We start from the raw sequence: 115,343 nt of genomic DNA on the forward strand, positions 1-115,343 counted from the left end.
CAGAATTACGTACACCCTCATGAAAACACCAAAAAATATTTATACCCGTCATACTTCACGTTGCAGGTGCGTTGACTTTATTACTCGGCCCATCCCTGAGCCTCGCCCTAAAGGGCCAACGCGTTGCGTTGTTCAACACGCGAGCGTGTTGTCCTGCAACTCGAATTATTTTGGGTATAAGTAATAGTCATGCTGGATTTTTGATTATTATTTTTTGAAGCGTGCTTGCCTGTTATTGCATATTCTCAGGCAAGTACGCAGAACGTTATTCTCAAAGAAAAAGCGCGTTATGCTGGCCGCTGACGGCATCAGCGATAGCGTGAGTCAATTGCGCTAATGCCGGTGGCTCAATAATAAAAGGTGGCATGAGATAGATAAGCTTGCCGAATGGCCGGATCCACACGCCCCGTTCGACAAAGAACCGTTGCAGACGCGCCATATTGACCGGCTGGCGCGTCTCCACCACTCCAATGGCACCCAACACCCGCACGTCGGCAACGATCGGTGCCTCCCTGAGCGGCAGCAACGCCTGACGCAACTGCGCCTCAATGGCGGCGACCTGCGTCTGCCAGTGATTTTCCGCCAGCAGTGTCAGGCTGGCATGGGCCACGGCGCACGCCAGTGGGTTGCCCATAAACGTCGGGCCGTGCATGAAACACCCGGCTTCACCATTGCTGATGGTTTCCGCCACCGCGCGGGTGGTCAGCGTGGCGGAAAGTGTCATATAACCACCGGTCAGCGCTTTGCCAAGACACAGAATATCCGGCGTCACCTCGGCGTGCTCACAGGCGAACAGGCGTCCGGTGCGGCCAAACCCGGTGGCGATTTCGTCGGCAATCAGCAAGATGCCGTGCTGATCGCATAACTGGCGGACCTGCCGCAGGTACTCCGGATGATAAAAGCGCATACCGCCCGCGCCCTGCACGATCGGCTCCAGGATCACGGCCGCGATGTCACGCTGATGCTGTTGCAGCAATGCGCTGAAGGTGGTGATGTCTTGCGGCTGCCAGCGCTGGTCAAAACCGACGCGCGGCGCGTCGGCAAACAGATGCGGCGGCAAATATCCCTGATAAAGGCTGTGCATCGAATTATCTGGATCGCACACCGACATGGCACCAAAGGTGTCGCCATGATAACCGTGACGTAGCGTCAGGAAACGTTGCCGACGTTCCCCACGCGCTTGCCAGTATTGCAGCGCCATCTTCATCGCCACTTCCACCGCCACCGAGCCGGAATCTGCCAGAAACACGCACTCCAGCGCGTCCGGAGTCATCGCCACCAGTTGGCGGCACAACGCCACCGCCGCCGGATGGGTAATACCGCCGAACATCACGTGTGACATCTGCGTCAGTTGGTCTGTCAGCGCCTGGTTCAGCCGCGGATGATTGTAACCGTGAATGGCCGCCCACCATGAAGACATACCGTCCACCAGTTGGCGGCCGTCAGCCAGTTGCAACTGATAACCGCTGGCGGCGATCACCGGGTAGCAAGGCAGGGGAGCGGTCATGGACGTATAGGGGTGCCAGATATGGCGCTGGTCGAAGTTCAGGTCATCCTGATGCATACTGATGTAAACCAATCGGATCTCAATTTGGTTGACAGTATACCCACATAAATTACACTGGCGAGACTTTTTTACCCGGAGCAATGATGATGACCGAACGCGTAAACTGGACATTGGAACAGGCGCAGGCCCTGTTCGATAAGCCGTTTCTGGAACTGATGTTTGAAGCGCAACAGGTGCACCGCCAGCACTTTGATCCCCGTCAGGTGCAGGTCAGTACGCTGTTATCCATCAAAACCGGTGCCTGCCCGGAAGACTGTAAATATTGCCCGCAAAGCGCCCGCTACCGTACCGGCATTGAAACCGAACGGCTGATGCAGGTTGAGCAGGTGCTGGATTCTGCCCGGCAGGCCAAAGCCGCCGGATCTACCCGTTTCTGTATGGGGGCGGCGTGGAAAAACCCTCACGAGCGTGACATGCCGTACCTGGAGTCGATGGTGCGCGGCGTAAAAGAGATGGGCATGGAAACCTGCATGACGTTGGGCACGCTGCATGGCGATCAGGCTGAACGGCTGGCGGCGGCTGGGCTTGATTTCTACAACCACAACCTGGATACGTCACCGGAGTTTTACGGCAACATCATCACCACCCGTACTTATCAGGAACGGCTGGATACGCTGGATAAAGTGCGTGGTGCGGGCATCAAGGTCTGCTCCGGCGGCATTGTCGGCCTGGGGGAAACGGTGCGCGACCGCGCCGGATTGCTGGTGCAACTGGCGAATCTGCCGACGCCACCGGAAAGCGTACCGATCAACATGCTGGTGAAGGTGAAGGGGACGCCGCTGGCGGAAACCGAGGATGTGGATCCGTTCGATTTTATCCGCACCATCGCGGTGGCGCGTATCATGATGCCGACGTCCTACGTGCGTTTGTCAGCCGGACGCGAGCAAATGAGCGAACAGACGCAGGCGATGTGTTTCATGGCCGGTGCCAATTCGATTTTTTACGGCTGCAAACTGCTGACCACGCCCAACCCGAAAGAAGACAAGGATCTGCTGCTGTTTGGCAAACTGGGGCTTAACCCGCAGCAAACCCAAACCGAATACGGCGACAACCAGCAACAGCAGCATCTGACCGAGCAATTGCTGCATACCGATACTGAGCAATACTACAACGCGGCGGTGTGAATGAGCTGGCAGCAACGGATCGATCAGGCGCTGGCGCAACGAAAGGCGGAGGATGCCTACCGGGTTCGCCAGCCCAATGACGGCGGCAGCGGTCGCTGGCTGGTGCGTGAGCAACGGCGTTATCTCAATTTCTCCTGTAACGACTATCTGGGGCTGAGTCAGCACCCGGCGATTGTGCGCGCCTGGCAGCAGGGCGCAGACCGTTACGGCGTGGGCAGCGGTGGCTCCGGCCATGTGACCGGGTATACCAATGCGCATGAGCAACTGGAACAGCAACTGGCGGACTGGCTGGGGTACGACCGGGCGCTGTTGATGATTTCCGGGTTTGCCGCCAATCAGGCGGTGGTGACGGCGCTGCTGACGGAGGGGGACCGTATTCTGGCGGATCGCCTCAGTCATGCCTCATTACTGGAAGCGGCCAGCTTGTCGCCCGCGACGTTACGCCGTTTTCACCATAATCAGCCGGATTCGTTGCAGCAGTTGCTGGAAAAACCGGTCAGCGGCCAGACACTGGTGGTCACCGAAGGGGTGTTCAGCATGGATGGCGATACCGCACCGCTGGCGGCGTTGCATACACGCTGTCGCGAGCAGGGTGCCTGGCTGATGGTGGATGACGCCCACGGCATCGGCACTGTCGGGGAACAGGGGCGCGGTTGTAGCTGGCAGCAAGGGGTAAAACCCGAATTGCTGATTGTGACGTTTGGCAAAGCATTTGGCGTCAGCGGGGCGGCGGTGTTGTGTAGCCAGCCGGTGGCAGAATACCTGTTGCAGTTCGCCCGTCACCTGATTTACAGCACCGCTATGCCACCAGCGCAGGCGTGCGCGATGGACGCGGCGCTGGCGGTCGTTCGCAGTGCGGACGGCGACGAACGACGTACCGCGCTGGTGCAGACCGTTCGCCGTTTCCGCGACGGTGCGGCCGGGCTGCCGTTCCGTCTGCTGGCGTCAGAGAGCGCTATCCAGCCGCTGATCATCGGCGATAACGCCTGGGCGCTGGCATTGGCGCAGCAACTGCGTACCCAAGGGCTGTGGGTGAACGCGATACGGCCACCTACTGTGCCGCCGGGCACCGCACGCCTGCGTATTACATTAACTGCCAGTCATCAGCCAGAGGACATCGACCGGCTGCTGGAGGTGCTGTATGACGCCGGGTAACGCTTTCTCGATGTTACATCCGCCTCATAAACAGGAAATTGCCCGTGCTTTCGGTCGGGCGGCGAGCTATTACGACCGCTTTGCCGCCCTGCAACGTGAAAGTGGGGAACAGCTGATGGCGTTGATCGGCGACCATGCTGGTTGCGAAGTACTGGATGCCGGGTGCGGCACCGGTTATTTCAGTGCCCGCTGGCAGGCGAACGGAAAACAGGTGACGGCGCTGGATTTATCGACAGAGATGCTGGCGATAGCGCGGCAGCGACAGGTGGCGACGCACTACCTACAAGGTGATATCGAACATCTGCCGTTAGCGGATGGCAGCGTGGATATCAGCTTTAGCAACATGGCGATGCAGTGGTGCGACGATTTTGATGCCGGGCTGGCTGAATTGTACCGGGTCACCCGACCGGGTGGGACGATTGCCGTCTGTACCCTGGCGGAAGGCACGCTGGCTGAGCTGGATACGGCCTGGCAGCAACTGGACGGTTCGCGGCGCATTAACCGTTTTATGTCGCTGGAGGCGCTCGTCTCCTCCTTCCGTCGCTACCATGCCGATGTCTCGCTGGCACCGGTAACCAGTTACTTCCCTGATGTGCTGAGCCTGATGCGCTCGGTCAAAGGGGTCGGGGCGACCTGGCTGCGTGACGGCCGTGAACACGGCGGCCTGAGCCGTCGACAATTGACCGAACTGACCACGCACTACAGTCATCATCCGCAGGGTTATCCCCTGACGTATCAACGTGTATTTGGAGTGATTTATCGTGACTGAACGCTGGTTCGTTACCGGAACCGACACTGAAGTCGGCAAAACTGTCGCCAGTGTGGCGCTGTTACAGGCCGCTCGCCGCGCCGGATACCGTACCGCCGGGTATAAGCCGGTGGCTTCCGGTTGTGACGTGACGCCGGATGGCATTCGTAACAGCGACGCACTGCTGTTACAAGCCAACAGTAGCGTGGCGCTGCCCTATGAAACGGTCAATCCGCTGGCGTTTCTGGAACCGACGTCGCCTCACATCGTCAGCGCTGCCGAGCAGCGGCCGATTACGTTTTCCACCCTTAGCGGCGGTTTGCGTGAACTGGAGCGTCAGGCGGACTGGGTGCTGGTCGAAGGGGCAGGCGGCTGGTTTACGCCACTGTCCACGCAGCAGACCTTCGCCGATTGGGTACAACAAGAAGCGCTGCCGGTGATTCTGGTGGTCGGGGTGAAGCTGGGGTGTATCAACCATGCGATGTTGACGGCGCAGGCGGTGCAGCAAGCCGGTTTGCGGCTGGCAGGCTGGGTCGCCAACGTTGTGCAGCCGCCTGGTCGTCACCATCACGCCTATCTGCAAACGTTGCAGGCACGACTTCCGGCCCCCCTGCTAGGGGAGATCCCTTACTTATCCGAACCAATTCAGCAGGATATCGGTGATTACTTAAACATCACTTTACTGAGAGGTTAACGATTCTGAGCGAATGTTGCATGAATCGTGGCTTTTCCCCGTCTTCTGGTTGAAATTGATAGAGAAAACCATCTTGAAAACCACTGCTGAATCCACTGGGTCAGCAGTTTTTCTTCTTGCTAAGTCGGTGTCATTTAGCACTTTTTTTTATAATGATCGCCGGGTCAAACACGGAAATCTTGTTTAAAAGCGTCTGGCGCTTGCGTGACGGGAAAAGGCTGCAAAACACGCCAATACAGGAGGCACGGGCGCTTGTGGGAGTTATCCACTATTTCTGTGGATAACTGTGTGTATTAGGGTTAGAAAAAACGCGCTAGCCAAGAGCTGGCGCGGGTTGCGCCTGGTTTGATGCTAATCTCCGCTTTTTTATAAAACGATTTAAAATCAAATGATTAATTAAAAGCAAGTCACTTTTGTTGCAGCGCGATGTGTTTGAATAAATCCCCGGCACTGGTCGTAGCAGATAATTTGAGAAATAGTTTTTCTGGGGATAAATACGTCATTTTTTTCTGGATTCGCGGTATCACTCTGTGCTAGCCAATCAGACCACCTGGGGGGGCTGTCAATGGTTAAGAATCGCTTGATGCTGTTTTTATATCCAGTAATATGTGGCTGGTAAATCTGACCGGGGATTTTCATACTAGATTGTGTCTCTCCCTGTCGGCGACATCGGTCTAACCTGTTGATGTCCGTTGCGTGATTCCACCGTTTTTTATCCGGGTATCGTATCCATGAGTAAAGCGTTCAAACTGCATTCTGATTTTAAACCTGCTGGCGACCAGCCCGAGGCGATACGCCGCCTGGAAGAAGGGCTGGAAGACGGGCTGGCGCACCAGACGCTGCTGGGGGTAACGGGGTCCGGTAAAACCTTCACCATCGCCAACGTGATCGCCGACCTCAACCGGCCGACCATGCTGCTGGCCCCCAACAAGACGTTGGCGGCGCAGTTATATGGCGAGATGAAAGCGTTTTTTCCGGATAATGCGGTGGAATATTTCGTCTCTTACTACGACTACTACCAGCCCGAAGCCTATGTGCCGAGTTCGGACACCTTCATCGAGAAGGATGCCTCGGTCAACGAACACATCGAACAAATGCGGCTGTCCGCCACCAAAGCATTGCTGGAGCGGCGTGACGTGGTGGTGGTGGCATCAGTGTCCGCCATTTACGGCTTGGGCGACCCAGACTTGTATTTAAAGATGATGCTGCACCTGACGCAGGGAATGCTGATCGACCAGCGTGCCATCCTGCGGCGGCTGGCGGAATTGCAGTACACCCGCAACGATCAGGCGTTTTCTCGCGGCAACTTTCGCGTGCGCGGCGAGATCATCGATATTTTCCCGGCGGAGTCTGAAGATATCGCCCTGCGGGTGGAACTGTTCGACGAAGAAGTGGAGCGGTTATCGCTGTTCGACCCACTCACCGGACAGATTGTGCAGACGGTGCCGCGTTACACCATCTACCCCAAAACTCACTACGTCACGCCGCGCGAACGCATCCTACAAGCGATGGAAGAGATCAAGGTTGAACTGGCGGAGCGACGTCAGGTGCTGCTTGCTGGCAACAAGTTACTGGAAGAGCAGCGTCTGGCGCAGCGCACCACCTTCGATCTGGAGATGATGAATGAGCTGGGCTATTGCTCCGGCATTGAAAACTACTCCCGCTTTCTGTCTGGCCGCGGGCCGGGCGAACCGCCGCCGACGTTGTTCGATTATCTGCCAGCCGATGGCCTGCTGGTGATCGACGAATCCCACGTCACCATTCCGCAGTTAGGCGGGATGTACCGCGGTGACCGGGCGCGCAAGGAAACGCTGGTGGAGTATGGCTTTCGCCTGCCGTCAGCGCTGGACAATCGGCCGATGAAGTTCGAGGAGTTCGAAGCGCTGGCACCGCAGACCATCTATGTGTCGGCGACGCCGGGTAATTACGAGCTGGAAAAATCCGGCGGCGAGGTGATCGACCAGGTAGTGCGGCCGACCGGCCTGCTGGACCCGGAACTGGAGGTCCGCCCTGTGACGACTCAGGTGGATGATTTGCTGTCGGAAATTCGCAAACGCGCTGTTATCAATGAGCGCGTGCTGGTCACGACCCTGACCAAGCGAATGGCGGAAGACCTGACCGAATATCTGGAAGAGCACGGCGAGCGGGTGCGCTATCTGCACTCTGATATTGATACCGTCGAGCGGGTGGAGATTATCCGCGATTTGCGTCTGGGCGAGTTCGACGTGCTGGTGGGCATCAACCTGCTGCGTGAAGGTCTGGACATGCCAGAGGTATCGCTGGTGGCGATTCTGGATGCCGATAAAGAAGGGTTCCTGCGTTCGGAACGATCGCTGATTCAGACCATCGGCCGGGCGGCGCGTAACCTCAACGGTAAGGCGATTTTGTATGCCGACAAGATTACGCCGTCGATGGAACGCGCCATGAATGAGACGCAGCGCCGTCGCGAGAAACAGCAGGCATACAACGAGCAACACGGCATTGTGCCGCAGGGCCTTAACAAGAAGATTGGTGACATCCTGCAAATTGGTCAACCGACTAACGGCCGGGGCAAAGGGCGCGGCAAAAAAGCGGCCGAACCGGCGGCGCATTACCAACAGCTGTCACCCAAAGCGCTGGATCAAAAAATCCGCGAGCTGGAAAGTCAGATGCTGGCCCATGCGCAGAATCTGGAATTCGAGGAAGCCGCCCGCCTGCGCGACGAGATCCACGCGCTGCGCGAACAGTTTATCGCCGCGTCATGATGATACTGGCGTGAGAGTCGAGTGCTGCTGGGGCATGGCGCATACGCCGTAGCTCAGAGAGTGAATCTCAGACCGGGCACAGCCCCAGAGACTGCACTGCCTGCTCCAGAGCGGCGCGCAACAGTGCGCGGTCATGGTGGTGCGGCACGTCCTGCGCTGCCAGCGGTTGCTGGATAATCAGACGGTCAGCCACCTCGCCGGTGTCTGTTTGGGGAGCGACCACCACGGCGTCAATAATGCGCCGGTCAATTTTACTTTCGATAAGCTGTAGTTTTTGCGCCAGTGTCAGACGGGTAGCGATTTGACTCTGTTCGACCCCCAGATTACCGATGTACACCACCGGAGCACGGGCGTCATGCAGCGATTGCGCCAGATCGGTGAGCAGTAACGGTGGCATCAGGCTGGTGAGAAAGCTGCCAGGACCGATCAGGATCAAGTCCGCCTCGGCAATGGCCGCCAGCGCCTCCTGTGTGGCGGGAGCGGCCGGGTAAAGCATCAAATCCTGCGGTAGGGTGGCGAGCTGGTCTACCGCCACTTCGCCATACACCGGATTGCCCTGGGTATCAATCGCCATCAGGTCTACCGGTTGTTCTGACATTGGAATCAGCCGAGCGTCCACCTTGAGCAGATTGCGGATCAGATTGATGGCTTCCAATGGGCGCACACTGAGGTGATCCATCGCTTTGAGCATCAGATTACCAAGATTGTGGCCGGACAGTTCGCCGTTACCGCTGAAGCGGTACTCAAACATCGCTGACGCTACGCTAGGAGAGGTGATCAACTGATTCAGGCAGTTACGGGTGTCGCCCCAGGCAATACCGCCCTCTGAACGGCGAATTCGCCCGGTGGAGCCGCCATTATCGGTGGTGGTGACGATACCGGTCAGTCGTGATCCGAGAAAGGAGAGCGACGACATAACGCGCCCCAGTCCGTGACCACCGCCCAGCGCCACAACACGATCCAGCTCCGCCAATGTGCGATTCCCCATAATTACCCTTATCTTCCGGCTGCCTACCCTAAAAAAGTAGCGGATATATATCACATCTTGGCCTGAAGCAGCATCAGCGCCGCTAGAAATTTTACGGCATGGTGACCGGCTGTTCATTCTGTCGTAAAAAAGCGGTATGTGGCAGTGTAGAAAACATCCGGTGATTCATCAGAAAGCAGTCCGACGAGGGATAATTTTTTCAGCGGATATCCGCGATTAGCCGATTATTATTAATGAGTTATGGACGGATTTTTGAGTATTGTTATTTGATGGTGGATATGATTTATTTTGCTGTTATATTTCTCATTTTTTATTTTATTTATTTGTTTTTAAATGACTTTAATTTATTCATTTTCTATTTTTTTTATCGATTAATAAAAATTACTCACAGTATTATTATGCTGTTATAACACTAACTGTTATGGCGTAAATAATACAGACTGTTTATATCCATTTATTCCTGCCCATTTTAAGATCCCTGCCGGTGGCATTACGCCACCCGTGAGTACGGCTGGCGCTCTGTCGTTTGGTTCGCATCGTGATAGCTCCCATTCCGGCCCGCGCCCAGTCGACGAGTAAATCGATAGCAGGGCTGCTTGCAGTCCAGAGGTAAGACATGTTCGGACTCGATGCATTTCATCTGGCAAGGATCCAGTTTGCGTTTACGGTATCCTTCCATATCATTTTTCCCGCCATCACTATCGGGCTGGCCAGTTTTCTGGCGGTGCTGGAAGGGTTATGGCTGAAAACCCATAACCGCGACTACCGCGATCTCTACCATTTCTGGTCGAAAATCTTTGCCGTCAATTTTGGCATGGGCGTGGTGTCTGGCCTGGTGATGGCTTATCAGTTTGGCACCAACTGGAGCGGATTCTCCCAGTTTGCTGGCAGTATCACCGGCCCGTTGCTGACCTACGAGGTGCTGACCGCCTTTTTTCTGGAAGCCGGTTTCCTTGGCGTCATGCTGTTTGGCTGGCAGCGGGTAGGGCCGGGGTTGCACTTCTTCGCCACCTGCATGGTGGCGCTTGGCACCATCATTTCCACGTTCTGGATCCTTGCGTCCAACAGCTGGATGCAGACCCCGCAGGGCCACGAAATCCATAACGGCGTGGTGGTGCCGGTGGACTGGCTGGCGGTGATCTTCAACCCGTCATTTCCGTACCGGCTGATGCACATGGCGACGGCGGCGTTTCTTGCCAGCGCCTTCTTTGTCGGCGCGTCTGCCGCCTGGCATTTGCTACGGCGCAACGATACGGCGGCGATTCGTAAAATGTTGTCGATGGCGCTCTGGATGGCGCTGATTGTCGCCCCCTTTCAGGCGCTGCTGGGGGATATGCATGGCCTGAATACGCTGAAATACCAGCCAGCCAAAATTGCCGCGATAGAAGGCCACTGGGATAACCCACCTGGTGAACCGACGCCGTTGATCCTGGTGGGCTGGCCGGATATGGCACGTGAAACCACCCGTTACGCACTGGAAATTCCTTATCTGGGCAGCCTTATCCTGACTCACAGCCTGGATAAGCAGGTGCCCGCATTGAAAAGTTTCCCAAAAGACGAACGCCCCAATTCGACGGTGGTGTTCTGGTCGTTTCGCATCATGGTGGGGCTGGGAATGCTGATGATTCTGTTGGGCGCTATCGGTTTGTGGCTGCGTTGGCGTCGCCGGTTGTATCAGTCACGGCCGTTTTTGTGGTTCACCTTGCTGATGGGGCCATCAGGGTTGATCGCCATTCTGGCAGGGTGGTTTACCACCGAAGTGGGTCGCCAGCCGTGGGTGGTTTACGGTTTGCAGCGTACCCGTGACGCGGTATCCGCACACGGTGACCTGCACATGAGCATCAGTTTGTTGCTGTTTATCGTGGTGTATCTGTCGGTGTTTGGTGTCGGGTATGTCTATCTGGTGCGGCTGATCAAGAAGGGACCGCAAGCAGGAGAAAACGATGACACACCGGTTGGTGGGCCGGGACAGTCGTCTACGCCTGCGCGCCCGTTGTCCGCCGTCTCGGAAATGCTGGAAGAGGGGAAATAACGTGGGTATCGAACTTTCTGTCATCTGGTTCGCCATCATCATCTTCGCCACGCTGATGTACATCGTGATGGACGGTTTTGATCTGGGCATTGGCATCTTGTTTCCCTTTCATCGCCATGCCGCCGATCGGGACCTGATGGTCAACACCGTTGCACCGGTATGGGATGGCAATGAAACCTGGCTGGTGCTGGGTGGTGCCGGGTTGTTTGGTGCGTTCCCGCTGGCTTATGCCGTGATTGTGGATGCGCTGACTATTCCGCTGACATTGATGCTGGTCGGGTTGATCTTCCGTGGGGTCGCTTTTGAGTTTCGCTTTAAGGCGACGCCGTCGCACCGCCCGTTCTGGGATCGTGCTTTTATGTGGGGCTCGCTGGTCGCCACCTTCTTTCAGGGGGTGACCGTCGGTGCGGTGCTTAACGGCTTTGAGGTGACCGATCGCCATTTTTCCGGCCCGGTATTCGGCTGGTTGACGCCGTTTTCACTGTTTTGTGGTGTCGGACTGGTGGTGGCGTATGCGCTGCTGGGGTGCACCTGGTTGATTATGAAAACTGGACAGGGGTTGCATCGCCATATGTCCGCGCTGGCACCGTCGCTGGTGGTGGCGTTACTGGTGGTGATCGTGGTGATTAGTCTGTGGACGCCGCTGGCGCATCCGGCGGTCAAACAGCGCTGGTTTTCGCTGCCGAATCTATTTTATTTTCTGCCGGTTCCATTATTGGTGGTGGCCTGTGCGGCGGGGATCGTACACGGTGTGCGCCGCCATGCGCATTACTCTCCGTTTTTGCTGACGCTGGCGTTGATTTTTCTCGGTTTCACCGGGCTTGGCATCAGCTTGTGGCCGATGATCATTCCACCGTCGCTGACGCTATGGGACGCGGCCGCACCGCCGCAGAGTCAAGGGTTCATGCTGGTGGGAGCGCTGCTGATAATCCCAGTGATCCTGGGGTACACCTTCTGGAGTTACTACGTCTTCCGGGGGAAAATTCGACCGGATGAGGGCTACCACTGATGAAACGGTTTCTCATAAAACCCGTTGGCAGGGAAAGGGCCCTGAACCAGGCGATATCGTCAGTGCCGGTACGGCCGTTGTGGCGGCGGTTACTGTGGATGGTGATGTTATGGAGCGCCAGTGTGTTGGCGCTTGGTGTGGTCGCGACGCTGTTTCGCTTGCTGATGACCGCCGCAGGGTTGAAAACGCACTGATTTATTTGCCGTAGTATCTGCCGTATTTTTTATCCGCACCCTATGCCTGCCGGTTGTCCGGTGGGCATGTTCCGTTAACCGGGAAAACCGGTTTATGTCGTGTGTTTTACCCCCAGAGAGGTAAAGGATAAACGTCATCCTATGACTCAGGTCAGGAAAGCGGCGTAGATTTCCGCTATGCTTAGCGCGAAAATAGTGAATAAAATCCGCTATATACAGGTTTATATACCGCATTTTCAGTGACGGATAACCTGATTTGGCGATAGACTTCATGAAGCAATCACGGTTGTTCGGCGTCGGTGAAGCGACGCCGGAAAATCAAACTCCTAGCCCCGGAGCCTAAGTTCGCGCGCAAGCGAGAATACGGTTCCCTGGCCGTGGCCGATGGCCACCAGGGTGCAGGGTAGAAATGCCCGCATCTCCCGTATTTGGAAAGGTGTTTATGGTGAGTCAACTGACCGATGCGTTTGCGCGCAAGTTTTACTATTTGCGCCTGTCGATAACGGACGTCTGTAATTTCCGCTGTACCTATTGTCTGCCGGACGGCTACCAGCCGAACGGTGCGACGCCCCATCGTTTTCTGTCGCTGGATGAAATCCGCCGCGTCGGCCGCGCGTTTGCCTCGCTGGGCACCGAAAAAGTGCGCCTGACCGGTGGCGAGCCGTCGCTGCGCCGGGATTTTGTCGACATCATTGCCGCTATCCGCGAAAACCCGGCGATCCGCACGCTGGCGGTCACCACCAACGGTTACCGGCTGGCGCGGGATGTGGCGAGCTGGCGCGAGGCCGGGCTGACGGCGCTTAACGTCAGCGTCGACAGCCTGGATGCCCGACAGTTTCACGCCATTACCGGGCAGGACAAATTTCGTCAGGTGATGGACGGCATCGATGCCGCCTTCGCCAACGGATTTCGCCGGGTGAAAGTCAATACCGTGCTGATGCGTGATGTCAACGACAGTAGCCTGCACACCTTTCTCGACTGGATCCGCACCCGGCCGATCCAACTGCGTTTTATTGAACTGATGGAAACCGGCGAAGGGCGGGCGATGTTCCGCCGTCACCATGTGTCCGGTCAGGTGATCCGCGAACGGTTGTTGCAACAAGGTTGGCAACAGCAGGTGCGGGCGCGCAGCGACGGCCCGGCGCAGGTGTTCTCGCACCCGGATTATCAGGGTGAGGTGGGGTTGATCATGCCGTATGAAAAAGACTTTTGTCAGAACTGCAATCGGCTACGGGTGTCGGCCATCGGCAATTTGCACCTGTGCCTGTTCGGCGAGCAGGGCATTCCGTTGCGCGATTTGCTGACGGATGACGACCAGCAGGAGGCGCTAAAACTGCGTATTTCCGGTGGTCTGAGCAGCAAGCGGCAGTCGCATTTCCTGCACGACGGCAACAGCGGCATTACCCCGAATCTGTCCTTTATCGGCGGCTGAACAGGCCGCGCAATACGGTATGAAGCAATACCGGTAAGGAGTAGTTATGAGCAAGGTCAGCAGCGAATTTGTTCCTTTGCGTGTGGCGGTGATGACGGTGTCGTCGCGCCGTACCGCCGCCGACGATACGTCCGGCGATTATCTGCGTGAAGCGTTGCAGCATGACGGGCATCAACTGGCAGGCAGCGCGATTGTCAGCGAAAACCTGTACCAGATCCGCGCGCAGGTTTCTGCCTGGATAGCCAGCGACGATGTACAGGTTATCCTGATCAACGGCGGCACCGGTTTTACGCCAGGCGACCTGGTGCCAGAGGCTGTCCGGGTGCTGTTCGACCGGGAAATCGACGGATTTGGCGAACTGTTCCGCATGGTGTCGTATGAAGAGATCGGCACCGCCACTATTCAGTCCCGCGCCATTGCCGGGCTGGCTAACCAGACGGCGATTTTCGGCGTGCCGGGCTCGACCAAGGCCTGCCACACCGCCTGGGAGCGCATTATCCGTGAGCAACTGGATGCGTGCCAGAAACCCTGTAACCTCTATCCTCATTTGAAAAAGTAAGCGGCTATGTCACAACTGACCCACATTAACGCAGCCGGTGAAGCGGCGATGGTGGATGTTTCCGACAAGGCGGACACGGTGCGCGAAGCGCGCGCCGAAGCCTTTGTGGAAATGGCACCGCAAACCCTGGCAATGATCATTGAAGGCCGCCACCACAAAGGCGACGTCTTCGCCACCGCGCGCATCGCGGGTATCCAGGCTGCCAAGCGCACCTGGGAACTGATCCCACTGTGCCATCCGCTGTTGTTGAGCAAAGTGGCGGTGGAGCTGGAAGCCCAGCCCGAGCACAACCGGGTGCGGATTGAATCCCTGTGCCGACTGACCGGCAAGACCGGTGTGGAAATGGAAGCGCTGACCGCTGCCTCGGTGGCGGCGCTGACCATTTACGACATGTGCAAGGCGGTGCAGAAAGACATGGTGATCGGCCCGGTGCGGTTGCTGGCGAAAAGCGGCGGTAAATCCGGTGATTTCAGGGCGGAGGCGTCATGATTACGGTGCTGTTTTTTGCGCAGGTACGGGAACTGACCGGCACCGATCGGCTCTCGCTGCCAGCGGAGTATCAGGACGTGGCGTCATTGCGGCAGGCGCTGTGCGCGCAGAGCGACCGTTGGGCGCTGGCGCTGGAAGACGGTAAATTGCTGGCGGCGGTGAATCAGTCGCTGGTGGCGATGTCGCACCCGTTGGTCGACGGTGACGAAGTGGCGTTTTTCCCGCCCGTGACCGGAGGGTGAACGATGGAAACACGTATTCGAGTCGGGGAAGCGACATTCAGTGTCGGTGACGAGTACACCTGGCTGGCGGCGAGCGATGCGGACGGCGCGGTGGTGACGTTCACCGGCAAGGTGCGCAATCATAATCTGGGCGATCATGTCAGCGCGCTGACGCTGGAACATTATCCAGGTATGACGGAAAAGGCGCTGGCGGAAATCGTTGACGCGGCGCGGCAACGCTGGCCGATTCAGCGCGTGAGCCTGATCCATCGTGTCGGTTCACTCTATCCCGGCGACGAGATCGTCTTTGTCGGTGTCAGCGGTGCCCACCGCCAAGCCTCGTTCGAGGCGGCACAATTCATCATGGATTACCTCAAAACGCGTGCGCCGTTCTGGAAGCGGGAAGCCACGTCGGAAGGCGACCGTTGGGTAGACGCCCGCGATAGCGATCGGCAGGCGGCGGAACGTTGGTAATGGCAATGGCGGCGGATTGATTGCCGCCGCTGTATGATTCCTATCGAAATAATTTCACCGCTAAATAAAAAACGATAAAAAGCAGTAAATTATAAAATTTGCAGTAAAATAATGTTAAGGAAATGATTAATAAGAATCATTTTTATTTCTATTTTTACACAACGATAATGAGCCGCGGTGATATTCCGCCTGATTCGCTTTTATTGTCATACAGTTAATTGCCATACAGTGAAAAGGATAATGGTATGAAACGGCGTATAGCGTCCCTGTTCCCCGCCACCCTGCTGGCGTCTTCCCTGATGATGGGGTTCTCCTTCGGCGCGCAAGCTGAAGATGAAGGTATTGTGATTTACAACGCGCAGCACGAAAACCTGGTGAAGTCCTGGGTAGAGGGTTTTACTCAGGATACCGGTATTAAAGTTACGCTGCGTAATGGCGGCGATAGCGAATTGGGTAACCAACTGGTGCAGGAAGGTAATGCCTCGTCTGCTGACGTGTTCCTGACGGAAAACTCGCCGTCGATGGTACTGGTGGATAACGCTAACCTGTTCGCGCCGCTGGACGCCGACACGCTGGCGCAGGTAGGGCCGCAGTATCGTCCGTCTCACGGGCGCTGGATTGGCATCGCGGCGCGTTCGACGGTGTTTGTCTACAACCCGGAGAAACTGACCGAAGCGCAACTGCCGAAATCGTTGATGGACCTGGCTAAACCGGAGTGGAAAGGCCGTTGGGCGGCATCCCCGTCCGGTGCTGATTTCCAGGCGATCGTCAGTGCGATGCTGGAGTTGAAAGGCGAAAAAGCGACGCTGGAATGGCTGAAAGCGATGAAAACCAACTTCACCGCTTATAAGGGTAACAGCACGGTAATGAAAGCGGTAAACGCCGGTCAGATCGACAGCGGTGTGATTTACCACTACTACCCGTTTGTTGACGGCGCGAAAACCGGCGAAAACAGCAAAAACATCCGTCTGTACTACTTCAAACATCAGGATCCAGGCGCGTTCGTCAGCATCTCCGGCGGTGGCGTGCTGGCGTCCAGCAAGCATAAACAGCAGGCTCAGGCTTTCATCAAGTGGATCACCGGTAAGAAAGGTCAGGACGTGCTGCGCACCAACACCGCTTTTGAATACGCGGTGGGCGTGAATGCCGAGTCCAACCCGAAACTGGTGCCGCTGAAAGACCTGCAAGCGCCGAAAGTCGACGCCGCTAAACTCAACGGCAAGAAAGTGGTTGAACTGATGACCGAAGCAGGTCTGCTGTAATGTCTCAGTGCAGGGCGGGAGTACAATAAGGCATATGGCCGATGTGGAATGGAAAGTCGTCGGTGTTGGTGTAAACCACCCGACGCGACCGGGAGTGCGGCCATACCGGATAGCTGGCGGCGGCATGGCGCTGATGGCGTTGCTATTGTCGCTGCTGGCGTTGTTACCGTTGGGTTTCGTGGTGGGCATTACCCTGGAAACCGACTGGGAAACGATAAAAGCGCTGGTGTTCCGGCCTCGGGTCGGGGAGCTGCTGCTTAATACCGTATTGCTGGTGGCGGTGACGCTGCCGCTCTGCACGTTGCTCGGGGTGGCGCTGGCCTGGCTGACCGAGCGCACCACGTTGCCGGGCCGTCGGGCGTGGTCCCTTTTGCTGACCGCGCCGCTGGCGGTGCCAGCCTTTGTTCAAAGTTACGCCTGGATCAGCCTGTTGCCCGGTATGCATGGCCTGGCGGCGGGTGTGTTCCTGTCGGTACTCGCCTATTTCCCGTTTATTTATCTGCCTGCGGCGGCGGTGCTGCGTCGGTTAGACCCTGGCCTGGAAGATGTGGCGACCTCGCTTGGGGCCAGACCCTGGCGTGTTTTTTTCCGCGTAGTCCTGCCGCAACTTCGGCTGGCGGTGTGGGGCGGTTCGCTGCTGATTGCATTGCATCTGCTGGCGGAATACGGCCTGTACGCCATGATTCGTTTCGATACCTTCACCACCGCCATTTTCGAACAGTTCCAGTCGACCTTTAACGGCCTGGCGGCAAACATGCTGGCGGGTGTGCTGGTGTTGTGTTGTCTGGGGCTGCTGCTGCTGGAAACACTGACCCGCGGACGAGCGCGCTATGCGCGCGTTGGTTCCGGCAGCGCCCGTAACCTGACACCCTGGCGGCTGTCACCCACGGCGGCGCTGGTTTGTGTTTTGTTGCCGCTGGCGTTGACCGTGCTGGCGCTGGGCGTGCCGTTGATGACGCTCGCCCGCTGGCTGTGGCTCGGCGGCATGGACGTGTGGCGTAACAACGAACTGTGGCCCGCAGTGCGCCAGACATTGTGGTTGGGTGTCAGCGGCGCAGCGCTGGTGACGCTGTGCGCGTTTCCGATGGCCTGGTTATCGGTGCGCCATCCGTCGCGGCTGTATCGTCTGCTGGAAGGCTGTAATTACATTACCAGCGCGCTGCCGGGTATTGTGGTGGCACTGGCGCTGGTCACCGTCACTATTCATACCCTGCGGCCGCTGTACCAGACCGAGTTCACCTTGCTGCTGGCCTATGTGCTGATGTTTATGCCGCGAGCGCTGATTAACCTGCGCGCCGGTATTGCACAGGCACCGGTGGAACTGGAAAACGTCGCACGCAGTCTGGGGTGTTCGCCCATTCAGGCGTTGTGGCGCGTCACGCTGCGGCTGGCAGCACCGGGCGCAGCGGCCGGGGCGGCGATGGTGTTTCTCGCTGTCACCAACGAATTAACCGCCACGCTGTTGCTGGCACCGAACGGCACCCGCACGCTGGCGACCGGTTTTTGGGCGTTAACCAGTGAAATTGACTATATGGCGGCTGCACCCTATGCACTGATTATGGTGGTGCTGTCGCTCCCGCTGACCTGGTTGCTCTATTCTCAATCGAAACGTACGGCAGGTTTATGAATACGCTTGAACTTTTTGGCATTGGCAAATCTTTCAATGCCGTCTCGGTGCTGGAAGGTATCGATTTGCAGGTTGCGCCGGGCAGCCGTACCGCGATTGTCGGTCCTTCCGGTTCCGGCAAGACGACGTTGCTGCGTATTATTGCCGGTTTCGAAGCACCGGATAGCGGCACCGTGCGCCTGCAAACGCGTGTCGTGGCGGATGCGAACCAGTGGGTGCCCGCCCATCAGCGCGGCATCGGCTTTGTACCGCAGGACGGCGCGTTGTTTCCGCACTTTACCGTGGCGCAGAACATCGGTTTTGGGCTTGAGGGCAGTAAGCAGGATAAACAGCGACGCATTGATGAACTGATGGCGATGGTGTCGCTGGACTCGCGGCTGGCGTCGCTGTGGCCGCATGAATTGTCTGGCGGTCAACAGCAGCGGGTGGCGCTGGCGCGTGCGCTGTCTCAACGCCCGACGCTAATGCTGTTGGATGAACCTTTCTCGGCGCTGGATACCGGCCTGCGCGCCGCGACCCGTCAGGCGGTGTCTGCCCTGCTGGCGGAGGCGGGCGTGGCGTCGATTCTGGTCACCCACGACCAGGCGGAGGCACTGTCGTTTGCCGATCAGGTGGCCGTCATGCGGCAAGGGCGGCTGGTGCAGGTGGGATCGCCACAGTCATTGTATCTGCGCCCGGTGGATGAAGCCGCCGCCGCGTTTCTTGGCGACACGCTGGTATTGTCGGCGCAACTGAAAGACGGGCGCGCGGCGTGCGTGCTGGGTGACATCGCGGTTGACGATAATCAGTCTGTCGGTGCGGCTCGCATCATGCTGCGGCCGGAACAGATTCAGCTCTCGCTGGCCGAGCTGTCGGTGGCGCAGGCGGTGGTGGCAAGTATCGAGTTCGCCGGATTCGTGTCCACACTGCGCTTACGTATGACCAATAGCGCGCAGGTTTTCGAACTGAAAAGCGTCAGCCGGGAGGATATCGTTGTCGGTTGCGGCGTCAATCTGACGGTAGTTGGTCGGGCGCACCGGTTGGATTAGGACCGACAGCCTGTCAATTGCGCGGCCGTTGAGGCTGCGTTATCCGTTACGTGTAGCATTTTGTGTTAAGCTGAAAGCAGGTGGGCGTCAGCCCGTTCTGTTTCACTCAATGCAAAGGTTGCATCATGGATCGATTTCCACGTTCTAACGGTTCCATCGTTCAGCAGGCCAGTACTGGTTTGCAAGCTTATATGGCGCAAGTCTATGGCTGGATGACCTGCGGTTTGTTACTGACCGCGTTTGTTGCCTGGTATGCCGCTAACACCCCGGCAGTGTTGCAGATGGTGTTCTCCAGCAAAATAACCTTCTTTGGGCTGGTGATTGCCCAACTGGGGCTGGTATTTGTGCTGTCTGGCATGGTGCACCGCCTGAGTGGTGGCGTTGCCACTACACTGTTCATGCTCTATTCCGCGCTGACTGGGCTGACGCTTTCCAGCATTTTCATCGTCTACTCCGGCGAGTCTATCGCCAGCACCTTTGTGATTACCGCTGGCATGTTCGGTGCCATGAGCCTGTACGGTTATGTCACTAAACGTGACCTGACTGGCATGGGCAGTATGCTGTTCATGGCGTTGATCGGTATCCTGCTGGCAACGCTGGTGAATTTCTGGCTGAAAAGCGAAGGGTTGCAGCTTGCCATCACCTACATCGGGGTGCTGGTGTTTGTCGGCCTGACGGCTTACGACACACAAAAGTTGAAAAACATCGGTGAAGAGCTGTCGGTTGATGACCGGGACAGTTTCCGCAAGTACTCGATCATGGGCGCGTTGACGTTGTATCTGGATTTCATCAACCTGTTCCTGATGCTGCTGCGTTTGTTCGGCAGCCGTCGGTGAGGGTGTTGCAGATTACTGGCAACCCTTCTTAGTTACAGATAATGGGGCTTTCCGGCGTTAAAACTGTGCTGAGGCAAGCGACTTCGCCGGGTGAGCCGCATGGACGCGGCGAAAGTCCGCGCCGCGCCGGACAAAAACGCCGGGAGCGTTTTTGAACAGCGTTTACGCTGGCCCGTAGGGCGAGCCCCAAGGATGGGGCGAGTAAGCGCGTCACGGACGGCCCGAACAGCGAAGTCGAATGCCGAAGGTAGCGCGTAGCGCCACAGTTTAGCCACTAGCCAGTGGTCAAGGAGAGGTGGCGTTTGAACCTCTCCTTGTCGTGCGTGCTATGAAGTGGCAAAGAAACCACACCGTTTATCCCGCACGAAACCATTCACTGACCAGACATACATCTCCGTTCACAAAACAACACGGCTGTTTGTCGACAGCCTTAGAGTTTTGTTATTTCTTTTCGCTGTCATCCGTCGGCGGGTGTCCCACCTGGGTTAACTGCGGGCTGTGCGCTGGCAGCCAGCCGACCAGAGACGGGAAGCGTTTCAGGAAGTGAAACACCACGACGTTTTTGATTATCTGCCAGTACGAGCGTTTTGGCAGTTGCGACGGCTCAACCCGCACGCAGTCTTCGCGAATAAGCTGGTGCAGGTTGTCCCGCAGTTGTTGGTTGAAATTGCGGTCATTGATGACCAGATTGGCTTCGAGGTTGAGCGCCAGACTGAGCGGGTCCAGATTGCTGGAGCCGACGGTAGTCCAATATTCATCCTGTAATGCGACTTTGCCGTGCAACGGCTGCCGACGGTATTCATAAATCTCCACCCCGGCTTTCACCAGCCAGGGATAGAGCAGACGTGCGCCGACCAGAACGATCGGCATATCCGGCTGACCCTGAATGATCAACCGAACCCGCACATCTCGTCGCGCGGCCTTGCGCATCGCTCTCAACAGACGATAGCCGGGGAAAAAATAGGCATTGGCGATCACCACCTCGCGTTTAGCCCGTCGCAACATCAGCAGGTATTGGCGTTCGATGTCGCGGCGGTGCAGACCGTTGTCGCGCCAGACAAACAGCGCCTGCGCGTTGCCGGGGTGGGGGTTACGCACCACGCGGCGAAACCGTTGCCGCCAGCCGCCACGGCGATCATCATCGTGCGCCAGTGCGGCGAGCACAAACCGGTAGATATCATCTACCACCGGGCCGCGCACTTTAACGGCGTAATCCTGCTTGGCTTCCGGGCCGTAGTCGCTCAGGTGGTCGGCCGAGTAGTTGATGCCGCCGATCCAGGCGGTGTGGCTGTCCACCACCACGATCTTGCGGTGCAGCCGCCGGAACAGATTGGTGCTTATCAGGCCGAACAGGCGTGGGCGCGGATCGTAAAAGTGGAAGCGAACACCGGCGTCCACCATCGGCGCGAGAAAGTCGGACGACAGGTCGTGCGAACCGTAGCCGTCGGCGGTGGCATCCACACTGACGCCACGTTGCGCCGCCGCGATCAGCACGTCCCGCAACGCGTAGCCCACCTTGTCTTCAAACCAGATGAAGGTTTCCAGCACCACCCGGTTGCGTGCCTGGCGGATGGCGTCAAACACACTGGGGTAGAATTCGTCGCCATTCACCAGCAGTTCAATCTGGTTGCCGTCGCGCCATTCGGTTTTCACAAGTGAATCTCCACCGCCAGCGGCGCATGATCAGACAGGTGCGACCAGGGTTTGGACGACAGTAATTTCGGTACGCTGGTCCGGGCGTTGCGTACATAAATGCGGTCGAGGCGCAGTAACGGAAAGCGAGCGGGAAAGGTTCGTGCCGGTTTGCCGAAATGCTGGCTGAAGACCTCTTCCAGACCGGCACTGCGTTTCAGCAGCGCGCTGGCTTTCATCTGCCAGTCGTTGAAATCCCCGGCGACGATCAGGGGCACATCGGCGGGTAGCGTTGCCAGCAGATCGCACAGTAACGCCATTTGTTGTCGGCGGTGCGAGGCGGTGAGCCCCATGTGTACACACACCACGTGGATGTGCAAATCCCGGTTGGGGACTTTCAGAACACAATGCAGGATACCGCGTTTGGCTCTTTTGGATACCGATACGTCCAGATTGCGGTAGCTGAAAATCGGAAAGCGAGATAGCACCGCGTTGCCGTGCTCGCCTTCCGGGTAAACCGCATTGCGCCCGTAGGCGTAATCGTTCCACATGGTTTCCGCCAGAAATTCGTAGTGCGAGGTGTCCGGCCAGTGTTCTACCTGCAGTGGATGGGTGGAATGGCGGCCCAGCACTTCTTGCAGACAGACGATATCGGCGGAAACCGAGCGCACGGCATCACGCAGTTCCGGCAGGATGAAGCGGCGGTTCAGTGCGCTGAACCCTTTATGGGTATTGATGGTCAGCACGGTGAAAGAAAACCCTAATGACGGTTGCGAGACGGTATCCATTGTTTTCCCTCGTTCCCAAGTAGCTGAATAATCAGTGTAGTCAGTGTTTGGCAAAGCGTCGCTGGCGGTGGGGGTAGCGGGTTTACGTAGCCTAGCCAATTTTGCGCCGAAACAGGGCGTAGGCGGCGCTGCCCGTGGTGGCGGTGATGACCAGCAACGGCCACACGCCGCGCCAGACTACACTCAGGCTGGCATTTTTCAGATATATCTGTTTGGTGATGTCGGTGAAGTGGCGCACCGGGTTGACCCAGGTCAGCTGTTGCAACCACATCGGCATATTCTCGACGGGGGATACATAACCGGACAGTAAAATAGCGGGCATGATGAAGACAAATACGCCGATAAACGCTTGTTGCTGGGTAGAGCAGAGTGCGGAAATCAACAGCCCGAAGCCCACCAGTGATAACCCGTAGACCAACATGCAGAGGTAGAACAGCAGCAGCGACCCGGAAAACGGGATGCGGTAGGCCAGGATACCGGCCGCCAGCACAATACTGGCCTGAACGGTGGCGACAATCAGCGCGGGTACGGCTTTTCCGACAAAAATTTGCCCGGTGGACAGCGGCGACACCAGCAGTTGTTCCAGCGTGCCTTGTTCCCGCTCACGCGCCACTGACAGCGCGGTGACGATCAACACGCCAATGGTGGTGATCAGCGCCACCAGCGATGGCACCACAAACCACTTGTAGTCCAGATTGGGGTTGTACCAGTGGCGAATCACCAGCTCACTCTGGTGCGTCAGCGTCGGGTCGTTCAACTGTTCCAACTGATAATCCTGCACGATCTGCTGCACATAACGGGCGGCGATCTGGGCGCTGTTGGAGTGGCGTCCGTCGAGTAGAAGCTGGATGCTGGTCGGCGTGCCGCTGACCAACTGGCGCGAGAAGTCAGGCGGGAAGCGCACCAGCAGCAGCGCCCGTTGGTTATCAATCGTGGGTGCGATGTCCTGCGGGCTGCGCAGGGTGATAACCCGCGAAAAGGCGCTGGCGCTGGCGAAACGCTGCGTCAGTTCTACTGAGGCCGGGCCGTTGTCTTCACTGTAAATGGCGAGCGTGGCGTCGGTGACGTCCAGCGTGGCAGCAAACGGGAACAGTAACACTTGCAGCAGCACCGGCAACACCAAAATGGCGCGGGTCTGCGGCTCGCGTAGCAATGACTGAAGCTCTTTGCGGATCAGTGTCCACAGACGATGCAACATAGGCTTTCCCTCATCAGCGTACCGACGTCTATCCGGCACCAACCGGTTGATGCATTACCGTGCCTAGTCCAGTCTTCGGCGGGTTTTCCAGGCGGTAAGCCCGATAAAAAATACTGCTGACAGCAGTAAAAACAGCAGGTTCATCAACAGCACGCTACCGATATTTCCGGCCAGAAACAGGGTTTGCAGCGTGCTGACGAAATAGCGGGCGGGGATCAGGTATGACACCGCCTGTACCGGCAGCGGCATACTGTGGATTTCGAAAATAAACCCGGACAGCATGACGGCGGGCAGAAACGCGGCGTTGAGCGCCACCATTGCCGCATTGAACTGATTGCGTGTTAGGGTGGAAATCAGCAATCCCATCCCCAGCGTACTGGCGAGAAACAGGCTGCTCAGGCCGAACAGCCACCACAGCGAGCCGCGATAAGGCACCCCCAGCACAAACACCGCCACCACCACGCACAGAGCCATAGCGATCATGCCCAGCACGTAATAGGGGAGCAATTTGGTGAGCAGCAATTCGGTGCGAGTAACCTGCGTTGACAGCAGCGCTTCCATGGTGCCGCGTTCCCACTCGCGGGCGATCACCAGTGAGGTCAGGATAGCGCCGATCACCGTCATAATGATGGTAATGGCACCGGGGATGATGAAGTGCTGGCTGATGGCGGCGGCGTTGAACCAGTAGCGGGTTTGCACCTCAATCAGCGGTTGATAGCGGCCGCCGTGGTCCTGCGCATACTGCTGCTGCCAGCGTTGCCACACCCCTTGTGCGTAGCCCTGCACGAATTGCGCGGTATTCGGTTCGCTGCCGTCGGTGATGACCTGAATCGGTGCGCGGTCCTGCGGGTGTGCCAGCCGTTTGGCGAAATCGGCCGGGATGACCACCAGGCCGCGAATCTGCCCGGCCTGCATCCGTGCTATCAGCGCCGGGCGGTTGTTGCTAAGGGTGACGGACAGAAAGGGCGAGCCGGTAAAGGCACGTGCCAGGCTGTCGGCCTCGGCGCTGTGTTGTTCTATCAGTACGCCGACGTTCAGGCGGCTGGAGTCGAGGTTGATGCCGTAGCCGAAGATGAACAGCAGCAACAGCGGGATGACGAAAGCGATCAGCGCGCTGCTGGGGTCGCGCAGGATCTGGCGGGTTTCCTTCAGGCACAGTGCGCGTAAGCGACGCCAGGAAAAACGTTTATCGTCAATCGGTTGTGACATGGCGGGCCTCCCGATCATAAGTCTGCACCAGCGTGATGAACGCCTGCTCCATGGTCGGTTCCGGTGTGTCGTCGCGGGCGGCCTGGCGTTTCAGGTCATCCGGTGTGCCGCTGGCGATGAGCCGACCGCGGTATACCAGCCCGATGCGGTCGCAGTATTCGGCTTCATCCATAAAATGGGTGGTGACCATCACCGTCACACCTTTGTCCACCATGCCGTTGATGTGTTGCCAGAACTCCCGACGAGTAAACGGGTCGACACCGGAGGTGGGTTCGTCAAGAAACAGGATGTCCGGTTCGTGCATCAGCGCGCAGGCCAGCGCCAGCCGCTGACGGAAACCGAGCGGTAGTGCGTCGGGCGTTTGCTGGAAGATGGGGTGAAAGTTGAACGCCCGCGCCATACTGTTCACCTTATCCTGCTGGCGCTGGCCGCGCAGGCCGTAAACGCCGGAGAAAAAACGCAGGTTTTGTTCCACGGTCAGGTTGCCGTACAACGAAAATTTTTGTGCCATGTAGCCGAGATGCTGCCGCGCCCGGCCGGAACGGGTTTTGAGGTCCATGTCCAGCACCAGCGCCTGGCCTTCGGTCGGTGTCAGCAGGCCGCACATCATGCGAAAGGTGGTGGACTTCCCGGCACCGTTCGGCCCCAGCAGGCCGAAGATTTCACCACGGTGCACCTGAAAACTTACCCGGTCGGTGGCGGCAAAATCGCCAAATTTCTTGGTCAGATTGCGCGCTTCGATCACCGTTTCCCCGCGATGGGTGTCCAACTGCGGCAGGATCGCCGCCAGCGAGGAGGTGGCGCTCGGCCCGCCGCCTAACAAGTCGATGAAGGCGTCTTCAAAACGCGGTGCGGTGTCCTGCACGCTGTCCGGCGACAGCGTAAGCGTATGCAGCAGCGTGGCGCGATCCGCCTGCGGTTTCAGAATCAGCCGCACGTAGCGCCCCTGAATCACGCCGTCGCTGACCTGTGGCTGACGCAGCGCCTGTTGTAACAGACGCCGGTGGTTGCCGTCTGGCTGGTCGAGCAGCAGGCAACGGCCTGCCATCCGTTGTGTCAGGTCGGCGGGGGCTCCCCGATAGAGCAATTCACCCTCGTTAAGCAGCAGCACGTCACGGCATTGTTCCGCCTCGTCCAGATAGGAAGTGCTCCACAGAATCAACATGCCATCATCGGCCAGTTCATGCACCATCCGCCACAATTCGCGGCGGGAGATAGGGTCGACGCCGACCCCCGGTTCATCCAGCAGCAACACGCTGGGCTGCCCAATCAGGGTGCAGGCCAGCCCCAGTTTCTGCTTCATGCCGCCGGAGAGTTTGCCTGCCAGCCGGGTGGTGAAGCGGGTGAGGTCGGTAAACTGCAACAGCCTCTCAAAGGTGGTGCGACGAGTGTCACCGGTGATACCGCGCAGGTCGGCGTACAGTGTCAGGTTTTCCATCACGGTGAGGTCTTCATACAGGCCGAATTTCTGCGGCATGTAGCCGAGCCGGGCATGTAACTGACGGTCATCGGCGATCGGGTCTAACCCCATCACCCGAATCGTGCCCGCGCTGGGCGTCAGCAATCCGGCCAGCATACGCATTAGCGTGGTCTTGCCTGCGCCATCCGGCCCTACCAGCCCGGTGACTGCCCCGGCACGAATCTCGGCACTCAACGGTGCCAGCGCCGGTTTTGTCATGCCGTCGAAGCGTTTTTCCAGTGTATCGAGGCGGATCAGCGGCAGGTCACTGGTCATGACGTGATCTATCCGGTGCCAGCGTGAGGGTCACCGGCATCCCCTGACGCAGGCCGTCGTTCGCGTCGCTGACGATGATGCGCAGCCGGTACACCAGATCGGTACGTAATTCCGTGGTTTCAACATTTTTCGGCGTGAACTCGGCGCTGGGTGACACAAAACCAATTCTGCCGTGATAGGGTCGGTTTGGGCGACCGTCGGTGTAGATCAGCACCTCGCGACCGGGCGCGGCGCGGCCCAGTTGGGTTTCGGTAACGTAGGCGCGAATCCATACCGGCTGGGTCAGCGACAGGGTAAAGACGGTGCTGCCCGCGCTTAACATACTACCGGCTTCGGCGGCTCGGGTCAGGATCACACCGGGAGAGGGGGCGTACAGGCGAGTGTCTTGTAGGTTCAGTTGCGCCTGCGCTTCGGCGGCCTGCGCCTGGGCAAGCGTAGCGGCAGCGGCGGCGATTTCCTGCGGTCGGTTGCCGCGCTCATACTGGCTCAGTTTTTCCCGTGCCGCCTGCAACGTCGCCTGCGTTTGGTTGCGGGTGGAACGGGCGTCTTCCAGCGTGTTGGCGGCCAGCGTATGTTGTTTCCACAGGCCGAGCTGGCGCTGGTAAAAACTGTTGGCGTAGTCGTAGGCGGCCTGCGCTTGTTCCAGTTGCGAACGCACCTGGGCGATTTCCTCGCTGCGGTAGCCTTCTCGCAGCAGGGCCAGTTGTGCTTGTGCACTGGCGACGCTGGCTTTTTCCTGACGTAGCGCGTTCTGCTGCGGCGCGTCATCCAGTCGGGCCAACAGTTGCCTAGGCTGGACTGCATCCCCTTCATCCACATTCAGCGCGGTCAGGCGTCCGCTGACCCGAAACCCCAAATTGACGCTGCGGATATCCACATTACCGTACAGTGTCAGCGGTGCATCTTGCTGGTTACGGTAGTGTATCAGGCTGTAACCCGCGGCGGTGGCAGCGATCAACGCCAGCACCAGCCATCCCCCTGTTTTTTTATTCATAGCGCTCCCGATATGACGTCGTGTTATGACTCATCTCGTGATTCCGACGACATGACTTAAGCATAATCCGGCATTTAGCCGATTGCCGTGTTCTGACGCGACAGCGTGCGGATTCAGCACGGATATAGATTGCTAGCGTAAGAAAAATGCAGTTTTTCAACCAATAACCGGTTGATATTCATGAAGAGCAAGGTCATTTTGCGCAGAATGCAGAGGATAAAATGTGATCGACAGATAAAAATTCCTCAAACAAGCGATTTCCTGTTACAATCGCGCGCAGTCACGCACCGTAGTTTGTGCCCATTCATCTGGAGTCAGCGTAGTCAGGCGTGTATGCCGACACGGCGCTGAACCCATCTGTTATCACCCTGAAAACTGCACCGGCGAATGCCGCCGGGTAGGGTGAATCTGGAGTTGTTCTCGTTATGTCTTTTGAATCTCTCGGTCTGAGTGCCGATATTTTGCGCGCTGTGGAAGAACAGGGCTACCGTGAGCCAACGCCGGTTCAGCGTCAGGCGATTCCGGTGGTGCTGGAAGGGCGCGACCTGATGGCTAGCGCTCAGACCGGCACCGGTAAAACGGCCGGTTTCACCCTGCCGCTGCTGCACCTGTTGAGCCACCGCCCGTCGCAGGCGAAAGGCCGCCGCCCGGTACGGGCGTTGATCCTGACGCCGACCCGCGAACTGGCGGCGCAGATCGGCGAAAACGTGCAGGCGTACAGCAAATACCTGCGTCTGCGTTCGTTGGTGGTGTTCGGCGGCGTGAGCATCAATCCGCAGATGATGAAGCTGCGCGGTGGCGTCGATATTCTGATCGCCACACCGGGCCGTCTGTTGGATCTGGAACACCAGAATGCGGTGGACCTGTCACAGGTAGAAATTCTGGTGCTGGATGAAGCCGACCGTATGCTGGATATGGGCTTTATCCATGATATTCGTCGGGTGCTGGCGAAGCTGCCGCCCAAGCGTCAGAACCTGCTGTTTTCCGCCACCTTTTCCGACGAGATCAAGGAACTGGCTGGGAAGCTGCTCACCAATCCGGCATCGGTGGAAGTGGTGCGCCGTAATACCCCGTCCGAGCTGGTGACCCAGCACGTACATTTCGTGGATAAGAAGCGCAAACGGGAACTGTTATCCCACCTGATTGGCAAGCATGATTGGCGACAGGTGCTGGTATTTACCCGTACCAAGCACGGTGCCAACCATCTGGCGGAGCAACTGAATAAAGACGGCATCACCGCTGCCGCTATCCACGGCAACAAGAGCCAGGGCGCGCGTACCCGTGCGCTGGCAAATTTCAAAGACGGCGACATCCGCGTACTGGTGGCGACCGACATCGCTGCCCGTGGGCTAGATATCGACCAGTTGCCGCATGTGGTCAACTACGAGCTGCCGAATGTGCCGGAAGATTACGTGCACCGTATCGGCCGTACCGGCCGTGCGGCATCAACAGGTGAGGCGTTATCGCTGGTGTGCGTTGATGAACACAAACTGCTGCGTGATATCGAGCGTCTGCTGAAGCGGGAAATTCCGCGCATGGAGATTGCCGGTTACGAGCCGGACCCAACCATCAAGGCCGAACCGATCCAGAATGGTCGCCAGGGCGGGCGCAGTGGACGTGGCGGCGGTGCGCCGCGTCAGGGTGATCGCCCGCAAGGTGAACACGCATCCGGACGCCCGCAGGGCGACCGTCCTCATCAGCCGCGTCGTGATGGCGCAGCGCGCCCAGCCGGACAGCGGCCGGAAGGGCAATCCGCCCGCCGCCGCCCGCCGCGCAAACCCGCTAGCGGTCAGTAATATCGCTGGGTAGTCATACCGCTGCTTTCGCCTCCGGTTGCGGCCGGGGGCGATAAAACATCACCGCATTGCCCGCCAGAATCAGCAGTAAACCCAACACAGCATTGCTTCGCCAGACATACCCTTCGTACAGGGTGGAGGCGGAGAGCGCGACCAACGGAAATAACAAGGTGGCATAAGCCGCCTGGCTGGCACCAATACGCCCGACCAACGCGAAGTAGGCACCAAAACCGACAACCGAGCCGAACAGCGCCAGGTAGGACAGTGAACCGAGATAGCGCAGCGAGAATTCTGGCGTAAAACGGTAACCTAGCAGTAAGGCAACAAAGCCCATCGCCAGCGCACCATACAGCATTCCCCAACCGTTGGTGGTCATGATATCCCGGCCCATACGTTGGTGCTGGGCGCTGATAATGTTGCCGAGTGAAAAACAGTAGGTGGCAAGCAGACTCATGCCAACGCCCCACAGCAATTGTGGGCTGCTGCCAAGCTGTAGCAAATCGTGCCAGAACAGCAGAATGATGCCTGCCAGCCCCAGCGGCGCAGCCAGTTTCACGTTGCGGCTGAGACGGGTGCCGAAAAAGAGTCGACTGTTGAAAGCGTTGAACAGTACCGCCATCGAAAAGATGACCGACTCCAGCCCACTGGGTATCCAGGCGACGGCATGATAAAAACAAAAGAAATTAATGCCGAAAACCGTCACCCCCTGCGCCATACACAGCAAATGCGCGCGGCCGCTCAGCGGGCGCAAACGACGGGTCAGGATCAAAAACGCCATTAACAACGCCGAAGCGATGGCGAAACGCCAGAAAATCGACACCTCTGGTGGCACGCTACCTTGCTGTAGGCTGATGGCGATCCAGGTGGTGCCCCAAATCAGCACCACGGCGCAATAAAGCAGGCTATTCATCGTCACACTCCGCAAACACCGTAAAACAGTCAGTATCCGGCATCGGCGGGGTGGTGGCTGTCAGCAAGTTGCGGTGAATAGCAGAATCCTGCGGTTTTTTTATTGCAGATAGATAATGGCATCGGCATGACGCGATGACCTATCCATTCATCCGCCCTCAGCGTTTCGACAGCTGTCGCAGGAGTCTGGGCCTAAAGAACGCGAGTCTTAATCAAGACACCGATCATCCGCCGTGTGATACTCTCCGGCCAGTAACGTATGGAGAATCAAAGCGTGGATGGTAAAAGAACCGTCGCGGGTGTGGCATATGGTATGGGCGCGGGGGCGCTGTGGGGGCTGGTTTTCCTGGCACCGGAGTTGGTGCGGGCGTTTAGCCCGCTTCAGATAGCGATTGGCCGTTATAGCGCCTATGGGCTGATATCACTGATGCTGCTGGCACCACGTTGGTCAACCCTGATGCGGCGGGTGACACGACGTGAGTGGCTCGCGTTGTGCTGGTTGTCGCTGGCGGGCAATACCCTGTATTACATTTTGCTGTCCAGCGCGGTGCAACTGGCGGGTATCGCCATCACGTCTCTGGTGATTGGCTTTATGCCGGTGGTGGTGACCTTGATTGGTAGCCGTGACCAGGGCGCAGTACCGCTGCGTAAACTGCTGCTATCGCTACTGATGTGCGCGCTCGGGGCTATTTGTATTGGTTGGCAGGCCGTGGGCGGGGAGGCGTCTGCAAGCACAGGCACGCCAACCATCGGCCTGTTGTGCGCGCTGGGTGCACTGATATCCTGGAGCGCCTTTGCCGTTGGCAACAGCCGGTGGCTGGCCCGCACGTCATCTGTCACGGCCCATGACTGGAACCTGTTGACGGGGATTGTCACTGGCGCACAGTCGCTGGTCCTGATTCCTTTAGCCATCGTGCTTAACACCCACAGCCACAGCGGCGTCGCATGGATGCAGCTTGTTAGCGTATCTATGGGCGTGGCGGTGCTGGCTTCGATTGTCGGTAACCTATGCTGGAACCGAATGAGCCGGTTGCTGCCGCTAACGCTGGTTGGACAAATGATTCTGTTCGAAACCCTGTTTGCACTGATTTACGGCTTCCTGTGGGAGCAACGCCTGCCTACCTGGCTGGAAGCCGCTGCCTTCACGCTGGTGGTTGCCGGTGTGGTGTGCTGCATTGCTGCACACCAGAAGCGTGCACCACAGGCTACGGATACCGGTTTAAACACTGGCTTGTCCTGACCGGCGTGGAGAAAGCCATTCCTAATGGCGGGCGCTTGTTTTAATTTGTTACCTGAGGTAGTACTTTTTGTTACAAGGCAATAGGGTGACAGGATGGTAGGCATGAACCAGTACGAGGCTTTCGAGGTGCTCCAGCGCCAATACAAAACCCGGTTGCAGGAAACGGTCACGCTTGCTAACGCGGTGCAACTGGCGGTCTGGCAGAACAGCAACGATCGGGTCACGCTGGAAAACACCCATCACCACATCTTCAGTATGTACGTGCAGGATGGCTACGAAAGCTACCACAAGCGTCCGGACGGTTGGTTCAACGGCGGCGCGCCAGGGCGTTTTTGTCTGATGCCGAAAGAGAGTCAGTCCACCTGGGATATTCGCGGTAGCCTGCGTTTCGCCCACTTTTACTGCACCGATGAGCACTTGCGCCAGTTGGCGGAGCAAACCTGGGACCGTAGCCCGGCGTCGATCCGTCTGGATGAGCGTATTTTTATCGCCGACCCGGCGCTGGAGGCGCTGTATCGTCACTTTTTGTTGACGGGTAACTGGCGTGACCCGGCCAGCCAAATGATGCTGAGTTCCGCGTCTACGATGGTGATGTTGCATATGCTGCGGCAGTACAGCCAGTTGCAGTGGCAGGCACCAAACAGCCGCGGCGGGCTGGCTCCGGCGGTGTTACGGCGGGTAAAAGCGCGCATTGACGCCGGGCTCGGGGAGGCGCTGACGCTGGACGAACTGGCGGCGGAGGCCGATCTCAGCGAATTTCATTTCTCTCGCATGTTCCGTCAGAGCGAAGGCATGGCACCGCATCAGTATGTGATGAAGCGGCGGCTGGCGCAGGCGGAGCAGTGGTTGCGCCACAGCCGCCGCTCTATCACCGATATCGCGCTGGCCTGCGGGTTCAGCTCCGCCAGTCATTTCAGCCAGCGTTTTCGAGCCGAATACGGCATCACGCCTTCGGCGCTGCGTCAGCAATGTTCAGGCTGAAGGCTGCTGCGCCGCCAGCAGGCACAGCGTCAACGCCACCTGATAGGATTTGACGAACGACGGCAGCGGCAGAAACTCAAAGCGTGAATGGAAGTTGTGTGCGCCGGTAAAAAAGTTTGGCGTCAGAATGCCTTTGGCCGACAGCGCCGCGCCGTCAGTGCCGCCGCGCATCGGAATTACCTTCGGTGTAATCGACAGCGTGTTCATGGCGGCGAACAACAAGTCCAGCGCCCGCCGGTCGTCTCCCAGCGCGTTGCTGATATTGCTGTAGATATCAGCGATGGCGCAGCTGACCTGGCCGGTAGGGTAGAAGGTGGCAATCTGCGCGGTGACGTCGCGAATCTGTTGTTTGCGCTGCTCGAATCCGGCCAGATCGAAATCGCGAATCGAGGATTTCAGCACCGCCTCATTGGCGTTGGCGTGAATATCGTTGAACCAGACGTAGCCCTCGCGGCCTTCGGTGTGTTCCGGCGTGTGCTGACGGTCAAACCGGCTGATGAAGTCGTGCGCCATCAGAATCGGGTTGACCAGCACGCCTTTGGCCGACATCGGGTGCGCGGTCACGCCGGTAAAGCGGATTTCCGCCGCGGCGGCGTTAAAGTTCTCGTACACCACTTCGCCCAGTTCGCAGCAGTCGATAGTGTAAGCGAAATCGACGTCGAAACGCGCCAGATCCAACGCCTTGGCACCTCTTAGCCCGATCTCCTCATCCGGCACGAACGCCACCACGATATCGCCATGCGGCTGATCGTCGCGCAGATTTTCCAGCAGCGTCATCACCACGGTGACGGCGGCTTTGTTGTCCGCGCCCAGCACGCTGGTGCCATCGCTGAAAATAATTTCCTGATCGCGATAGGGCAGGATTTCCGGATGGTCGCTAACCCGCAGCCAGATGTCCTGCGCCGGATTGAGACACAGGTCTTCGCCGGTGAAACGCAGGATTTGCGGATGAATGTCCGGCGACAGGCCGACATCCACGGTGTCGATATGGGTGATAAAGCCAATGCGCGGCGCGGACGGCGTGTTGCCCGGTTTCACGGCGGTAACGGTGGCGTGCTCGTCGATTTCCACCTGACTTAGCCCCAGCGCGCGCAGCTCTTCCGCCAGCAGGCGGGCCATCGTCATCTGGCCCGGCGTGCTCGGCAACGTGGTCGCGGCGGCGTCGCTTTGGCTGGTGACCGCCAGATAGCGGTAGAAACGGTCGGTCAACTGACGCGCCTGGTTATGGCTCATAGCGGATCCTTATTGGTAAACCCTTCGAAAGATTAGGTATGGTTATTCAACAATAATCAAAGGCTTCGTTGTACTCAGCGAGCTGCCCGGAAGTCAATAAAAAGCGAGGATGGGGATGAAAAACACGATAACGCGCGTTGCGCTGGCGGTGCTGACGCTGGCGGCCGCTCAGGCAGCGTGCGCCAAAACGCTGGTGTACTGTTCTGAAGGCTCGCCGGAAAACTTTAACCCGCAGTTGTACACCTCCGGCACCAGCGTGGATGCCAGCGCGGTGCCGATCTACAACCGGCTGGTGGATTTCAAGGTCGGCACTACCGAACTGGTGCCGAGCCTGGCGGAAAGCTGGGACATCAGTCCGGACGGCACCCAGTACACATTTCACTTGCGTAAAGGGGTGAAGTTTCATCACAACGCCCAGTTTACCCCGAGCCGCGATTTTAACGCTGATGACGTGATTTTCTCTTTTCAGCGCCAGCGCGACCCTAATCACCCGTATCACAAGGTGTCCGGTGGCACCTATGCCAACTTCGAAAGCCTGTCGTTCCGCAGCCTGATTACCGCCATCGACAAGCTGGATGACCATACGGTACGTTTCACCTTAAGTCATGCGGAAGCGCCGTTTCTGGCCGACCTGGCCTGGTATTTCGCCTCGATTCTGTCCGCTGAATACGCCGACCAGATGCTGAAGGCCGGGACGCCGGAGAAAGTGGATCTGGAACCGATCGGCACCGGCCCGTTCCAACTGGTGCAGTACCAGAAAGATTCCCGCATCCTGTATCAGGCGTTTGTGAACTACTGGCAGGGCAAAGCCAAACTGGACCGGCTGGTTTTTAGCATCACGCCGGATGCCTCGGTGCGTTACGCCAAGCTGCGCAAGAATGAATGTCAGGTGATGCCGTTTCCCAATCCGGCGGAATTGGCGGACATGAAGAGCAACAAGGACATCACGCTGATGCAGAAAGCCGGGTTGAACATCGGTTTTCTGGCGTTCAACACCCGTAAAGCGCCGCTGGATAACCTCAAGGTGCGTCAGGCACTGACGATGGCGATCAACAAACCAGCGATTATCGAAGCGGTATTTCAGGGCACCGGCACGGCGGCTAAAAATCTGCTGCCGCCCGGCGTATGGAGCGCGGCAGCCGACCTGAAGGACTATGACTACGATCCGGAAAAAGCCAGAGCGCTGCTGAAAGAGGCCGGGCTGGCGGAAGGGACTGCTATCGATCTGTGGGCGATGCCGGTACAGCGGCCATATAACCCGAACGCGCGTCGCATGGCGGAAATGATTCAGGCCGATTGGGCGAAAGTCGGGGTGAAGGCCAACATTGTCAGTTACGAGTGGGGTGAATACCTCAAACGGGTGAAGAGCGGCGAACATCAGGCGGCGCTGATGGGCTGGACCACCGCCACCGGCGATCCGGATAATTTCTTCGGCCCGCTGTTTACCTGTACTTCTGCCAATGGCGGCTCTAATTCGTCCAAATGGTGCTACCCGCCGTTTGATAAGCTGATTACCGACGCACGCGCCGAGCAGGATCACCAGAAACGCGTGGAGTTATACCGTCAGGCGCAGTTCATGATGCATGAGCAGGCACCGGCGGTGATGATCGCGCATTCGACTATCTTTGAGCCGGTACGCAACACGGTGACCGGGTATGAAATTGATCCGTTCGGCAAGCACATTTTCTATCAGGTGGATATCCGGCAGTAATCTCACTCCGTAGCGGGAAAGCTGAAGCTTTCCCGCAGGTTCTTTCACCGGTCCCCCTTGCGTTGTTTCCTTATCGACAGTTTCTCCCGCCGACAGTACCATTGCCTGCCTTTTTTATAATGAGTCAAGTTATGCGTGTTTTGCTGGCCCCGATGGAAGGGGTGTTGGATTCACTGGTGCGGGAATTGCTCACCGACGTGAATGATTACGATCTGTGCATCACCGAGTTTTTGCGGGTGGTGGATAGCCGTTTGCCGGTAAAAGCGTTCTATCGCCTGTGCCCGGAATTACGCCACGGTAGCCGCACGCCGTCCGGCACGCGGGTGCGGGTGCAACTGCTCGGCCAGTACCCGCAGTGGCTGGCGGAAAACGCCGCCCGAGCGGTGGAGCTGGGCTCCTGGGGCGTTGATCTTAACTGCGGCTGTCCATCGAAAATGGTTAACGGCAGCGGTGGTGGTGCTACGTTGCTCAAAGACCCTGATTTGATCTACCGGGCGGCCAAAGCGATGCGCGAGGCGGTGCCGCCTTCGTTACCGGTGACGGTGAAAGTGCGGCTGGGGTGGGACTCCGGCGATCGCCAGTTTGAGATTGCCGATGCCGTGCAGCAGGCCGGGGCCAGCGAGCTGGTGGTACACGGCCGCACCAAGGAGGACGGCTACCGGGCGGAGCGCATCAATTGGGCGGCGATTGGCGAGATCCGTCTGCGTCTGCGTATTCCGGTGATCGCCAACGGCGAAATCTGGGACTGGCAAAGCGCGCAAGACTGCCTGGCTGCTACCGGCTGCGATGCGGTCATGATTGGCCGCGGTGCGCTCAATGTGCCCAACCTGAGTCGGGTGATCAAATACCGCGAGGCGCGAATGCCGTGGCCGGAGGTGGTGCAACTGTTGCAGAAATACGTGCGGCTGGAAAAGCAAGGCGACACCGGCTTGTATCACGTAGCGCGCATCAAGCAATGGCTGGGCTACCTGCGTAAGGAGTACGACGAGGCGAGTGAGCTATTCAGGCAGATTCGCGCACTGACTACCTCGGCCGATATTGCACGGGTGATCGACGCCGCTTAATGAGGGTAACGTGCGCCGCATCGTGATACGCGTCATCGTCTGAGTGTGGTTATTCGATAGGAAAGACACCGGGCGCATTGTCGGCTGTCTCCTTACGTAGCAATGGCGTTTTATTCATAAAAAAACGTCGCATGAAAAGAAGATTTACAACAATGTGCCCGCTTTATCGACAAAACCCGAACCGGTAGATTGAATTATTACGTTTTCGTATCTATACATAATTAGCCAGAAAAGTGTTTATACCCAAAATAATTCGGGTTGCAGAACAACACGTGTGCGTGTTGAACAACGCAAAGCGTTGGCCCGTTAGGGCAAGGCTTTAATGAGCCGAGTCATGCAGCCAATACACCTGCAACGTGAAGTATGACGGGTATAGTGATAATGACGCGATGAAATAAAATAGTGGGTCATGGTTGTAAACACGTGTTCTGTATTGCGATTAATTTGGGGTAGCGCGAGAATCCAGTCATCGGCATTTATCATGATAATTCCGGTAAAACCGGGCTGGTTGGCATAACTGAGTGAGATTTTTTTGGCAAATCACGCATGATGAACCGTGAGGGATTTGCTTTTTGGTAATGATAATGGGGCGTTAGTGTAATCCGTTCTCTTTTTTCATAGTGCGCGTGCACTGTGCTTGTGTTTCTCATTTCAGCAACCTATGCCGATAAGATTGCCGACTGACTCAGCCCACGGGGTACTATCTGGGGTGAGCCTCGGTTTGTGTGTCGCGGCAAACCGCAATGATCCGCTATGTTTATCCGTCATACTTCAAGTTGCCAGCCTGCTGTCTTGCAACTCGGATTATTTAGGGTATAGCGATGATAGCTCGAATAAAGTTAGTGTGATAATAGTGTCGTTAAATAACAAAAATAACGTTATCTGGACGCCTGCCCAGTCCGTATTCATCCCATAATGAGATGCGTCAAAGAGAACCGATAAGCGGAGAAAGAACGTGCACGAGCATTTCAGAGGAAAATATGAAGTTGAATTAAAATTTCGTATTCAGGATATTACCGCATTTCGTGAGAATTTATTCAGTCATCATCCTGAATCATTTGTATTCGAAAACAAGGAATACGATATTTACTATGACGCTACGGATAAATCATTAACCCGGCAGAATATCAGTATGTTATTGCGCCGTATGGCACCATCAGGCATCAAACTCTGGATTGTAAAAGGTCCCAGCGCCAGGCGCTGCGAGGTGGTGAATGTGGAGTCGTTCGACATGACGGACAGTATGCTGAAAACGCTGGGGTTTCAGCCCATCTTTGAAGTGAATAAAACCCGCAGTATTTATTTTCTCGATCGCTTCCATATCACGATGGACTATATCGAGTCGCTGGGGCATTTCGTGGAAATCTCCTGTATGACGGAAGATGAAACGGAGCTGGATATACTGGGCGAAAGCTGTACGGATTGCGCTTTGCGGTTGGGGCTGGATATGGACAATATCGAAACCCGTTCCTACCGCCAGTTGCTGGGGTATTAAGCGCGATAGCGGGGCGTAATTAATATAACCAGAGCGAAATATAACCTGAACGCCCGGCGCTGCCGGGCGAGCTGAGCCGATGATGGCATCTCCGGTTAATTATCAGACGGGGTGTCGTCGCCGTAATAGAGTTTGCCGATGCGGATGATATCGCGGCCCTGCGCCTTACGGTGTTTGTTGGTATCGCGCAGCGAATAGATGCAACCGCAGTACTCTTGCTGATAGAAGCGCTCCCGCTTGCTGATTTCAATCATGCGTGCCGAGCCGCCGCCTTTACGCCAGTTATAGTCCCAGTAGGTCATGCCAGGATAGCGGCTGGCAGCGGTGACGCCGCACTGGTTGATTTGCTGCATATTCTTCCAGCGGGAAATGCCCAACGAGCTGGAGATAACCGCAAAGCCATGTTCATGGGCATACAGTGCGGTACGCTCAAAACGCATGTCAAAGCACATGGTGCAACGAACACCGCGTTCTGGCTCCCATTCCATGCCTTTAGCGCGCTCGAACCAGTTGTCGCTGTCGTAATCTGCATCAACAAAGGGGACGCCATGCTGTTCGGCAAAACGGATATTCTCTTCCTTGCGGATCAGGTATTCACGCTGTGGGTGAATGTTCGGGTTATAAAAGAAAATGGTGTAATCGATGCCGGAGGCCGTAATGGCTTCCATTACTTCGCCGGAGCAAGGGGCGCAACAGGAGTGCAGCAACAGTTTGTTGGCCTGGTGGGGCAGTGTCAGCACCGGGCGCTGAAACCCCTCGGTCTGTTCCTTGTCGGACACGGTTTCATCCTTTTTTATCGTCGGTGGTCTACAGGGTCGTCGAGGTGTCGCCCGGTCTGGCTGCCGGGTCGATACACTCGGCCAGTATCCGTTATCATCAATCGGATGACAACCGCCGGGCAGTGCGGTGACACGGCTGTCAAACTTTGTCACAAAGCTTTTTCAGCTGGCGGAGTGCGCACTATCCTGGGGCGCATTATAATGCGTCGTTCTCTTTTTTCAGTTAACAGTACACTGTTTAAGCTATTGAATAATGAATAAAAAATTTCGGCTTGCTGCTGTAAGCCTGCTGTTGCTTTCCGCGCCTGTCTGGTTTGTACCGCAGGCCGTCGCTAAAACGCCTGCGACACAACATGTCACATCCCGTCAGGAGATTGCTTCCGGTAGCGCGATGGTGGTGGATTTACGTAATAACGAGGTGCTTTATTCCAGTAATCCGGATGTGGTAGTGCCGATTGCCTCGGTCACCAAACTGATGACCGCTATGGTCGTGCTGGATGCCAATCAGCCGCTGGACGAGCGTCTTTCTGTTGACATTAGCCAGACCAAAGAGATGCAAGGGGTGTATTCCCGCGTGCGTCTGGGCAGTGAAATCAGCCGCCACGACATGTTGTTGCTGGCGTTGATGTCATCGGAAAACCGTGCGGCGGCCAGCCTGGCGCATCACTACCGTGGTGGCTATCAGGCATTTATTGCGGCGATGAACGCCAAAGCCAAAGCCTTAGGCATGACGCATACCCACTATGTGGAGCCGACTGGTATCTCCACCAGTAATGTGTCCACCGCCCGCGACCTGACCAAGCTGCTGATCGCGTCTAAACAGTACCCGTTGTTGAGCCAGCTCAGTACGACGCAGGAAAAGACGGCGGTGTTCTCCAATCCGTCTTATAGCTTGCCGTTTCGTAATACCAACCATCTGATCTATCGCTCAGACTGGAATATTCAATTGACCAAAACCGGTTTTACCAATCAGGCTGGTCACTGTCTGGTGATGCGCACGGTGATCAACGGGCGGCCGGTGTCGTTGGTGGTGCTGGATGCGTTTGGCAAGTTCACCCACTTCGCCGATGCCAACCGCCTGCGCAACTGGCTGGAAACCGGCAAGGTTAGCCCAGTGCCGGAGGCGGCGCTGAGCTACAAGAAACAGAAGTCACTGGCATCACGCCAGCCACACAGCGCCGACGTGACGGCCGCTGTGGACGAGTAACCGACAGGATAGGGCGGCGCTACGGTGTCGCCCGCCAGTCCTGTACAATCTGCCCCCATTCCGCGACCTCTTCTTCATGACTCGCTTCGCGCCAGGTTTCCGCCAGCGCCTGCTGATACCATAACTGCATCATCGGCTGTGCCAGCAGATGTTGTGCGTAACGCTCAGCCTCGCCGGTCAGCGCCAGACCATAGGTTTGCGCCCGGAACACCACCGGGGCGAAAAACGCGTCTACCGCGCTGAACTGCGCCCCCGCCAGGAATGGCCCGCCAAACCGTTGTATGCCTTCCTGCCAGAGCTGATTGAGCCTGGCGATATCGCTCTGCAACGCAGGGGTGATGGCGTGTAGCTTCACGCGTATGCCGCAACTCATCGAACACTGGTTGCGCAGTGCACTAAAGCCGGAATGCATCTCTGCCGCTGCGCTTCTCGCCCAGGCACGGGCGGTTTTATCCTGCGGCCAGACCAACGGGTGGTTCTCCGCCAGATACTCGGTGATAGCCAACGAATCCCAGACGGTGATGTCGCCATCCACCAGGCAGGGTACTTTGCCGGTCGGTGAGAAGGTTTTGAAGGCGGTCTGAACCGGGCCGAACGCAAACGGCGTCAGTACCTCTTCAAACGGGACATCCAGCGTTTTTAGCAGGATCCAGGGGCGCAGCGACCAGGATGAATAATTTTTGTTGGCGATGTGCAACTGATACATGTTTTCCTCCGTGGAGCGATAAGGCGATGAGCCGAGCCCTCTAGATGTATCATGAAATCAATGATGTGGCATCGCCTGATCACGCAGGAAAACGGCTCAGGCTAAGAGCACCTGCCCGCACGTGGCCTGCAAGGCTGGAAAGTCACTATTGTCCGCGCTGGTGCTGTCGGTGATCAGTATGTCGATATCGGTGGGGGAAGCATAAATAATACGGCTGGTTACGCCGACCTTGCTATGGTCTGCCAGCATGATGCGCTGCCTGGCGCAGCGCGCCATCGCCCCGGCAATCGCCGCTTCATGATGGGAAAAACTGCTGGCACCGGATTGACTGGCGATACCGACCGGCGACAACAGGGCGACATCAGCGCGATAACGCTGGATTTCCGTCACCGTCAGTGCACCGCTGGTAGCCTGTGCGGATGCGCCCATGTGCCCGCCAAGCAGAATCACTTCGTGTGATAAGCGTTCGTCAGCGTCGTCGGCGGTGAGTTTTAACGCTACGTTCAGGCTGTTGGTGATGATGGTCATGCCTGGAAGCGGGAGTAGTTCGCCTGCCAGCAGCGCGGTGGTACTACCGGCGTCGATAAATAGTGTTTGTCCGGGTTTCAACTGTTGTGCCGCCCGCCGGGCTATCGCCAGCTTTTCCTGTTCCCGCACGGTGTTGCGCACCGATAACGGCGGCTCCGGTTCCGTACCGGTCGCAACGATCCCGCCGTGCACCCGGCGCAGCACACCCTGAGCCTCCAGCTTGAGCACATCACGCCGCACGGTTTCCCGCGATACCCCCAGATGCTGAATGATGTGATCGGTCGTGACCCGGTTAAGGGACGACAGCAGCAGGCGGATACGGTGCAAGCGGGTTTCTTCAAGCATTAGCGGGCGTTCTCTTGGTCAGGTGTCGGTCGCGGCCATTATAACGGCAAGACGGCGGACGAGCAGGTTCGGCAGAGGATAAACTGATTTGTGTAAATTTGTGCTTTTCAGCATAGCAGGTGTGTAGATTTTGGCAAGGGTGTGGTGTGAATCCTGTGGAAGAAGGGTTTTCTTGTTATTTGTCTATTTTTAATGGCTTTTATTTTTACTGTCTCGGCTGGTGGTCGATATATTTACGCGTTGTGATGATGCCGATTTAGGATACTGTTTGCGGCAAATGAACAGTGTGTATTTTTGTATTTGTGCATTTTATTGCTTTTGGTGTAGGGTAGTGATCATCAGGTGGCACCGGCGAGCCGGTGGTCATTACGCGTTGGGCACATTACTTTCATCTGGAGTCATCATGGCGACACGTTCAACCATTATGGATACCAATAGCTTCCGTGCGGAACATGCGGCAGCACTGACAGACGACATCCGCACGCTGACGGAAAAACGCGGCAGAGTGCTGGGCGATTCTTACCGGTTGTTCTACCGCAATCCGGTGCATCTGGTGCGCGGCGAGAAGCAATATCTGTGGGACGCGGCAGGTAACCAATATCTGGACGTGTACAACAACGTTGCCAGCATCGGTCATTGCCACCCGGCGGTGATTGAGGCGGTGCACGCGCAGATGTGTCAGCTCAACACCCACACCCGTTATCTGCACGATCGTATTCTGGATTACACCGAGGACCTGCTGACGCTGGTGCCGTCGGAAATCACCAAAGCGATGTACATGTGTACCGGTTCCGAGGCCAACGATCTGGCGATTCGGGTGGCGCGCGCCTACAGCGGTGGCACCGGGATTATCGTCACCCGCGAAGCGTACCACGGCACCAGCGAGCTGACCTCTGGCGCGTCGCCCGCGCTGGGCAGCGGTCAGCCGATTGCCGCGACCACCCGGTTAGTACCCGCGCCGGACCGTTACCGCGTAGACGCGCCGGATCTGGGCGTCTGGTTCGCCAATGAAATCCAGAAGCAGATCGATGACATGGCCGCTCACGGCATCAAGTTCGCCGGTTTCCTCGCCGATTCGATTTTCTCCTCCGATGGCGTGCTGCCGGGGCCAGCCGGTTATTTGCAGGCGGCTATTGATGTGGTGCACGCCAACGGCGGCATCTTCATCGCCGACGAAGTGCAACCGGGCTTTGCCCGCACCGGTGATGCCTTCTGGGGCTTTGCCCGTCACGGCATAGTGCCGGACATCATCACCATGGGTAAACCGATGGGTAACGGCATTCCGGTATCGGCATTGCTGGCAAAACCCGAGGTGCTGGCAGCATTTAGCGACGAAATCCCCTATTTCAACACCTTCGGCGGCAACCCGGTATCGATGGCGGCGGCGCAGGCAGTACTGACGGTGATCCGTGAAGAGAAATTGCAGGAACACAGCAAGGTGGTGGGCGCGCAGTTGCTGAAAGAACTGGCCGGATTGGCGGATCGCCACGCCTGTGTCGGCGATGTGCGTGGTGCCGGGTTGTTTATCGGTTTCGAGCTGGTCAGTGATCGCGACAACAAGACGCCGGACAAGACGCGGGCGCTGAACGTGATCGAACAGTTGCGTGAACAGCGGGTGCTGACATCGGTGGCTGGCCCGCACGGCAACGTGCTGAAACTGCGCCCGACGCTGGCATTTCAGGCGCACGATATCGACTGGCTGGTTGGCGCGCTGGACAAGGCGCTGAGCGCCACCGCCTCCTGACTGTGCTACGGCGGCAATGGCAGAAACGGTGCCCTGGCCGCCAGTTAATGCTTCCAAACGGTGTTTCATCCCTCTCAGCCCTTGTGCTGCGTCACACCGTCGGCGGGAAATCGGTGATATCCATTTTTCCGCCGACCGTTTTTATGGCACATTAGCCGCCTTATCAATCACACTCATCGGGCAGTGTGTCGCCCCTAACCGGCAACTGCACAAGGAATTCGCAATAACAATGAAATGGTTTACTCCACTGGCGCTCGCGGTCGGTCTGGCCTGTAGCCCACTTTGGGCGCAAACGCCTCTGCAACAGCCCGCGTTACAGGCGGCTACCGCCCATCAGCAACAACGCGATGCCTTCGTTAGCGATTTAATGAAAAAAATGACGCTGGATGAAAAGATCGGCCAGCTTCGTCTGATCAGTGTCGGCCCGGATAACCCGAAACACGCCATTCGTGAAATGATCCGCAACGGTCAGGTTGGCGGTATTTTTAATACCGTCACCCGGCAGGACATTCGGGTAATGCAGGATCAGGTGATGCAACTGAGCCGCCTGAAAATTCCATTGTTCTTTGCATATGACGTGGTGCACGGTCAGCGTACCGTGTTTCCTATCGGTTTAGGGTTGGCGTCCAGTTGGGACATGAACGCGGTAGCGTTGTCGGCGAAAATTGCTGCTTATGAAGCGACCGAAGATGGCCTGAACATGACCTGGGCACCGATGGTGGATATTACCCGCGATCCGCGCTGGGGCCGTGTTTCCGAAGGTTTTGGCGAAGATACCTACCTGACCAGCGAAATCGCTCGCGTCATGGTGAAAGGCTTTCAGGGGGATGACCTGACTGATCGCCATTCGCTGATGACCAGCGTGAAGCACTACGCGTTGTATGGCGCGGCGGAAGGTGGGCGTGATTACAATACCGTCGATATGAGCCCACAGCGTATGTTCCAGGATTACATGCCACCGTACAAAGCGGCGATCGACGCAGGCAGTTACGGTGTGATGGCGTCGCTCAACTCTATCAACGGCGTGCCCGCTACCGCTAACCGCTGGTTGCTGAAAGACGTGTTACGCGACCAGTGGCATTTTAAAGGCATTACTATCAGCGACCACGGTGCCATCAAAGAGCTGATCAAACACGGTGTGGCGGCGGACCCGAGCGATGCGTCGCGCATTGCGTTGCAGTCCGGTATCGGTATGAGCATGAGCGACGAGTATTTCGTGCGTTATCTGCCGGATCTGGTCAAGCGTGGGCAGGTCAGCATGAAGGACATTGATGACGCCTGCCGCCAGGTGCTGAACATGAAATACGATATGGGGCTGTTTGAGAACCCGTACAACCATCTCGGCCCGGCCGGTTCCGACCCGGTAGACACCAATGCCGAAAGCCGCCTGCACCGCGAAGAAGCGCGTGATGTGGCGCGCCGCAGCCTGGTGCTGCTGAAAAACCGTCTGAATGTTCTGCCGCTGAAAAAATCCGGCACCATTGCGGTGGTGGGGCCGCTGGCGGACAGCAAACGCGACGTGATCGGCAGTTGGTCGGCGGCGGGGCGTCCGGCGCAGGCGGTGACGGTATACGAAGGGATTCGCAAGGCGGTGGGGTATAACGCCCGTGTTTATTACGCCAAAGGCTCTAATGTCACCAACCACCCAGGGCTGGTCCAGTTCCTTAACCAGTATGACCAGTCGGTGGAAATCGACCCGCGCACGCCGCAGGCGATGATTGATGAAGCGGTGGACGTGGCGAAGAAATCCGACGTGGTGATCGCGGTGGTAGGGGAATCCCAAGGGATGGCGCACGAAGCGTCCAGCCGCGCCAAAATCACCATTCCGCCGGAACAGAAGGCGCTGATTACCGCGCTGAAAGCCACCGGCAAGCCGCTGGTACTGGTGCTGATGAACGGCCGTCCGCTGGATCTGAGTCGTGAAGACCAGCAGGCTAACGCGATTCTGGAAACCTGGTTCAGTGGCACCGAAGGCGGTAACGCCATCGCCGATGTGCTGTTTGGCGATTACAACCCGTCCGGTAAGCTGCCGATGACCTTCCCGCGCTCGGTGGGGCAAATCCCGATGTACTACAACCACCTGCCGACCGGTCGTCCGTATTCGGCGGAGGCGCCCAACAAGTACACCTCGCACTATTTTGACGAGGCCAACGGGCCGCTGTATCCGTTCGGTTACGGCCTGAGTTACACCACCTTCGACGTGTCGGAGGTGAAACTCTCCAACCCGACCATGAAACGTAACGGCAGCGTCAAGGCATCGGTCACGGTCACCAATACTGGCAAGTGCGCCGGGGAAACCGTGGTACAGCTTTATCTGCATGACGTGGTGGCATCGGTAAGCCGCCCGGTGAAAGAGCTGCGTGGCTTCCAGAAGGTGATGTTGATGCCGGGTGAAAGCCGTACTCTGACCTTCACCCTGTCGCCGCAGGACCTGATGTTCTACAACGCGCAGATGCAGCAGGTGGCGGAACCGGGCAAGTTTGAGGTGATGATCGGGCTGGATTCCCAGCGTGTGAAAACCGGCAGCTTTACCTTGCTGTAAGCGTTTGTCGAGTAACTTATTGCTGTAGATACACGACGGCCCCTGGGATATGGCAACCAAGGGCCGGGCAGGAAAAACCGGCTGCGCTGCAATAGGCGGCCGGTTCTGACCGGTTAGGCGTCAGCCGCCGTGTACGATGATGATATACCCCACCAGCATCACGCCACCGATGCCACCCAACGCGCAGAGCGCAAACAGGCTGACGATCCCCAATTTTTTGATATTCATCCGGTTATCCTTTTGTTACATCCCGGCCGGTAAATGGTTACGCTCCGGTGATGATTAGGTTCCGGCGATTATAGAGCCTCCTGCACCGGATACAAGCCAACCGCCTTTGTCGGTACTGATTCGTCAATAGTCAGATAAATGTGACAACGTCACAATTATCACTGCTGACGTTGCCGCCGGTCTGTGGGACAATACCGGCCAGATTGAACCACAGTTGAGATGGCATGACCCTTACCCCCGCGTTAAAGCAGCAGATTGGCGACTGGTATAAAGCGCTGCAACAGCAGATTCCCGATTTTGTCTCCCGTGCGCCACAGCGCCAGATGATCGCTGAAGTGGCGAAAGCGCTGGCGGGCGACTACCAACGTCATCTGGTGATTGAAGCGCCGACTGGCGTGGGTAAAACACTTTCCTACCTGATTCCCGGCATTGCCGTTGGGCGAGCAGAGCTGAAAACGCTAGTGGTTAGCACCGCCAATGTCGCGTTGCAGGACCAGATTTTTAACAAGGACTTGCCGCTGCTGCGCCAGTTTATTCCTGAACTGAAATTCACCGCCGCGTTCGGCCGCGGGCGCTATGTGTGCCCGCGTAATCTGGCGGCGATGGCGACCGAGGCATCGGCACAGGGCGATTTGATGCTGTTTATGGATGAGCACTTGCCGTCCAGCCGCGAGGAACAAACCACCAGCGCCCGCTTGCAGCAGGCGCTGCAAAGCTATGCCTGGGACGGCTTGCGCGATCATTGTCAGGAGTCGATCGGCGACGCGCTGTGGCAACGCCTCAGTACCGACAAGGCCAATTGTCTGGGGCGCAACTGCCATTATTACCGCGAGTGCCCGTTCTTTCTCGCCCGCCGGGAAATCGAAGACGCCGATGTGGTGGTGACCAACCACGCGCTGGTGATGGCGGCGATGGAAAGCGATTCGGTGCTGCCGCAGGCGAAAAACATGCTGCTGGTGCTGGACGAAGGCCATCACGTGCCGGATGTGGCGCGCGACGCGCTGGAGATGTCCGGCGAGGTGACGGTCAGCGCGGTGCAACACCAGATGGATCAGCTGATTCAGCAGGTGGGGCTCTGTCTGGCGCAGTTTCCGCCTAAATCGCCACCGCGGCTGATGCAGCCCGACCGGCTGGGGGATCACTGCGGTGAGATACGGGAACAGTTGCAACTGTTCGAACGGCTGAGCAGCCTGTTTTTACCGTCTGCCCAGCCGGACGCCGATTACCGTTTCCCGATGGGGGCCTTGCCAGAAGAGATGCGCGAGTGCTGCAATCGGCTGTTTAAGCTTGCTGATAGCCTGCGCGGACTGGCGGACTACCTGCTCAACGATCTGGCGGAAAAAACTGGCAAGCATGATGTGGTCAAACTGCATCAGGCGATGCTGCGCATCAGCCGCTTGAGTGGTTACTGGGAATCACAGAGCAAGTTATGGCGGCTGGCGGCGCTGGAGAAATCCTCTAACGCGCCGGTGTCGAAATGGCTGCTGCGGGAACGGCGCGACAATCAACTGCACCTGTATTTTCACTGCGCGGGTATCCGCGTGTGCGACCAACTGGACCGGTTGCTGTGGCGCAATCTGTCGCATGTGGTGGTCACCTCGGCGACGCTGCGCTCGCTCAACAGCTTTTCCCGCCTGAAAGAGCTGTCCGGGTTGGACGAAGAAGAGGGCGATACCTTCATCGCGCTGGATTCGCCGTTCAATCACCGCGAGCAGGGTAAACTGGTGATCCCGCGTATGCGCTATGAACCGCTGATCGCGCATGAAGCTGAACATCTTGCCGAGATGGCGCGATTTTTCCGTGCAGAATTGCGGCGGGAAGCCCACAAGGGCATGTTGATGCTGTTCGCCAGCCAGCGGGCAATGCAGCAATTTCTCACCGAAGTGCCCGACCTGCGGCTGATGCTGCTGGTGCAGGGCGATCAACCGCGTTATCGGCTGGTGGAGCTGCACCGCCAGCGGGTACAACAGGGCCAGACCAGCGTGTTGATTGGCCTGCAATCCTTTGCCGAAGGGCTGGATCTCAAAGGCGAACTGTTGTCGCAGGTGCATATCCACAAGATTGCTTTTCCGCCGGTGGACAGCCCGCTTGTCCTCACCGAAGGTGAGTGGCTGAAAAGCCTCAAGCGGCACCCGTTTGTGGTGCAGAGCTTGCCGAGCGCTTCATTCAGCCTGATTCAACAAGTCGGCCGATTGATTCGCAGCCACGACTGCTTCGGTGAAATCGTCATCTATGACCGTCGCTTACTGACCAAAGGGTACGGTGCTCAACTACTGGCCGCCTTGCCGGTGTTTCCTATTGAGCAGCGCGCCATGCCGGATGATGCGTAGCCAACTGAGCGAACGATAAGGCGATTATGTCGACGGGTAGGTGGGCGATTTCGCGCTTCCTCTGCGACCAATTCATGCTATGTTTCCAAACAGTTGTCTTGTTATGACAGGGGTTCGCGCGCGCCTGAACGATGGAACACCGTCCACCTGTCGTCTTACCAATGAGAGCACATCATGGATTACACCCGAATCATTAAAGAGGTTGGCCGCGGCAAAAATCATGCGCGCGACCTGAGTCAGGACACGGCTTATCAGCTTTATGGTCAGATACTGAATGAGCAGGTGCCTGAACTGGAACTGGGTGGGCTGCTGATCGCGTTTCGTATCAAGGGTGAGTCCGAAGCCGAAATGCGCGGTTTCTATCAGGCGATGAGCGAACAGACGGTGCGCCTGTCCGCACCGGTCAGCAGCCCGATGCCGGTGGTGATCCCCAGTTATAACGGTGCCCGTAAGCAGGCCAACCTGACGCCATTATTGGCGTTGCTGCTCCATCGGCTGGGGCTGCCGGTGGTGGTGCACGGCGTGAGCAACGACCCGACCCGTGTCACCAGCGAGGCGATTTTTCGGGAACTGGGTATCGCGCCGGTGGATAACGCGCAGGCCGCGCAGCAGCGCCTCGACAGGGGCGAGCTGGTATTAATGCCGGTGTCGCTATTGTGCCCCGCCATTGAGCGACAGTTGGATCTACGCTGGCGTATGGGGGTGCGTAACAGCGCCCATACACTGGCTAAATTAGCTACCCCCTTCGATGAGTCGACAGCGCTGCGGCTGGCGAGCGTGTCGCACCCGGAGTACGTTGGCCGGGTCGGCACGTTTTTTCAGGACATTAACGGACGTGCCTTGTTGATGCACGGCACCGAAGGCGAGGTTTACGCGAATCCGCAGCGTTGCCCGGAAATTCATTTCATCCGTGAGCAACAGCAGGACATCCTGCAATGGCGGCAGGATCTCGTGGCAGACAGCACGGCGTTGCCTTCATCGAAGGATGCTGCCATCACCGCCCGTTGGACCGAGGCGTGCCTGGAAGGTCAACAGCCGATACCACAGGCGATTCGCCTGCAACTGGCGTGCTGTCTGATTGGATGCGGCGAGGCTGCATCAATGGATCAGGCTGTGTCGGCAATCCAGGAGCGACTGGGTTGATCGTAACGATTAGCGATAAGGAACAATAACATGCAACAGGCTAAGGCGTATTTTGACGCCCTGAACCGCGATTATCTGGCGGCGCATCAAACCAAAGAAGATCTGTTCTGGCAGCGTTATATGGGAACCGGCGATGAGACGGTTTCCGCCCGTTTCGCCGAAGCAGAAAGCGACTGGAAGCGTTTTATCTCGCAATCATCCCGACTGGCTGAGTTGCGACAGCACATCGCCGCTGTTGAGGCTGAGCCTGCTCATGACGCGCGCGATGCGTTGTTGCATGGCTTACGTGGCTGGCAGCGCTTTTTTGACTGCAATGTGATTGAAGACCCGCAGGCACAAGCGCTGATGGATGAGTTAATCGCCGCCGAAAACGATCTGTTTTCCCGGCGCAAAACCTATCAGCCAACCCACCTCAATGAGCAGGGCGAGCGGGTTCCCGCCTCGCTGGGTGAGCTGCTGACCAATCAGGCCACCAATGATGACGAGGCGTGTCGCCGCAGTTCGCAGCAGGCGCTGCGCGACCTGGAGCAATGGCTGGTCAATCACGGCTTCCCGGCGCTGGTTGGCCTGCGTAACCGTTTTGCCCGGCAAATGGGGTATCGCAACTATTTTGATTACAAGGTGAACAAAACCGAGCGTATGACGCCGGAACAACTGTTCGCTATTCTGGACCGTTTTGAAGCGCAAACGCGAGACGCTAACCTGCGCAGCCTGCGTCAGCTGGCAGAGGAAAAAGGCGAGGCGGCGTTGCAGCCGTGGAACGTGCGTTACGCCAGCACTGGCGACGTTACCCGTCAGATGGACCCTTACTTCCCGTTTGCCGCATCGCTGTCGCGTTGGATCAATAGCTTCAAGCGCCTGCATATCGGTTTTAGCGGCGCGCAGATGCAACTCGACTTGCTGGTGCGCAAAGGCAAATATGAAAACGGCTTTATGCATCAACCGGTGCCGCCGTTTGTCGACGAGGGGCAGTGGTTGCCCGCCCGCATCAACTTCACCAGCCTGGCTCAGCCGGATCAGGTCGGTAGCGGTGCCAACGGTATCAATACGTTGTTTCATGAGGGCGGCCATGCCGCGCATTTTTCGAATATCCGTCAGAATGCGCCCTGTTTTGCCCAGGAGTATCCGCCAACGTCGATGGCTTACGCCGAAACCCAGTCGATGTTTTGCGATAGTCTGCTGCAGGATGCCGACTGGCTGAAACGCTATGCGCATAACGCACAGGGTGAGCCGGTTCCCGATGCCTTAATTCAGGCCGATATTCGTGCTCGTCAACCGATGCGGGCCTTCAACGAACGTCATATTCTGCTGGTGCCGTATTTTGAATGGCAACTGTACTGCATGGATGACGCGGAACGAACGCCTGAGGCGATTTTGCAACTGGCGCGCGACACTGAACAGCGCATTCTCGGCATCAACGGCAGCCCGCGTCCGACCATGGCGATTCCGCATCTGTTATCGATGGAACCAGCCTGTTCGTATCAGGGGTATCTGCTGGCGATGATGGCGGTGGAACAAACGCGGCATTTCTTCCTGCAACGTGATGGTTACCTGACCGATAACCCGGCTATCGGACCGGATCTGGCGCGCCATTACTGGCAGCCTGGCAACAGCCTGACCCATGATGAAACCCTGCGCAGCCTGACTGGCGAAGGGTTCAACCCGGATTATCTGGCCCGCGAATGTAACCTGACGGTGGAGGAGGCGTGGCAACAGGCGCAGGCGACGATTGCCGCTGCAATGACGCGTCCGCAGCCTGCGGCGGACTTTGACCTTAACGCGCATATCCAGGTGGTGGACGGCGATGTGGTGTTGGCGGACAACCGGGACGGTGATGACGCCATGTGCCTGGCGTTCGCCCACGTCATTGAAGACACGTACCCGATTCATCGCTGAGTGTTTCAGGCGCGGTGGCTTCACCACCGCGCCTGTGTGATGTCATCTGCATCCATTATTCTTTTGTATCGCTAAACCGGTACGGCTCTCTCGCGCCGGGCGCGGACCGTGCCTATACTGGTTTGGCGATATCCGCAATGAAAGTGCCTGTTATTAAAAAAGTTTCACTGAACTGTCATCTGCACCGATTAGGCTGATGCGGTTTCTTATCCTTGACGATAATCCGTGACAATAAAAAGGACATACCATGCGCTATTCTTACGTGTTTATGGCGGTGGCTTGCTCACTGGCGACAGCCCAGGCGCAGGCCGCTTCCCAAAGCGATTCCCAACTGCCGCAAGTCAGCCTGCTGCAAACCACCACCGAGGCCAGCAATAGCGCTCCGGTTATCGAAATGCAGCAGCAGGTGCAGCAATATCTGCAAAAAGCCTTGCAGGGAACCGCGCCGAAATTGACCCGTGAGGTGCTGGATAAAGCGCCGGATCAGGGAGAGCCGCAAGGTGACATGAAATGGCTGAAAGCGACTGGCTACGTTTTCAACCCGAAAGATCAACAGCAAGCCAGCGTGAAACTGCTGGAGGGGTTCAGAAGCCTGCCCGCGCCGGTGTTGCAGAAAAACCTGGCGACGGTTGAGCGCATCAATCTGGAATCGACCCTGCCGTTGCGCCAGAAAGCGTTGATTGACGCCGAAAATACCCGTTATTTGTACGCACTGGCGGAAGCGCTGGGGCCGAAGCTGGGCAAGGCGTTTCTGGATGTGTACCAGAAAGGCGAAATGGGTAAGGCCGCTGCGTTGATCAAGGCTACCAACGTCAGCACGTCGGCGGCGAAAAATGCCTTTAACTATCCGCGTCCGTTCAAACAGCCGGGCAACAGTATCCATCTGGTGCCGGATACCGCTGTTGTGGCGGATAACGCCCGTTACAAAGCGTCGGGCGGTTCGTTCCCCAGCGGCCATACCAACGGCGGGTATAACGATGCGCTGCTGCTGGCGCAGATGCTGCCGGAGCGCTTTGTACCGCTGATTGACCGCGCCGCCACCTACGGCTATTCCCGGCTGGTGCTGGGGGTGCATTATCCGCTGGATGTGATCGGCGGTCGTATGGCGGCCGAGCGCAGCGTGGCGCATTTCCTGAATGACCCGAAATACCGCGTGTTGTTCAATGAAGCCAAAACGCAGCTGCGTGCCGCGCTGGAAAAAGCCTGTGGCACCACGCTGGCCGAATGCGCCAAACCGCAGGGTAAAAACGACCCGTATACCGACCCGGCGATGACGTCATTCTACCGCTACACCATGACCTACAATTTGCCGGTGGCGAAGGTGAAAACCCAGCCGGTCACGGTGCCGGCAGGGGCGGAAGTGCTGCTGGAAGGACCGTTGCCGCAGCTGAGCGCCGCCCAGCGCCGCGCATTGATGGTAAAAACGGCGATTGCCGACGGCTATCCGCTGTCTTCCGGCGGGGTGGATGCCAATTTCTGGCAGCGCCTGAACCTGCATGATGCCGTGGCAGCGGCGAAGAAATAACGTCGTGCTTTCCTGCCAGGGGGCAGGGTGAACGATGGGTAAGGAGAGGCGACGTTCATGCCTCTCCTTTTTTATTTATGCACAACTTTATTTATGTTTTATTTATGCACAACAGGCCGCTGGCCTGTCGCCTGGCTATCGATACGGTTAGTGCGCAACGCTCACGTTATCGAAACTGACTTTGCCGTTGTTGCCGTTGTGGGATGACAGCGCCAGCCCGATATACAGCGTATCGTTCATGTTGGGATTGATACGTTTGTTGAGTGTGGTCCAGGTCAGCCCATCGTCGGAGACTTCCGAGATAAAGGTATTGCCGTCGCGGGTTAGCCGCAGCCAGGCTGGTTGGCTGCCGTTTTCCGATTTGACAAAAACGCCTTTGCTGCCGGTCGCGGCACCGTCTTTACTGCGCCATTGCGACATCGCGCCGGATGACGCGGTGTACCCTGTCAGCATGTAAGCGCTGCCGTCAGATAAGGAGTTGCGTATCATCACACCGGCTTTGGCGTAAGGGTCACTATACCGCAGGTCGATCAACCGGGCGGTGATACTGCCGTCGCCTTTCAGTTTCTGATAGACGAAATTGACGCTATCAGCCGCGGCCCACATATCGCCGTTATGCGCTTCCAGTGCCATCACATCCTGATCGTTGGTGGCGCTGCCTGGGGTGTCGGCTTTGCCGATATCCTGCCGTTGCCATGCGTCACTGAGTGCTGACGCCGCAGGTGTCGTCACGGTGACCACATTGGAATACACGGAATCGCCAGCCTGATTGTAGGCTTTCACCCGGAACGCGTAGGTAGTGTTGGGGGACAGTGTACCCACCTCGACCGAGGTCGCGTTCGGCCCCAGCGATTCCGCACTGGTGTAAGCCCCTCCTGCTTCATAAGCTCGGGGCGTGGTGTCGTAAGCACCGTCACCAAAGTGACCCGCGTAGGAGTATTCGACGATAAAACCTCGCTCGTTATCTGAGCAGTCGTTCCAGTCCAGTTGAACCACCGAACTGGAGATGGCACCTGCGGTGAGGCTGTCGGGCGAGGCTGGCGGTTTGTCTTCGCCAATGTAAGGGTCTAGCGATACGCCATCACGCAGGGTTTTAGCGTTGGCGCGATGGTGTGTTGCGGCCAGCCGGTTGTTTACGTCGGTGAGCGTCAGCGGCGTGATACTGATATCGTAATCTACGTCACCCTCACGCTGGGTAAAGGTGGCGGTGCCGTCCAGATAGAAAATTTCGTTGAGCCACAGGCTGGGCATGACTTCGCCGTTACCGGCAGCAGGGCCGACGCTAAAGGGAACCAGCGGATTACCGGTGCTGGTTTGGATCCCGGCATTCCACACGGCGGAGCGGCCGGGCTCGCCGTCAAGGGGGTAATCCGGTGCGTAGCGGCCAGTCAAGGCGACCTTTTTGATAAAACCTTGTGTTGTTGTCACCAGTGGTGCATTTTCCGCCAGCAAGGTGCCGCCGCGGTTGAAATAATTCAGTTCCCAGTGCATCAGGAAGTACCCCTGGCCGGTCAGGGTCAGATGTTCACCGGCGTGCAGCAACAGGTATTTCCCTTCCTTTGAGCCTTTAATGGGTTCAACGTATTTATTCGCTTCGCCATCGTTGTTGCCAACCAGCGTCACGCCGGTCGCCGCTGGTCGCTGATACAGGCCGTTGATTTTCGGGTAGGACAGGTCCTGATCGCTTTTATCGAATGCCGCATGGTCGGCCACGGCGGCAGCCCCTGCACAGCGTTGCGCGTCGACAGCGGCGGCAGCATTACCAGAGAACCCGTATGCGCCGAACAGCAGTCCGCCAAGCAGGGTACTGAGTTGACGCCGGGGGCGGCGGGAACGGATGGTTTTCATGTACAGATCCTGGTGAATTTATAACTTATTGATTTAACGTGATATCGCTAATGGCGGGTGAGCGCTTCGGAGCAGCGTATAGGAATCAGTAAAAAATGCCAAACCCATCGGGTTTATTCTCGGAATGTTCGGATGCCGTGCGGTGATGATGATCATAGCGCTGAGGGAATGGGATGGCGTCCGGTCTGAGTCCGCGTATATTAACGGCAGCCCGACAGGGCCGCCGTTAATGCGCTATCAGGACACGTGTTGCAGAAACTCGCGCAGACGATCGCTGGGCGGGTTAGAAATCAACGCATCCGGATGGCCGTCTTCGGCAATACGGCCCTTGTCGATGAAGATCAGACGGGAGGCCACTTTCTGGGCAAAACCCACCTCGTGGGTCACGATGACCATGGTCATGCCTTCTTCGGCCAGATCTTTCATCACGTTCAGCACTTCGTGGCGCAGCTCGGGGTCCAGCGCCGAGGTCGGCTCGTCAAACAGCATCAGTTTAGGTTTGACCGCCAGTGCACGGGCGATCGCCACACGCTGCTGTTGCCCACCAGACAGTTCGGACGGGTAGTGATGTGCACGTTCCGCCAGACCCACTTTACCCAACAGCTCTCGGGCCAGTTTCTCCGCGTCGGCTTTGCTGGCACCACGCACCCGAATCGGGCCGAAGGCGACGTTTTCCAGCGCGGTCAGGTGCGGGAACAGGTAGAACTGCTGGAACACCATGCCAGCTTCCTGACGAATCAGGCGCTCGTCCACTTTCGGGTCGTTGACGGTCAGTCCGTCTACCACCAGCTCGCCGCTGCTGATCTCTTCCAGCTTGTTGATGCAACGCAACAGGGTGGATTTCCCGGAGCCAGACGGCCCGATAATCACCACCACTTCACCCTGATTGATGTTCAGGTTGATGTCGTGCAGTACCTGAGTCTGACCGTAGTGTTTCGATACGTTTTTGAATTCAATCATATAATCTTCAGTCTTCTTTCCAGCCAGCGCATTCCAATGGTAAGAACCAGTGTAATTACCAGATAGATAATCGCTGTGGCAGTCAGTATTTCCAATGCGCGGAAATTGCCCGCAATGATTTCCTGTGCCTGACGCGTGAGCTCAGAGACACCAATCACAATACACAATGATGTGTCTTTAATACTGATGATCCACTGGTTACCCAACGGGGGCAACATACGACGTAATGCCAGCGGCGTAATCACATGCCGCAACGTGGCGCGGTGTGATAACCCGAGCGCCAGACCGGCTTCGGTAAAGCCTTTATGGATAGACAGCACCGCACCACGCGTAATTTCGGCGATGTAGGCACCGGAGTTAATCATGATAGTGATGATGGCTGCGGTAACCGGGTCTATGCGAACCGATGTCAGCATCATGGGAAGGGCGAAGTAGATATACATTATCTGTATCACCATGGGGGTGCCACGGATCACTTCGATAAACACCAACGCGGTGCGATTGGATAACCATCCGCCATAGACGCGGGCAAAGCCCGCCACGACGCCAATAACCAGGCCGCCCAATAGCCCCAGCACGGAAATCAGCAGAGTCATTTGGGCCCCTTCCAGCAACTGAGGGATAGACGGCCAAATGACACTCCAGTCAAACTGCATGAACATTCTCCAGCAATGATAACGCCATAATAGCCAGGTGCCGCCCGGTATTACCGAGGGCACCGCAAAGGCTATTCAACCTGTCAGGTAGCACCTGTTATTTCGGGTCAGTACCGAACCATTTTTTGTAGATGGTGGCGTAAGTGCCGTTGTCGCGCAGGGTTTTCAGCGCACCGTTTACCTTATTACGCAGCTCGTCGCTGCCTTTCGGGAAAGCAACGCCGTATTGCTGTGCTTTGATCGACTCACCGACGGTTTTGAACTTGCCGTTGCCAGCCGTTTTGATGAAGTACAGGATGTTCGGCGTGTCATGCAGCACCGCGTCAGCACGGTTGGTGCCCAGTTCCAGATAAGCGTTGTCGATGTTTGGGAACTGGCGCAGTTCTTTGGTTTTGATGTTGGCTTTGGCGTAATCGACAGAACCGGTGCCGCTCTTCACCGCCACCACTTTGCCTGCCAGATCCTGCTCGCCTTTGATGTCCTGATTGTCGGCACGCACCATCACCAGCAGGCCGCTGTTGTAATAGCCGTCCGAGAAATCGATTGCGCGTTTGCGCTCTTCAGTAATGGTGATGCCAGCCAGCGCCAGATCCACGTTGCGGGTTTGCAGTGCCGGGATGATACCGCTGAAATCCATCGGCTTCAGGGTGTAATTCAGGTTCAGCTGTTTGGCGATGGCGTCCCACAGGTCGATATCAAAACCGACGTATTTGTCGCCTTGCTTGAATTCAAACGGTACGAACGCCGTATCGGTCGCCACAAGTAGTGTTTTTTCTGCTGCCTGACCGGACAGGCTAAAGGCCAGCGCAAGTGCGGCCAGTGAAACTTTAAATAACGATTTCATCAAAACGTCCTTCCTCTCGTTGGTTATATATTCCGCTGTCTTACCACACCTTACGGATTTACTGTGTCAGTCCCGGTTGCAGGCGTAGGGCTGATGGCCCGGCATCGGTCTGGTCATCCGCCGTACTGCTACTCAGGGGCGGTGGAGAAAACAGGGGGAGTCGTTGCCAAAACAGGACGGGTAGACCCGCTAATTATTATGCTGCATCCATTAGAAACGCCTATGGAATGCGCTGCTATGAATAACTGAATTGTGCAGGGGACACAACCGTTGATTACGTTCCGGGGTCAATATTGCTAACAAGCGCTAATTTTTTGTACGTTTTGCGCCGACTATTCGAACGATTTGCGTAGTGATGCAAAAATAATGCATATTATTTCAGGTTGCGTGACGGGGTGAAAACCAGGAAAAACCACAGGGATAAAAGCGTAAAAGTGGGATGAAGCCGCGATATTGGAGGATAAATCCGGCGGCTGAACCGCCGGTCATCATTGATAAATTATTCGATGTTGGCTTCGATGAACCACAGGTACTGATCCAGGTCGCGGGAGGCAGCGGTAAGCATGTCTGCGGTATCTTCATCTTGCGCCTGACCGATGGCTTTGCGGACCGTATTCGCCACAGTGGCGTAGCGATCTGCCAGGGCTTTCAGATGGTCCTGCACGCTGTGGATAGTGAGCGGGTAGCTCTTCAGCGCGGTTTTCTCGTGGATGACCTGAGTGGTGCCGGTTGCTACGCCGCCTAACTGCACTACACGCTCGGCGAAGGTGTCCAGATGGGCAATCAGCGAGGTGCGGAAGGTATCCAGCATCTCATGTACCGCGATGAAGTTCGCCCCACGCATGTTCCAGTGTGCTTGTTTGGTGATGAGCGACAGATCGGTGAAGTCCACGACCAGCTGATTGAGCAGGGCGATGGTCGAGGCTTTAACGTTATCGTCCAGATCGTTACGGGTGAAAATAAGATCAGCGGAGGCTGTTTTTACCAGTTTGGCTGTACGCATAGTATTATCCTCTCTATTTCCGTTATGACTGATAATGATTCTGGCTATCAACGCAGTGAATTATAACAATCGACATGAGTGGAAGATGCTCAGTTCGCTCTATTACAGGAATAGACTCAGGCATCAAAAGTGTTGTTTTGACTTTTTATACAGAAAATAAAAATTTCACTTTTAGTGCTATTTCACGTTGTGATTTTTTTTCGGAATGTGTCCGGCTGGAATTAAGTCGAGCGACCGGATTGTCATGCGAAAGGATATTTCCCGGCCGAGGGCGGCCGGGAAAACGGTATTTCAGGTTCAGGATGACGCCGATACGGCGGTTTTTTTCGCGCTAAGCGTGGTGCCCAGCGACGCAATAATAATAAACGCCAGCGCCAGCCATTGAGTGAATGACAGATGCTCGTTCAGAAAGATAATGCCGGATATGGCTGCCACAGCAGGCTCCATGCTCATCAGGGTACTGAATGTCCGTGTCGGCAACCGGGTTAACGCCAGCATCTCCAGCGTATACGGTAAGGCGGTGGAGAGCACCGCCACCGCAATACCGATCGGTAGGATATTGAGTGAAAACAGGGTGGTAGTATCGGAAAACAGCAAGCCTATCGGGCAATACACCAGTGCTGCGATCAGTGACCCCATCGCCACCGTACCGGCACCGTGGCTGGCCCCTGCTTTCTGACCAAACAGAATATAGCCCGCCCAGCAGGCACCGGCACCAACGGCAAAGGCGGCACCAGTCAGGTCGACATTATCAATAGGTTGCCCGAGCGGCAGCAAGAGCCACAACCCGGTAGCGGCCAGCAAAATCCACATGAAGTCCAGTAGACGACGAGAAGCCAGGATAGCGACTGCCAACGGCCCGGTGAACTCCAGCGCTACCACGATCCCCAACGGTACGGTGCGCAGCGCCAGATAGAACAGATAATTCATACCGCCGAGTGTGATGCCATAGACCAGCAACGGCAACCGATCCGAACCGAAATGCAGCCGCCAGGGCTTGAATACGATCAACAGAATCAATGTGCCTATCGCCAGGCGCAGCGCCGTCATGCCGGACGCCCCGATGACAGGGAAGACCATTTTGGCCATCGCCGCGCCGGTCTGAATGGAAAGCATGGCGATGATGATCAGTAATACCGGTAGTAATACAGAGTTTTTCAACGAGGAAATCAAGGTCATTGCAAGGCCTTAAAATACGATGTGCAGCCAGAAGAAAGTAGGCAATAAATGAACAAATTATTCCAGGTTAGTTTACTCTTGTTGACCTTAATTTACTCTTCATGAGGAAAATATTTTTTGATATAAATTCAGCTTGAAAATTAATCAAAAAATTAAGAAAACTCCGTATCGAAGCGAAGAAAAGCATTTATTTTTTCATAGCATGGTGAACTTTATTTCCCTTTTAAAATCAATATAATGAATTTAAAATGAAATGAATTGTTACATGTTTGGCCTAATTGAAAAATAATAACCAGGCGGTATGTGCCCTAATTTTTTGTTATATTTGCCTCGCTTAAATCTTCTTTCGTAAGATAATTTCGAGGCATATTATGAAAAAAATCGCGTGTCTTTCCGCTCTGGCTTGTGTTCTGGCCGTAAGCGCAGGTACTGCAGTGGCTGGCGAAAGCACTGTATCTCTTGGTTATGCTCAGGGCGACGCTCAGAGCGAAATGAACAAACTGCCGGGCTTTAACCTGAAATACCGTTATGAGTTCGACAACAGCCAACTGGGCGTAGTAGGGTCTTTCACCTACTTGCAGGACAGCCAGACTACTGACGGCGTTTACAACAAAGCACAGTACTACGGCTTCAGCGCAGGTCCGTCCTTCCGTTTCAACGACTGGGCGAGCATCTATGGCCTGGTTGGTGTGAGCGCAGGCAAGTTCACTTTCCACGAGACTGACGGTTCTTCCAACGCGAGCTCCAGCGACGCTGGCTTCGTATACGGTGCCGGTCTGCAGTTCAACCCGGTTCAGAACGTCGCCTTTGATGTTGGTTACGAGCAGAGCCGTATCCGCAGCGTTGACGTAGGCAGCTGGAACGTAGGCGTAGGCTACCGTTTCTAATCGCGCCATGCGTTGCACGCACTGCGTGACATCGTTGTTTTGAAAAATCCGCCCAATAGGGCGGATTTTTTATGGCTGCGGCAAACCCGCCAGTAATTTCTTGAGCAGTCGGTTGAGTTGTTGCTGTTCATCGTCATTCAATGACGCCAGCGCCTGTCGCTCATTGTCAATATGCAGCGTCACCAGCGTATCCATCAGTTCCTGCCCTTGTTTCGTCAGTGTCACCAGTGTCCCGCGCCGATCTTGTGGGTTGCTATGACGCATCACCCATTGCGCCTGCTCCAGCCTGTCGATACGGTTGGTCATGCCACCTGAGGACATCATCAATGCTTCGTACAACTGCGTGGGCGTCAGCGCATAGGGCTCACCGCTACGCCGCAACGTCGCCAGCACGTCAAACTCGCCAGGGCGCAGCCCAAAACGGGCAAACAGCGGATTGAGATGGTCCCGTTCGAGACGTTGGGTAGTTTCGAGGAGTCGGCCCACGACCTGCATGGGGAATGGGTCAATATCCGGCCTTTCTTGTCGCCATTGTTCATAAGCGGTATCTGCACGATCTGTCATAAGCATAATTTATCTTGACGTTAAGATTCTTTTGATGAAGATATTCTACGGACAATACCTGTCGTCGTTCAAGTCTCTGGGGATCATAAGGAGCGTTATGTCACACGCAATTCGTGCAGGATCACTGCTTTTTGTTGTCATTACCATCATGTTACTGGGGCTGAATCTCCGGCCGGTGCTGGCTGGGGTCGGGCCATTGCTGTCGCGGATTCAGGCGGCGACCGGCATGGGGGATACGCAAGCTGGCCTGCTAACTACGCTGCCGGTATTCGCGATGGGCATCTGCGCCCTGTATGGCGGCTGGCTCCAGGCACGACTGGGAGAATACCGCGGTATCGGCATTGGTATCGTCGGGATTGCGGTCGCCTGCCTGCTGCGCTGCTGGTTAACCAGCACCACCGGATTATTGCTGACCGCTGCGCTGGCCGGTATCGGCATCGCGCTGATTCAGGCGTTGATGCCGTCGTTTTTGCGACGCAGCTTCACTCGACAAAGCAGTCGCCTCATGGGGTTGTACACGACCGCTATCATGGCGGGGGCTGCGATGGCGGCAGCCAGCATCTCACCGTTGGCCGACATCATGGACTGGGATGGCGCGCTGGCGATATGGGGCGGACTGGCGACGTTGGCGACGCTGGCCTGGCTGATTACGGTGTCGCTGAATCCGATGCCGGATACCGCGTCGCGCTCGGGTTCAGCGCCTGCGTCGTCGCAGAGCCGGGCCTGGGCGCTGATGATCTTTTTCGGCATCGGCACCGCGGCGTATACCCTGGTGTTGGCCTGGTTGCCGCCGTATTACACCCAGCTTGGCTGGAGTCCCGCCCGTAGCGGGTTATTACTGGGCGGGCTGACGCTAACCGAAGTGGTGGCCGGGTTGCTGGTTTCGTTGCTGATCAACCGCTTCCCGGACCGGCGTTATCTGCTGTTGCCGGTCTTGTTATTGCTGCTGATGGGAATGGCCGGGCTGATACTGGCACCGCAGACGCTGGTGTTGCCGATCATGATTGCATTGGGACTGGGTATTGGTGCGCTGTTTCCACTGTCGCTGATTATCGCGCTGGATCAAGTGGATGACCCGCGTCAGGCTGGCGCGCTGATGGGGTTTGTGCAAGGCGGGGGTTATCTGATTGCCAGCCTGATGCCGCTGCTGGCGGGGGTTATCCGGCAGTATACCAGCGGTCTGGGGCAGGCCTGGCTTATCATGGCGGCAGGCGTGGTGGTGCTGATCCTGATGGCGTTGCGTTTCGGGCCGCGTCATCCGGTTGCGGCGTCGGCCTAACGGCGTGAAAACGCCAGTTGTGGCGTTAGAAACAGGTTGCGGAAGTATTCCCGAACCGCCTGCATCGCCGGGGTAAACTCGGCATCGCGCGACCAGGCGAGCCCGACGCTCATCGGATGCACCCGGTCTTTCAGTGACCGGGTTTCGATACGCCGCCCTTCAAGCGACCAGGGGCGATACACCAGATCGGACAAAATAGCGACGCCCAGTCCGTTCGCTACCATGCTGCGCACCGCCTCCACCGAGCTGGTGCGCAGCATCACCTTCGGGCGATGTCCACTCAATTCCCAATAGCGCATGGCGCTGTGATCTGCTTCATCCACCGTCAACATGATAAAAGGCTCGTCGGCGACATCCGCCAGGCTCACCTCCGGTTTATCGCACAGCGGGTGACGGCTGGGCAGCCATAGCCGTCGCTCCGAATTAAACAGCGGCTCGGCGGTTATTTCCGGGTGGGTAATGTTGGCGGTCAGCACCAGCGACAAATCTACAGAACGATCCAGTAATCCCGTTTCGATATCCTGCCGCTCGCGTTCGTTGAGATGAATAGTGACGTGAGGAAAGCCGTATGACAGCCGCTGCAAATGAAACGGCAGAAAATACCCCATCACCGTATAGCTGGCGGCCATGTTAAGCGAACCGGCGATACGATTGTCGGTCAGCGGAATATGCATGGCGTCATCCACGCTGCGCAGCACGGCGTAGGCGTGATTGAGGAAGTAACTGCCGTTTTCGGTCAGTGTCATACCGTGCACCGAACGCAGGAACAGCGGTTTTCCCAGCAGGTTTTCCAGCTCCTGAATCGCGGTGGTGACCGCCGACTGCGAAATATTGAGATGAATCGCCGCCTGAGATATTTGGCCCATCTCCGCCGTAGCGATGAAGTAGCGGATTTGACGCAATGTAACCATGGCATACCCCTTGTCGATGAGCGTTCTGTTTTTCAGATAGTGAGCATTCTGAAAATACGTCTTTCCGAAGAGAAAATAGTGGTTCTATATTATTTTTAAACAAAACCATCACAAATAAGAAATAACTATGAAATATGAAATCGATCTGAATTCCGATATGGGGGAAAACTTTGGCCCCTGGAAAATAGGCGATGATGTTGATCGACAGATTATGTCTTATATAAGTTCTGCCAATATTGCTGCCGGGTTTCATGCGGGCGACCCTTCAACGATGAGGCAAACTATTGAATGGGCCAGTGATTATGGTGTTGCCGTCGGCGCACATCCTGGATTTCGTGATCTGGTCGGTTTTGGCCGACGACATATTCACAGCCCGCCGCAGGAAGTGGTGAATGATATTCTGTACCAACTCGGTGCATTACGTGAATTTACCCGGCTGTATCAATTACCGTTGCAGCACATTAAACCGCACGGTGCGCTATATATGCATCTGGCACGTGACCAGCCATCCGCGCAGCTGTTTGTGGAAACGCTGCATCGGTTAGACCCGGCGTTACGGTTGTTTTGTCTGCACGGGTCATGGGTCTGGCAAGAAGCGAAAAAATTACAACATCCTGTTATTTGTGAGTTTTATGGTGACAGGGAATACGACGTCAGCGGTTCTATCGTCTTTACCCGCCGGGTTGGCGAGCTGGACCCCGCACGGGTAGCGGCGAAAGTGGTGCGTGCCTGCATGGAAGGTAAAGTGACGACAGTTGATGGCGAAGAGATTCACGTCGAGTTTGATTCTATTTGTATTCATAGTGATACACCCGGCGCACTGGCATTAATTAAAGCGACGCGCGAAGCATTGGATAACGCCAATATTCGTGTGCGTTCACCCTTGCAAAATAGTTTTAATAATCGGTAATTGATAAATAATTATAAGGAATTAGGCACATGAAAACATATGAGGTTTGCTCTCCTTTACCGGGTATTTTTTATCGTCAGCCTGCACCGGATGCTCCCGCGTTTATTGAAGAGAATACGCCGGTTAGCGCGAATACGGTTATTGGCCTGGTCGAGGTCATGAAACAGTTCAGTGAAATTTATGCGGAGCAGGCTGGCGAATTGGTGTCTTTCTGTGTGAATAGCGGTGATGCGCTGGAGCCGGGGCAGGTAATAGCCATCATAAAAATCGATGAATAACGGTAACCCTACAACGCATACCTTAAATAATTCGAGTTGCAGGAAGCCAACGCATCTGCAACTTGAAGTATGACGGGGATATATCCTCGTTATTACGTCATCAGGAGAACCGCACAATGCATCAGCCGATCAAAAAATTGCTTATCGCCAACCGCGGGGAAATTGCTGTTCGCATTATTCATGCCGCCCGGAGTTTGGGGATTGCCACCGTAGCCGCCTGCAGCGAGGCCGACATCGATTCGCTGCCCGTGCGTCTGGCGGATGAAAAAGTACTGCTGGGACCGGCGCGAGCCGACCAGAGCTACCTGAATCAGGCGGCGTTGTTGCAGGCAGCCAGAGACAGCGGGGCGGATGCGATACATCCGGGGTACGGCTTTCTGTCTGAGAATGCCGCCTTTGCCGAGGCGGTAGAACAGGCTGGGCTGGTGTTTGTCGGCCCGACGGCGGAAACCATTCGCATGATGGGCGACAAGGCCGTGGCGCGGCACACCGCGCAGGCGGCGGGGGTGCCGGTTGTGCCCGGTTCGGGGGTGTTGTCGTCATTGGAGGCGGCGTTACAGGCTGCCGCAGAGATTGGCTATCCGCTGTTAATCAAAGCGGCTGCGGGCGGCGGTGGGCGTGGCATCCGGGTCGTCAATCATGAGGATGACCTGAAACGCGAGTTTCCGATTGCCCAGAGCGAGGCGAGAGCGGCGTTCGGATGTGGCGATGTCTACCTGGAGTTGTTTATTCGCCACGCCCGGCATATCGAGGTGCAAATTCTGGGTGACGGTGAACGGGCGGTGCACCTGTATGAGCGGGAGTGCTCGTTGCAACGTCGCCGCCAGAAAGTATTCGAAGAGGCACCGTCGCCCGCGTTGACGCCGACACAGCGCGAAGCCTTGTGCCACAGCGCTCTGCAACTGGCACAACAGTTGCGCTACCGCAGCGCCGGTACGCTGGAATACCTGTTTGATACTGAGCGGGAACAGTTCTATTTCATCGAAATGAACACCCGTATTCAGGTTGAACATCCGGTCACGGAGCGGGTGACGGGTGTCGATCTGGTGCAATGGATGTTGCGTATTGCCAGTGGCGAACCGCTTAGCCTGCGTCAGGCAGAGATCAGTCTGCATGGACATGCCTGTGAGATGCGCATCAACGCTGAGGATCCAACGCGTAATTTTTTCCCTTGCCCCGGAGTGGTGGAATCGCTGAGCTGGCCGCAAGGCCCCGGCATTCGTATCGACAGCCATCTGTTTAGCGGTTACCGCGTCCCGCCGTATTACGACTCGTTGCTCGCCAAAGTGGTGATATCAGGACCGACACGCCAGCAGACGCTGGCCCGTGCCGAGCAGGCGCTGAATCAGTTACGAATCGGCGGCATTACCACCACACAGTCATTGCATCAATGGTTACTGGCGGATACCCGTCTGCGCGCCGGGCACTTTGATACCACCTCGCTGGAAAGCTGGCTACAGGCGCGAGAAGCCGAATCATTGTTGCTGTCGAAGGAGGCCTGAGATGACGTTTCCTGCAATACGTTACACCTTTGGCGGCGATGAGCACCTGTTTGCCGAAATTGATCAAGCCATGTCGCTGGGCGCGTTTTTTCGCGGGTTGGCGATGACCCGTGCGCTGGAGCAGCAGGCGCTGCCCGGCGTGCTGGATATTTGCCTGGCGAACGCGTCCTTTCAGGTGCGCTTTAACCCCGATGTCATCGCGCCCCAGGCGCTGCTGGAGACGGTGCAGCGTACCGAACAACAGGCGCAGACGATGACGGTGCTGGATACGCGCATCATCGAAATTCCGGTGCTGTACAACGACCCCTGGACCCACGAAACCCTGATGCGGTTTCGTGATCGCCATCAGGATCCGACGGCTACCGACCTGGAATATGCCGCGCGCATCAACGGTTATCAGGACGTGGCGGCGTTCATTGCGGCGCACAGTGGCACGCCGTGGTTTGTGTCGATGGTGGGATTCGTGGCGGGGTTGCCGTTCATGTTTCAGATGGTAGAGCAGGCGCAGCAGCTTCAGGTGCCGAAATACCTGCGGCCACGTACCGATACCCCCAGATTGTCGCTGGGGCACGGCGGCTGTTTCGGCTGTATTTATTCGGTACGAGGCGCGGGCGGTTACCAGTTGTTTGGTGTCACTCCGGCACCGATTTACGACCCGGAACAACGCCTGGATTACCTGCAATCGTCGATGGTGTTTTTTCGCGCGGGCGACATCGTGCAGTTTAAGCCTATCGATCTGGCGCGTTATGAGCAGGATGTACAGGCGGTAGAAGCCGGTGATTTCAGCCTGCGCATTCGCCCGGTAACGTTTGAACTGGATAAGTTCCTCGCCGACCCGGCTGGTTATAAACACTATCTTCAGGGGGTGCTGTATGCAGGGTAGTCGCGCGCAGATATCGGGTGAGCGGATATCGAATGTACGGATTCATGTCATCCGCCCGGGGTTGGCAACCTCAATACAGGATACCGGGCGCGAAGGCTATTACCACCTGGGTATTCCCCCCTCTGGCGGGCTGGATCAGTATTCGTTGCAACTGGCGAATATGCTGGTAGGCAACCCGGTGCAGGCTGCGGTGCTGGAAATGACGCTGCTGGGGCCAGAATTGCAGTTTGAGGGTGATGCGTTGGTGGCGGTGTGCGGGGCGCGGATGTCGCCGTTGCTGGATGGTATGGCGATGCCACTGGATACTACATTTGCGGTGCGCGCCGGTCAGGTACTGCGTTTTGCGCCGACAACGGCCGGGTGCCGCGCCTACCTGGCGGTGGCGGGGGGGATCGCGGTGCCGGAGGTACTGGACAGCCGTTCGACCTATGCGCTCGGCGCGTTGGGCGGGTATCAGGGGCGCCGACTGGCCGCCAATGATGTGCTGCCAGTGGGGACGCCGTACCGCAAAGCCGCGCCGGATGTGACGGTTCCGGTTGACTGCCTCCAGCCGCTGAATAAGAACGTGACGCTGCGCATGGTGACCGGGCTATACATTCATCGCCTGACTCCGGCGGCGGTAGAACAATTTTTTGCTGATGACTGGCGAGTCGGCACCGAAGCCGACCGTATCGGCTACCGGCTCAAGGGCGGCGCACCGCTGGCGTTTGAGCCGCGCACACCGCCGTTTGGTGCCGGTTCGGACCCGTCCAATATCGTCGATGCCTGTTACCCCATCGGCTCGGTGCAGGTGCCAGGTGGCCTGGAGCCGATCATTCTGTTGCGTGATGCGGTGTCTGGCGGCGGTTACATGACGCTGGGGACGGTGATCAGCAGCGATTTGGACATCATCGGGCAACTGCAACCCCACTACAGCGTTCGGTTTACGCCGGTGTCGCTGGAAGAGGCGCTGGCCGCCCGGCAACACTATCGCCGCCGTCTTGAACGGCTGACACAGTTGTTAACGCACTGACGTTAACACATTGACGTTAACACACTGATTTCAGACGGTCCCGCCGATTTTTCCCTGCGCCAGCACCAGGAACGGCGATGGCGGGACCTCGTCTGACATACCGAGCAACCTGACTAACCGTGCGGCTTTCGTCGCGGCGGCGGGTGGGTTCGGCCATAACGCATGTCACCATGCCGCATGACGCGGGTGGCATGTTATTCAATACGGGTCTGTGGAGGGGTTGCGATGGCTGAGGTATCTGATGTTCAGGGGGCAGCGGCGGCATCGCCTGCCGATACGGTATCCGGGACGGAGCGCATGGGAAAGCTATCGCTGACCATGGCCTGGTGGGCGGTGTGCAGCGCAATTTTTTATATTGTGGTGGGGGCGTCGCTGGCGCTGAATTACGGCGCGCGTAATGCCATTATCGGTATGGTGCTATCCGTCGTGTGTTACGGTTTGATCAACGCCGCCATTAGCCGCTTCGCTATTCGTAGCGGCTTGTCGGTGGCAGCCTTTTCCGGCCAGTTGTTTGGTCAGGCGGGCTCGGCACTGGCGACACTGATCTTTTTCTCCACCGCCATTTATTACGCGGTGTTTGAAGGTTCGGTGATTGCATTTGCCATTAATCACCTGTTCCCGTCGCTGGATTATCACTGGGCTGCCCTGTTGGTGGTGCTTTACAGCGTGCCGCTGATTTTCGGCAGCGTGCAGCACTGGCTGGACAAGTTCAACGGTGTGTTGCTGCCGTTTTATCTGCTCGGATTGGTGCTGACGGTGGCGGTGTCTATCCAGCATTATGGCTATCAACCGCAATGGCTGTCGTTCGGGCCGACATCGCCGCCTGCCTACGGCTGGTGGAACTGCTTCACCTACTACATGGGGGTGTGGATCCTGATGATGTACACCTTCGATTACGCCCGGTTTGGCCGCCGGGAAGACAGCCAGTACCACGCACGTATCAATTTCGGTATGCCGTTCTATCTGATCACGTTTCTGTTGAACGGGGTGGTTGGCATCTACCTGGTCAGCAGTTTTGCCGGGCAGAATGGCGTCAGTGAAACCGCGGTAGTGGTGAATATCCTCAATCTGTTGGGTTTTTGGGGGCTGTTGTTCGTGTGGGTAACCCAGACACGTATCAATACCGCCAACTATTATCTGGCTACCGTCAACATGCAGGTGTTTTTTGATCGTCTGCTGCGGTTGCGTTATCGCAAGATTGTGTGGGCTTGTGTCGTCGGGGCGGCGGTCTATGTCCTGATGCTGGCGGATGTGTTTGCGTATATTTTGCAGGCGCTGGCCTATCAGGGAGTGTTTGTGGTGGCGTGGGTCGGCGTGGCGCTGGCACATATCGTCTCCCACCGTGCACAGTCTACCGCGGCAACAGTGCGTGCGTTTAATCCGACCGGGCTTGGTGCCTGGCTGCTGAGCGTGGTGGCCGGGGTGGCGCTGATGCATGGCAGCGCTGTCATGCAGTCGTTTTCCGCGCCGGTGACCTTTGCCGTCGCGCTGGTGTTGTACTGGCTGTTGCCGCAGCAGCGTAACGCCTGAAAGTGCAGGGCAGGGATGCCCTCGTACCACCTGTGTGAATATTTTTTAGCCATAGCCCTTGAAAAAATCCTGTGCAGAACTATATGAAGAGGTGAAAGCAAGACACTGTCGTTGCCTTGCGGTTTGCACTTTTGAATGTGTGTAACGATATATTCAGGAGGTTAACCATGGCATTCAAATCCATGTCTTTATTTCCAGCCATCACCGATTCGCTGTTCTCTGACCGCTTCAACCGTATCGACCGGTTGTTCAGCCAATTGACCGGCGATACACCGCTCACCGCTACGCCATCCTACGATATCCGTCGGCTTGACGACACCCACTATGGCATCACGGTTAGCGTGCCTGGCTGGCGCGAAGAGGAACTGACGATCAGCACGCATGGTGGCCAGCTTACCATCAGCGGGAAACACAAGGACGACGTATCGGAAGGTCAGCAGGAAGGCTGGCTCTATCGCAGCATCAATCACACTGATTTCAGCATCAGTTATTCATTGCCGGAGCATGTTAAGGTGGAAGGCGCGCATCTGGAAAATGGCCTGCTGACCATTAATTTGCAGCAGGATATTCCGGAAAACGAAAAGCCGAAAAAAATTGCTATTGAAAACCGTAATCAGGCGGAGGCTCAGGCATTGGAGCATGAGCATTAATTCTTTCCTATTTCGCATTACACTGTCTGGCCCCGATAATATCGGGGCTTTTTTTTATGAATAATTCAGATGCGCTTATCTGATATTGACCGACGCGTTGCAGATTGTCTATTGCTGTATGGAAATATTTATTCTTTTTTATTTTATAGTGATGCTTTTCCTGATTCGAGAGTTGGGAATATTCTGATGTCGATATGAGGGTGGCTGAATAATATATTTTCACGCTCCCAGTATTTCACGTATTCAGATAGTGTTGATTCGATGCTGTTTCTGGTGGGCGTGTAACCGTCAAGGTGATCTTTATATTATGTTATTTTTACAACATCTGAGGTGAGTTATGAAATATGAAAAATGTCTTTTTTCTGCTGCTGTCGGCTGCTTGCTATTATCGGCATTCACCGTGCAGGCAGATTCAGGCGTGGGCACACCACCATTCAACCCATACCATCCGGGTAAGACTAAAACTTATGTGGCGAATACAAGCGGTTACTGCCTGGCGATATCTCGTAAAGATGGTCAAATGATAGGTAATGTACACTCCTTTGAGTTGGGGAGTGAACATGGGCGGCAACTTCCGAGTGAACATCCTGCCAGGATGCATGTCGTTTTTGTTCCGGCGAATAGTGCGGATACGAAAGTACAGTGTAAAAACGGTGTCACGGACCCTGCGAATAAATTCAGGGATGACATCATGTTCGATCAGACCGTCGTTGCCATTATTCCATCAGATGTGCCTCACTAAAAATAACAGGTGAGGTGTTATCAGGGCGATGCTCATCATTGAGATGAATGAAGTAAACGTGATGGATAAAGTAAATACGCTGATAAACGTGTCAGTGTAATACTGTCGGGGTAGATATGGGATATAAGGAAATATAAATGGTATCAAAATCACTTTTGCTGATTTTGCTATGTTTTTCCTTTTTATAACCATGTTGCTGTTCCCCGATTAATGTTGTTCCCCGATTAATAAAGTACCGGTCATTTTTTATATGCCCTACATAATTCGAGTGGCAGGGCAAAATGCGCAGCGTTTTGAACAACGTAATGCGTTGGCTCTTTAGGGCGAGGCCCATGAAATGGGCCGAGTAACGCCGCCAACGCACCTGCAACTTGGCGTAGGGCCGGGATATCAGGGTGCGGATAGGAAACTTATACCTGTGATTCGGATTGAAAATTTGCACCACCGCTATGGTGATACGGTTATCTTGCGCGCGCTTTCATTACATATCCGGCACGGAGAAACCTGCGCTATTCTCGGCCGCTCTGGCAGCGGCAAAAGTACGCTGCTCAATGTGCTGGGGCTGCTGGAGCCGCTACAGCAGGGCAGCTACCATCTGGATGGCGAGGATATCCAGCCGTGTTCCAACCGTTTGCGGGCCCGATTGCGTAATCAAAAACTGGGGTTTGTGTTCCAGCATTTTCATTTGCTGAGCAGCCATAGCGTACTGGATAACGTGGCGCTGCCACTGTTGTATCGGAACGTCCCGGTAGTGCAGGCCCGCCGCCGTGCTGCCGGGGTTCTGGGCGAATTGGGCATGTATTCACATCGTCTGCAACGCCCGGCAACACTGTCCGGTGGGCAGCGTCAGCGGGTGGCATTGGCCAGGGCGCTGGTCGGTGAACCGACCGTGCTGCTGGCGGATGAGCCAACCGGTAATCTGGATGCAGAAACCGCACAAGAGATTATCAACCTGTTGCTGGACATTAACCGCCAGCGGGCGTTAACCCTCGTCATGGTGACCCATGACGAACGATTGGCGCAGCGGCTGCAGCGGCGTTGCCGTATGCATGACGGCGTACTGATCGCGGAGTGAGCACGGGATGAATGTACTGCAACAGTGGCTTGAGGCTTGCCGCAATCTGCTCGCGTTTCATCAGCGTGCGTCGCTGGCGATGCTGGGTATTGGCGTTGGCAGTGCGTTGGTGGTGGCGCTGTTGCTGCTGGGTAAAAGCGCCCAGCAGGTGGCATTGAGCGCCTTTGACAATCTGGGCAGTGATATCATTGTGGTTGACATCGGCATAAAGGAGGATGAGCACGCAGCAGTCCCGTTGCCGATTAATCTGGATTTTTCCGCGCTGGCCCGTGTCCATCGTGGCATTCGTCGTATTGTCCCGCTGGCGCGCTGGAATATCCGGCTGCCACAGAAGAATGACGATGACGCTATCCCGTTGGTGGTGATCGGTTCTACGCCGGATCTGATGCCGTTGCTGGGGTTAACGTTAACGCAGGGGCGGGCGTTTTCACGCTACGACAGCCGCAGTACCTATAGCATTATCAGCGCGGAACTGGCGTCCCGTCTGGCGGGCACCTCATCGGCGCGTGCGCTCCAGCTCGGCCGCTACGCCTTCGATGTTATCGGTATCCTGAAACCGACTACGGCATCGGTGGGGGGGCAGACTATCGATCACGTGGTGCTGGTGCCGATAGAAACGATCACGCGGATTTCTCCTTTTGCGACCACGGACCTGCTGTACATACAGGTGACATCGACCGCGCTCCTGACGCCGGTGGTTAATGCAATCCGCCCCTGGCTTGAACAGATGCTGCCGACGCGGACGATCCAGGTTCAGATTCAACAGCAGCTTATCGACAGCGTGGCGAAGCAGAATACGACCTTCCGCTATTTGCTGGTGGCGCTGGCTGCTGTCGCGCTGTTGATGGGTGGCATTGGCGTAATGAATGTCATGGTGATGAGCGTGTCGACGCGGCGGCATGAGATCGGCCTGCGACAAGCTATCGGTGCACGCTCACTGGACATCGGTGTTTTGTTTTTGCTGGAAGCGGCGCTGCTTTCGCTGCCCGGTGCCGTGTTGGGCTGCGTGGCGGGGGCGCTGCTTGCCTGGGGGTATACCCGTTATGTCGACTGGCCGCTGATGGCTGACCCGTGGGTGTTTCCGCTGGCTATCGGCAGTGCATTGATGCTGGCCGTGTTTTTTGGTCTGAAACCGTCTCTCACGGCGGCGCGGTTATCCCCTGCGGAGGCGCTGCGTGAACATTAAATCGGCACAGACTGTCGCTTTTTTATCGCTGCTGATGTTGCCCTGGTTGTCGGTGGCGGCTGCCTCGATGGCTGAATCGCCATTACCACCAGAGACAATACCGCTCACGCTGGCCGATGCGGTCGCGCTGGGGGTTCGCAACAGTAATACGCTAAAAAGCGTCGCGCTAACCCGGCTGATGGACAAGTTTGACCTGGTGGTTGCCGAAGACAGTTTCCGGCCGCATCTGGTGTTGAACAATCAGTATCGTCGCAACACGGGTGATCAATTGCCTGGGCAGGAAAATCATGCAGGCCTTTCCACCAGCCTGCTGACGCCGCTGGGAACGCAGCTTGAAGCGGACTGGAACGAAGACTATTCCGGCTTAACCTCGTTCGGCAGCACCCGAAGTCGGGGCAACACGCTCACGGTGGTGCAGCCGTTGCTAAAAGGTGCGGGTGTCGAATTTAATACCGCACCGGTACGCCTGGCCCGGCTTGATGAACGCATTGGTCACCTGAACCAGCAAAAGCAGATCGCCGAAACGATTACTCTAATTATCCAGGCTTATTACGGATTACTGGCCGCACAGCAAGGGGTACTGCTGGCGCAGGCGTCTTTGCAACGCGCCAGCGCGCAACGCGACGTGATGCAGGCATTGATTGATAGTGGCAGACAGGCGGCGCTCGACAGGTTGCAGAGCGATGCCGATATCTCCTCGCAGCAGTTAAGCCTGGAGCAGCAAGAGAATACGCTGGCTGAACGCCGTCTGGCGTTGTGCGGCTTATTAGGCATCGACACCCGTACCGCACTGAGTGCCAGCGAACGCCTCGACATACATCCGATCACCCTGAAAGCGCCGCAGGCGATAGCAATGGCGATGAAAAATCAGCCTGACTATCTGATTCAGCAGCTCACGGCGCACAAACAGAAAATTTACCTGATGCAGGCGAAAAATCAGCGCCTGTGGGGGGTGGATCTGGTCGCTGGGGCCGGGCGGCTCAACACCCGCTCAGCGGATATCCAGAATGATAGCCGCTGGCAGCGCTATGTCGGCCTGAATGTGTCTATCCCGCTGAACGACCTGCAAGCCCGTCAGGAAGAGCAACGCGTCTGGGTGGCGGGGAAAATACAGTTACTACAAATGGCGGATGTACATCAACAACTGGAAGAAACGGTTACTCAGCAGGTCAACGCGCTTAACAGCAGTTGGCAGCAGTTTTTGATTGCCGACCGCCTGACGCGGTTGTCAGAAAAAACGCTACAGGCGGAGCAAGCCAAACTGCTGGCAGGGCGTTCATCAAACTTTCAGGTGTTGAGCTATCAGGGCAGTTTGCGTGCCGCGCAGAGCGCACGCGTATCCGCGCAGATAGCCTATCTCAATACGCGTGCTGAGTTGGATCGCGTGCTGGGCACCACCCTTGATCACTGGGGGATACAACAGAATGATCGGTAATGTTCTCGATGGTGATGTTCGCTGGCGGCGATGGGCTTTATTCAGCGGGATGACGGTCATGTTGGTGGCGGTGCGGTTATTCTGGCCGTCGGTAAAGGCGGATAAGGCTGATGAAGCCCACTGGCGTGCGGTCACGCCGTCGCCGGTAGAGAACCATATTACGCTGCTGGCGCATGTGCAGGCGGCACAGCAGTACCTGATAAACGCGCCTTTTGAAAGTGACATCAATCAGTTAAAGGTTCAGGAAGGGCAACAGGTACGTAAAGGCGATGCCTTGCTGACGCTGGATACCACGCCGCTACAACTTGCGTATCGCGACGCGCAGGCACAGTTTCTCAAAGCACATCAGTCGTTGCGGAGTTTACGCTATTGGGAAAGCAGTAGCGAAGTCATGTCAGCCCGGCGGGCATTGCTCATGGCGGAAATGAGTGAGCGGGACGCGTCCAGCCAATTGAATGCGGCGGAACCGCTGTATCACCAGGGGATCATCGCACGCTCGGAACGTGACAGTCTGCAGCAGCAGTTAGCCAGTCGGCGGCTGGAGTTGCTGGCAGCGCGTCAGGCATTAACGGCCGCACAGGTGCCAGGAAACGAGGACAATCAGGCGATGGCCGAACTGGAACTGAATAACGCTGAGCAAAAGTTACAGCAAATCCGCGATCAGCAGGCTCGCCACGAGGTGTATGCACCCAGTGACGGTTATGTGGTGCGTATACAAAATGGTGACAAGGATAAAGTGGCTTTTCCTCGCCTCGGGCAGCGGGTCAACGCTGGGGACCCCTTATTCATCCTGGCGGGGGTTGCGCACTTTGAAGCATGGACCAAAGCGGACGAAGCGGACATCGATCACTTGCGACCAGGGATGTCGGCGGTCCTTACCAGCGAAGCGCTGCCGGGACAGGTGCTGACTGGCCGGTTACGGGCGGTCAGCCCGCAGGCCAACTATATCGACGGGCAGCCAGGTGCTACCTATGATGTTGTTTTCGATCTCGACTGCTGCCACGTCGGGCAGTCTGTGCCGCGGTTTGGCATGTCTGCACTGCTGAAAATCACCACCTTTTCCGACCCTAATGGCATGGTCCTGTTACCGGATGAGATCGGCCAGAATGAACAGGGGAAGGCCGCGGTCTATTATCGTCGCACGCCCCAGGCACCCGAAGAAGTACGGCGCATTGACGTCGTTGGGCCGTTGCCGCAAGGCATTCTGGTAACCGGGCTGGAGCCCGGCGAGGTCAGGAAGTGGGACTGTTGCCGGACAGCGAACGGATCACGTCAGTAAGACGACGCCTTATCGGCGTCGTTCTCGTGTCACGAAAAGTGGATGAACCGTTGGCATTACTCGTGCAGTAATACCTGGGTGTTGTATTCCCACAGCCGGTTGAAATGGATGTTGTCCAGATCCCGCTGCGGGCTGATATTGCCCTTGAACGGCCGGTTGGTGGTGGCCGCCGCGCCCCACGGGTTAGCGAGGTCGTAGCTGCTATCAATGGTGCTGTCACGGATCACCAACTGGCCGTTGGCGGTGTTGCCCGGCAGGTAACCGGTCTGCTTCGCCCCCTGGTCCCAGGCGCGGCCCAGTTTGGCTTTCTGCGAGCCGCGATAGCCGCCATCCCCGGTTAACCGACTGTTGATCACCAAAAAGCCGTATTTCACCGACGGGATACTGTCCGGCGCGAACACATAGGCTTCTTTCGAACCACGGCTGGATACGGTATGGAAATGTACTCCGTCAAACACAGCGGTGGCGCGGCCAAACACGTAATCAACATCCCCTTCAATATAACTGTCCTTGATATAGGCACGGCTGTAATGGTCGGTGACATAGCTGTTTTTGCGGTCGCTGGTATTGACGAAGAAGGTGTCCTGACGGCTCAGCAGGCGGACATTTTCCAGTTGTACCCGATCGCCGTCGGTGCGTAGCGCGACGGCCTGATGGGTGCCATTGTCAACGGTGTCCAGCAGCGCGTTGACCACCGTCAGGTTTTTCAACTGAAAACCGTCGCTCTGTGACCACATCACCGCCGAGCAGGTGGTGTTGATGGTCGCACCCGTCTTAGCGGCACAGGTGTCGTACATATACCAGGCCGGGTCCGTCGGTTGATATTGGCCATGTGGATTGACGCGGTTGCGATACTCGGCCGGTGACATCATTGAGTCTAGCGCTAGCGAAACCACGACCTGCTCCGGTTGCTTTCCTGCACCGAACAGTGTCAACGGCGGTGCATCTGCCGGGATGTATACCGTGCCGGTATACGTGCCCGGCAGTAATTTGATGTACACCCGTTCTTTACCCGGATGCTGGTGCAATGCGGCGTTTACCGCCTGCTGGATGCTGGTATGGGTCACGCCCGCCACCCCGGTTTGGGGGCCGACCACATAGTTAGCCGTGACGTGAGAGGTATCAATTGGTGTTGGCATCCAGCCATCTGCCACCGGTCTGGTGTACTCGCCGCCCAGGGCGAAATAGTGTTGCGGGGTAAAACGCCCGGCTTCCTGCGCCGACAGCACCGGACGGCTGTCAGTTCCGGGAAACACCGGTTGGAAACGCGCCGGATTCGGCGTCTGGCTGGCGCAGGCGGCCAGGATCAGTGACATGGACACCGCAGCGGCCAGCCCGGAATAGTGTGTCAGACTCACAGCATACTCCTTTCAGGTTGAGGTCATGTTGTTGTATTCGTGAACGTTAACCTGTGGCAGGCTACTCAACCCGATACGAAAAAACGCGAAGCGGGATCATGGTTTCTGAAAAATAAACCCGCGTTTCATTTTTTTCTCTGCGAGCGGTTGCGACGACATGCAGTGCAATTCTGATTTTTAGCGGCATTTCTGTTAGATATAGGATCGTTCCGTCGGAGAATTGGCGACGGAAAGGGCGGGCGTGACCGACGGCCGGATGGTAAACCGATAACTGAACATCATAAAACATGGCATTACTGATAAAAGCGGCGCTGGGCGCTATCGTTGTGGTACTGATCGGCCTGCTGGCTAAAACCCGTAATTACTATATTGCCGGGTTGGTGCCGTTGTTCCCGACGTTTGCGTTGATAGCACATTACATCGTCGGGGCGGAGCGCGGTACGGAGGCGTTGCGCACCACCATTCTATTTGGCATTTGGGCGGTGATTCCTTATCTGGTGTACCTGATTTCGCTTTATTACTTTACCGGCATCATGCGGTTGCCTCCCGCGCTGGCGTTGGCGGTTGTGTGCTGGAGTGTATCGGCGGCGGTGCTGGTGAAAGCCTGGAGCAGCTACTATGCCGGATAACGCTTATGCCGGATAACGCTGACGTGGCGATAACTGCGTGATATTGACGAAAGAAATGCCCGGCGTGGTGAACGCCGGGAAGGCGGGTTACAGGTCGTCCTTGGTGATGCCACGGGTAGCGGGTGCAGCGGTTTGACCGGCGCTGACGCTATTTTCCGCGTTGTATACCAGGTAGATGTTCTTCCGGCTGTCGATGCCGTTATCGAACACCAGCGTGATATTGTTCTTGTCGAATCTGGCGGTTACCCGTGTGTTGGGTTTGTTCATGAAGGTATCAACATCATTGGCGGATAACGGTGCCGTCATGCCGTATTTGCTTTTCAACCCTTCCACTACGCTGGGTACGTCAGCCAGCGTTATCGAAATTGCCAGACGGTTGAACTTGTCATTGTTGAAACTGAAGATCGCCTGCGTTTTTTTGTCGGCGAAGCTGAAGTCCGGGCAGATATATACCGTTTGCCCCATGATCATTTCCGGGCCGCGCAGTGAACAGTTGGCCTGCTGCCGAATGGTGGTGGCAGAGGCACCGAATTTCAGGTTTTTGTAGCCATCGGCTGCGGATGCCGTCAATGACAGTAGCGATAAGGCAAGCGCCAGCAAAGGGGTATGTAGCCTGTTCATGAGATCCCTCGTGATTGTATGTTGCTAGGGGAGTGGGCCTTGCGCCTGACGGGGGACAGGAACCGTATGGGCTTGGCGGTAATCATGCGTCTATCTTACGTCGACTGTCGGATTCTCAGAACGATTTATTTGCTATGACTAAACGCCTGCCTGGCAACTCAGAGATGATCCCAGGGAACCAGCAGGAGTAACAGTTCAATCACCACGACCACAACCAGTAGGACAATCAGTTTCTTACGCCATAACCAGTCGTCGAACCGCATTATTTTTCTCACGTTATATCGGGTTTATCCACTTACTTTAGCGAGTTTTTTCTGAGGATACGACCGTCAGTAACATTGCGGTGATAACCCCAAACGATATCGTATTGGATTCGTACAAGCTGCATGGGAGTAATGAGGTTTTATGGGCGGTGCTGGCCGCGCAGGCGCGATGGGATAAGCGCCAGCAAATGGTGGCTGGCGCGGAAGAATGATACTGCGTTAACGGATGCTGTCAGGCGAGGGCGTTTTAAACCTCGCCTAACGACAAGCGTGCGTTACTTCACGGTCACCTTGATAACCGCGTCTTTATCATCAGGCTGAGGTTGTTTTTCCCACGGGCGGACATACGACAGGTCGATTTCGCCTTCACCTGCTTTTACCGCCTTGAAGTGAAACATTTCATGGCCGCCGCATCCGACTTTGTCGTGACAGTCTGCACCGGGCTTGTAGGTTTTGCCAGTCAGCACGACGATATCAGGCAGTTTCTTAATCGCCCAGGTATAACCGGTGCTGGGGTTGGCCGGTAGTGTCACTTCAAACTGCTCGCCGACTTTAGTTTCTTTGTGTTGGTTTTCGACAGCTGACGCTGCCATCACGCTTAACGGAAATAACAGACCAACAGCAAGGGCGAATTTCTTCATGTATTCCTCCAGAGATAATCGTGAATAATAAATGATGACCTGTTCATGAATTTCTAGGGTCCTTGTTTTCTGTCAGGCAGGCAATTACCCTTACCGCTCTGGCAAGCCCGTATATAAATGGAAGGCTGATGTTCAGAAAGCAAAAGGTGAACGCAACAGATAGGATGGGAATAATGTGTGTTGGAAGACATTTCTTACCTCGATGATAAAAATAAAACATGCCATATAAGGGTGGCATGGAATGAAGAAATGGCAAATTTATATTGGGAAATTATTTTTTTAAGTGCCTTTTCCTCACTTCAATTGGTAATGAAATCATCCAATAAGGTGTGGTGCGGATCGGTTTAATTTATATAATAGAGAGTGATTTTTAAATAAGGTGTTTATTTTTGAATTAAATAATGAGTGTGTAATCAATAACAGATGATGTCATTTTTTGTATGCTGGCATATTATAAACTGTGGGTGCGTTGATTTTAATAACCGGTTTCCCTATGAGTCTCGTCTTTCAGGCTGCCATTCGCTGTGTTTGATGCTGCTCCCGGCAACGTCGCCGCTTACCCGTCACATGCGAATGCCAACTTCTGAGGACTCTGCGGTGTAGCGGTGCTCGTCCAAACGTATCGCGCCACAACATACCATTGCCACAGCAAACATATCTGCTTTATCATATTTGAATTCGACATCAGGAGGCTTTCATGAATATCCTTACCCCACTGGAGCTGTTTAAAGCCTTGTCTGATGACACCCGCCTTTCGATTGTACTCTTATTGCGTGAGGCCGGTGAGCTATGTGTTTGCGATCTTTGCTCAGGGCTTCAGGCATCCCAGCCCAAGATATCCCGTCATCTTGCGCTATTGCGGGAAGCCGGATTATTACTGGATCGTCGCCAGGGAAAATGGATTCATTACCGGCTTTCTCCGCATGTTCCAGCCTGGTGTGCCGCGGTTGTAGAGCAGGCGTGGCTCAGCCAACGACATGAGGTGGCTAACCTCGTGAGCAGGCTGGAGCAGAAGGGCCGGTGCGAGTAAAAGATTTATCCTGATATATCTTATTTTTCATATGTATTTGGGGGCAACATGTTACTGGCTGGAGCCATTTTTATACTGACGCTGATACTGGTCATCTGGCAACCGCGTGGTTTGGGTATTGGCTGGAGTGCGTCGTTTGGGGCGATGCTGGCGCTCGTGACCGGGGTTATTCACCTGGCGGATATTCCTGTGGTGTGGCATATCGTCTGGAATGCGACGACGGCGTTTATTGCCGTGATTATTATCAGTTTGCTGCTTGATAAGTCCGGTTTTTTTGAGTGGGCGGCATTACATATGGCGCGCAGAGGTCAGGGGAAGGGAAAACGCTTATTGACCCTAATGATTGTATTAGGCGCATTGGTTGCGGCGTTATTCGCTAATGATGGTGCCGCGCTTATCCTGACGCCCATTGTCGTGGCGATGTTGACGGCGCTTGGGTTTAGCCGTGGCTCAACGTTAGCATTCGTGATGGCGGCCGGGTTTATCGCCGATACATCAAGTTTACCGTTGGTGGTATCTAATCTGGTCAATATTGTTAGCGCAGACTATTTTCGTATTGGCTTTACGACCTATGCGTCGGTCATGATTCCGGTGAATATTGCCTCGGTCATTGCCACGCTGGGTGTTCTTCACGGCTTCTTTCGGCGGGAAATTCCTGCCGGTTATGACCTGGACAAGCTGCAAAAACCGGCCGCCGTCATTCGCGATCGGCAGACTTTCATCGCCGGGTGGTGTGTTTTGCTGCTGTTGCTGACAGGGTTTTTCGTGCTGGAGCCGCTGGGCGTGCCTGTCAGCCTGGTCGCGACTGTCGCCGCCGGGATTCTTTGGCTGGTGGCGCGGCGCGGGCAGATTATTGATACCACCAAGGTGGTGCGTGATGCTCCCTGGCAGATTGTGGTGTTCTCGCTGGGAATGTATCTGGTGGTGTATGGGCTGCGCAATGCAGGCCTGACCGATTATCTGACACAGTTGCTGAATGCGTTTGCTGCACAGGGATTATGGGCAGCGACATGGGGCACCGGTTTCCTGACGGCGGTTCTGTCGTCAGTGATGAACAATATGCCAACGGTCCTTATCGGGGCGCTTTCGATCGACGCTTCCACTGCGGATGGGGTGATCCGTGACGCGATGATTTACGCCAACATCATCGGCTGTGATTTAGGGCCGAAACTGACACCCATCGGTAGCCTGGCCACGTTGCTGTGGTTACATGTGCTGGCGCAGAAAGAGATCAGTATCAAATGGGGATATTACTTTCGCGTGGGTGTGGTGATGACATTCCCAGTGCTGTTTGTGACGCTGGCCGCCTTGGCGCTGCGTCTTTCCCTCTGACTTGCGCGGTGGTACACCGCAAATCCTTTTGAAGAGAAAAACGATGACAGACATTACCATCTACCATAATCCCGCGTGCGGAACCTCCCGTAATACACTGGCGCTGATTCGTAATAGCGGTGTCGAACCCACCGTGATTCACTACCTTGAAACCCCTCCATCGAAAGATGAGTTGGTTAGATTAATCTCCGCAATGGGCATTACCCCCCAGGCGCTGTTACGTCAAAATGTAGAGCCTTATGCACAACTGGGGCTGGCCGAAGAGAAGTTCAGTGATGAGCAATTGATCGCCTTCATGCTGACGCACCCAATTCTTATCAACCGCCCGATTGTCGTGACACCGCGTGGCACTCGCTTGTGCCGCCCGTCAGAAGTGGTGCTGGATATTTTACCCGATGCGCAGCAAGGGGAATTTATCAAAGAGGATGGTGAGATAGTCGTCGATAAATCTGGCAAGCGAGTGAAATAGAATGGACCTGGACATCAGCCTTACTAGCCCAGCAGTCAGCGTAGGCCAAACCTTCTTATAGTGCGGTAACCCCGTTCGCGAGTACCTGAAACGCGAACGGGGCGCTCATTATCGTGACGATGCCGACGGCGATAGATTTAGCCGTCGCACAACGGTGGTATTCGTGATGACGGCCGGGTTTATCGCCGCTACATCAAGTTTACCGCTGGTGGTATCCAATCTGGTCAACATGGTTACCGCCGTCATTCCCTACAGTATGCAGCGATGAGCGTTACGCTACACGCTTCACTTCGCCTACCAGTAAGATATAAGACAGTGCGCCAACCAGTGCGACACCGGCAATGTAGGTCAGCGCTGGGGCAAAACCGTAATCCTGCGCCAGATAACCAATAATCAATGGCACCGTGATACCACCCAAACCGCCGACAAAGTTAAACACGCCCCCCGTCAGACCAATCAGGCGAATCGGTGCCAATGACGACACCAGCGACCAGGTGATGGAGGCAAAGCCATTACCAAAGAACGCCAGCGCCATCAACGTCATAATCCACATCGGGTCGTTGGTATAGTTTGCCCCCATAATGCAGGTGGAAATCAACAGGCCGCAGATAATCGGCGTTTTACGCGCCAGGCCAATCGATTTTCCGCTACGCACCAGACGGTCCGCCACAAATCCGGACAGTAACACGCCGACAAACGCCGCCAGGAAAGGCACCGTCGTCATAAAGCCAGCCGTCAGTGCGCTAATGTGTTTTTCCTGCGTCAGGTAGTTAGGGAACCACGTCAGGAAGAACCACAATGTGGATGTCACGGCAAACTGCCCGATATAGACGCCCACCAGCTTGCGGTTAAACACCAGTTTCCAGTCGGCGGCGGTCAAAGGCTGACGCGCTTTTTTCTCGATCGGCGCATCGCCATCAACCATACCACCGCCTTCGGCAATGTAATCCAACTCGGCCTGGTTGATCCCTTTACTTTTCTTCGGTGACTGATAAACCACGTGCCAGATAATGGCCCAGACAATACCGACACCGCCAGTAACAATGAATACCCAGTGCCAGCTCAGAAGCTCCTGCAACCAGATAAGTAATGGCGTCAGGAATGCCAGACCAACGAATTGTCCTGACGTATAAAAACCAACGGCGGAAGCACGTTCTTGCTCTGGGAACCAACTGGTCACCATACGGTTATTGGTCGGAAAGGCGGGCGCTTCAAACAGCCCGGTCACGGCGCGTAAACCAATCAACGACGCCAGCCCGGTGGCGAAGCCTTGCAGTAATGTGGCAATCGACCACCCCATGATGGCGATAAAATAGGTGACCTTTGAGCCGACGCGGTCAAGGAACCAGCCACCGGGGATTTGGCATAACGTATAGGTCCAGGCAAAGGCGGAAAAGATATAGCCCATTTGTGTTTTTGTAATGCCGAACTCTCTTTGAATATGTGCCGATGCCACGGCCAGGTTGGCTCGATCCACATAGCAGATGACGACCGTAATAAAAATCATCAGTAAGGTGAGATAACGCCGTTTTGTAGGACGGGTAGTTATTGTCATATCCATCTTCTGTTCCTATTTTTTAGTAAACGGACAGCCATACTTATTGCCCGCTATTATTGAACGTTCAATGCTTGAATGCTCAATAACACCAGCAGTTGGTATGCTTTATTTTTTCTAATGAAACCAATAACCGCGCACAGTCAATGCATTCTTTTATTGATAATGGCGTGTTTTAAACCCCGGTGATGGCACGCCTATACCCGTCATACTTCAAGTTGCAGGAAAACCAGCGTGCCTGCGAATTGAAGCATGACGATTATATGATGAGTGAAATACTCATCTCCCCAGTTTTAATAAAATAGTGCTCCCTCACGATGTAATATATTTCGTGAAAAATTATATTTGCTCTATTCGATTGCGCTGGGGAGAGTCGTTATCTATTACCACTCAGCAACGGCACCATCCGCGTAACGCCACACCGGGTTACGCCAGTCTGGCGCATTTTTACTGCGTTCGATGACTAACTCTTCATTAATTTCCACACCGAGGCCAGGCTTATTCAGAGGGTAGAAATGACCGTCGGTCATGGCAAAGTCTTCTTTATTGACGACATAATCCAACAGCTCGGCACCTTTATTATAATGGATGCCCATACTTTGCTCCTGGAATACCGCGTTACGCGCCACAAAGTCGAGATGCAAACAGGAAGCCAGAGCAATGGGGCCTAATGGACAGTGTGGTGCCAGCGCAACATCATAAGACTCTGCCATTGCGGCAATTTTAAAGCACTCGGTAATACCGCCTGCATGAGACAAGTCAGGCTGAATAATGGCCAGCCCGCCGTCTGCCAGTACGCGTTTAAAATCAAAGCGAGAGAACATACGCTCGCCTGCCGCAATCGGCAGATGGGTTTGCGCTGCCAGACGCGGATAATACTCCGCCTGTTCAGCCAACACCGGCTCTTCAATAAACAGTGGACGGTACGGTTCCAGCTCTTTGATTAAGATTTTCGCCATCGGCGCATCCACACGGCCGTGGAAATCCAGACCGAACTCGATGCTGTTACCAAAGGCTTCGCGGATTTCCGCGACCACGGCCACCGCCGCATCCACTTTGCGCGAGTTATCAATGATGCCCATCTCTTCACAGCCGTTCAGCTTGAAGGTATCAAAGCCAATTTGGGTCAGCTTTTTGATGCCCGCGATCACTTCGGAAGGACGATCGCCGCCAACCCAACTGTAGGCTTTGATCTTGTTGCGAACCAGCCCGCCCAACAACTGATAAACCGGCACACCCAGCACCTTGCCTTTAATATCCCACAATGCCTGGTCGATACCGGCGATAGCGCTCATCAGGATCGGACCGCCGCGGTAGAAGCCCGCACGGTAAAGCACCTGCCAGATATCGTTGATGCGTGCTGGGTCTTGCCCAATCAAATAGTCAGACAGTTCGTGAACGGCCGCTTCAACGGTACGCGCTCGGCCTTCGATAACCGGTTCGCCCCAGCCGACAACGCCTTCATCGGTTTCAATTTTCAGGAACATCCAGCGTGGCGGCAGCCGGTATGTGGTGACTTTGGTAATTTTCATTCAACAGCGTCCTTATAGGCGTTAACAAATGCTTGTGCTTTTTGCGCGGTAACCTCAACCGACTGACCGGCTCGGTACAGATCGCTGCCTAATCCGGCACCGATGCAACCCGCGCGAAGGTAATCCTTCAGGTTTTCTGGCGTGACGCCACCGACGGCAAAGACGGGAATGTCTTTGGGCAATACCGCCTTTAGCGCCTTGATGTAGTCCGGCCCAAACGCCGACGACGGGAAAATTTTCAGCGATTGCGCGCCCGCATCCAGCGCCGTGAAGGCTTCCGTCGCGGTGGCGCAGCCCGGACACACCGTCATGCCGTAATCCACCGCCCGGCGAATAACATCGGGAGAAATGTTGGGGGTGACCACCAGCTTGCTGCCAATTTCCTGTAATTTGTCGACATAGTCGGCTTTCAGTACCGTGCCTGCGCCAATCAGGGCGCGGCTGCCAAAATGTTTCACCGCCAGTTGAATACTTTCATACGGGTTTGGTGAATTCAGAGGGATCTCCACCGCATCGAATCCGGCATCCAGCAATGCCGCGACATGTGCCAGCACCTCATCCGGCGTGATCCCGCGCAGAATCGCAATCAAGGGAAGGTTAGTATTCCAACTCATTAACAATGCTCCTTATGCCTGCCTGAAACGCCCGATCACCATCCAGCGGCTGCCAGCGTAATCCAGCGTGTTGTAATGCTTTTTCATAGCGCGCGGTCAGGGCAGGGGAGCCGATTAAGGTGATGGACTCTTCCGCCGCCACCTGATAATGGCGCTGCATTTGTGAGACTTCGTTGCCAATCAATAATCCGGACAGCCAGTCGCTCACGGCACTTTTCTCCAGACGCCCCAGCACATGCGCAGCGCGGGTTTCAAACAGGCAACGGATGATGTTGTCATCGGCAAAACCCAGCGCCAGCCCTTGCTGGAACGCGTCGGGGGACGGTTGCTGCTCCGTCAGCCCCACGCCGATTAACGACTGCGTCATCAGCAGGTGGTGCAGCTCACCGGTCATCACGGTGCGAAAATCCAGCACGGTGCTGTCATCGGTCCGCACCCATTTCGAGTGCGTTCCCGGCATCAAATAAAGCGAGGAAGGACATTCGCTATAGGCACCAATAAGCTGGGTTTCTTCACCGCGAATCACATTGCAGTTGTCGTCTTGCGCAATACTCAACCCTGGTACAATCCACGCGGCCATCGGGCTGGCTTCGTCCACACGGGTCAGCCGATGGGCGATGTCCGTCAGGAGAGTCGGGCATGACAGATACGGCACGGAAAGCCAGCCCGCATTGCTGCCAATCATGCCCGCCATCACGACAGGCAGGCTATGCTGCTGCCACGGCGCAACAGTCTGCTGAAAAACCTGCTGCGGCGTTTGGCCATTCAACCGTGTGACGCCCGCTTCAGACTTCACGCTGTCGATACAGACGCCATCCCGATACAGCCACGCCCGCAGGTTGGTCGAACCCCAGTCAATGGCGATATAGCTTTCACTCATGTAATGTCCTTTAACCGTTTGGTCGAGCTGGCGATCATGGTCAACGCCGCCCGCTCTGCTGCTTCAATATCCTGATGCCGAATGGCATCGTAGAGATCCTGATGTTCACGCAATGTCCGTGGCATGTTGTCTTCGTCCGGCATATAGGTGCGCTCAAACACCGCACGCTGTAGCGAACTGATCGCGACGCTCAACTGCTGTAACACCGGGTTGTGCACCGCCGCCAGGACCGCCTCATGGAAGCGAATATCCGCTTCATTAAACGCATCACGATTCTGATGGTTGGAAATCATGTCGTTTAGCGCCGCTTCAATCACCGCCAGTTCACTTGAGGTCGCCCGTTCGGCAGCCCAGCGGGCAATCGTCGGCTCCACCAGATTACGCACCTCGCTCATTGCGCTGATCAGACGCGGGTCGTAGTCGCTTGCCAGAACCCATTGCAGAACGTCGGTATCCAGGTAATTCCACTGGTTACGCGCGGCCACAAACGCGCCACGATACCGTTTCACTTCCACCAGTCTTTTCGCCATCAGCGCTCTGAACACTTCACGAATGATGTTGCGCGAAGTCTGAAACTCTTCACATAGCTCCGCTTCTGCGGGTAACGGCGTGCCCGGTGCGTACTTCCCACTAACGATTTGTTGGCCAATATCCAGAATGATGCGGTCGGTTTTGCTTAATTCCTGCTTATTCATCATCACCTCAACGAGACAAAACGGATTGATATCACGGCACTTACTTTACCCACCATGCCGCCTGACGTCGTCGAATTGTTGCACAATAACCGCATCCTTCCCTCATTCGTTGCGCTGATTGTAGTGCTATTTAATATTGTTGTACTACAATGTGGATCACAAAACAGGCAATAAATGCAAATTTGTAACGCCAGGGTTAAAATGTGGCGGTGTGGTGAGGGGGCGGGGGGCTGAACATGGTCTGCGGCGCGAGAGCGTCTTTGAGGGATTGTTGATGGCTCCTTCAGAGCCGCTGCCAGCAGCGTTTAAATCTGCGTAAGCCAATTTTCTTTCACACCAGTTACTTACTGATGTAATCTTCTGTAGATTTACTCTGTTGCCGCGTTACAAGACTTATAATGAGCTTTGCCCTAAAGGCCAACGCGCCAGCGTGTTGGCTCGCAACTTGATTATTTTTGGTATAGACAACAACTACATTCACTCAGGGAAGATATGCCACATCATTCGGACCGTTTGGAACAATCTCTTTGGTGTTTCGGGTTACCCGTACTCTGGTACGGTATTTCAATCTTTACAGGGGGCTGGCTATATCGCGGCATATCGATTAATCCAGCCTATTCATTAGTTTTTTTTACATTAATGGCCTTTATTGTCATTGTGCCATTCTGGCTTAGGTACACAAAACGGTATGGATTACTCCCTCTCGGGCTTTTTTCCTGTCGCCTGATGCTTAAACTCACTTTTGTTCTGCTGCTCATCTTGATGCTGACAAGTCTAATGATGTCAAAAGAAGAGCGTTGGATGCAGCAGGTGACTGATTTTTCAAAACAAGGGGAGCTGAGTGTTGTATTGGCGATGCTCCTTTTCAGTCCGATCGTTGAAGAGATAGTTTTCCGCGGTTTTTTGCTGCAAGGGCTTCTTACCTGGTTGCCTAATAATAGGCTGGCTTGTTGTATTCTGGTTTCTTTGTTATTTGCGGGTGCTAATACACAATACACATCCACTGTAACGCTGGCTGAGTTAATAACGATATCCTTGCTGCTGTGTTACGCGCGTTTGGTCAGCAAAGGGCTGTTGATGCCAGTGTTGACACATATACTGAACAATTCAATCGTTTTGTTGTTCTGGTATGTCAATATATAGACATACTAATAAACTATACCATTCACGTTTAGAGAGCTTCCGGTATACGCCTTATTTTAATAAACCCATAGTTAGAGTCTGGAGCTACCGACGTTTGAAAACACCCTCATCTAAAAGCCATTCTATATCATCAGAAAAAATAGGGGCTGTAATTGAAAATTGTTTGCAGATAGAGCACGCGAGATGGGTTAGTTCAGACTCAAGAATTGCTTGGTTAACCCCATAACCGGGGAGTAGAAGATATTTAAAACTATCCCTTTGAATGTCCGTAATTTTATATGAATTATTTGCGGCAACATCTAAAATCAAAAGGCGTCTTGCAATGTTTATTCTGCTAGGGGCTATTTCTAATTTATCTCCATTCTCGATTACATAGCCGAGCTCTATGCATATAGATGCAATGCGATTGATTTCTTGAATAGCATAGCCATCAGTTTTCAGTGTATTAAAAACAACGTTTTTTAATCTACTGTCGCTGGTTAAGATAGAATGCTCAAATTCTATAGGTGTTAGAAAATCTATTTTTTGTAGCTCTCGCCTTAATCTTATCAAGATACTTTTTACTTGAAAGAAAGATGTTGTATTATCAAAAGACAGCATGTGAGATAAATCACCGCGCAGTGAAGCATAATATCCAGCACCATCAAGGTATTCTACAAACCTTGCAGATGGATATTTTTTGATAGTAAACTCCCTTGAGCTTTTTGTTTGATCTACTACTTTATGAGATATACTTCCGGAATCTCCAGCATAAAACTGAGATTGAATAAATAGCTTGGGTTTTGGTTCCCAGCCATCTATTTTATAAGGGATGATAAAGTCATATGCCCGCGTCTTCTTTTTTCTTTTCCCATCTTCAACTATTTCCTCTTCTCCAATGGTCACATCATTAGGATTGAAGTCAGAATTAGGGCGCAACCCCATATTGATGAGTTTTTCTCGAAGGATATCTTCTGTTACATGTCCACCAGAGGCAGAGACGCTACCGCGAATTTTAAATATAGTACAAGAGTTTAGTAGGAGTTTACCTAAAGGAAATTCAGTAGACAGCTTGTCTAAATCCATGTATGAGCGACAAATTGCCCAGAATTGTAATATATCCTCATTATCTTCTAGAATAAGGCTAGAATATTCTTTTAATAGCACCCTAAGATAAACATCCAGATCAAAGAAAGGCTCTGTTTTTATCATGTGAAGATATTTATCATGCGAGCCTACAAGGCATGAAGCTAAAGATTTTGCAACGAAATCAGACTTTGTTATTGCTGGGATGTTATTAAGCTGAAATTTAATTGTTTTTTTGTTTGTCCCTCTTTTGGGGATGAGCGGCATTACGTCATTTTTTTTCAGTTTAATCAAAAAATGATTTTTAAGATTATTGTCTGTAGCACCTGTGGTCAAAAATAATAAATTAAAAAATGAATTGTAAAATTCAGCAACTCGCTGTTCATCTTGAATAAAAAACTCTCCAGCAACAAGTGTATTGCTGGTGTTTATAACTGCATCGCACAAATTATCTATGGTGCAAATTTGATAGTTAGAAAAGTTATCAAGATAATGGGAAATAGACTGAATGCACTCACAAAGTGATTTTATTTCAGAGTTGAATTTATCACTATCTTTTATTCTGTCGAGTTTCGCGGTGAGCCATTGGTCAAACTCTGCTAGTTGCTCCGAAATTTCGAGATTTTCTGTGCGAAGTCGCATTATTCATCCTTTTGTTAAAATCAAATGCAAACGTTGTTATAATAACCTGTATAAAGAGGGTTTGACATGATATCAATAATAGATTTAAAAATTAGTAGGTTAGCTGACGCTCTCGGACTAGAGTCTCAGCATCAGCTTTCGTTGGATGACAGCGAGATATCTAACGTTCCTCAAAACTGGGCTCAAGCCGACACTACCCTCTTTGTCGGCGACAATTTACCTTACTTAAAAGAACTGGCATTGCTTAGTCCCGGGACGGTCGATATGTGTTACATAGATCCGCCGTACAATACAGGATCTAAATTTATTTACAATGACTTAAGGAAGTCGGATATGAGTGGTCATTTCGGCTCTCATTCTGCCTGGATGGGATTCATGCTCCCTCGCCTTGTCACTGCTAGAGAACTACTCAAAGAATCAGGATTGATCGCCATTAGCATTGATGATTATGAATACACATATTTGAAAATTCTTATGGATTGCATTTTTGGAGAAGATAATTTTATCGGAAATATCATCGTATGTAGATCAAAAAATGGCAAGGGAAGCAACAGAAACCTTGCATCTAATCATGAATATTTATTGATTTATGGGAAGTCAGACAAATCGAGTCTTCGTGGTCAGCTTGATGAAACCAAATATGATAAGCAAGATAAGTTTGGTCAATATCGAGTGGATGGTCTTTTCCGGAAAAAAGGTGAAGCTAGCTTAAAATCTGACAGACCAAATATGTATTATCCACTTTATTTTAATCCTGATAGTGGAGAAGTGTCTGTAGATCCCATTATCGGCTGGTATATCACCTATCCAATTGATTCAAAAGGTATAGATAGACGATGGCTATGGAGTGCTGAAACAGCGAGAGAAAGATCATGGCAGCTTTACGCTAGTAAAAAAGGTGTTATTTACGTTAAAAATTATTCTGGTGATGGTATTACGCAGAAGAGAACAAAAGTGAGATCCCTATGGAGCGAGACAGATTTTTATACCGAGAGGGGGACAAATGAAATTAAGAATTTATTTGGTGCTAAGGTATTCGATACGCCAAAGCCATTGGCTTATATAAAGAAAATAATTGATGTTTGTTCGCCCAGTGATGCTCTCATTCTTGATTTTTTTGCAGGTTCAGGAACAACTGCTCACGCCGTCGCAGTGTTGAATAGTGCAGATATGGGAACAAGGAAATGTATCTTAATGGAGTCTAACAGTGAAATTCCCATCAAGCATTTAGCTAGGAATATGGGCTTTAAAACTATATCGGAAATAACAGAGAAAAGACTTCATCTAATTCAAGAAGAATACAATAAATTCACCTTCCGAGTGATTGAAACTTCTTCTATTTCAGTACAAAAGATGATCTATAACGTATGAGTATTCTTAGGATATGGGGCGCTACTTACCGTCCATTCCTTCTCGGCAGGTTTGGCGGCTTTGATCTCGGTATTGGTCAGAGGGGTAGTTATACGGGCCATCGTAGTTATACGCTTTTGTAGTTATATGGGCGGTATAACTAAGCGTATAACCAAACTTTCCGGCTGTAAACGGGGTATCCCGGCAGATAACAGGCAACAAAAAACCCGCAAACTCAGAGAGGATGCGGGTTTCTGTGGGGTTTCCGTCAGTAACCGGTACTTACGGAAGTAGTATTTGGTCGGCACGAGAGGATTTGAACCTCCGACCCCCGACACCCCATGACGGTGCGCTACCAGGCTGCGCTACGTGCCGATGCTATGGGCCGCTATACTACCGTTTCCTGACTCGATTGCAATAGCCGCCCTAAACGACTGCTTTAGATTTAGGCAGTTAGTTGGCAATAAATCGCCGTTCGGTTGTTAGCACCTGCAAGAGCAGCCCCAACTGGGGTTTTTCATTGGGTAGTAGCCGACCACTGGCGTCGTAAGAGCGGTAGTTGCCGTTGCGTCCCAACACAATAACCTGCTGCGGCGTGATGATGGTCAGCGCATTGTTATCGCCATTGAGCAGCCAGTTGGTGCGGCGTGCGGCGCTGAACAGGTCTTCACCCTGAGAGTAATCCTCGGTTGCGGTTTTCACATGCAACAGACGTTGCATCAGCGTGGTCATCACATCTTTCGGGTCGGTCATTTTGCTGATGGTCTGTGCCGGGGTATCCGGCCAGTGCACGACCAGCGGCACCTGACGATGCTCACGGTTCATCGGTGATGGGTCGCTGTCTTTGAGACGTTCGGCGCTGCTTTGCTCGGCGGTAATCACCACCACCGTCTTGTCGAGCAGGTTTTTCTCGCGCAGCGTAGTGATGATGCGATCGATCTGTTCATCAATGCTGGCGGTGTCCTGACGATAGCGGCGCTGTTGGTCGCTGGCCGGAACCGGGCGACCGTTGCTGCCAAGCTCACTGTGGTTGAATTCGATAAACGAGAACCACGGAGAGCGTGCATCGGTATTGTTGTCCAGCCATTTGGTCCACTGGGTGGTAATGGCCTCATCGCTTTGCGGCTGTGTAGGTGGCAGTGAAAAGTCGGATAACAGTGCCTGACGGTAAAGCGGGCTGCTGAATCCGCTGGCCGAGAACAGGCCGAACTGATAGCCCTGCTGACTCAGCGCATTGATCAACGCCGACGGTTTGCTGCTGCCCAGCACGCCATCCATGTAGGTGGTGGAGATGCCATAAAACAGGTTGAACAGGCCGCCATCCTGCTGGGTTCCGGCGCTGAAATGGTTGCTGAAGCGCACGTTCTCTTCAGCAAAACGGGCCAGGTTGGGCATGGAATGGGGCGTGTCCTGGTCCGGCACGCTGTCCATCACCACCAGTAGCAGGTTATAGCCGCTACCGGCGTCGCGGAAGCTGATGTCGCTGAGCGGGTACTCCACCGATACCGCATCGGGATTGCCCTGCAACGTCAGACGACGTTCATACTCCTGCGCGTTAAGCAGACCGTGTTTTTCCAGAAAACGACGCGCCGTCATCGGGTAGGAGAGCGGCAGATTGGCGCGCTGCATGGTAATCGGGCGGTAGAAGTTGGCGTCTGCCCAGATGTACATCAGATGAGACAGGAAAAACGCGACAATGAATATCGCTGCCATTGGCCTGGCGAAGCGACGTCGGCCCAGGCTGCGCAACTTCTGCCAGCACCAGGTGCCGAACAGCATCTCCACCATAAAGATCACCGGCACGCTGATAAACAGCAACTGCCAGTCGCGCACCATCTCGCTTTGGTCCGGGTTGGTGACCAGTTCCCAAACGGTCATGTTCAGGTGCAAATGGAAGCGGCCGAACACCGCGGCATCGACAATCAGCAATGTCTGCCCGGTGGTGGCGATCGCGGCGGAGAGGAAGCGCAGCAAGCGCTGCGACATCACAATAAATGTCAGCGGGAAAATGATCAGCAGGTAGGCCGAAAACCCAATAAAGCTGAAATGCCCCAGCCAACTCACCAGCGAATAGACTCGCCCGGCCAGCGACGACGGCCAGTCGGCAACAAACAGATAGCGGCTACCCAGCCCCAGTGCGAGCAAAATGTTAAACAGGGCGAACCAGTGCCCCCAGCTGATCATCTGGGAGACTTTTTCACGGTAGCGCGGACGGTTGGTTACCATAAACGGGCCGGTATCAGTGGATGTCGTTGGTTTTTATAGACGCCTGTAACGCGTCGGCAAACGAACCAGCCAGTGCTTCGCGTTGTTTCGGATTAGCGATGCTGGTATTGAGCAGATTGGTGACCATGTTGCCGAGCACCATCAGTGCGAGATCGGTCGGGGTGTGGTGCTTTTCCAGCACATTAACCAGATCAGACAGCAGTTGTTCAATTTGCTCGTCACTGTAACGGGATGATTGTGGCATAAAATCGTGTATCTCAGGTGGTGAAAGGCAAATATATTACCGTATAGGGGCGTGGTTTTCCGCACTTTTATCAATGATGATCGTCAGAACCGGGATGCTTTGAGTTGCATACCGAAACGTCAGGTGCTTGAATACGCGCCTTACCAGAAGGAGAGTTTACCATGAGTCTGGATATCGACCAGATTGCCCTGCACCAGTTGATCAAGCGCGACGAGCAGTCACTGGAGATGGTGCTGCGTGATTCGTTATTGACCGTGAACGGCGCGGTCAGCGATATGATGGCGGAACTGCATCGCGTTTACAGCGCCAAAAGCAAGGCATATGGCCTGTTTAATGAAGAAAGCGAACTGGCGACGGCGTTGCGTTCCTGCCGTAAAGGTGATGATGACTTTCTGGCATTCTCCCGCGCTGCCACCGGCCGGTTACGTGATGAACTGGCCAAGTACCCGTTCGCCGAAGGCGGCGTGGTGCTGTTCTGTCAGTATCGCTATCTGGCGGTGGAGTACCTGCTGATTGCGGTGCTGAACAGTTGCAATAGCCTGCGGGTTAACGAACAGCTGGATATCAGCAGCACCCATTATCTGGATATCCATCATGCGGATATCGTGGCGCGCATCGACCTGACCGAATGGGAAACCAGCCCGGAATCGACCCGCTACCTGACCTTCCTCAAAGGCCGCGTCGGCCGTAAAGTATCTGACTTCTTTATGGATTTTCTGGCCGCAGCGGAAGGTCTGGATACCAAGGCGCAGAACAAGGGGCTGCTGAAGGCGGTGGATGACTATTGCACCGATGCCGAATTGGATAAAAACGAGCGTCAGCAATACCGTCAGCAAGTGTACAGCTACTGTAACGAGCAGTTGCAGGCAGGCGAAGAGATTGAGCTGGAAGCGTTGTCGAAAGAGCTGCCGCCGCTGGGCGACAAGACGTTTCAGGCGTTCACGGCCGAGCAGGGCTATGCGCTGGAAGAGAGTTTTCCGGCGGATCGCAGCACGCTGCGCCAGTTGACCAAATTCGCCGGTAGCGGTGGTGGGCTTAGCATCAATTTTGACGCGTTACTGCTGGGCGAGCGCATTTTCTGGGATGCGGCTACCGATACCCTGACCATCAAAGGCACACCGCCTAATTTGCGTGATCAGTTACAGCGTCGGTTTGGCGGCGGCGATCGCTGATTGCTCTTTTCTTCAGCCCGTTCTCCGCGATGTGCGGTGAGGGGCGCGTGCAGGCAGGGGCTATCCCTGCCTGTAAACCGGTTTGGCAGGGCGTGCCCGCTGTTCTATGATGGGCATTCGACTGCTTGTGTTGTGAGATCCCCGTGCGTTCGACCTTTGACATGTTGCTGGCGGTGTACGACCGCGCGGCATTGATGCTTATCTGCCTGTTTTTCCTGACGCGGACGCGTCATTTCCGTCAGCTACTTCAGCAGGACGAGCACTCCCGCTTTGACCTGACGGTGGTCACCGCTATTTTTTCTCTGTTCGCGCTGTTTAGCACCTGGTCCGGCATCAATGTGGAAGGGTCGCTGGTCAATGTAAGGGTGGTGGCGGTGATGTCCGGCGGCATCCTGTTTGGGCCGTGGGTGGGGATCACCACCGGGGTGATCGCTGGTGTTCACCGTTATCTAATTGATATTCATGGCATTACCTCGATACCTTGTCTGATCACCAGTATTGTGGCGGGGTTTATGTCTGCCTGGATTCATCGACGTATTCCGCGCGATCGCCACTGGAGCGTGGGTATCGCTGGCGGCATGTTGTGTGAATCGCTGACCATGTTGCTGGTGGTGCTGTGGGCGCGGCCGTTCTCGCTGGGACTGGATATCGTCGCCCACATCGCCATTCCGATGATTCTGGGGGCGGTCAGCATCGGTTTGATTGTGCTGCTGGTGCGCAGCGTGGAAGGGGAAAAGGAGGCGATTGCCGCTCAACAGGCCAAACTGGCGCTGGATATCGCCAACAAAACGTTGCCTCTGTTTCGCCATATCAACAGCCAGTCATTGAGTTCGGTATGCGATATTATCCGTCGAGACATCGATGCCGACGCGGTGGCGATCACCAACACCTCGCAAGTGCTGGCCTACGTTGGGGTCGGGGAGGAGAATTACCACAGCGGCGATCGCGATCTCAGCCCGACGACGCAACTGGCGTTAAAAAGCGGGAAGATCATCATCAAGAATAACGATGAAGCTTATCGCACCCCGGAAATTCATTCGATGATCGTGATTCCATTGCGGGAAAAAGGTGACGTGACGGGCACGCTCAAGATTTATTACCGGCGGGCACACCGCATCACCTGGTCGCTGAAAGAGATGGCTGTCGGGCTGTCACAAATCATTTCCACCCAGCTTGAAGTTTCGCGGGCCGAGCAACTGCGTGATATGGCCAATCGTGCCGAACTGCGGGCGCTACAAAGTAAAATCAACCCACATTTCCTGTTTAATGCGCTTAATGCGATTTCCACGTCTATCCGCTTGAATCCGGATACGGCGCGTCAGCTGATCATCAATCTATCGCGTTATTTGCGTTATAATCTGGAACGTAATGATGAGGAACTGATTGATATAAAAAGCGAACTTTATCAGGTCAAAGATTACATCGCTATTGAGCAAGCCCGTTTTGGCGACAAGCTAACTGTGATTTACGACATTGATGAAGACGTCAACTGCCATATCCCCAGCCTGTTGATTCAGCCGCTGATTGAAAATGCGATTGTGCATGGCATTCGGCCTTGTAAAGGCAAGGGCGTGGTGACGTTGAGTATTCAGGATCAGGGGGAACGCATCCGGGTGGCGGTGCGGGATACCGGTAACGGCATCAGTGACGAGGTGATTGCGCGTGTCGAGCGTAATGAGCTGCCGGGTAATAAGATTGGCCTGCTCAATGTACATCACCGTATCAAACTGCTGTATGGCGAGGGGCTGCGGATTCACTCGCTCCATCCTGGTACGGAAATCGAATTTTTTATCACTCAGGACAACGTGGGTCGTTCAGACAGTATGGTCGCGTTTCCTTCGTGAACGGCCTGTCAGTAGGAGAAAAGCGTGAAAGCGATCATTGTCGAAGATGAATTTCTGGCGCAGCAGGAGTTGAGCTGGCTTGTCAAACAGCACAGCCAGATTGAGGTGGATGCGGTGTTTGACGATGGCCTCGACGTGCTGAAATACCTGCAGGATAACCGGGTGGACGTGATCTTCCTTGATATCAACATCCCCTCACTGGATGGGGTGATGCTGGCGAAAAACATCAGCCAGTTTGCCCATAAACCTTTGATCGTCTTCATCACCGCCTATAAAAATCATGCGGTGGAGGCGTTTGAACTGGAAGCGTTCGACTATATCCTCAAGCCTTATCATGAAACCCGCATTGTCAGTATGCTGCAAAAACTGGAAGCAGCCTGGCAACAACAGCAGTTACCCAGCCATGTCAGCGGCGATAACCGCCCGGCACCGATGACCATCAATCTGGTCAAAGATAAACGGATTATTGTCACCAATATTCACGATATCTATTACGCCGAATCTCACGAAAAGCTGACTTTTGTCTATACCCGGCGGGATGAGTTCGTGATGTCGATGAATATCACCGAGTTTTGCAGCCGGTTGCCGGAGGCCTACTTCTTTCGCTGCCACCGTTCGTATTGTGTCAACCTGAGCAAGATCCGCGAGATCGAACCCTGGTTCAACAACACCTATATCCTCAAACTGAGCGATTTGGATTTTCAGGTGCCGGTCAGCCGCAGCAAAGTGCGGGAGTTTCGTCAACTGATGCGGCTGTAGTGGTGGGGAGGTCAGACGTCAGACATGAGAAGATAGATTTACTGTCATTAATACCGTTCTGGATGCATTTCATTCCCTGATTCATGCCGTTCATGCCCTTATTAACCCCGTGGATTTAGCCCCTCTTTATACTGGTGCCATTCGGCAGGCGTTGGCCTGTTTTATCTTCACATCAGAGAAATTAAGGGGACCGGCATGAACAACAAACCGGCAAATCGCGGCGTTATTATTGCAGGGACTATCCTCGCCCAAATGGGGTTGGGGACCATTTACACCTGGAGTCTTTACAACCAACCGCTGGTCGACAAATTCGACTGGCCGCTCAGTTCGGTGGCGACCACCTTTTCATTGACCAGCTTTTTCCTGGCGTTCGCTACACTGTTTGCCGGGCGCATTCAGGAGCTCATCGGTATTCGGAAACTGACGCTGATTGCCGGTTTAGTGCTGGGAACGGCGTTGATGTCCGCTTCTATGGTGTCATCGTTGTCGATGCTGTGGCTGTTGGTGGGTGTGGTAGTCGGGTTTGCCGACGGCGCGGCGTACATCACCACCTTGTCCAACCTGATTAAATGGTTCCCGAATCGCAAGGGCGTTATCGCCGGGATTTCGGTTGGTGCGTATGGCACCGGTAGCCTGGTGTTTAAATACATCAATAGCGCGCTGCTGGCGCAGGTCGGCGTGTCTCAGACTTTTTTCTGGTGGGGCGCGATGGCGTTGCTGATGATCACCGGCGGTGCCATGTTACTGAAAGACGCACCGGTACAGCCGACGCAGACGGCCGTTAATGGCGGCAACGTCAACTTTACCGTCAGCGAGATGCTGCGTCGTAAAGAAGCCTGGCTACTGTTTGTGGTGTTCTTCACCTCTTGTATGAGTGGGTTGTACCTGATTGGTATCGCGAAGGATATCGGCGTGAAAATGGCCGGGCTGGATGCGGTGACCGCTGCCAGCGTGGTATCGGCGATTGCTATCTGCAACACCGCCGGGCGTCTTATTCTCGGCTATCTGTCCGACAAAGTGGGCCGCTTGCGGGTGTTGAACTTTACACTGCTGGTGACCGCGCTGGCGGTGACGGTCATGGCGTTCCTGCCGCTTAACGGCATGACGTTCTTCTTGTGTACGGGGGCGGTGGCCTTCTGTTTCGGTGGGAATATCACCGTGTATCCGGCGATTGTGGCGGATTTCTTCGGCCTGAAGCACCACAGTAAAAACTACGGGCTGATTTATCAGGGATTTGGTCTGGGCCCGTTGGCCGGTTCCTTTATCGCCGCCGCGCTGGGTGGATTCCACAGCACCTTTATCGCCATTGCGCTGTTATCGGTGGTGTCGCTGGTGATTACCCTGTTCATCCAGCCGCCGAAAGCACCGCACGAGCAGGATGCGCCATTGGTCGCACAGGGCAGCCACGCCTGATAAACCTCACACTCTTCATTAATAGTCGTGTAGCCAAACGCCACCGCCATCATGCGGTGGCGTTTTTGTTTTTGGCGGGAGAGATAGCAAGACAGCGACTGGATGAAATGACCGGACAGTGAAGAAGAGAGAAAAACAAAAACGCCGCAACAAGTGCGGCGTTTTTGCTGGCTCGTCGAAGACGTTATGCGTGATTAAACGCGAACGAAGTCGATGTGAGTCAGTTTCGGCTTGAACGGGTGACGCTGAACAGCCTGAATTTTTACTTTGGTTTCTTTGCCATCGACAACCAGGACGATTTCACCGTACAGGCTTTCGCTGTTACGATCTTCCAGGTTTTTAACGATATCGTGGTCCAGTTCGATGGAAACCGGTGCTTCGCTGCCGCCGTAAACGATGGCGGGGAATTTACCGGTAGTGCGCAGGCGGCGGCTCGCACCCTTACCCTGCTCTTTACGTACTTCTGCGTTGATAGTAATCATTGCTTTCTCTACTTGATAAAATGACCCTGTTACAGGCGACCCAGCAACAGGCAGGATAACCATGCTTGTCATGCAAATAACGATGCCGTTATTCGAAATAAAAGCGGGCGAGATTCTAGCGGAATATGGCGGCGCGGGCAAATAAAACCGCCGCCAATTAGCCACGTAGCTCATGGGCACGGCGGTAGCGGCCCTGATAATCGAAGATTTTTTCCCGCACCTGCCAAAATTTGCCCTGCATACGGGCTACCACAAAATCCGGTGCGCGCAGCAGAGCCTGCTGTGCGACGACATCCTCAGCACGCTGCCAATGGAAGGGAACGCCGGGGGCGCGCTGGTGCGCTCGAAGAAAAACATGCGTAAAGGCGTTGCGCTGTGCGGTGGTATGCAACCGGAAACGCTCGCTGACGTCGGCCCCGTCTTCATCGTGGTAGGTGATGCGCAACCACTCGCCTTTGGCGTCGGTGCCGTGTTGCAAGCTCATGCCGCTGCAACGCAGCACCAAGGCGTCTTTCAGTTTTAGTGCGGCTTTCAGCATGTCGTCTGGGTCAACCAGGACTTCCTGGCACTGCTGGCAGCGCCTGGCGGCGATATCGTTTTCCGCTCCGCAATGCGGGCAGCTTTTGAAACGGAAGCGGTAATCGCATTGTTGCCTCCGCCCTTGTTCGTCCGCCTGCCAGCCCTGACAACGGCGGCCATAATGCTCAATCACGGTGCCGTCATCGGTGCATTTTCCAAAGAACAGGTTGGCGAAGCCGCACTGTGGGCAGAACACCTGCACCGGCTGGCTGTCGCTGTGTGGCTTGCTGTGGCCGACTTCGGGCGTGTAGAGATCGAACGGGTTGCCTGCGTAGTCCAGAATCAGGCAGTCGGTTTTGCCGGGAAACAGGCGCAAACCACGGCCGACTATCTGCTGATAGAGGCTGACGGATTCCGTCGGGCGCAAAATAGCGATCACATCGACGTGCGGTGCATCAAAGCCGGTAGTCAGCACCGACACATTGACCAGATAGCGCAATTGTTGCTGCTTGAAGGCGGCGATCAGCGCATCCCGCTGCGGTGCGGGCGTTTCGCCGCTGATCAGCGCCGCTTCACCGACCGGTAGCAGCCCCTCGACTTCCCGTGCGTGTTCAACCGTGGCGGCGAAAATCATCACACCCCGCCGGTTAGTGGCGTATTCCGTAATCTGGCGGACGATGAGCGGTGTGACCCGTTGCTGACGCTTCAACTCCCGGTTCAGCTCCACATCGCTGAACGATCCGTTATTGAACAGCCCATTACTACGCGCCGCCAGTTGGCTGAAATCGTACTGCACCACCGGCATGTCCAGCCGCTCTGGCGGCACCAGAAAACCGTGCCGGATCATGTAGCGCAGTGGCAGTTCGTAGATACAATCACGAAACAGGCAGCTGTCGTCGCCGCGGATCATGCCGTGATAGTGGTACTGATAGATCCAGCCCCGGCCGAGGCGATAAGGAGTGGCGGTCAATCCCAGCAACCGCAACTGGGGATTGGCCTGCTGCAAATGCTGGAGGATTTGCTGGTACTGGCTGTTTTCATCGTCGCTAATCCGGTGACATTCATCGACGATCAGCAGCGAGAAGGCGTCATCAAATTTGTCTGGGTGGCGTGCCACCGATTGCACGCTGCCAAACACCACCTTACCGTCGCTGTCGCGCTGGTTGAGCCCGGCGGCGAAAATGTCTGCCTGTAACCCCAGCGCACAGTACTTGGCGTGATTCTGCTCCACCAGCTCTTTAACGTGTGCCAGCACCAATACCCGGCCACGCGCCAACCGCGCCAGCTCGGCGATCACCAGACTTTTGCCTGCACCGGTGGGTAAAACGATGACCGCCGGGGCGGTATGTTGACGAAAATAGGCAAGGGTGGCGTCAACCGCTTCTTGCTGGTACGGGCGCAGTGTAAATGACATCAGTGGCGGCAGATTTTGCTTTCATGAGTGGTAAAGCCGTTATCTTGCGGAATGAATTTGCCTTTGTCAGCCAGAAATTGCACCAGTCCAGCGGCGGTCATGTCGGCGGCGGAGCAGGTATGAAAACGGGCATCGCGGCCAAAACGCGCCTCAATAGCGGCAATCAGTTCATCAGTGGTAAAGGATCTGTTGGCGGCTACCATCATATGTAATACTTCATGACCGTGAATCGATGACATAATAGGGCTCCTGATAATTATCGGGCGATGAAATACCGCCAATACGGCGAAACGTCGCGGTATACTCTCTCTTTCCTGCCTGATGACCAGCAGGGCAGGGAAGAACATAAAAGTTGCTTTTATTATGCTTCTTTAGATGATGAAGAAGGGCGGTTTACATCAATGTTCGGTGTGAACGCCGACGCTTTTTCCTATCAGATGGCGGTCAGCGCCATGACTGACCGGCAACTCGTGACGACCATAGGCAATATTCATTAATGCGATTGGATAAATTTCTCTCCCAACAGTTGGGGATCAGCCGTTCGCTGGTTGCGCGTGAACTGCGTGCGCAGCGTGTAACGGTAAATGGTGAGGTGGTGAAGAACGGTGCGTTTAAACTGCTGCCAGACCATGAAGTGGCGTTTGACGACAATGTGCTTGAACAGCAGAACGGGCCGCGTTATTTCATGCTGAATAAGCCGCAGGGGTATGTGTGTTCAACCGACGACCCTGACCATCCGACGATTTTATATTTTATCGATGAACCGGTGGCGCATAAGCTGCACGCCGCTGGTCGACTGGATATCGACACCAGCGGTTTGGTGCTGCTGACCGACGACGGCCAATGGTCGCACCGCATTACCTCGCCGAAGCACCATTGCGAAAAAACCTATCTGGTGACGCTGGAACAACCGCTGTCACCTGACACCGCGGAGCAGTTTCAGGCGGGTGTGCAATTACACGGCGAGAAGGACCTGACCCGCCCGGCGACGCTGGAGCCAATTTCTGAGCACCAGGTGCGGTTGACCATCAGCGAAGGCCGCTACCATCAGGTAAAACGTATGTTTGCCGCGGTTGGCAACCATGTCGTGGCGTTGCATCGTGAACGTATCGGCGCTATTGCGCTGGATGATGATTTAGAACCCGGCGAATATCGGCCGCTGACGCCGGAAGAGGTCGCCAGCATCGGGCAATAGTCGTAAGACTGTCGGCTGTCGATTTGCGCTTTGTTAAGCCCTTTTGTCCGCCACCGTCAGGTGGCGGGAAACCGTCGTCTACCTGGAGAACCGTTTTTCGTGCAACCACAATCATCCTCGCGCGTCGGTCTGATTTTTATTCTGGGGTTGATATCGATGCTGATGCCCATTGCCATCGATATGTATTTACCGGCGCTGCCGGTGATCGCAAAAGAGTTTTCGGTTGATCCGGGGCGGGTACAGATGACCCTCAGTTCCTATGTGCTCGGGTTTGCCATTGGTCAGGTGTTTTACGGCCCGATGTCGGACAGCATCGGCCGTAAACCGGTTATTCTGGGCGGGGTGCTGATTTTTACTCTGGCTGCCGCCGCCTGTGCGCTGTCGCAAACGGTCGACCAGTTGATTCATATGCGTTTCCTGCACGGCTTGTCGGCCGCGTCGGCCAACGTGGTGATCAACGCGCTGATGCGGGATATGTTCTCGAAAGATGAATTCTCACGCATGATGTCGTTTGTGATTCTGGTGATGACGGTAGCGCCACTGCTGGCACCGATCATCGGCGGTGCATTGCTGTTCTGGCTTAGCTGGCACGCGATCTTTTGGACTATCGCCGCCGCGTCGCTGGTGGCGACCGTGCTGGTGTGGCTATTTATCCGTGAAACGTTACCGGTAGAGCGGCGACAGCGGTTCCATTTGCGTACCACGCTGGGGAACTTTTTGCAGTTGGTTCGCCACCGTCGTGTCTTCAGTTATATGTTTGCCAGCGGGCTGTCGTTTTCCGGCATGTTTGCTTTTCTGAGCGCCGGGCCATTCGTTTACATCGATCTTAATGGCGTGTCACCCCAGCATTTTGGCTACTATTTTGCCCTGAACATCGTGTTCCTGTTCCTGATGACATTGCTCAACAGCCGTATCGTGTCGCGTATGGGCGCGATGTTTATGTTCCGGCTGGGGCTGATTATCCAGTTTGTGATGGGAATATGGCTGGTTGTGGTCAGTAGCTTCGATTTAGGGTTTATCCCGCTGGTGATCGGCGTTGCGGCATTCGTGGGGTGCGTCGCTACGGTGGCGTCCAACGCGATGGCGGTGATTCTTGACGATTTCCCCCATATGGCCGGAACGGCCTCTTCGCTGGCTGGCACCATGCGTTTTGGGCTAGGGTCGCTGGTGGGAACGTTATTGTCGCTGGCGACGTTCCAGAGCGTATGGCCGATGGTGGGCGCAATGGCGTTCTGCTCAGCAGGCGCATTCGGCTTGTTTTTGTATGCGGGACGGCGTTAATACACGTCTTCCGTTCTCCTCTTTCCTGCTTTTGCTGTCGGCAATCTACCGACAGCATTCCTGCCTGTTGTTCCTAAAATGTGAAAATATTGAATCGAAAGTGAACGATTTGAAGAAAATGATTGAGATATCGAGAATAAAAGGTTACATATAGCGCAAAATCAGTCAGAATCGTGATCTTGTTAACGTTTTGAACGGTTATCAATCTGAGCGCTATGCTTCTGGGGCGGCCTCATCATGAAAATATGTTGCTTTTTTGTATCCGTGTGGTGATAAAAAAGCCGTTGTGGCAAAAAAGTTTGCCGATTTATGTTATAATTTTGTGAATTTTAAAGCAGCTTAGCTGAGGAAGACCGCTGTGAATACTCTTCAACTTTCGGTAGTTCATCGTTTGCCGCAAAGTTACCGCTGGTTATCCGGTTTTACTGGCATCAAAGTTGAACCGATTCCGCTTTGCAGCATGGATGACGACAGTTATCTGATTGGTTTTAAACTGCTTAGCCATGATGGCGAAGAAGCCCGTCAGATTATGCGTCACCTCAACCAATCACTGGATGCTATCCAACTGCAATGCGCAATAGTGGAGTGGGAGGGCGAACCCTGCCTGTTCCTGCACCGCCAGGACGAGAGTGCTGCCATGTGTCGACTGAAAGACGTCGGTGTGGCGATTGCCGAATCCGTCTGTGCGCAATACCCTTTCTGAAGCAACCGCATCGTTAACGATGCGGCTGTAACACCTTTTCCCCGCTGTTCCGAGCTCAAGCCGAGAGTTGCAGTAGCTGCCGGGTGTAATCCTGTTGTGGGTGTTCAAACAGTTGCCGACACTCGCCTTGCTCCACCACTTCGCCGTGCCGCAGCACAATGACCTGATGACACAATGCACGCACCACGTGCAGATCGTGGCTGATGAACAGATAAGCTAACTGATGGGTCTGTTGCAGGGTTTTTAGTAGCGTCAGGATTTGTGCCTGCACCGTGCGATCAAGTGATGAGGTCGGTTCATCGAGAATCAGCAGTTCTGGTTGCAGGATCAGCGCGCGGGCGATGGCGATGCGTTGGCGCTGGCCGCCGGAAAACTCTGACGGATAGCGGTGGCGGCTGTCCGGGTCTAGCCCCACTTCCTGCATGGCCTGGATCACCCGCTGCGTTTGTTCTGCTGGGCTTAACTGATGATGTACCCGCAGCCCTTCCGCGATGATCTGCTCCACATTCAACCGAGGGTTCAGCGAACCATTTGGATCCTGAAACACCACCTGAATGCGACGACGTACCGGCAGCATCTGCTTGTGGTTAAAATGGTGCAGCGGCTGACCGTCGAACCAGATCTCGCCACGACTGCGCAGCAACCGTAGCAACGCCAGCCCGGTGGTGCTCTTGCCGGAGCCAGATTCGCCCACCAAACCAATGCTTTCTCCGCGGCGCAGGCTAAAGCTGAGCGCCTGCAATACCGACTTTTCTCCCACAGTACGGCGCAACAGACCTCGCCTGATGGGGAAGCTGACGCCCAGCTCGCGGACCTCCAACAGTGTTGTGGCGGTCTGCTCCAGCGGCAAGGCTTCCCCTGTCGGTTCGGCATCCAGCAACTGCTGGGTATACGGATGCTGCGGCGCGCTGAACAGCTCACGGGTGTCGTTCTGCTCCACACAACGCCCGGCCTGCATCACCGCTACCCGGTCCGCCAGCCGACGCACGATGTTCAGGTTATGGGTGATGAACAGCACCCCCATGTTCAGTTCCTGTTTTAGTTCGTTAAGCAGATCCAGAATTTGCGCCTGTACGGTGACGTCCAGTGCGGTGGTCGGCTCATCGGCAATCAGCAGGGTGGGTTGCGTCAGCAGTGCCATTGCAATCATCACTCTCTGGCGTTCACCGCCGGAAAGCTGGTGAGGAAAATCCGCCAATCGTCGCGCCGCCTGACGAATGCCGACACGTTCCAGACAACTGACGATTTCACCCCGCGCGGCCTCATGGCGCATACCCCGGTGCAGCGAGAGAACTTCCGCCAATTGCTTTTCGATGGTGTGCAGCGGGTTGAGGGACACCATCGGTTCCTGAAAGATCATGGCAATGCGGTCGCCACGAATCTGGCGCAGCCGTTGCTCGCTGGCGTTCAACAATGATTCGCCGGAAAACAGGATGTCGCCATGTGGGTAGACCACGGGCGGTGAAGGCAACAAGCGCAGCACCGACAGCGCGGTCACGCTTTTGCCGGAACCCGACTCGCCGACCAGCGCCAGGGTTTCTCCGGCCTCAATACTCAGCGAAACCTGGTCGACCACTTGCCGCTGCTGGCCGCCGTTGCGAAACGCAATGCTCAGATCGCGGATTTCAAGTAAAGGTTGTGCGGACATATCAATGCGCCTTGCCAGGGTCAAAAGCGTCGCGAACCGCTTCGCCGATAAAGATAAGCAGTGACAGCACTACTGCCAGTACGATGAAGACCGTGATACCCAGCCACGGTGCTTGCAGGTTGTTTTTTCCTTCCAGCAACAGCCCACCAAGTGAAGCGGAGCCCATCGGCAGACCAAAACCCAAAAAGTCGAGCGAGGTCAGGGTAGTAATAGAGCCACAGAGAATAAACGGTAGATAGGTGAGGGTGGCGACCATTGCGTTGGGCAACATGCAGCGAAACATAATGGCGCGATCGCTGACGCCCATTGCCTGTGCCGCACGGATATAGTCAAAATTGCGGGTACGCAGGAATTCTGCCCGCACCACACCAACCAATGTCATCCAGCCAAACAGCACGGTAATGCCCAACAGCCACCAGAAATTCGGCTGAATCACGCTGGAGAGCAGGATGATCAAAAATAGCGTTGGCATACCGGACCAGACTTCGATAAAGCGCTGTCCCCACAGGTCTATGCGCCCGCCGTAATACCCCTGAGAGGCTCCTACCACGATGCCGATCAGGCTGGATAGCAGTGTCAGCGCCAGCCCGAATAGAATGGAAATGCGAAAGCCATACAGCACCTGTGCCAGTACATCGCGGCCCTGACTGTCGGTGCCGAGCAGATTCTGGCGCGATGGCGGCGATGGAAATGCGCTTTGGGTCGCGTAGTTGATGGTATCGTAGCGGTAGTGGATCAACGGCCACACTATCCAGCCGCCTTGCTCCAGCCGTTGCTCCAGCCAGGGATCGCGGTAATCCGCCGGCGTTGCCAACGGGCCGCCGAAGGTGGTTTCACTGTAATCCACCATAAACGGCGCGTACCACTGCCCTTGATAGTGCACCAGCAGTGGCTTGTCGTTGGCGACCAGCTCCGAACACAGGGTAACAACAAAGAGCACCAGAAAAATCCACAGTGACCAGTAGCCGCGACGATTAGCGCGAAAACGCGCCCAACGTGCCTGATTAATGGGGCTGAGGTGGGTCATTAGCGCTCCTCGAAATCGATACGCGGGTCAACCAGCGTATAGGTCATGTCGCTGAGAATGTTCAGCAACAGGCCGATGAGGGTAAAAATGTACAACGTGCCGAACATCACTGGGTAATCACGCTGCAAGGTGGCGTCGTATCCCAGCAGCCCAAGACCGTTGAGGGAGAACATCACCTCAATCAGTAGTGAGCCGGTAAAAAACATGCTGATGAACGTGGCGGGGAAACCGGCGATCACCAACAGCATGGCGTTGCGAAAGACATGGCGATAGAGAATCCGTTTTTCATCCAGCCCTTTAGCACGAGCGGTAACCACGTACTGCTTACGAATTTCATCCAGAAACGAGTTCTTGGTCAGCATGGTTAGTGTGGCGAAGCCGCCAATTACCATCGCCAGCACCGGCAGCGCAATGTGCAATAGATAGTCCGTCACTTTGCCCGCGAGGCTCAGGCTATCAAACTGGGGCGATACCAGCCCGCGCAGCGGGAACCAGTCGAGATAACTGCCACCGGCAAACAGTACGATCAGCAAAATCGCGAACAGGAACGCCGGAATCGCGTAACCAACAATAATCAGCGTGCTGCTCCAGACATCAAAAGCCGTGCCGTTGCGCACCGCCTTTTTGATACCGAGTGGAATAGAAACCAGATAAATGATCAGCGTGCTCCATAGCCCGAGGGATATCGACACCGGCATACTCTCTTTAATCAGGGCAATGACCGACGAGCCACGAAACAGGCTGTTGCCAAAATCAAACCGCACATAGTCCCAGATCAATTTGAAGTAGCGCTCGTGCAGCGGTTTATCAAAGCCGTAACGTTTGGTGATTTCCGCGATGATTTCCGGGTCCAGCCCGCGGGCACCGCGATAGGTGTTTTCCACTGATGGCTTGCCGCCGCCTGGCCCGCGTACCAGCCCACCACTGCCATCGCCACCGGCGCTGAAACCGCTGCCCTGACCCATTTCAATCGAGGCGATGGCCTGATCGACCGGGCCGCCCGGCGCGACCTGAACAATAAAAAAATTGATGGTGATGATGGCCCACAACGTGGGGATCACCAGCAATAATCGACGCAACAGGTAAGTTCCCACATCGGCTCCTTATCGACGCGCTGCCGGCAGGGTGGCCGCGTTATCCGCGTCATACCACCAGCTGTCGATACCCAGCGTATAGGCGGGGCGGGTTGCAGGCATGGCAAATTTGTTCCAGTAGGCGAAACGGTCGTGATTGGAGTACCACATCGGTATCGCGAACTGGTTCCAGGTCAGCACTCTGTCCAGCGCCGGTCCCAGTGACAATAACGCCGGTTTATCGCCCTGATGGCGAATAATGTTGTCAATCAACTGGTCGATGGCGGCGTCTTGTACACCTGGTGAGTTATAGGAGGAGTTGATATATCCGGAACTCCAACTGATAGCGAGGTCTGAGCTAGGGTAGGGCATCGCCGGGTACAGTTTTGGGATCATGTCGAAATCGCGCTTGCGAAACCGGTTGTTGAACTGTGGGCTATCGACGCTGCGTACTTCCATACGAATACCGAGCCGAGCCAAATTATGCTGGAACGGCAACACATAGATGGAGTTGGCCGCGCTCGGCAGCAGCAGCTCGAAACGGAAAGGCTGACCGGTTTGCTTATTCACCAGTACCTGATTCTTTAGTTCCCAACCGGCTTGTTCCAGCAGGTGCAGTGCATTAAGCAGACCGGTGCGGTCATAACCGCTGCCATCAGACTCACGCGGACGATACGCCGGACCAAACACGTCGGCGGGGATCTTGTCTTTCAGCGGTGTCAGCCAGGCCAGTTCTTGTGCCGATGGCGTACCCTGTGCCGCGTACTCGGTGTTCTGGAAAAAGCTGGTGGGGCGCTGGTAGCTATTAAAAAACAGCGCTTTGTTCATCCAGTTGAAGTCAAAGGCCATCGCCAGTGCCTGACGCACCCGACGGTCGCTAAACTGCGGTCGCTGGATATTAAACACCAGCCAGCGAGTATCTTGCGCCGCCCGATTGGTTTCATCTTTCTTGCGAATGTAGCCACGAGCAAAATTACCGCCGTCGTACTGGGTCGCCCAGTGCTTGGGTGAGCCTTCGATACGCAGATCAAACGCACCGGCCTTGAACGCTTCCAGCGCCACACTGTCGTCCAGATAGTAGTCGTAACGCAGTTGATCAAAGTTGTAGCGGCCGCGGTTGACCGGCAGGTCGGCTGCCCAGTAGTCGGTTACACGCGAATAAATCACGTATTGACCCATGCGATAATCGGTAATGCGATAGGGGCCACTGGCCAGCGGTGGGGTACTCAGTGGGTCGCTAAGCTTGTGGTCGCGCCAGAATTTCTCCGGCATGACTGGCAAGGTCAGCATTCCCAGCATCTTTTCCTTGTCTGGCTCGGAGAAAGTAAAGCGAACCCTGTGTGGGGTGATGGCTTTGACTTCGGCACCTTTGTAATAAAGGCGGAACTGCGGCACTCCCTGCGTCATGAACATATTGAAGGTGAATGCCACGTCGGCGGCGGTAATCGGTGAGCCGTCGTGAAAACGTGCAGCCGGGTTCATCTCTACTTCAATCCAGCTGTAATCGCTGGCGTAACGTGCGTTAAGCGCAATCAACGGGTAATAACTGGCGGGTTCATCTTCTGAACTGACGTAAAGGGAATCGTACAGACTTTCGGTGCGGGCGGCAGCCAGACCGCGCAAAGCAAAGCGGTTAAAGTTATCGAAGGTGCCCAGCGCGCTGAGTGTCGCTTTACCGCCTTTGGGGGCAGAGGGATTGGTGTAATCGTAATGAGTAAAGCCCTGGCGGTATTTCGGTTCACCCAGTGTGGCGAATGCATAAGCCTGTTGTGTGGTCGGTTCCGCATAGGCCAGCCAGGTGCAGGTGGACAGCAAGACGGCGATAAGTGCACGTGTAAACATCGAAAGGGTGGACTCCTGATAACCTCATGTTTCTCCGTATGAAAAGCCGGTTTACCGGAGAAAGTGCCTGAAATTCCTGGCAACCACGATGCCGGACGCTATGACGCTCTGTTTTACCATGAAATAAGGTGTCAAACCTACTGTTTAATCTCTCCACGTTGTTACTGGAAAGGCAAATGGCGCAATAAAAAACGCCGCTGTCTGACGAGCGGCGTTTTGAATTTGTTTAGGCAACATCAAAGGAAAAGAAAATCAGCTGTGCGAATCCTGCTTCAGCACCCGCCGCGCTTCGCGGTAACGGGGTTTCCAGTAATTATCATCCATACTGGAGATGGTCACGCCAATGCTGGTAGACGCATGAACGAACTGCTGGTTACCAATGTAAATGCCCATATGGCGGCCAGTAGAGCCAGCATGGAACACAACCAGGTCACCTGGGCGCAGCTTATTGCGCTGAATTTGAACCCCAATGTCCTGCTGTTCGTAGCTGGAGCGAGGCAAATCCATACCGAATTGTTCACGGAAGGTACGCTGAACGAAACTGGAGCAATCAATACCCTTCCGGCTGTCGCCGCCGAGACGATAACGTACACCTTTCCAACTGGCGTATTGTTCAAGCAACTTGGATTTGACCTCCACGTTGCGAACCATCGCTTCGAATTCATTCTGAGAGGCTTGTAGTGAAGGGTCACCACCGTTAACTACACGCCTATCAGTTTGATTATTAACGCTTGCAGTATTGCTGGTACAGGCGGAAAGCATCACCGCTACCGCCACGGCAGGCAAGGCCCGCCAGATATATCTCAGAGTCGGTTGAGATTTGACCATTGTTGTTATGTTCCCTTGATGTCCTTAACGATTCAATCGCTATCGCTGTGTTTATGAACGATGTATCTATGCCAAACAAAACGAGTGTCAGACTAAAGCACTACTTTTAATGGGACAATTATCCGTTAACCAAATTGTGCCACAACGCACATTATTATTGGTGTGGCAACAGTGATTTAACTGGCCGGATGTCTGCCCATAAATTACGGACCTCGGTGACCATACCTTAACGAATATCAGATTGCGAGTTTTTTTGTCTCTTTTGTTTATATGATTTCGTGATGAAATCTTTCACGCCAGCCCTATAAAACTCTGTGGTGGACGACAGGGACAAGAAAACCTGCGCCAGATAACTAAAAAAATGAATAGGTGGGGAGGGTTGACCACAGCGAGACGGCTCATCCTGTGCTGTGGTCAACGCTTGTCAGACTTGCTGACTGAGCAATTTGCGGCCGGGTAGCACGCGGTCAATACGGTTAATCAGGGCGCCACAGGCCTTTGACATACTTCCTGACTCACTGTCAAATTTGTCCAGGCGCGTAACTTACACCGCTTATATTAAACGGGAGTTTAACAGCTGCTTTTGCAGCGTGTTCCATTCCGCTTCAGATTCATTAATGATTTCGATGCGGCTGTCCGGTGGTGGGGCCGATTGTGTTTCAATGCGCAGGTCGAATCCCTGGCGGTTAATCACCAATGTGCCTTCCGGAATACGCATCACACCTTTAACGCGGCTTACCGGTGCCAGACGCACCCAGTCAAGCAGACTGGCGGTGTTGAATTGGGTATCTCCATCGAAAATCCAGCCGCAGGCATAATAACCCTGACCCTGATTCAATGCTCGCCGCCAACTTTCCCGACCGGTCAGTTTTAGTGACGCCAGCCCAGCTTTAGCGGTGGTGGTATGGTGATGGTGGCGGGCATCCGGCAGTGCATTGTGGTTTTCCCGCGGCAGGTCCAGCACCGTGGTATCCAACTGCCCCTGGGCTACCGTGATCAGGCGACGATCCTGCCCCTGTTGCTGATACCACGCCATCAGTGTTTCACGGTCGTTGTCCTGCCAGGTATCTTCCTTATTAGCGACAATGACATCCGCCGCTGCCAACTGATCGCGGAAGTTTTCATTTTCCAGGCATCGGTTGTCACTAAGCTGACGCGCATCCAGCAGGCACAATGTCGCCTGCAACTGGAGCCAGGGTTGGTAGGCTTCGGCGGTCAGCAAGTTCAGAATCTGTTTCGGGTGACCAAGGCCAGTCGGTTCGATCAGTAAGCGATGGGGCTTTTTTTGCAGCAACATATTGAGCCCGACTTGCATTGGCAAGCCATTGACACAACACATACAACCGCCGGGGATCTCTTTGAGCAGAGCGCCGGTATCGCTCAGCAATGCGCCATCGATACCGATTTCGCCGAACTCATTGACCAGCACCGCCCAGGTTTCGTCTTCGGGCTTGCAGGAGAGTAGATGCCTGATGGTGGTGGTTTTACCGCTACCGAGAAAGCCGGTGATCAGGTTTACTTTGGTCAACACAGGAGGCCTCCTTAAGTCTGCTGGGATGCACCTGGCAGGAGCGTGCCAGGCGCAGAGTATCACCGACGAGGGTTAGTCCGCACGACCCATGTAACGGCGTTCGGCGATATGAATACGGATTTTCTCGCCCGCGCTCAGGTATTCCGGCACCTGAATCACCAAACCCGTGGTCAGCGTGGCCGGTTTGTTACGGGCGCTGGCGGAGGCACCTTTGATGCCTGGCGCGGTATCCACGATTTCCAGATCGACCGTTTGCGGCAGTTCCAGCGCCAGCAACTGTCCGTCCATGGTTAATACCTGAATACCCGGCATACCACCTTCTGGAATAAACAGCAGTTCATCTTCGATCTGCTCTTTCTTGAAGGTATACGGGGTATAGTCTTCCTCATCCATAAAGATGTACTCGTCGCCATCAATATAAGAGAAGGTCACGGAGCGACGGGTCAGGGTGATGGTGTCCAGAATGTCATCACCTTTAAAGCGCTCTTCCACTTTCAGACCGGTACGGACATCGGAGAAACGCATTTTGTACAGCGTACTGGCACCGCGGGCGCTGGGGCTTTGGATGTCGATATCTTTTACCAGCAGCAGCTTACCGTTGTAATTAACGGCCATGCCGCGTTTGATCTCATTTGCTCTTGCCATGAAACATACCTTAAATAAAGAAGAGAAATTTTTGTGGCGACACGTTACCCGTCAGGATGGGTTCAGGCAAGTGGGATTTGTGGCAGCCAGATACCAAACCAACGCACGGGAAATAGTGGTCTTGCGGCTGACAGCCTGTTAGGCTCTGCGGCCTGAAAGCACAACGGGAATCCCCCGGAGGTTATGTTGATGGAGTGTCGTTCTGATTGCGGTGCCTGCTGTACCGCGCCGTCTATCTCCAGCCCGATTCCTGGTATGCCACAAGGCAAGCCTGCCAATACACCGTGCATTCATCTGGATGAACGTATGCGCTGTGGCCTGTTTCATTCGCCGTTGCGCCCGGCGGTGTGCCGCGGCCTGCAACCCAGCCACGACATGTGCGGCAATCATCGCGATGAAGCAATGCTGTACCTTATTCAACTGGAAGAGGCTACCGCGCCCTGACGACATCAGGCGTCGCGGATGCGCCACATACAGACGGCTGCACCGGCCAGCATGACGATGGCGATGACAAATCCCGCATGGTAGCTCCAGACTTCAGCCACGATGCCCGCCAGTGAACCGGAGATGATCCAGCCAACCCGTGTGGTATTGGTGAACAGCGTGGTGGCCGCACCCGCCTGACCTGGCATCAGGTCCTGAAAATACAGCATTCCCATCCCGGCCAGAATACCGATGAAAATGGCGTTTAGCAGTTGCAACGCTAGCAATGCCCACGAACCGTTCAGCAGCGTCAGCCCGGCATAAAAAATCAGCCCAGCTATTACCGCTAGACGCATCAGCAGACGCTTACCTAACCGGCTGGTGAGGTAACCGGCCAACAACATTACCGGAATTTCCAGACCGGCGGCGGTGCCCATCATGACCCCGGCCAGCTTTTCTGGTAACTGTAATTCATTGACCAGATACAACGGCATATTGATCAGATAGATGCCGTTACAGGTCCACATCAAGGTACAGGCGGTAAACAGCAACAGCGTGTCGCGTCGGTTCTGGCGGGGCGACTCTAGCGTCGCAGCGGATTTAACCCCGGTTTTAGGCATCGACGGCAACAGCAGCCACACCAGCAACCCGCACAGTACGAATACTATCGCCGCTGTCAGATACATCGTCGGGAAACCAAAACCTAATGCCAACGCGAAGGCGACCGGCGGCCCGATGACCCAGGACAGCGAAATCTGTGCCCGCATCACCGAACTGAACATAGCCGCACCGCGACCGGTGCGGTCGGCGTGTTCCCGTGCCAGCGCAAACAGTTGGGGATTGGCGGTAGAGCCAAAACTCGACAGCAGTACGCCGATAAACAGCAGAACAAAATAGTTGCGATTCCAGGCATACAGCAGACAAGACAGCGCACCCAACAGGCAGCACTGCAATATCAGTGTCTTGCGATCACCCTGACGATCGGAATAGGTTGCCAAAATCTGGCTGACGACGATGCCGATCACCGCGCTGCCGGTATAAAACAGCCCGACCATGAAGGGACGCGCCTGTACTTCGGTTGATAAAAACAGGCTGAGCGTGGGGAGCTGCAACGCACCGGCAATCCCAGTCAGAAAAGCGATGACCAGAAACGCCGAAGACGTCAGGTCGGGCAGGCGCCGGGCCGTGCGGGCAGAAGACATTGTCATGCTGAATTCAGGTTAAAAAAGAAGCAGGAAGGAAACTGAACGCGCTATCTTACGCTGATGAAATAGAAACGAAAGTCCGTTTCAATTTTTTTTCTTCAGCAGCCATTCAGCATCGCTGTGTCAAAGTGTTACAGAACCTGATGTTTCGTGATGAAAATGTGCGTGACCTCTAAGATCTGTCATTTTATCTATGCAGAATGCTTGCATACACATAGTGAAAAACGCAGAATTTTTGAAACGTTTCAGCGAGGTTTGCTGAAACTACCCTGAGAGAGTCAGCAAATTATTTCTCA

Annotated in this window: 103 protein-coding genes, 1 tRNA gene, 1 pseudogene and 1 riboswitch; of the genes and pseudogenes, 60 read left to right on the forward strand and 45 right to left on the reverse strand. The window is 55.2% G+C overall.

What is annotated here, in order from left to right; translation table 11 throughout:
* Window positions 1-271 precede the first annotated feature (271 nt).
* Window positions 272-1,564, reverse strand: coding sequence for an adenosylmethionine--8-amino-7-oxononanoate transaminase (gene bioA, locus OB87_RS04455; RefSeq protein ID WP_033568458.1), 1,293 nt, complete (start codon window positions 1,562-1,564; stop codon window positions 272-274).
* An 89-nt stretch (window positions 1,565-1,653) separates the two neighbouring features.
* Here bioA and bioB point away from each other — a divergent pair, with 89 nt between their 5' ends.
* The 5 genes from bioB to uvrB all read left to right on the forward strand — a co-directional run bounded on the left by bioB (window position 1,654) and on the right by uvrB (window position 8,032).
* Window positions 1,654-2,691 carry a biotin synthase BioB gene (bioB, locus tag OB87_RS04460; protein ID WP_033568459.1) on the forward strand — a complete coding sequence of 346 codons (1,038 nt, stop codon included), beginning with the start codon at window positions 1,654-1,656 and terminating at the stop codon, window positions 2,689-2,691.
* Complete coding sequence (gene bioF, locus OB87_RS04465) at window positions 2,692-3,846, forward strand: 8-amino-7-oxononanoate synthase (protein WP_033568239.1); 1,155 nt, start codon at window positions 2,692-2,694, stop codon at window positions 3,844-3,846. It begins immediately after the preceding gene.
* Window positions 3,833-4,615, forward strand: coding sequence for a malonyl-ACP O-methyltransferase BioC (gene bioC, locus OB87_RS04470; protein ID WP_050515634.1), 783 nt, complete (start codon window positions 3,833-3,835; stop codon window positions 4,613-4,615). Before bioF ends, bioC begins: the two co-directional genes overlap by 14 nt.
* Complete coding sequence (gene bioD / locus OB87_RS04475; protein ID WP_033568240.1) at window positions 4,608-5,288, forward strand: dethiobiotin synthase; 681 nt, start codon at window positions 4,608-4,610, stop codon at window positions 5,286-5,288. Before bioC ends, bioD begins: the two co-directional genes overlap by 8 nt.
* Before the next feature lie 731 nt (window positions 5,289-6,019).
* Entirely contained in the window at window positions 6,020-8,032 is a 2,013-nt protein-coding gene (gene uvrB, locus OB87_RS04480; RefSeq protein ID WP_033568241.1) for an excinuclease ABC subunit UvrB, read from the forward strand.
* 67 nt (window positions 8,033-8,099) lie between these two features.
* Here uvrB and OB87_RS04485 read toward each other — a convergent pair whose 3' ends face one another.
* Window positions 8,100-9,020 (reverse strand): gluconeogenesis factor YvcK family protein, encoded by a 921-nt coding sequence (locus tag OB87_RS04485; protein ID WP_033568242.1) that lies wholly within the window; start codon window positions 9,018-9,020, stop codon window positions 8,100-8,102.
* 616 nt (window positions 9,021-9,636) lie between these two features.
* Here OB87_RS04485 and OB87_RS04490 point away from each other — a divergent pair.
* From OB87_RS04490 to OB87_RS04540, 12 genes are all read left to right on the forward strand, one after another.
* Window positions 9,637-11,052, forward strand: a complete 1,416-nt coding sequence (locus OB87_RS04490) for a cytochrome ubiquinol oxidase subunit I (RefSeq protein ID WP_033568243.1) — start codon at window positions 9,637-9,639, stop codon at window positions 11,050-11,052.
* A gap of 1 nt (window position 11,053) precedes the next feature.
* A complete protein-coding gene (gene cydB / locus OB87_RS04495) occupies window positions 11,054-12,061 on the forward strand; it encodes a cytochrome d ubiquinol oxidase subunit II (protein WP_033568244.1) in 1,008 nt (335 codons plus the stop codon).
* A 53-nt stretch (window positions 12,062-12,114) separates the two neighbouring features.
* Entirely contained in the window at window positions 12,115-12,255 is a 141-nt protein-coding gene (locus OB87_RS20980; protein ID WP_268745828.1) for a DUF2474 domain-containing protein, read from the forward strand.
* A gap of 311 nt (window positions 12,256-12,566) precedes the next feature.
* Window positions 12,567-12,710: riboswitch (molybdenum cofactor riboswitch) on the forward strand.
* Window positions 12,698-13,687 carry a GTP 3',8-cyclase MoaA gene (gene moaA / locus OB87_RS04500; RefSeq protein WP_033568245.1) on the forward strand — a complete coding sequence of 330 codons (990 nt, stop codon included), beginning with the start codon at window positions 12,698-12,700 and terminating at the stop codon, window positions 13,685-13,687. Its footprint overlaps the riboswitch before it by 13 nt.
* A 46-nt stretch (window positions 13,688-13,733) precedes the next feature.
* Window positions 13,734-14,246 (forward strand): molybdenum cofactor biosynthesis protein B, encoded by a 513-nt coding sequence (gene moaB, locus OB87_RS04505; protein WP_033568246.1) that lies wholly within the window; start codon window positions 13,734-13,736, stop codon window positions 14,244-14,246.
* A gap of 6 nt (window positions 14,247-14,252) precedes the next feature.
* Window positions 14,253-14,735 carry a cyclic pyranopterin monophosphate synthase MoaC gene (gene moaC / locus OB87_RS04510; RefSeq protein ID WP_033568247.1) on the forward strand — a complete coding sequence of 161 codons (483 nt, stop codon included), beginning with the start codon at window positions 14,253-14,255 and terminating at the stop codon, window positions 14,733-14,735.
* Window positions 14,732-14,977, forward strand: a complete 246-nt coding sequence (moaD, locus tag OB87_RS04515) for a molybdopterin synthase sulfur carrier subunit (RefSeq protein ID WP_033568248.1) — start codon at window positions 14,732-14,734, stop codon at window positions 14,975-14,977. Before moaC ends, moaD begins: the two co-directional genes overlap by 4 nt.
* A gap of 3 nt (window positions 14,978-14,980) precedes the next feature.
* Complete coding sequence (gene moaE / locus OB87_RS04520) at window positions 14,981-15,430, forward strand: molybdopterin synthase catalytic subunit MoaE (RefSeq protein ID WP_033568249.1); 450 nt, start codon at window positions 14,981-14,983, stop codon at window positions 15,428-15,430.
* Window positions 15,431-15,675: 245 nt separating this feature from the next.
* The gene (locus OB87_RS04525) at window positions 15,676-16,692 is read left to right on the forward strand and encodes an iron ABC transporter substrate-binding protein (protein WP_033568250.1); all 1,017 of its coding nucleotides are present in this window, start codon (window positions 15,676-15,678) and stop codon (window positions 16,690-16,692) included.
* A gap of 124 nt (window positions 16,693-16,816) precedes the next feature.
* A complete protein-coding gene (locus OB87_RS04530) occupies window positions 16,817-18,319 on the forward strand; it encodes an ABC transporter permease (protein ID WP_395856519.1) in 1,503 nt (500 codons plus the stop codon).
* Complete coding sequence (locus OB87_RS04535) at window positions 18,316-19,347, forward strand: ABC transporter ATP-binding protein (RefSeq protein ID WP_033568252.1); 1,032 nt, start codon at window positions 18,316-18,318, stop codon at window positions 19,345-19,347. The genes OB87_RS04530 and OB87_RS04535 overlap by 4 nt, the downstream gene beginning before the upstream one ends.
* Window positions 19,348-19,472: 125 nt before the next feature.
* Window positions 19,473-20,183 carry a Bax inhibitor-1/YccA family protein gene (locus OB87_RS04540; RefSeq protein ID WP_033568253.1) on the forward strand — a complete coding sequence of 237 codons (711 nt, stop codon included), beginning with the start codon at window positions 19,473-19,475 and terminating at the stop codon, window positions 20,181-20,183.
* A gap of 441 nt (window positions 20,184-20,624) precedes the next feature.
* On the opposite strand, the gene clsB is transcribed toward OB87_RS04540, so the two are convergent.
* The 6 genes from clsB to hlyD all read right to left on the reverse strand — a co-directional run bounded on the left by clsB (window position 20,625) and on the right by hlyD (window position 27,739).
* Window positions 20,625-21,836 (reverse strand): cardiolipin synthase ClsB, encoded by a 1,212-nt coding sequence (gene clsB / locus OB87_RS04545; RefSeq protein ID WP_033568254.1) that lies wholly within the window; start codon window positions 21,834-21,836, stop codon window positions 20,625-20,627.
* Window positions 21,833-22,603 carry an endonuclease/exonuclease/phosphatase family protein gene (locus tag OB87_RS04550; protein ID WP_033568255.1) on the reverse strand — a complete coding sequence of 257 codons (771 nt, stop codon included), beginning with the start codon at window positions 22,601-22,603 and terminating at the stop codon, window positions 21,833-21,835. The genes clsB and OB87_RS04550 overlap by 4 nt, the downstream gene beginning before the upstream one ends.
* Before the next feature lie 91 nt (window positions 22,604-22,694).
* Window positions 22,695-23,801 carry an ABC transporter permease gene (locus OB87_RS04555; RefSeq protein WP_033568256.1) on the reverse strand — a complete coding sequence of 369 codons (1,107 nt, stop codon included), beginning with the start codon at window positions 23,799-23,801 and terminating at the stop codon, window positions 22,695-22,697.
* A gap of 63 nt (window positions 23,802-23,864) precedes the next feature.
* A complete protein-coding gene (locus OB87_RS04560) occupies window positions 23,865-25,010 on the reverse strand; it encodes an ABC transporter permease (protein WP_033568257.1) in 1,146 nt (381 codons plus the stop codon).
* Complete coding sequence (locus OB87_RS04565; RefSeq protein ID WP_033568258.1) at window positions 24,994-26,745, reverse strand: ATP-binding cassette domain-containing protein; 1,752 nt, start codon at window positions 26,743-26,745, stop codon at window positions 24,994-24,996. The genes OB87_RS04560 and OB87_RS04565 overlap by 17 nt, the downstream gene beginning before the upstream one ends.
* Complete coding sequence (gene hlyD / locus OB87_RS04570; RefSeq protein WP_033568259.1) at window positions 26,735-27,739, reverse strand: secretion protein HlyD; 1,005 nt, start codon at window positions 27,737-27,739, stop codon at window positions 26,735-26,737. Before hlyD ends, OB87_RS04565 begins: the two co-directional genes overlap by 11 nt.
* A gap of 425 nt (window positions 27,740-28,164) precedes the next feature.
* On the opposite strand from hlyD, the gene rhlE reads away from it, so the two are divergent.
* Window positions 28,165-29,535: an ATP-dependent RNA helicase RhlE gene (rhlE, locus tag OB87_RS04575; protein ID WP_033568260.1), complete on the forward strand. Its 1,371-nt coding sequence runs from the start codon at window positions 28,165-28,167 to the stop codon at window positions 29,533-29,535.
* A gap of 13 nt (window positions 29,536-29,548) precedes the next feature.
* Here rhlE and OB87_RS04580 read toward each other — a convergent pair whose 3' ends face one another.
* A complete protein-coding gene (locus tag OB87_RS04580; protein ID WP_033568261.1) occupies window positions 29,549-30,445 on the reverse strand; it encodes a DMT family transporter in 897 nt (298 codons plus the stop codon).
* Window positions 30,446-30,718: 273 nt separating this feature from the next.
* On the opposite strand from OB87_RS04580, the gene OB87_RS04585 reads away from it, so the two are divergent.
* The gene (locus tag OB87_RS04585; RefSeq protein ID WP_235425237.1) at window positions 30,719-31,684 is read left to right on the forward strand and encodes a DMT family transporter; all 966 of its coding nucleotides are present in this window, start codon (window positions 30,719-30,721) and stop codon (window positions 31,682-31,684) included.
* A 102-nt stretch (window positions 31,685-31,786) separates the two neighbouring features.
* Window positions 31,787-32,665, forward strand: coding sequence for a helix-turn-helix domain-containing protein (locus tag OB87_RS04590; RefSeq protein WP_033568263.1), 879 nt, complete (start codon window positions 31,787-31,789; stop codon window positions 32,663-32,665).
* Here OB87_RS04590 and pepT read toward each other — a convergent pair.
* On the reverse strand, window positions 32,657-33,898 hold the full coding sequence (gene pepT, locus OB87_RS04595; protein WP_033568264.1) for a peptidase T: 1,242 nt from the start codon (window positions 33,896-33,898) through the stop codon (window positions 32,657-32,659). The two genes, OB87_RS04590 and pepT, sit on opposite strands and share 9 nt — an antisense overlap.
* Window positions 33,899-34,013: 115 nt before the next feature.
* On the opposite strand from pepT, the gene OB87_RS04600 reads away from it, so the two are divergent.
* From OB87_RS04600 to cyaB, 3 genes are all read left to right on the forward strand, one after another.
* Window positions 34,014-35,609, forward strand: coding sequence for an ABC transporter substrate-binding protein (locus tag OB87_RS04600; protein WP_033568265.1), 1,596 nt, complete (start codon window positions 34,014-34,016; stop codon window positions 35,607-35,609).
* Between the two features lie 131 nt (window positions 35,610-35,740).
* Window positions 35,741-36,673: a tRNA dihydrouridine(16) synthase DusC gene (gene dusC, locus OB87_RS04605; RefSeq protein WP_033568266.1), complete on the forward strand. Its 933-nt coding sequence runs from the start codon at window positions 35,741-35,743 to the stop codon at window positions 36,671-36,673.
* A 955-nt stretch (window positions 36,674-37,628) separates the two neighbouring features.
* Window positions 37,629-38,168: a class IV adenylate cyclase gene (gene cyaB, locus OB87_RS04610; RefSeq protein WP_033568267.1), complete on the forward strand. Its 540-nt coding sequence runs from the start codon at window positions 37,629-37,631 to the stop codon at window positions 38,166-38,168.
* A gap of 95 nt (window positions 38,169-38,263) precedes the next feature.
* Here cyaB and OB87_RS04615 read toward each other — a convergent pair whose 3' ends face one another.
* Window positions 38,264-38,947 (reverse strand): epoxyqueuosine reductase QueH, encoded by a 684-nt coding sequence (locus tag OB87_RS04615; RefSeq protein WP_033568268.1) that lies wholly within the window; start codon window positions 38,945-38,947, stop codon window positions 38,264-38,266.
* A 253-nt stretch (window positions 38,948-39,200) separates the two neighbouring features.
* Here OB87_RS04615 and pbpG point away from each other — a divergent pair, with 253 nt between their 5' ends.
* Window positions 39,201-40,154 carry a D-alanyl-D-alanine endopeptidase gene (pbpG, locus tag OB87_RS04620; protein ID WP_033568269.1) on the forward strand — a complete coding sequence of 318 codons (954 nt, stop codon included), beginning with the start codon at window positions 39,201-39,203 and terminating at the stop codon, window positions 40,152-40,154.
* Window positions 40,155-40,173: 19 nt separating this feature from the next.
* On the opposite strand, the gene OB87_RS04625 is transcribed toward pbpG, so the two are convergent.
* Together OB87_RS04625 and OB87_RS04630 are read right to left on the reverse strand one after the other, a co-directional pair.
* Entirely contained in the window at window positions 40,174-40,860 is a 687-nt protein-coding gene (locus OB87_RS04625) for a glutathione S-transferase family protein (RefSeq protein WP_033568270.1), read from the reverse strand.
* Between the two features lie 96 nt (window positions 40,861-40,956).
* A complete protein-coding gene (locus OB87_RS04630) occupies window positions 40,957-41,733 on the reverse strand; it encodes a DeoR/GlpR family DNA-binding transcription regulator (RefSeq protein WP_033568271.1) in 777 nt (258 codons plus the stop codon).
* 403 nt (window positions 41,734-42,136) lie between these two features.
* On the opposite strand from OB87_RS04630, the gene OB87_RS04635 reads away from it, so the two are divergent.
* Complete coding sequence (locus tag OB87_RS04635; RefSeq protein ID WP_033568272.1) at window positions 42,137-43,477, forward strand: aspartate aminotransferase family protein; 1,341 nt, start codon at window positions 42,137-42,139, stop codon at window positions 43,475-43,477.
* A gap of 229 nt (window positions 43,478-43,706) precedes the next feature.
* Window positions 43,707-46,019: a beta-glucosidase BglX gene (bglX, locus tag OB87_RS04640; protein WP_033568273.1), complete on the forward strand. Its 2,313-nt coding sequence runs from the start codon at window positions 43,707-43,709 to the stop codon at window positions 46,017-46,019.
* A 120-nt stretch (window positions 46,020-46,139) separates the two neighbouring features.
* Here bglX and OB87_RS20985 read toward each other — a convergent pair whose 3' ends face one another.
* On the reverse strand, window positions 46,140-46,247 hold the full coding sequence (locus OB87_RS20985; protein WP_033568274.1) for a membrane protein: 108 nt from the start codon (window positions 46,245-46,247) through the stop codon (window positions 46,140-46,142).
* A gap of 224 nt (window positions 46,248-46,471) precedes the next feature.
* Between OB87_RS20985 and dinG the strand changes: the two genes are divergently transcribed.
* The 4 genes from dinG to OB87_RS04665 all read left to right on the forward strand — a co-directional run bounded on the left by dinG (window position 46,472) and on the right by OB87_RS04665 (window position 53,141).
* Window positions 46,472-48,577: an ATP-dependent DNA helicase DinG gene (gene dinG / locus OB87_RS04650; protein WP_033568275.1), complete on the forward strand. Its 2,106-nt coding sequence runs from the start codon at window positions 46,472-46,474 to the stop codon at window positions 48,575-48,577.
* 174 nt (window positions 48,578-48,751) lie between these two features.
* On the forward strand, window positions 48,752-49,720 hold the full coding sequence (gene ybiB, locus OB87_RS04655) for a DNA-binding protein YbiB (RefSeq protein ID WP_033568276.1): 969 nt from the start codon (window positions 48,752-48,754) through the stop codon (window positions 49,718-49,720).
* A 30-nt stretch (window positions 49,721-49,750) separates the two neighbouring features.
* Window positions 49,751-51,616 (forward strand): M3 family metallopeptidase, encoded by a 1,866-nt coding sequence (locus tag OB87_RS04660; protein WP_033568277.1) that lies wholly within the window; start codon window positions 49,751-49,753, stop codon window positions 51,614-51,616.
* Between the two features lie 247 nt (window positions 51,617-51,863).
* The gene (locus OB87_RS04665) at window positions 51,864-53,141 is read left to right on the forward strand and encodes an acid phosphatase (protein WP_033568278.1); all 1,278 of its coding nucleotides are present in this window, start codon (window positions 51,864-51,866) and stop codon (window positions 53,139-53,141) included.
* A 147-nt stretch (window positions 53,142-53,288) separates the two neighbouring features.
* Here the strand turns inward: OB87_RS04665 and OB87_RS04670 are convergent, their stop codons facing one another.
* The 6 genes from OB87_RS04670 to rhtA all read right to left on the reverse strand — a co-directional run bounded on the left by OB87_RS04670 (window position 53,289) and on the right by rhtA (window position 59,631).
* Window positions 53,289-54,989: a fibronectin type III domain-containing protein gene (locus OB87_RS04670; RefSeq protein WP_033568279.1), complete on the reverse strand. Its 1,701-nt coding sequence runs from the start codon at window positions 54,987-54,989 to the stop codon at window positions 53,289-53,291.
* 237 nt (window positions 54,990-55,226) lie between these two features.
* Window positions 55,227-55,949, reverse strand: a complete 723-nt coding sequence (gene glnQ, locus OB87_RS04675) for a glutamine ABC transporter ATP-binding protein GlnQ (protein ID WP_033568280.1) — start codon at window positions 55,947-55,949, stop codon at window positions 55,227-55,229.
* Window positions 55,946-56,605, reverse strand: a complete 660-nt coding sequence (glnP, locus tag OB87_RS04680) for a glutamine ABC transporter permease GlnP (protein WP_033568281.1) — start codon at window positions 56,603-56,605, stop codon at window positions 55,946-55,948. The genes glnQ and glnP overlap by 4 nt, the downstream gene beginning before the upstream one ends.
* A 97-nt stretch (window positions 56,606-56,702) precedes the next feature.
* Window positions 56,703-57,449 (reverse strand): glutamine ABC transporter substrate-binding protein GlnH, encoded by a 747-nt coding sequence (gene glnH, locus OB87_RS04685; protein WP_033568282.1) that lies wholly within the window; start codon window positions 57,447-57,449, stop codon window positions 56,703-56,705.
* Window positions 57,450-57,948: 499 nt separating this feature from the next.
* Window positions 57,949-58,452 carry a DNA starvation/stationary phase protection protein Dps gene (dps, locus tag OB87_RS04690; RefSeq protein ID WP_033568283.1) on the reverse strand — a complete coding sequence of 168 codons (504 nt, stop codon included), beginning with the start codon at window positions 58,450-58,452 and terminating at the stop codon, window positions 57,949-57,951.
* Window positions 58,453-58,749: 297 nt separating this feature from the next.
* A complete protein-coding gene (rhtA, locus tag OB87_RS04695; RefSeq protein WP_033568284.1) occupies window positions 58,750-59,631 on the reverse strand; it encodes a threonine/homoserine exporter RhtA in 882 nt (293 codons plus the stop codon).
* Window positions 59,632-60,002: 371 nt separating this feature from the next.
* Between rhtA and ompX the strand changes: the two genes are divergently transcribed.
* Window positions 60,003-60,518 (forward strand): outer membrane protein OmpX, encoded by a 516-nt coding sequence (gene ompX / locus OB87_RS04700; RefSeq protein WP_033568285.1) that lies wholly within the window; start codon window positions 60,003-60,005, stop codon window positions 60,516-60,518.
* A 69-nt stretch (window positions 60,519-60,587) separates the two neighbouring features.
* Here ompX and OB87_RS04705 read toward each other — a convergent pair whose 3' ends face one another.
* Entirely contained in the window at window positions 60,588-61,082 is a 495-nt protein-coding gene (locus tag OB87_RS04705) for a MarR family winged helix-turn-helix transcriptional regulator (protein WP_033568461.1), read from the reverse strand.
* A 97-nt stretch (window positions 61,083-61,179) separates the two neighbouring features.
* Between OB87_RS04705 and OB87_RS04710 the strand changes: the two genes are divergently transcribed.
* Entirely contained in the window at window positions 61,180-62,361 is a 1,182-nt protein-coding gene (locus OB87_RS04710) for an MFS transporter (RefSeq protein WP_033568286.1), read from the forward strand.
* On the opposite strand, the gene OB87_RS04715 is transcribed toward OB87_RS04710, so the two are convergent.
* The gene (locus tag OB87_RS04715; protein WP_033568287.1) at window positions 62,358-63,272 is read right to left on the reverse strand and encodes a LysR family transcriptional regulator; all 915 of its coding nucleotides are present in this window, start codon (window positions 63,270-63,272) and stop codon (window positions 62,358-62,360) included. The genes OB87_RS04710 and OB87_RS04715 overlap by 4 nt on opposite strands.
* Before the next feature lie 127 nt (window positions 63,273-63,399).
* Here OB87_RS04715 and OB87_RS04720 point away from each other — a divergent pair, with 127 nt between their 5' ends.
* The 12 genes from OB87_RS04720 (at window position 63,400) to OB87_RS04775 (ending at window position 75,754) form a co-directional block, all read left to right on the forward strand.
* Complete coding sequence (locus OB87_RS04720) at window positions 63,400-64,182, forward strand: 5-oxoprolinase subunit PxpA (RefSeq protein ID WP_033568288.1); 783 nt, start codon at window positions 63,400-63,402, stop codon at window positions 64,180-64,182.
* Window positions 64,183-64,211: 29 nt separating this feature from the next.
* Window positions 64,212-64,460 (forward strand): acetyl-CoA carboxylase, encoded by a 249-nt coding sequence (locus OB87_RS04725; RefSeq protein ID WP_033568289.1) that lies wholly within the window; start codon window positions 64,212-64,214, stop codon window positions 64,458-64,460.
* 116 nt (window positions 64,461-64,576) lie between these two features.
* Window positions 64,577-65,962, forward strand: coding sequence for an acetyl-CoA carboxylase biotin carboxylase subunit (locus tag OB87_RS04730; protein ID WP_033568290.1), 1,386 nt, complete (start codon window positions 64,577-64,579; stop codon window positions 65,960-65,962).
* A gap of 1 nt (window position 65,963) precedes the next feature.
* On the forward strand, window positions 65,964-66,845 hold the full coding sequence (locus OB87_RS04735; protein ID WP_033568291.1) for a 5-oxoprolinase subunit B family protein: 882 nt from the start codon (window positions 65,964-65,966) through the stop codon (window positions 66,843-66,845).
* Window positions 66,835-67,857, forward strand: a complete 1,023-nt coding sequence (locus OB87_RS04740) for a 5-oxoprolinase subunit C family protein (RefSeq protein WP_050515637.1) — start codon at window positions 66,835-66,837, stop codon at window positions 67,855-67,857. The genes OB87_RS04735 and OB87_RS04740 overlap by 11 nt, the downstream gene beginning before the upstream one ends.
* Before the next feature lie 225 nt (window positions 67,858-68,082).
* Window positions 68,083-69,387 (forward strand): purine-cytosine permease family protein, encoded by a 1,305-nt coding sequence (locus tag OB87_RS04745; protein ID WP_033568292.1) that lies wholly within the window; start codon window positions 68,083-68,085, stop codon window positions 69,385-69,387.
* Window positions 69,388-69,554: 167 nt separating this feature from the next.
* Window positions 69,555-70,037, forward strand: coding sequence for an Hsp20 family protein (locus tag OB87_RS04750; protein ID WP_033568293.1), 483 nt, complete (start codon window positions 69,555-69,557; stop codon window positions 70,035-70,037).
* Between the two features lie 337 nt (window positions 70,038-70,374).
* Complete coding sequence (locus tag OB87_RS04755; protein WP_033568294.1) at window positions 70,375-70,779, forward strand: hypothetical protein; 405 nt, start codon at window positions 70,375-70,377, stop codon at window positions 70,777-70,779.
* A gap of 418 nt (window positions 70,780-71,197) precedes the next feature.
* Entirely contained in the window at window positions 71,198-71,854 is a 657-nt protein-coding gene (locus OB87_RS04760) for an ABC transporter ATP-binding protein (protein ID WP_050515638.1), read from the forward strand.
* Between the two features lie 7 nt (window positions 71,855-71,861).
* Entirely contained in the window at window positions 71,862-73,040 is a 1,179-nt protein-coding gene (locus tag OB87_RS04765) for an ABC transporter permease (RefSeq protein ID WP_033568295.1), read from the forward strand.
* Window positions 73,030-74,475 (forward strand): TolC family protein, encoded by a 1,446-nt coding sequence (locus tag OB87_RS04770; protein WP_033568296.1) that lies wholly within the window; start codon window positions 73,030-73,032, stop codon window positions 74,473-74,475. The genes OB87_RS04765 and OB87_RS04770 overlap by 11 nt, the downstream gene beginning before the upstream one ends.
* Window positions 74,465-75,754 (forward strand): HlyD family secretion protein, encoded by a 1,290-nt coding sequence (locus OB87_RS04775; protein WP_081977350.1) that lies wholly within the window; start codon window positions 74,465-74,467, stop codon window positions 75,752-75,754. The genes OB87_RS04770 and OB87_RS04775 overlap by 11 nt, the downstream gene beginning before the upstream one ends.
* A gap of 56 nt (window positions 75,755-75,810) precedes the next feature.
* Here OB87_RS04775 and pemB read toward each other — a convergent pair whose 3' ends face one another.
* Entirely contained in the window at window positions 75,811-77,112 is a 1,302-nt protein-coding gene (gene pemB, locus OB87_RS04780; protein WP_072025429.1) for a pectinesterase PemB, read from the reverse strand.
* A gap of 287 nt (window positions 77,113-77,399) precedes the next feature.
* Here pemB and OB87_RS04785 point away from each other — a divergent pair, with 287 nt between their 5' ends.
* Window positions 77,400-77,741: a GlpM family protein gene (locus tag OB87_RS04785; protein WP_033568297.1), complete on the forward strand. Its 342-nt coding sequence runs from the start codon at window positions 77,400-77,402 to the stop codon at window positions 77,739-77,741.
* A gap of 87 nt (window positions 77,742-77,828) precedes the next feature.
* Here the strand turns inward: OB87_RS04785 and OB87_RS04790 are convergent, their stop codons facing one another.
* Window positions 77,829-78,362 carry a hypothetical protein gene (locus OB87_RS04790; RefSeq protein ID WP_033568298.1) on the reverse strand — a complete coding sequence of 178 codons (534 nt, stop codon included), beginning with the start codon at window positions 78,360-78,362 and terminating at the stop codon, window positions 77,829-77,831.
* Between the two features lie 538 nt (window positions 78,363-78,900).
* Window positions 78,901-79,266, reverse strand: a complete 366-nt coding sequence (locus OB87_RS04795) for a protease inhibitor I42 family protein (RefSeq protein ID WP_033568299.1) — start codon at window positions 79,264-79,266, stop codon at window positions 78,901-78,903.
* A gap of 697 nt (window positions 79,267-79,963) precedes the next feature.
* On the opposite strand from OB87_RS04795, the gene OB87_RS04800 reads away from it, so the two are divergent.
* From OB87_RS04800 to OB87_RS20530, 4 genes and pseudogenes are all read left to right on the forward strand, one after another.
* Window positions 79,964-80,296 (forward strand): metalloregulator ArsR/SmtB family transcription factor, encoded by a 333-nt coding sequence (locus OB87_RS04800; RefSeq protein WP_033568300.1) that lies wholly within the window; start codon window positions 79,964-79,966, stop codon window positions 80,294-80,296.
* Window positions 80,297-80,344: 48 nt separating this feature from the next.
* Window positions 80,345-81,628 carry an arsenic transporter gene (locus OB87_RS04805; RefSeq protein WP_033568301.1) on the forward strand — a complete coding sequence of 428 codons (1,284 nt, stop codon included), beginning with the start codon at window positions 80,345-80,347 and terminating at the stop codon, window positions 81,626-81,628.
* A gap of 43 nt (window positions 81,629-81,671) precedes the next feature.
* Window positions 81,672-82,097 carry a glutaredoxin-dependent arsenate reductase gene (arsC, locus tag OB87_RS04810; RefSeq protein ID WP_033568302.1) on the forward strand — a complete coding sequence of 142 codons (426 nt, stop codon included), beginning with the start codon at window positions 81,672-81,674 and terminating at the stop codon, window positions 82,095-82,097.
* Between the two features lie 136 nt (window positions 82,098-82,233).
* Window positions 82,234-82,338 (forward strand): annotated as a pseudogene (locus tag OB87_RS20530) (ArsB/NhaD family transporter); the annotation flags it as partial.
* A 30-nt stretch (window positions 82,339-82,368) separates the two neighbouring features.
* On the opposite strand, the gene OB87_RS04815 reads toward OB87_RS20530, so the two are convergent.
* The 5 genes from OB87_RS04815 to dgoR form a co-directional block, all read right to left on the reverse strand.
* On the reverse strand, window positions 82,369-83,658 hold the full coding sequence (locus tag OB87_RS04815) for an MFS transporter (RefSeq protein ID WP_033568303.1): 1,290 nt from the start codon (window positions 83,656-83,658) through the stop codon (window positions 82,369-82,371).
* A gap of 377 nt (window positions 83,659-84,035) precedes the next feature.
* Entirely contained in the window at window positions 84,036-85,184 is a 1,149-nt protein-coding gene (gene dgoD, locus OB87_RS04820) for a galactonate dehydratase (protein WP_033568304.1), read from the reverse strand.
* Window positions 85,181-85,798: a 2-dehydro-3-deoxy-6-phosphogalactonate aldolase gene (locus OB87_RS04825; protein WP_033568305.1), complete on the reverse strand. Its 618-nt coding sequence runs from the start codon at window positions 85,796-85,798 to the stop codon at window positions 85,181-85,183. The genes dgoD and OB87_RS04825 overlap by 4 nt, the downstream gene beginning before the upstream one ends.
* Entirely contained in the window at window positions 85,782-86,678 is an 897-nt protein-coding gene (locus OB87_RS04830; protein WP_033568306.1) for a 2-dehydro-3-deoxygalactonokinase, read from the reverse strand. Before OB87_RS04830 ends, OB87_RS04825 begins: the two co-directional genes overlap by 17 nt.
* Window positions 86,675-87,373 (reverse strand): D-galactonate utilization transcriptional regulator DgoR, encoded by a 699-nt coding sequence (dgoR, locus tag OB87_RS04835; protein WP_033568307.1) that lies wholly within the window; start codon window positions 87,371-87,373, stop codon window positions 86,675-86,677. The genes OB87_RS04830 and dgoR overlap by 4 nt, the downstream gene beginning before the upstream one ends.
* 492 nt (window positions 87,374-87,865) lie before the next feature.
* Here dgoR and OB87_RS04840 point away from each other — a divergent pair, with 492 nt between their 5' ends.
* Window positions 87,866-88,516, forward strand: a complete 651-nt coding sequence (locus OB87_RS04840) for a CPBP family intramembrane glutamic endopeptidase (protein WP_033568308.1) — start codon at window positions 87,866-87,868, stop codon at window positions 88,514-88,516.
* Between the two features lie 84 nt (window positions 88,517-88,600).
* Here the strand turns inward: OB87_RS04840 and OB87_RS04845 are convergent, their stop codons facing one another.
* Window positions 88,601-90,223 (reverse strand): hypothetical protein, encoded by a 1,623-nt coding sequence (locus OB87_RS04845; RefSeq protein ID WP_033568309.1) that lies wholly within the window; start codon window positions 90,221-90,223, stop codon window positions 88,601-88,603.
* Window positions 90,224-90,289: 66 nt separating this feature from the next.
* Here OB87_RS04845 and OB87_RS04850 point away from each other — a divergent pair, with 66 nt between their 5' ends.
* Window positions 90,290-91,594, forward strand: a complete 1,305-nt coding sequence (locus OB87_RS04850) for a site-specific DNA-methyltransferase (protein WP_033568310.1) — start codon at window positions 90,290-90,292, stop codon at window positions 91,592-91,594.
* Between the two features lie 277 nt (window positions 91,595-91,871).
* Here OB87_RS04850 and OB87_RS04855 read toward each other — a convergent pair.
* The 3 genes from OB87_RS04855 to OB87_RS04865 form a co-directional block, all read right to left on the reverse strand.
* Window positions 91,872-91,948 (reverse strand) — tRNA-Pro (locus OB87_RS04855).
* 78 nt (window positions 91,949-92,026) lie between these two features.
* The gene (gene yejM / locus OB87_RS04860; protein WP_033568311.1) at window positions 92,027-93,799 is read right to left on the reverse strand and encodes an LPS biosynthesis-modulating metalloenzyme YejM; all 1,773 of its coding nucleotides are present in this window, start codon (window positions 93,797-93,799) and stop codon (window positions 92,027-92,029) included.
* Window positions 93,800-93,812: 13 nt separating this feature from the next.
* A complete protein-coding gene (locus OB87_RS04865) occupies window positions 93,813-94,043 on the reverse strand; it encodes a YejL family protein (RefSeq protein ID WP_013317597.1) in 231 nt (76 codons plus the stop codon).
* Between the two features lie 161 nt (window positions 94,044-94,204).
* Here OB87_RS04865 and yejK point away from each other — a divergent pair, with 161 nt between their 5' ends.
* The 4 genes from yejK to OB87_RS04885 all read left to right on the forward strand — a co-directional run bounded on the left by yejK (window position 94,205) and on the right by OB87_RS04885 (window position 99,231).
* The gene (gene yejK, locus OB87_RS04870; protein WP_033568312.1) at window positions 94,205-95,215 is read left to right on the forward strand and encodes a nucleoid-associated protein YejK; all 1,011 of its coding nucleotides are present in this window, start codon (window positions 94,205-94,207) and stop codon (window positions 95,213-95,215) included.
* Window positions 95,216-95,358: 143 nt separating this feature from the next.
* Window positions 95,359-97,059 carry a sensor histidine kinase gene (locus OB87_RS04875; protein WP_050515640.1) on the forward strand — a complete coding sequence of 567 codons (1,701 nt, stop codon included), beginning with the start codon at window positions 95,359-95,361 and terminating at the stop codon, window positions 97,057-97,059.
* A 24-nt stretch (window positions 97,060-97,083) separates the two neighbouring features.
* Window positions 97,084-97,818: a LytR/AlgR family response regulator transcription factor gene (locus OB87_RS04880; protein ID WP_033568314.1), complete on the forward strand. Its 735-nt coding sequence runs from the start codon at window positions 97,084-97,086 to the stop codon at window positions 97,816-97,818.
* A 195-nt stretch (window positions 97,819-98,013) separates the two neighbouring features.
* On the forward strand, window positions 98,014-99,231 hold the full coding sequence (locus tag OB87_RS04885) for an L-lactate MFS transporter (RefSeq protein ID WP_033568315.1): 1,218 nt from the start codon (window positions 98,014-98,016) through the stop codon (window positions 99,229-99,231).
* 194 nt (window positions 99,232-99,425) lie between these two features.
* Here OB87_RS04885 and rplY read toward each other — a convergent pair whose 3' ends face one another.
* The 3 genes from rplY to OB87_RS04900 all read right to left on the reverse strand — a co-directional run bounded on the left by rplY (window position 99,426) and on the right by OB87_RS04900 (window position 101,885).
* Complete coding sequence (rplY, locus tag OB87_RS04890; protein WP_033568316.1) at window positions 99,426-99,713, reverse strand: 50S ribosomal protein L25; 288 nt, start codon at window positions 99,711-99,713, stop codon at window positions 99,426-99,428.
* A gap of 157 nt (window positions 99,714-99,870) precedes the next feature.
* Window positions 99,871-101,646, reverse strand: coding sequence for a DEAD/DEAH box helicase (locus tag OB87_RS04895; RefSeq protein ID WP_033568317.1), 1,776 nt, complete (start codon window positions 101,644-101,646; stop codon window positions 99,871-99,873).
* On the reverse strand, window positions 101,646-101,885 hold the full coding sequence (locus OB87_RS04900) for a YecH family metal-binding protein (protein ID WP_013317604.1): 240 nt from the start codon (window positions 101,883-101,885) through the stop codon (window positions 101,646-101,648). Before OB87_RS04900 ends, OB87_RS04895 begins: the two co-directional genes overlap by 1 nt.
* A 27-nt stretch (window positions 101,886-101,912) precedes the next feature.
* Here OB87_RS04900 and OB87_RS04905 point away from each other — a divergent pair, with 27 nt between their 5' ends.
* The 4 genes from OB87_RS04905 to OB87_RS04920 all read left to right on the forward strand — a co-directional run bounded on the left by OB87_RS04905 (window position 101,913) and on the right by OB87_RS04920 (window position 104,825).
* Window positions 101,913-102,143, forward strand: coding sequence for a hypothetical protein (locus OB87_RS04905; RefSeq protein WP_033568318.1), 231 nt, complete (start codon window positions 101,913-101,915; stop codon window positions 102,141-102,143).
* A complete protein-coding gene (gene rsuA, locus OB87_RS04910) occupies window positions 102,143-102,841 on the forward strand; it encodes a 16S rRNA pseudouridine(516) synthase RsuA (RefSeq protein ID WP_033568319.1) in 699 nt (232 codons plus the stop codon). Before OB87_RS04905 ends, rsuA begins: the two co-directional genes overlap by 1 nt.
* Window positions 102,842-102,940: 99 nt before the next feature.
* Window positions 102,941-104,122, forward strand: a complete 1,182-nt coding sequence (locus OB87_RS04915; protein ID WP_033568320.1) for a Bcr/CflA family multidrug efflux MFS transporter — start codon at window positions 102,941-102,943, stop codon at window positions 104,120-104,122.
* A 358-nt stretch (window positions 104,123-104,480) separates the two neighbouring features.
* Entirely contained in the window at window positions 104,481-104,825 is a 345-nt protein-coding gene (locus OB87_RS04920) for a YejG family protein (protein WP_033568321.1), read from the forward strand.
* A 55-nt stretch (window positions 104,826-104,880) separates the two neighbouring features.
* Here OB87_RS04920 and yejF read toward each other — a convergent pair whose 3' ends face one another.
* The 7 genes from yejF to yeiP all read right to left on the reverse strand — a co-directional run bounded on the left by yejF (window position 104,881) and on the right by yeiP (window position 113,419).
* Window positions 104,881-106,473 (reverse strand): microcin C ABC transporter ATP-binding protein YejF, encoded by a 1,593-nt coding sequence (yejF, locus tag OB87_RS04925; RefSeq protein ID WP_033568322.1) that lies wholly within the window; start codon window positions 106,471-106,473, stop codon window positions 104,881-104,883.
* A gap of 1 nt (window position 106,474) precedes the next feature.
* Entirely contained in the window at window positions 106,475-107,500 is a 1,026-nt protein-coding gene (locus OB87_RS04930) for an ABC transporter permease (RefSeq protein WP_033568323.1), read from the reverse strand.
* On the reverse strand, window positions 107,500-108,594 hold the full coding sequence (locus OB87_RS04935; RefSeq protein ID WP_033568324.1) for a microcin C ABC transporter permease YejB: 1,095 nt from the start codon (window positions 108,592-108,594) through the stop codon (window positions 107,500-107,502). Before OB87_RS04935 ends, OB87_RS04930 begins: the two co-directional genes overlap by 1 nt.
* A 9-nt stretch (window positions 108,595-108,603) precedes the next feature.
* Complete coding sequence (locus OB87_RS04940; RefSeq protein WP_033568325.1) at window positions 108,604-110,415, reverse strand: extracellular solute-binding protein; 1,812 nt, start codon at window positions 110,413-110,415, stop codon at window positions 108,604-108,606.
* A 252-nt stretch (window positions 110,416-110,667) separates the two neighbouring features.
* The gene (mepS, locus tag OB87_RS04945; RefSeq protein WP_033568326.1) at window positions 110,668-111,243 is read right to left on the reverse strand and encodes a bifunctional murein DD-endopeptidase/murein LD-carboxypeptidase; all 576 of its coding nucleotides are present in this window, start codon (window positions 111,241-111,243) and stop codon (window positions 110,668-110,670) included.
* 553 nt (window positions 111,244-111,796) lie between these two features.
* Window positions 111,797-112,774 (reverse strand): CobW family GTP-binding protein, encoded by a 978-nt coding sequence (locus OB87_RS04950; protein ID WP_033568327.1) that lies wholly within the window; start codon window positions 112,772-112,774, stop codon window positions 111,797-111,799.
* Between the two features lie 72 nt (window positions 112,775-112,846).
* Entirely contained in the window at window positions 112,847-113,419 is a 573-nt protein-coding gene (gene yeiP / locus OB87_RS04955; protein ID WP_033568328.1) for an elongation factor P-like protein YeiP, read from the reverse strand.
* A 189-nt stretch (window positions 113,420-113,608) separates the two neighbouring features.
* Between yeiP and OB87_RS04960 the strand changes: the two genes are divergently transcribed.
* A complete protein-coding gene (locus tag OB87_RS04960) occupies window positions 113,609-113,863 on the forward strand; it encodes a YkgJ family cysteine cluster protein (RefSeq protein WP_033568466.1) in 255 nt (84 codons plus the stop codon).
* Window positions 113,864-113,868: 5 nt separating this feature from the next.
* Here the strand turns inward: OB87_RS04960 and OB87_RS04965 are convergent, their stop codons facing one another.
* A complete protein-coding gene (locus OB87_RS04965) occupies window positions 113,869-115,050 on the reverse strand; it encodes a sugar efflux transporter (protein WP_033568329.1) in 1,182 nt (393 codons plus the stop codon).
* Between the last annotated feature and the right edge of the window lie 293 nt (window positions 115,051-115,343).

Origin of the sequence: Dickeya undicola, assembly GCF_000784735.1 — a bacterium.
GTDB classification, from domain to species: Bacteria; Pseudomonadota; Gammaproteobacteria; order Enterobacterales; family Enterobacteriaceae; genus Dickeya; species Dickeya undicola.

What these genes read in the sequence shown, in the direction of transcription:
- bioA (WP_033568458.1), bottom strand. Translation starts at nt 1,564, where the DNA reads ATGCATCAGGATGACCTGAACTTCGACCAGCGCCATATCTGGCACCCC.
- bioB (WP_033568459.1), top strand. Translation starts at nt 1,654, where the DNA reads ATGACCGAACGCGTAAACTGGACATTGGAACAGGCGCAGGCCCTGTTC.
- bioF (WP_033568239.1), top strand. Translation starts at nt 2,692, where the DNA reads ATGAGCTGGCAGCAACGGATCGATCAGGCGCTGGCGCAACGAAAGGCG.
- bioC (WP_050515634.1), top strand. Translation starts at nt 3,833, where the DNA reads ATGACGCCGGGTAACGCTTTCTCGATGTTACATCCGCCTCATAAACAG.
- uvrB (WP_033568241.1), top strand. Translation starts at nt 6,020, where the DNA reads ATGAGTAAAGCGTTCAAACTGCATTCTGATTTTAAACCTGCTGGCGAC.
- OB87_RS04485 (WP_033568242.1), bottom strand. Translation starts at nt 9,020, where the DNA reads ATGGGGAATCGCACATTGGCGGAGCTGGATCGTGTTGTGGCGCTGGGC.
- OB87_RS04490 (WP_033568243.1), top strand. Translation starts at nt 9,637, where the DNA reads ATGTTCGGACTCGATGCATTTCATCTGGCAAGGATCCAGTTTGCGTTT.
- moaA (WP_033568245.1), top strand. Translation starts at nt 12,698, where the DNA reads ATGGTGAGTCAACTGACCGATGCGTTTGCGCGCAAGTTTTACTATTTG.
- moaB (WP_033568246.1), top strand. Translation starts at nt 13,734, where the DNA reads ATGAGCAAGGTCAGCAGCGAATTTGTTCCTTTGCGTGTGGCGGTGATG.
- moaC (WP_033568247.1), top strand. Translation starts at nt 14,253, where the DNA reads ATGTCACAACTGACCCACATTAACGCAGCCGGTGAAGCGGCGATGGTG.
- moaD (WP_033568248.1), top strand. Translation starts at nt 14,732, where the DNA reads ATGATTACGGTGCTGTTTTTTGCGCAGGTACGGGAACTGACCGGCACC.
- moaE (WP_033568249.1), top strand. Translation starts at nt 14,981, where the DNA reads ATGGAAACACGTATTCGAGTCGGGGAAGCGACATTCAGTGTCGGTGAC.
- OB87_RS04525 (WP_033568250.1), top strand. Translation starts at nt 15,676, where the DNA reads ATGAAACGGCGTATAGCGTCCCTGTTCCCCGCCACCCTGCTGGCGTCT.
- OB87_RS04530 (WP_395856519.1), top strand. Translation starts at nt 16,817, where the DNA reads ATGGCGCTGATGGCGTTGCTATTGTCGCTGCTGGCGTTGTTACCGTTG.
- OB87_RS04535 (WP_033568252.1), top strand. Translation starts at nt 18,316, where the DNA reads ATGAATACGCTTGAACTTTTTGGCATTGGCAAATCTTTCAATGCCGTC.
- OB87_RS04540 (WP_033568253.1), top strand. Translation starts at nt 19,473, where the DNA reads ATGGATCGATTTCCACGTTCTAACGGTTCCATCGTTCAGCAGGCCAGT.
- OB87_RS04550 (WP_033568255.1), bottom strand. Translation starts at nt 22,603, where the DNA reads ATGGATACCGTCTCGCAACCGTCATTAGGGTTTTCTTTCACCGTGCTG.
- OB87_RS04555 (WP_033568256.1), bottom strand. Translation starts at nt 23,801, where the DNA reads ATGTTGCATCGTCTGTGGACACTGATCCGCAAAGAGCTTCAGTCATTG.
- OB87_RS04560 (WP_033568257.1), bottom strand. Translation starts at nt 25,010, where the DNA reads ATGTCACAACCGATTGACGATAAACGTTTTTCCTGGCGTCGCTTACGC.
- OB87_RS04565 (WP_033568258.1), bottom strand. Translation starts at nt 26,745, where the DNA reads ATGACCAGTGACCTGCCGCTGATCCGCCTCGATACACTGGAAAAACGC.
- hlyD (WP_033568259.1), bottom strand. Translation starts at nt 27,739, where the DNA reads ATGAATAAAAAAACAGGGGGATGGCTGGTGCTGGCGTTGATCGCTGCC.
- rhlE (WP_033568260.1), top strand. Translation starts at nt 28,165, where the DNA reads ATGTCTTTTGAATCTCTCGGTCTGAGTGCCGATATTTTGCGCGCTGTG.
- OB87_RS04580 (WP_033568261.1), bottom strand. Translation starts at nt 30,445, where the DNA reads ATGAATAGCCTGCTTTATTGCGCCGTGGTGCTGATTTGGGGCACCACC.
- OB87_RS04590 (WP_033568263.1), top strand. Translation starts at nt 31,787, where the DNA reads ATGAACCAGTACGAGGCTTTCGAGGTGCTCCAGCGCCAATACAAAACC.
- pepT (WP_033568264.1), bottom strand. Translation starts at nt 33,898, where the DNA reads ATGAGCCATAACCAGGCGCGTCAGTTGACCGACCGTTTCTACCGCTAT.
- OB87_RS04600 (WP_033568265.1), top strand. Translation starts at nt 34,014, where the DNA reads ATGAAAAACACGATAACGCGCGTTGCGCTGGCGGTGCTGACGCTGGCG.
- dusC (WP_033568266.1), top strand. Translation starts at nt 35,741, where the DNA reads ATGCGTGTTTTGCTGGCCCCGATGGAAGGGGTGTTGGATTCACTGGTG.
- pbpG (WP_033568269.1), top strand. Translation starts at nt 39,201, where the DNA reads ATGAATAAAAAATTTCGGCTTGCTGCTGTAAGCCTGCTGTTGCTTTCC.
- OB87_RS04625 (WP_033568270.1), bottom strand. Translation starts at nt 40,860, where the DNA reads ATGTATCAGTTGCACATCGCCAACAAAAATTATTCATCCTGGTCGCTG.
- OB87_RS04630 (WP_033568271.1), bottom strand. Translation starts at nt 41,733, where the DNA reads ATGCTTGAAGAAACCCGCTTGCACCGTATCCGCCTGCTGCTGTCGTCC.
- OB87_RS04635 (WP_033568272.1), top strand. Translation starts at nt 42,137, where the DNA reads ATGGCGACACGTTCAACCATTATGGATACCAATAGCTTCCGTGCGGAA.
- bglX (WP_033568273.1), top strand. Translation starts at nt 43,707, where the DNA reads ATGAAATGGTTTACTCCACTGGCGCTCGCGGTCGGTCTGGCCTGTAGC.
- OB87_RS20985 (WP_033568274.1), bottom strand. Translation starts at nt 46,247, where the DNA reads ATGAATATCAAAAAATTGGGGATCGTCAGCCTGTTTGCGCTCTGCGCG.
- dinG (WP_033568275.1), top strand. Translation starts at nt 46,472, where the DNA reads ATGACCCTTACCCCCGCGTTAAAGCAGCAGATTGGCGACTGGTATAAA.
- ybiB (WP_033568276.1), top strand. Translation starts at nt 48,752, where the DNA reads ATGGATTACACCCGAATCATTAAAGAGGTTGGCCGCGGCAAAAATCAT.
- OB87_RS04660 (WP_033568277.1), top strand. Translation starts at nt 49,751, where the DNA reads ATGCAACAGGCTAAGGCGTATTTTGACGCCCTGAACCGCGATTATCTG.
- OB87_RS04665 (WP_033568278.1), top strand. Translation starts at nt 51,864, where the DNA reads ATGCGCTATTCTTACGTGTTTATGGCGGTGGCTTGCTCACTGGCGACA.
- OB87_RS04670 (WP_033568279.1), bottom strand. Translation starts at nt 54,989, where the DNA reads ATGAAAACCATCCGTTCCCGCCGCCCCCGGCGTCAACTCAGTACCCTG.
- glnQ (WP_033568280.1), bottom strand. Translation starts at nt 55,949, where the DNA reads ATGATTGAATTCAAAAACGTATCGAAACACTACGGTCAGACTCAGGTA.
- glnP (WP_033568281.1), bottom strand. Translation starts at nt 56,605, where the DNA reads ATGCAGTTTGACTGGAGTGTCATTTGGCCGTCTATCCCTCAGTTGCTG.
- glnH (WP_033568282.1), bottom strand. Translation starts at nt 57,449, where the DNA reads ATGAAATCGTTATTTAAAGTTTCACTGGCCGCACTTGCGCTGGCCTTT.
- dps (WP_033568283.1), bottom strand. Translation starts at nt 58,452, where the DNA reads ATGCGTACAGCCAAACTGGTAAAAACAGCCTCCGCTGATCTTATTTTC.
- rhtA (WP_033568284.1), bottom strand. Translation starts at nt 59,631, where the DNA reads ATGACCTTGATTTCCTCGTTGAAAAACTCTGTATTACTACCGGTATTA.
- ompX (WP_033568285.1), top strand. Translation starts at nt 60,003, where the DNA reads ATGAAAAAAATCGCGTGTCTTTCCGCTCTGGCTTGTGTTCTGGCCGTA.
- OB87_RS04705 (WP_033568461.1), bottom strand. Translation starts at nt 61,082, where the DNA reads ATGACAGATCGTGCAGATACCGCTTATGAACAATGGCGACAAGAAAGG.
- OB87_RS04710 (WP_033568286.1), top strand. Translation starts at nt 61,180, where the DNA reads ATGTCACACGCAATTCGTGCAGGATCACTGCTTTTTGTTGTCATTACC.
- OB87_RS04715 (WP_033568287.1), bottom strand. Translation starts at nt 63,272, where the DNA reads ATGGTTACATTGCGTCAAATCCGCTACTTCATCGCTACGGCGGAGATG.
- OB87_RS04720 (WP_033568288.1), top strand. Translation starts at nt 63,400, where the DNA reads ATGAAATATGAAATCGATCTGAATTCCGATATGGGGGAAAACTTTGGC.
- OB87_RS04725 (WP_033568289.1), top strand. Translation starts at nt 64,212, where the DNA reads ATGAAAACATATGAGGTTTGCTCTCCTTTACCGGGTATTTTTTATCGT.
- OB87_RS04730 (WP_033568290.1), top strand. Translation starts at nt 64,577, where the DNA reads ATGCATCAGCCGATCAAAAAATTGCTTATCGCCAACCGCGGGGAAATT.
- OB87_RS04735 (WP_033568291.1), top strand. Translation starts at nt 65,964, where the DNA reads ATGACGTTTCCTGCAATACGTTACACCTTTGGCGGCGATGAGCACCTG.
- OB87_RS04740 (WP_050515637.1), top strand. Translation starts at nt 66,835, where the DNA reads ATGCAGGGTAGTCGCGCGCAGATATCGGGTGAGCGGATATCGAATGTA.
- OB87_RS04745 (WP_033568292.1), top strand. Translation starts at nt 68,083, where the DNA reads ATGGCTGAGGTATCTGATGTTCAGGGGGCAGCGGCGGCATCGCCTGCC.
- OB87_RS04750 (WP_033568293.1), top strand. Translation starts at nt 69,555, where the DNA reads ATGGCATTCAAATCCATGTCTTTATTTCCAGCCATCACCGATTCGCTG.
- OB87_RS04755 (WP_033568294.1), top strand. Translation starts at nt 70,375, where the DNA reads ATGAAATATGAAAAATGTCTTTTTTCTGCTGCTGTCGGCTGCTTGCTA.
- OB87_RS04765 (WP_033568295.1), top strand. Translation starts at nt 71,862, where the DNA reads ATGAATGTACTGCAACAGTGGCTTGAGGCTTGCCGCAATCTGCTCGCG.
- OB87_RS04775 (WP_081977350.1), top strand. Translation starts at nt 74,465, where the DNA reads ATGATCGGTAATGTTCTCGATGGTGATGTTCGCTGGCGGCGATGGGCT.
- OB87_RS04785 (WP_033568297.1), top strand. Translation starts at nt 77,400, where the DNA reads ATGGCATTACTGATAAAAGCGGCGCTGGGCGCTATCGTTGTGGTACTG.
- OB87_RS04790 (WP_033568298.1), bottom strand. Translation starts at nt 78,362, where the DNA reads ATGAACAGGCTACATACCCCTTTGCTGGCGCTTGCCTTATCGCTACTG.
- OB87_RS04795 (WP_033568299.1), bottom strand. Translation starts at nt 79,266, where the DNA reads ATGAAGAAATTCGCCCTTGCTGTTGGTCTGTTATTTCCGTTAAGCGTG.
- OB87_RS04800 (WP_033568300.1), top strand. Translation starts at nt 79,964, where the DNA reads ATGAATATCCTTACCCCACTGGAGCTGTTTAAAGCCTTGTCTGATGAC.
- OB87_RS04805 (WP_033568301.1), top strand. Translation starts at nt 80,345, where the DNA reads ATGTTACTGGCTGGAGCCATTTTTATACTGACGCTGATACTGGTCATC.
- arsC (WP_033568302.1), top strand. Translation starts at nt 81,672, where the DNA reads ATGACAGACATTACCATCTACCATAATCCCGCGTGCGGAACCTCCCGT.
- OB87_RS04815 (WP_033568303.1), bottom strand. Translation starts at nt 83,658, where the DNA reads ATGGATATGACAATAACTACCCGTCCTACAAAACGGCGTTATCTCACC.
- dgoD (WP_033568304.1), bottom strand. Translation starts at nt 85,184, where the DNA reads ATGAAAATTACCAAAGTCACCACATACCGGCTGCCGCCACGCTGGATG.
- OB87_RS04825 (WP_033568305.1), bottom strand. Translation starts at nt 85,798, where the DNA reads ATGAGTTGGAATACTAACCTTCCCTTGATTGCGATTCTGCGCGGGATC.
- OB87_RS04830 (WP_033568306.1), bottom strand. Translation starts at nt 86,678, where the DNA reads ATGAGTGAAAGCTATATCGCCATTGACTGGGGTTCGACCAACCTGCGG.
- dgoR (WP_033568307.1), bottom strand. Translation starts at nt 87,373, where the DNA reads ATGAATAAGCAGGAATTAAGCAAAACCGACCGCATCATTCTGGATATT.
- OB87_RS04840 (WP_033568308.1), top strand. Translation starts at nt 87,866, where the DNA reads ATGCCACATCATTCGGACCGTTTGGAACAATCTCTTTGGTGTTTCGGG.
- OB87_RS04845 (WP_033568309.1), bottom strand. Translation starts at nt 90,223, where the DNA reads ATGCGACTTCGCACAGAAAATCTCGAAATTTCGGAGCAACTAGCAGAG.
- OB87_RS04850 (WP_033568310.1), top strand. Translation starts at nt 90,290, where the DNA reads ATGATATCAATAATAGATTTAAAAATTAGTAGGTTAGCTGACGCTCTC.
- yejM (WP_033568311.1), bottom strand. Translation starts at nt 93,799, where the DNA reads ATGGTAACCAACCGTCCGCGCTACCGTGAAAAAGTCTCCCAGATGATC.
- OB87_RS04865 (WP_013317597.1), bottom strand. Translation starts at nt 94,043, where the DNA reads ATGCCACAATCATCCCGTTACAGTGACGAGCAAATTGAACAACTGCTG.
- yejK (WP_033568312.1), top strand. Translation starts at nt 94,205, where the DNA reads ATGAGTCTGGATATCGACCAGATTGCCCTGCACCAGTTGATCAAGCGC.
- OB87_RS04885 (WP_033568315.1), top strand. Translation starts at nt 98,014, where the DNA reads ATGAACAACAAACCGGCAAATCGCGGCGTTATTATTGCAGGGACTATC.
- rplY (WP_033568316.1), bottom strand. Translation starts at nt 99,713, where the DNA reads ATGATTACTATCAACGCAGAAGTACGTAAAGAGCAGGGTAAGGGTGCG.
- OB87_RS04895 (WP_033568317.1), bottom strand. Translation starts at nt 101,646, where the DNA reads ATGTCATTTACACTGCGCCCGTACCAGCAAGAAGCGGTTGACGCCACC.
- OB87_RS04900 (WP_013317604.1), bottom strand. Translation starts at nt 101,885, where the DNA reads ATGTCATCGATTCACGGTCATGAAGTATTACATATGATGGTAGCCGCC.
- OB87_RS04905 (WP_033568318.1), top strand. Translation starts at nt 101,913, where the DNA reads ATGAAATACCGCCAATACGGCGAAACGTCGCGGTATACTCTCTCTTTC.
- rsuA (WP_033568319.1), top strand. Translation starts at nt 102,143, where the DNA reads ATGCGATTGGATAAATTTCTCTCCCAACAGTTGGGGATCAGCCGTTCG.
- yejF (WP_033568322.1), bottom strand. Translation starts at nt 106,473, where the DNA reads ATGTCCGCACAACCTTTACTTGAAATCCGCGATCTGAGCATTGCGTTT.
- OB87_RS04930 (WP_033568323.1), bottom strand. Translation starts at nt 107,500, where the DNA reads ATGACCCACCTCAGCCCCATTAATCAGGCACGTTGGGCGCGTTTTCGC.
- OB87_RS04940 (WP_033568325.1), bottom strand. Translation starts at nt 110,415, where the DNA reads ATGTTTACACGTGCACTTATCGCCGTCTTGCTGTCCACCTGCACCTGG.
- mepS (WP_033568326.1), bottom strand. Translation starts at nt 111,243, where the DNA reads ATGGTCAAATCTCAACCGACTCTGAGATATATCTGGCGGGCCTTGCCT.
- yeiP (WP_033568328.1), bottom strand. Translation starts at nt 113,419, where the DNA reads ATGGCAAGAGCAAATGAGATCAAACGCGGCATGGCCGTTAATTACAAC.
- OB87_RS04960 (WP_033568466.1), top strand. Translation starts at nt 113,609, where the DNA reads ATGGAGTGTCGTTCTGATTGCGGTGCCTGCTGTACCGCGCCGTCTATC.
- OB87_RS04965 (WP_033568329.1), bottom strand. Translation starts at nt 115,050, where the DNA reads ATGACAATGTCTTCTGCCCGCACGGCCCGGCGCCTGCCCGACCTGACG.